Source organism: Flavobacterium sp. PL02 (assembly GCF_035013205.1).
In the GTDB taxonomy this organism is placed as follows: Bacteria; Bacteroidota; Bacteroidia; order Flavobacteriales; family Flavobacteriaceae; genus Flavobacterium.
This window is the reverse complement of record NZ_JAYGJP010000002.1, coordinates 1-115,343: the sequence shown is the minus strand read 5'-3', so window position 1 is coordinate 115,343 and position 115,343 is coordinate 1. Positions and strand designations below refer to the sequence as shown.

At 32.5% G+C, this 115,343-nt stretch carries 110 protein-coding genes, 7 tRNA genes and 1 riboswitch (1 of these 118 running past the window's edge); of the genes, 37 read left to right on the top strand and 80 right to left on the bottom strand.

All coding sequences use genetic code 11. The features are described from left to right. The 20 genes from SHI72_RS08420 to SHI72_RS08325 form a co-directional block, all read right to left on the bottom strand. Positions 1-440: the 5' portion of an alpha/beta hydrolase gene (locus SHI72_RS08420; RefSeq protein WP_323489695.1), read on the bottom strand. The gene continues 442 nt to the left of window position 1, outside the view; 440 of the gene's 882 nt are visible here — the first part of the coding sequence; the start codon lies at positions 438-440; its stop codon lies beyond the left edge, outside the window. An 11-nt stretch (positions 441-451) separates the two neighbouring features. Further along, a complete protein-coding gene (locus tag SHI72_RS08415; protein WP_323489694.1) occupies positions 452-937 on the bottom strand; it encodes a DinB family protein in 486 nt (161 codons plus the stop codon). Between the two features lie 12 nt (positions 938-949). Continuing rightward, positions 950-1,630 (bottom strand): GNAT family N-acetyltransferase, encoded by a 681-nt coding sequence (locus SHI72_RS08410; RefSeq protein WP_323489693.1) that lies wholly within the window; start codon positions 1,628-1,630, stop codon positions 950-952. Positions 1,631-1,711: 81 nt separating this feature from the next. Beyond that, a complete protein-coding gene (locus tag SHI72_RS08405) occupies positions 1,712-1,900 on the bottom strand; it encodes a hypothetical protein (protein WP_086895157.1) in 189 nt (62 codons plus the stop codon). A gap of 60 nt (positions 1,901-1,960) precedes the next feature. Beyond that, positions 1,961-2,593, bottom strand: coding sequence for a LysE family translocator (locus tag SHI72_RS08400; RefSeq protein WP_039118074.1), 633 nt, complete (start codon positions 2,591-2,593; stop codon positions 1,961-1,963). Between the two features lie 275 nt (positions 2,594-2,868). Next, a complete protein-coding gene (locus SHI72_RS08395; protein WP_323489692.1) occupies positions 2,869-3,396 on the bottom strand; it encodes a MepB family protein in 528 nt (175 codons plus the stop codon). Positions 3,397-3,483: 87 nt separating this feature from the next. Then, positions 3,484-4,410, bottom strand: a complete 927-nt coding sequence (locus SHI72_RS08390; protein WP_323489691.1) for an alpha/beta hydrolase — start codon at positions 4,408-4,410, stop codon at positions 3,484-3,486. Between the two features lie 51 nt (positions 4,411-4,461). Continuing rightward, positions 4,462-4,992, bottom strand: a complete 531-nt coding sequence (locus SHI72_RS08385; protein ID WP_039118071.1) for a hypothetical protein — start codon at positions 4,990-4,992, stop codon at positions 4,462-4,464. A 20-nt stretch (positions 4,993-5,012) separates the two neighbouring features. After that, positions 5,013-5,849, bottom strand: a complete 837-nt coding sequence (locus SHI72_RS08380; protein WP_323489690.1) for a hypothetical protein — start codon at positions 5,847-5,849, stop codon at positions 5,013-5,015. 40 nt (positions 5,850-5,889) lie between these two features. After that, positions 5,890-6,438, bottom strand: a complete 549-nt coding sequence (locus SHI72_RS08375; protein WP_323489689.1) for a hypothetical protein — start codon at positions 6,436-6,438, stop codon at positions 5,890-5,892. A 74-nt stretch (positions 6,439-6,512) separates the two neighbouring features. Further along, the gene (locus tag SHI72_RS08370; protein WP_039118068.1) at positions 6,513-7,085 is read right to left on the bottom strand and encodes a pentapeptide repeat-containing protein; all 573 of its coding nucleotides are present in this window, start codon (positions 7,083-7,085) and stop codon (positions 6,513-6,515) included. A gap of 41 nt (positions 7,086-7,126) precedes the next feature. Then, positions 7,127-7,327, bottom strand: a complete 201-nt coding sequence (locus SHI72_RS08365; RefSeq protein ID WP_039118067.1) for a hypothetical protein — start codon at positions 7,325-7,327, stop codon at positions 7,127-7,129. Positions 7,328-7,397: 70 nt separating this feature from the next. Then, positions 7,398-8,318 carry a helix-turn-helix domain-containing protein gene (locus SHI72_RS08360; RefSeq protein WP_323489688.1) on the bottom strand — a complete coding sequence of 307 codons (921 nt, stop codon included), beginning with the start codon at positions 8,316-8,318 and terminating at the stop codon, positions 7,398-7,400. Between the two features lie 70 nt (positions 8,319-8,388). Further along, positions 8,389-8,949, bottom strand: a complete 561-nt coding sequence (locus SHI72_RS08355) for a hypothetical protein (protein WP_323489687.1) — start codon at positions 8,947-8,949, stop codon at positions 8,389-8,391. Positions 8,950-8,984: 35 nt separating this feature from the next. Further along, positions 8,985-9,632 (bottom strand): GNAT family protein, encoded by a 648-nt coding sequence (locus SHI72_RS08350; RefSeq protein ID WP_323489686.1) that lies wholly within the window; start codon positions 9,630-9,632, stop codon positions 8,985-8,987. A 252-nt stretch (positions 9,633-9,884) separates the two neighbouring features. Next, the gene (locus tag SHI72_RS08345) at positions 9,885-12,044 is read right to left on the bottom strand and encodes a S9 family peptidase (protein WP_323489685.1); all 2,160 of its coding nucleotides are present in this window, start codon (positions 12,042-12,044) and stop codon (positions 9,885-9,887) included. Positions 12,045-12,216: 172 nt separating this feature from the next. Beyond that, on the bottom strand, positions 12,217-15,885 hold the full coding sequence (locus SHI72_RS08340; RefSeq protein WP_323489684.1) for a PKD domain-containing protein: 3,669 nt from the start codon (positions 15,883-15,885) through the stop codon (positions 12,217-12,219). A 360-nt stretch (positions 15,886-16,245) separates the two neighbouring features. Then, positions 16,246-17,160, bottom strand: coding sequence for a bestrophin family protein (locus tag SHI72_RS08335; protein ID WP_323489683.1), 915 nt, complete (start codon positions 17,158-17,160; stop codon positions 16,246-16,248). 208 nt (positions 17,161-17,368) lie between these two features. After that, positions 17,369-17,626 (bottom strand): hypothetical protein, encoded by a 258-nt coding sequence (locus SHI72_RS08330; RefSeq protein ID WP_039112317.1) that lies wholly within the window; start codon positions 17,624-17,626, stop codon positions 17,369-17,371. A gap of 299 nt (positions 17,627-17,925) precedes the next feature. After that, positions 17,926-18,002, bottom strand: a tRNA-Met gene (locus SHI72_RS08325). Positions 18,003-18,155: 153 nt separating this feature from the next. Between SHI72_RS08325 and SHI72_RS08320 the strand changes: the two genes are divergently transcribed. Together SHI72_RS08320 and SHI72_RS08315 are read left to right on the top strand one after the other, a co-directional pair. After that, the gene (locus tag SHI72_RS08320) at positions 18,156-18,548 is read left to right on the top strand and encodes an START-like domain-containing protein (RefSeq protein ID WP_035620801.1); all 393 of its coding nucleotides are present in this window, start codon (positions 18,156-18,158) and stop codon (positions 18,546-18,548) included. Positions 18,549-18,603: 55 nt separating this feature from the next. Further along, positions 18,604-19,437, top strand: coding sequence for an aminotransferase class IV (locus tag SHI72_RS08315; protein ID WP_039112280.1), 834 nt, complete (start codon positions 18,604-18,606; stop codon positions 19,435-19,437). On the opposite strand, the gene SHI72_RS08310 is transcribed toward SHI72_RS08315, so the two are convergent. The 6 genes from SHI72_RS08310 to SHI72_RS08285 form a co-directional block, all read right to left on the bottom strand. Next, entirely contained in the window at positions 19,438-19,998 is a 561-nt protein-coding gene (locus SHI72_RS08310; RefSeq protein ID WP_039112398.1) for a YqgE/AlgH family protein, read from the bottom strand. A 126-nt stretch (positions 19,999-20,124) separates the two neighbouring features. Beyond that, on the bottom strand, positions 20,125-20,397 hold the full coding sequence (locus tag SHI72_RS08305; protein ID WP_017498096.1) for an HU family DNA-binding protein: 273 nt from the start codon (positions 20,395-20,397) through the stop codon (positions 20,125-20,127). Between the two features lie 180 nt (positions 20,398-20,577). Next, a complete protein-coding gene (gene fmt / locus SHI72_RS08300; RefSeq protein WP_323489682.1) occupies positions 20,578-21,525 on the bottom strand; it encodes a methionyl-tRNA formyltransferase in 948 nt (315 codons plus the stop codon). After that, a complete protein-coding gene (locus SHI72_RS08295; protein WP_323489681.1) occupies positions 21,525-23,417 on the bottom strand; it encodes an ATP-dependent DNA helicase RecQ in 1,893 nt (630 codons plus the stop codon). Before SHI72_RS08295 ends, fmt begins: the two co-directional genes overlap by 1 nt. Before the next feature lie 65 nt (positions 23,418-23,482). Beyond that, on the bottom strand, positions 23,483-24,016 hold the full coding sequence (locus tag SHI72_RS08290) for an AAA family ATPase (RefSeq protein WP_039112277.1): 534 nt from the start codon (positions 24,014-24,016) through the stop codon (positions 23,483-23,485). Between the two features lie 248 nt (positions 24,017-24,264). After that, positions 24,265-25,188, bottom strand: a complete 924-nt coding sequence (locus SHI72_RS08285; RefSeq protein WP_323489680.1) for an alpha/beta hydrolase — start codon at positions 25,186-25,188, stop codon at positions 24,265-24,267. Positions 25,189-25,417: 229 nt separating this feature from the next. Between SHI72_RS08285 and SHI72_RS08280 the strand changes: the two genes are divergently transcribed. From SHI72_RS08280 to SHI72_RS08265, 4 genes are all read left to right on the top strand, one after another. Beyond that, a complete protein-coding gene (locus SHI72_RS08280; protein WP_039112275.1) occupies positions 25,418-25,714 on the top strand; it encodes a DUF493 family protein in 297 nt (98 codons plus the stop codon). Between the two features lie 2 nt (positions 25,715-25,716). Continuing rightward, a complete protein-coding gene (locus tag SHI72_RS08275) occupies positions 25,717-26,439 on the top strand; it encodes a DUF4290 domain-containing protein (RefSeq protein WP_039112274.1) in 723 nt (240 codons plus the stop codon). Between the two features lie 215 nt (positions 26,440-26,654). Beyond that, a complete protein-coding gene (gene murA, locus SHI72_RS08270) occupies positions 26,655-27,965 on the top strand; it encodes a UDP-N-acetylglucosamine 1-carboxyvinyltransferase (protein ID WP_039118053.1) in 1,311 nt (436 codons plus the stop codon). A 13-nt stretch (positions 27,966-27,978) separates the two neighbouring features. Further along, on the top strand, positions 27,979-28,854 hold the full coding sequence (locus SHI72_RS08265; RefSeq protein ID WP_039118052.1) for a cation diffusion facilitator family transporter: 876 nt from the start codon (positions 27,979-27,981) through the stop codon (positions 28,852-28,854). A gap of 430 nt (positions 28,855-29,284) precedes the next feature. Here SHI72_RS08265 and SHI72_RS08260 read toward each other — a convergent pair whose 3' ends face one another. The 3 genes from SHI72_RS08260 to SHI72_RS08250 all read right to left on the bottom strand — a co-directional run bounded on the left by SHI72_RS08260 (position 29,285) and on the right by SHI72_RS08250 (position 32,974). Then, the gene (locus SHI72_RS08260) at positions 29,285-31,774 is read right to left on the bottom strand and encodes a DUF5686 and carboxypeptidase regulatory-like domain-containing protein (RefSeq protein ID WP_323489679.1); all 2,490 of its coding nucleotides are present in this window, start codon (positions 31,772-31,774) and stop codon (positions 29,285-29,287) included. Between the two features lie 83 nt (positions 31,775-31,857). Then, the gene (gene aroQ / locus SHI72_RS08255) at positions 31,858-32,271 is read right to left on the bottom strand and encodes a type II 3-dehydroquinate dehydratase (protein ID WP_039112270.1); all 414 of its coding nucleotides are present in this window, start codon (positions 32,269-32,271) and stop codon (positions 31,858-31,860) included. Between the two features lie 142 nt (positions 32,272-32,413). After that, entirely contained in the window at positions 32,414-32,974 is a 561-nt protein-coding gene (locus SHI72_RS08250) for a porin family protein (RefSeq protein ID WP_039120034.1), read from the bottom strand. A 274-nt stretch (positions 32,975-33,248) separates the two neighbouring features. Here SHI72_RS08250 and SHI72_RS08245 point away from each other — a divergent pair, with 274 nt between their 5' ends. The 5 genes from SHI72_RS08245 to SHI72_RS08225 all read left to right on the top strand — a co-directional run bounded on the left by SHI72_RS08245 (position 33,249) and on the right by SHI72_RS08225 (position 38,394). Beyond that, positions 33,249-33,860, top strand: coding sequence for a porin family protein (locus SHI72_RS08245; RefSeq protein WP_323489978.1), 612 nt, complete (start codon positions 33,249-33,251; stop codon positions 33,858-33,860). Between the two features lie 278 nt (positions 33,861-34,138). Further along, entirely contained in the window at positions 34,139-34,747 is a 609-nt protein-coding gene (locus SHI72_RS08240) for a porin family protein (protein WP_323489678.1), read from the top strand. Positions 34,748-35,111: 364 nt separating this feature from the next. Beyond that, complete coding sequence (locus tag SHI72_RS08235) at positions 35,112-35,684, top strand: porin family protein (protein ID WP_323489677.1); 573 nt, start codon at positions 35,112-35,114, stop codon at positions 35,682-35,684. Positions 35,685-35,765: 81 nt separating this feature from the next. Beyond that, positions 35,766-36,662 (top strand): site-specific tyrosine recombinase XerD, encoded by an 897-nt coding sequence (gene xerD, locus SHI72_RS08230; RefSeq protein ID WP_323489676.1) that lies wholly within the window; start codon positions 35,766-35,768, stop codon positions 36,660-36,662. A gap of 208 nt (positions 36,663-36,870) precedes the next feature. Beyond that, positions 36,871-38,394 carry a sensor histidine kinase gene (locus SHI72_RS08225; RefSeq protein ID WP_039112264.1) on the top strand — a complete coding sequence of 508 codons (1,524 nt, stop codon included), beginning with the start codon at positions 36,871-36,873 and terminating at the stop codon, positions 38,392-38,394. 440 nt (positions 38,395-38,834) lie between these two features. Here the strand turns inward: SHI72_RS08225 and rny are convergent, their stop codons facing one another. The 3 genes from rny to SHI72_RS08210 form a co-directional block, all read right to left on the bottom strand. Then, positions 38,835-40,400 (bottom strand): ribonuclease Y, encoded by a 1,566-nt coding sequence (gene rny, locus SHI72_RS08220; RefSeq protein ID WP_039112263.1) that lies wholly within the window; start codon positions 40,398-40,400, stop codon positions 38,835-38,837. A gap of 208 nt (positions 40,401-40,608) precedes the next feature. Further along, complete coding sequence (locus SHI72_RS08215) at positions 40,609-40,902, bottom strand: cell division protein ZapA (RefSeq protein ID WP_039112262.1); 294 nt, start codon at positions 40,900-40,902, stop codon at positions 40,609-40,611. Positions 40,903-40,909: 7 nt separating this feature from the next. Then, complete coding sequence (locus SHI72_RS08210) at positions 40,910-41,200, bottom strand: hypothetical protein (protein ID WP_039112261.1); 291 nt, start codon at positions 41,198-41,200, stop codon at positions 40,910-40,912. Positions 41,201-41,375: 175 nt separating this feature from the next. Here SHI72_RS08210 and SHI72_RS08205 point away from each other — a divergent pair, with 175 nt between their 5' ends. The 3 genes from SHI72_RS08205 to SHI72_RS08195 all read left to right on the top strand — a co-directional run bounded on the left by SHI72_RS08205 (position 41,376) and on the right by SHI72_RS08195 (position 46,365). Continuing rightward, on the top strand, positions 41,376-43,073 hold the full coding sequence (locus tag SHI72_RS08205) for a M23 family metallopeptidase (RefSeq protein WP_323489675.1): 1,698 nt from the start codon (positions 41,376-41,378) through the stop codon (positions 43,071-43,073). Between the two features lie 11 nt (positions 43,074-43,084). After that, entirely contained in the window at positions 43,085-45,541 is a 2,457-nt protein-coding gene (locus SHI72_RS08200; RefSeq protein ID WP_323489674.1) for a TonB-dependent receptor, read from the top strand. A gap of 101 nt (positions 45,542-45,642) precedes the next feature. Then, positions 45,643-46,365, top strand: a complete 723-nt coding sequence (locus SHI72_RS08195) for a hypothetical protein (protein WP_039112258.1) — start codon at positions 45,643-45,645, stop codon at positions 46,363-46,365. A 112-nt stretch (positions 46,366-46,477) separates the two neighbouring features. Here the strand turns inward: SHI72_RS08195 and SHI72_RS08190 are convergent, their stop codons facing one another. The 6 genes from SHI72_RS08190 to SHI72_RS08165 all read right to left on the bottom strand — a co-directional run bounded on the left by SHI72_RS08190 (position 46,478) and on the right by SHI72_RS08165 (position 53,453). Then, positions 46,478-47,179, bottom strand: coding sequence for a hypothetical protein (locus tag SHI72_RS08190; RefSeq protein WP_039112257.1), 702 nt, complete (start codon positions 47,177-47,179; stop codon positions 46,478-46,480). A gap of 36 nt (positions 47,180-47,215) precedes the next feature. Then, positions 47,216-49,042: an ABC transporter ATP-binding protein gene (locus tag SHI72_RS08185; protein ID WP_039119388.1), complete on the bottom strand. Its 1,827-nt coding sequence runs from the start codon at positions 49,040-49,042 to the stop codon at positions 47,216-47,218. Next, positions 49,043-50,077: a PDDEXK nuclease domain-containing protein gene (locus SHI72_RS08180; protein ID WP_039112255.1), complete on the bottom strand. Its 1,035-nt coding sequence runs from the start codon at positions 50,075-50,077 to the stop codon at positions 49,043-49,045. Positions 50,078-50,084: 7 nt separating this feature from the next. Continuing rightward, positions 50,085-51,812, bottom strand: a complete 1,728-nt coding sequence (locus tag SHI72_RS08175; protein ID WP_323489673.1) for a phospho-sugar mutase — start codon at positions 51,810-51,812, stop codon at positions 50,085-50,087. A gap of 154 nt (positions 51,813-51,966) precedes the next feature. Beyond that, entirely contained in the window at positions 51,967-52,914 is a 948-nt protein-coding gene (locus SHI72_RS08170) for a glycosyltransferase family 2 protein (protein WP_086894991.1), read from the bottom strand. A 5-nt stretch (positions 52,915-52,919) separates the two neighbouring features. Next, a complete protein-coding gene (locus SHI72_RS08165) occupies positions 52,920-53,453 on the bottom strand; it encodes a DUF4199 domain-containing protein (protein WP_039119384.1) in 534 nt (177 codons plus the stop codon). 247 nt (positions 53,454-53,700) lie between these two features. Between SHI72_RS08165 and SHI72_RS08160 the strand changes: the two genes are divergently transcribed. Then, complete coding sequence (locus tag SHI72_RS08160) at positions 53,701-53,952, top strand: type B 50S ribosomal protein L31 (RefSeq protein ID WP_039112250.1); 252 nt, start codon at positions 53,701-53,703, stop codon at positions 53,950-53,952. A 182-nt stretch (positions 53,953-54,134) separates the two neighbouring features. Beyond that, positions 54,135-55,310 (top strand): GlmU family protein, encoded by a 1,176-nt coding sequence (locus SHI72_RS08155; RefSeq protein ID WP_323489672.1) that lies wholly within the window; start codon positions 54,135-54,137, stop codon positions 55,308-55,310. Between the two features lie 53 nt (positions 55,311-55,363). Here the strand turns inward: SHI72_RS08155 and SHI72_RS08150 are convergent, their stop codons facing one another. Continuing rightward, positions 55,364-55,807 carry a PepSY-like domain-containing protein gene (locus SHI72_RS08150; protein ID WP_039112236.1) on the bottom strand — a complete coding sequence of 148 codons (444 nt, stop codon included), beginning with the start codon at positions 55,805-55,807 and terminating at the stop codon, positions 55,364-55,366. Positions 55,808-56,009: 202 nt separating this feature from the next. Between SHI72_RS08150 and SHI72_RS08145 the strand changes: the two genes are divergently transcribed. Together SHI72_RS08145 and SHI72_RS08140 are read left to right on the top strand one after the other, a co-directional pair. After that, the gene (locus SHI72_RS08145; protein ID WP_039112395.1) at positions 56,010-57,644 is read left to right on the top strand and encodes an ABC-F family ATP-binding cassette domain-containing protein; all 1,635 of its coding nucleotides are present in this window, start codon (positions 56,010-56,012) and stop codon (positions 57,642-57,644) included. Positions 57,645-57,852: 208 nt separating this feature from the next. Further along, positions 57,853-59,007 carry a porin gene (locus SHI72_RS08140; protein WP_323489671.1) on the top strand — a complete coding sequence of 385 codons (1,155 nt, stop codon included), beginning with the start codon at positions 57,853-57,855 and terminating at the stop codon, positions 59,005-59,007. 119 nt (positions 59,008-59,126) lie between these two features. Here SHI72_RS08140 and SHI72_RS08135 read toward each other — a convergent pair whose 3' ends face one another. From SHI72_RS08135 to SHI72_RS08125, 3 genes are read right to left on the bottom strand one after another with little or no spacing between them, the layout of a single operon-like run. Then, positions 59,127-60,284, bottom strand: coding sequence for an ABC transporter permease (locus SHI72_RS08135; protein WP_039112235.1), 1,158 nt, complete (start codon positions 60,282-60,284; stop codon positions 59,127-59,129). 2 nt (positions 60,285-60,286) lie between these two features. Further along, on the bottom strand, positions 60,287-61,240 hold the full coding sequence (locus tag SHI72_RS08130; RefSeq protein WP_323489670.1) for an HlyD family secretion protein: 954 nt from the start codon (positions 61,238-61,240) through the stop codon (positions 60,287-60,289). A 12-nt stretch (positions 61,241-61,252) separates the two neighbouring features. Then, positions 61,253-62,638 carry a TolC family protein gene (locus tag SHI72_RS08125; protein WP_323489669.1) on the bottom strand — a complete coding sequence of 462 codons (1,386 nt, stop codon included), beginning with the start codon at positions 62,636-62,638 and terminating at the stop codon, positions 61,253-61,255. Positions 62,639-62,903: 265 nt separating this feature from the next. Here SHI72_RS08125 and SHI72_RS08120 point away from each other — a divergent pair, with 265 nt between their 5' ends. The 3 genes from SHI72_RS08120 to SHI72_RS08110 all read left to right on the top strand — a co-directional run bounded on the left by SHI72_RS08120 (position 62,904) and on the right by SHI72_RS08110 (position 66,806). Then, positions 62,904-64,115, top strand: a complete 1,212-nt coding sequence (locus tag SHI72_RS08120) for a hypothetical protein (protein WP_323489668.1) — start codon at positions 62,904-62,906, stop codon at positions 64,113-64,115. 116 nt (positions 64,116-64,231) lie between these two features. After that, positions 64,232-65,353 carry a porin gene (locus SHI72_RS08115; RefSeq protein ID WP_323489667.1) on the top strand — a complete coding sequence of 374 codons (1,122 nt, stop codon included), beginning with the start codon at positions 64,232-64,234 and terminating at the stop codon, positions 65,351-65,353. A gap of 22 nt (positions 65,354-65,375) precedes the next feature. After that, positions 65,376-66,806: an anion permease gene (locus tag SHI72_RS08110; RefSeq protein ID WP_039112231.1), complete on the top strand. Its 1,431-nt coding sequence runs from the start codon at positions 65,376-65,378 to the stop codon at positions 66,804-66,806. Here SHI72_RS08110 and SHI72_RS08105 read toward each other — a convergent pair. After that, positions 66,803-67,087 (bottom strand): GNAT family N-acetyltransferase, encoded by a 285-nt coding sequence (locus SHI72_RS08105; protein ID WP_039112392.1) that lies wholly within the window; start codon positions 67,085-67,087, stop codon positions 66,803-66,805. The genes SHI72_RS08110 and SHI72_RS08105 overlap by 4 nt on opposite strands. Before the next feature lie 328 nt (positions 67,088-67,415). Here SHI72_RS08105 and SHI72_RS08100 point away from each other — a divergent pair, with 328 nt between their 5' ends. Then, the gene (locus SHI72_RS08100) at positions 67,416-68,075 is read left to right on the top strand and encodes an alpha/beta hydrolase (RefSeq protein ID WP_086894998.1); all 660 of its coding nucleotides are present in this window, start codon (positions 67,416-67,418) and stop codon (positions 68,073-68,075) included. 513 nt (positions 68,076-68,588) lie between these two features. Here the strand turns inward: SHI72_RS08100 and SHI72_RS08095 are convergent. Beyond that, positions 68,589-69,104, bottom strand: coding sequence for a membrane protein (locus SHI72_RS08095; protein WP_039112229.1), 516 nt, complete (start codon positions 69,102-69,104; stop codon positions 68,589-68,591). 168 nt (positions 69,105-69,272) lie between these two features. On the opposite strand from SHI72_RS08095, the gene rpmH reads away from it, so the two are divergent. Both rpmH and carB read left to right on the top strand, forming a co-directional pair. Then, complete coding sequence (gene rpmH, locus SHI72_RS08090; RefSeq protein WP_008464848.1) at positions 69,273-69,434, top strand: 50S ribosomal protein L34; 162 nt, start codon at positions 69,273-69,275, stop codon at positions 69,432-69,434. A 144-nt stretch (positions 69,435-69,578) separates the two neighbouring features. Next, the gene (gene carB, locus SHI72_RS08085; protein ID WP_039112228.1) at positions 69,579-72,434 is read left to right on the top strand and encodes a carbamoyl-phosphate synthase large subunit; all 2,856 of its coding nucleotides are present in this window, start codon (positions 69,579-69,581) and stop codon (positions 72,432-72,434) included. Between the two features lie 71 nt (positions 72,435-72,505). Here carB and SHI72_RS08080 read toward each other — a convergent pair whose 3' ends face one another. The 5 genes from SHI72_RS08080 to SHI72_RS08060 form a co-directional block, all read right to left on the bottom strand. Continuing rightward, a complete protein-coding gene (locus tag SHI72_RS08080) occupies positions 72,506-73,543 on the bottom strand; it encodes a T9SS type A sorting domain-containing protein (protein ID WP_086894898.1) in 1,038 nt (345 codons plus the stop codon). A 222-nt stretch (positions 73,544-73,765) separates the two neighbouring features. Next, on the bottom strand, positions 73,766-74,302 hold the full coding sequence (locus tag SHI72_RS08075; protein ID WP_323489666.1) for a DUF4252 domain-containing protein: 537 nt from the start codon (positions 74,300-74,302) through the stop codon (positions 73,766-73,768). A 1-nt stretch (position 74,303) separates the two neighbouring features. Then, the gene (locus tag SHI72_RS08070; protein ID WP_323489665.1) at positions 74,304-74,879 is read right to left on the bottom strand and encodes a DUF4252 domain-containing protein; all 576 of its coding nucleotides are present in this window, start codon (positions 74,877-74,879) and stop codon (positions 74,304-74,306) included. Between the two features lies 1 nt (position 74,880). After that, positions 74,881-75,354 (bottom strand): hypothetical protein, encoded by a 474-nt coding sequence (locus SHI72_RS08065; protein WP_323489664.1) that lies wholly within the window; start codon positions 75,352-75,354, stop codon positions 74,881-74,883. Next, positions 75,341-75,850 carry an RNA polymerase sigma factor gene (locus SHI72_RS08060; protein ID WP_035624389.1) on the bottom strand — a complete coding sequence of 170 codons (510 nt, stop codon included), beginning with the start codon at positions 75,848-75,850 and terminating at the stop codon, positions 75,341-75,343. Before SHI72_RS08060 ends, SHI72_RS08065 begins: the two co-directional genes overlap by 14 nt. Positions 75,851-75,975: 125 nt before the next feature. On the opposite strand from SHI72_RS08060, the gene SHI72_RS08055 reads away from it, so the two are divergent. Beyond that, entirely contained in the window at positions 75,976-77,424 is a 1,449-nt protein-coding gene (locus SHI72_RS08055) for a S41 family peptidase (protein ID WP_323489663.1), read from the top strand. Between the two features lie 71 nt (positions 77,425-77,495). Here SHI72_RS08055 and SHI72_RS08050 read toward each other — a convergent pair whose 3' ends face one another. From SHI72_RS08050 to SHI72_RS08020, 7 genes are all read right to left on the bottom strand, one after another. Next, on the bottom strand, positions 77,496-78,566 hold the full coding sequence (locus SHI72_RS08050) for a YncE family protein (RefSeq protein ID WP_323489662.1): 1,071 nt from the start codon (positions 78,564-78,566) through the stop codon (positions 77,496-77,498). Positions 78,567-78,570: 4 nt separating this feature from the next. After that, positions 78,571-80,433, bottom strand: a complete 1,863-nt coding sequence (locus tag SHI72_RS08045) for a TonB-dependent receptor plug domain-containing protein (protein WP_323489661.1) — start codon at positions 80,431-80,433, stop codon at positions 78,571-78,573. Between the two features lie 27 nt (positions 80,434-80,460). Beyond that, positions 80,461-80,696, bottom strand: a riboswitch (cobalamin riboswitch). A gap of 78 nt (positions 80,697-80,774) precedes the next feature. Beyond that, positions 80,775-81,311, bottom strand: a complete 537-nt coding sequence (gene cobC / locus SHI72_RS08040) for an alpha-ribazole phosphatase (protein ID WP_323489660.1) — start codon at positions 81,309-81,311, stop codon at positions 80,775-80,777. Continuing rightward, positions 81,296-82,093: an adenosylcobinamide-GDP ribazoletransferase gene (locus SHI72_RS08035; protein ID WP_323489659.1), complete on the bottom strand. Its 798-nt coding sequence runs from the start codon at positions 82,091-82,093 to the stop codon at positions 81,296-81,298. Before SHI72_RS08035 ends, cobC begins: the two co-directional genes overlap by 16 nt. 45 nt (positions 82,094-82,138) lie before the next feature. Continuing rightward, complete coding sequence (gene cobT, locus SHI72_RS08030; protein ID WP_323489658.1) at positions 82,139-83,818, bottom strand: nicotinate-nucleotide--dimethylbenzimidazole phosphoribosyltransferase; 1,680 nt, start codon at positions 83,816-83,818, stop codon at positions 82,139-82,141. A gap of 69 nt (positions 83,819-83,887) precedes the next feature. Continuing rightward, complete coding sequence (gene cobU, locus SHI72_RS08025) at positions 83,888-84,397, bottom strand: bifunctional adenosylcobinamide kinase/adenosylcobinamide-phosphate guanylyltransferase (RefSeq protein ID WP_039112216.1); 510 nt, start codon at positions 84,395-84,397, stop codon at positions 83,888-83,890. A 182-nt stretch (positions 84,398-84,579) separates the two neighbouring features. Continuing rightward, positions 84,580-84,942 (bottom strand): DUF5522 domain-containing protein, encoded by a 363-nt coding sequence (locus SHI72_RS08020; RefSeq protein ID WP_323489657.1) that lies wholly within the window; start codon positions 84,940-84,942, stop codon positions 84,580-84,582. Positions 84,943-85,117: 175 nt separating this feature from the next. Between SHI72_RS08020 and SHI72_RS08015 the strand changes: the two genes are divergently transcribed. The 3 genes from SHI72_RS08015 (at position 85,118) to SHI72_RS08005 (ending at position 88,312) form a co-directional block, all read left to right on the top strand. Next, complete coding sequence (locus SHI72_RS08015; RefSeq protein WP_323489656.1) at positions 85,118-86,260, top strand: ABC transporter substrate-binding protein; 1,143 nt, start codon at positions 85,118-85,120, stop codon at positions 86,258-86,260. A 6-nt stretch (positions 86,261-86,266) separates the two neighbouring features. Next, on the top strand, positions 86,267-87,295 hold the full coding sequence (locus SHI72_RS08010; protein ID WP_323489655.1) for an iron ABC transporter permease: 1,029 nt from the start codon (positions 86,267-86,269) through the stop codon (positions 87,293-87,295). A gap of 240 nt (positions 87,296-87,535) precedes the next feature. Beyond that, complete coding sequence (locus SHI72_RS08005; protein ID WP_323489654.1) at positions 87,536-88,312, top strand: ABC transporter ATP-binding protein; 777 nt, start codon at positions 87,536-87,538, stop codon at positions 88,310-88,312. 269 nt (positions 88,313-88,581) lie between these two features. On the opposite strand, the gene SHI72_RS08000 is transcribed toward SHI72_RS08005, so the two are convergent. The 3 genes from SHI72_RS08000 to SHI72_RS07990 all read right to left on the bottom strand — a co-directional run bounded on the left by SHI72_RS08000 (position 88,582) and on the right by SHI72_RS07990 (position 89,948). After that, positions 88,582-89,037, bottom strand: coding sequence for a tRNA (cytidine(34)-2'-O)-methyltransferase (locus tag SHI72_RS08000; protein WP_323489653.1), 456 nt, complete (start codon positions 89,035-89,037; stop codon positions 88,582-88,584). Between the two features lie 71 nt (positions 89,038-89,108). Further along, positions 89,109-89,684, bottom strand: a complete 576-nt coding sequence (locus tag SHI72_RS07995) for a pseudouridine synthase (RefSeq protein ID WP_323489652.1) — start codon at positions 89,682-89,684, stop codon at positions 89,109-89,111. 57 nt (positions 89,685-89,741) lie between these two features. After that, positions 89,742-89,948, bottom strand: coding sequence for a hypothetical protein (locus tag SHI72_RS07990; protein WP_323489651.1), 207 nt, complete (start codon positions 89,946-89,948; stop codon positions 89,742-89,744). Between the two features lie 361 nt (positions 89,949-90,309). On the opposite strand from SHI72_RS07990, the gene SHI72_RS07985 reads away from it, so the two are divergent. Further along, entirely contained in the window at positions 90,310-93,753 is a 3,444-nt protein-coding gene (locus SHI72_RS07985; protein WP_323489650.1) for a T9SS-dependent choice-of-anchor J family protein, read from the top strand. A 119-nt stretch (positions 93,754-93,872) separates the two neighbouring features. Here SHI72_RS07985 and SHI72_RS07980 read toward each other — a convergent pair whose 3' ends face one another. From SHI72_RS07980 to SHI72_RS07965, 4 genes are read right to left on the bottom strand one after another with little or no spacing between them, the layout of a single operon-like run. After that, positions 93,873-95,732 carry a hypothetical protein gene (locus SHI72_RS07980; RefSeq protein ID WP_323489649.1) on the bottom strand — a complete coding sequence of 620 codons (1,860 nt, stop codon included), beginning with the start codon at positions 95,730-95,732 and terminating at the stop codon, positions 93,873-93,875. Then, the gene (locus SHI72_RS07975; protein WP_039112207.1) at positions 95,729-96,280 is read right to left on the bottom strand and encodes an RNA polymerase sigma factor; all 552 of its coding nucleotides are present in this window, start codon (positions 96,278-96,280) and stop codon (positions 95,729-95,731) included. The genes SHI72_RS07980 and SHI72_RS07975 overlap by 4 nt, the downstream gene beginning before the upstream one ends. Positions 96,281-96,331: 51 nt before the next feature. After that, positions 96,332-96,733 carry a hypothetical protein gene (locus SHI72_RS07970; RefSeq protein WP_323489648.1) on the bottom strand — a complete coding sequence of 134 codons (402 nt, stop codon included), beginning with the start codon at positions 96,731-96,733 and terminating at the stop codon, positions 96,332-96,334. 48 nt (positions 96,734-96,781) lie between these two features. Then, positions 96,782-97,663 carry a protease complex subunit PrcB family protein gene (locus SHI72_RS07965; RefSeq protein ID WP_323489647.1) on the bottom strand — a complete coding sequence of 294 codons (882 nt, stop codon included), beginning with the start codon at positions 97,661-97,663 and terminating at the stop codon, positions 96,782-96,784. Between the two features lie 209 nt (positions 97,664-97,872). Between SHI72_RS07965 and rmuC the strand changes: the two genes are divergently transcribed. The 4 genes from rmuC to SHI72_RS07945 all read left to right on the top strand — a co-directional run bounded on the left by rmuC (position 97,873) and on the right by SHI72_RS07945 (position 100,932). Further along, positions 97,873-99,231 (top strand): DNA recombination protein RmuC, encoded by a 1,359-nt coding sequence (gene rmuC, locus SHI72_RS07960; protein ID WP_323489646.1) that lies wholly within the window; start codon positions 97,873-97,875, stop codon positions 99,229-99,231. 20 nt (positions 99,232-99,251) lie between these two features. Next, positions 99,252-99,617, top strand: a complete 366-nt coding sequence (locus SHI72_RS07955; protein WP_039112203.1) for a hypothetical protein — start codon at positions 99,252-99,254, stop codon at positions 99,615-99,617. Positions 99,618-99,625: 8 nt separating this feature from the next. Beyond that, positions 99,626-100,180, top strand: coding sequence for an acyl-CoA thioesterase (locus tag SHI72_RS07950; protein ID WP_039112202.1), 555 nt, complete (start codon positions 99,626-99,628; stop codon positions 100,178-100,180). Positions 100,181-100,392: 212 nt separating this feature from the next. Beyond that, positions 100,393-100,932, top strand: coding sequence for a YceI family protein (locus SHI72_RS07945; RefSeq protein ID WP_039119353.1), 540 nt, complete (start codon positions 100,393-100,395; stop codon positions 100,930-100,932). A gap of 3 nt (positions 100,933-100,935) precedes the next feature. On the opposite strand, the gene SHI72_RS07940 is transcribed toward SHI72_RS07945, so the two are convergent. Next, positions 100,936-101,847 carry a TIGR01777 family oxidoreductase gene (locus SHI72_RS07940; protein WP_323489645.1) on the bottom strand — a complete coding sequence of 304 codons (912 nt, stop codon included), beginning with the start codon at positions 101,845-101,847 and terminating at the stop codon, positions 100,936-100,938. Positions 101,848-101,945: 98 nt separating this feature from the next. On the opposite strand from SHI72_RS07940, the gene SHI72_RS07935 reads away from it, so the two are divergent. Beyond that, a complete protein-coding gene (locus SHI72_RS07935) occupies positions 101,946-102,608 on the top strand; it encodes a TetR family transcriptional regulator C-terminal domain-containing protein (protein WP_039112199.1) in 663 nt (220 codons plus the stop codon). Continuing rightward, positions 102,605-103,909 (top strand): AarF/ABC1/UbiB kinase family protein, encoded by a 1,305-nt coding sequence (locus SHI72_RS07930; RefSeq protein ID WP_323489644.1) that lies wholly within the window; start codon positions 102,605-102,607, stop codon positions 103,907-103,909. The genes SHI72_RS07935 and SHI72_RS07930 overlap by 4 nt, the downstream gene beginning before the upstream one ends. Before the next feature lie 171 nt (positions 103,910-104,080). Here SHI72_RS07930 and SHI72_RS07925 read toward each other — a convergent pair whose 3' ends face one another. The 14 genes from SHI72_RS07925 to SHI72_RS07860 all read right to left on the bottom strand — a co-directional run bounded on the left by SHI72_RS07925 (position 104,081) and on the right by SHI72_RS07860 (position 112,317). Then, a complete protein-coding gene (locus SHI72_RS07925) occupies positions 104,081-105,376 on the bottom strand; it encodes a deoxyribodipyrimidine photo-lyase (RefSeq protein WP_323489643.1) in 1,296 nt (431 codons plus the stop codon). Beyond that, positions 105,376-105,837: an SRPBCC family protein gene (locus SHI72_RS07920; protein ID WP_323489642.1), complete on the bottom strand. Its 462-nt coding sequence runs from the start codon at positions 105,835-105,837 to the stop codon at positions 105,376-105,378. Before SHI72_RS07920 ends, SHI72_RS07925 begins: the two co-directional genes overlap by 1 nt. A gap of 10 nt (positions 105,838-105,847) precedes the next feature. Continuing rightward, a complete protein-coding gene (locus SHI72_RS07915) occupies positions 105,848-106,288 on the bottom strand; it encodes a sterol desaturase family protein (RefSeq protein WP_039119348.1) in 441 nt (146 codons plus the stop codon). 20 nt (positions 106,289-106,308) lie between these two features. Next, positions 106,309-107,148 carry a phytoene/squalene synthase family protein gene (locus tag SHI72_RS07910; protein WP_323489641.1) on the bottom strand — a complete coding sequence of 280 codons (840 nt, stop codon included), beginning with the start codon at positions 107,146-107,148 and terminating at the stop codon, positions 106,309-106,311. A gap of 8 nt (positions 107,149-107,156) precedes the next feature. Further along, complete coding sequence (locus tag SHI72_RS07905) at positions 107,157-108,620, bottom strand: phytoene desaturase family protein (protein WP_323489640.1); 1,464 nt, start codon at positions 108,618-108,620, stop codon at positions 107,157-107,159. 37 nt (positions 108,621-108,657) lie between these two features. Next, positions 108,658-109,557 (bottom strand): MerR family transcriptional regulator, encoded by a 900-nt coding sequence (locus SHI72_RS07900; protein ID WP_039112192.1) that lies wholly within the window; start codon positions 109,555-109,557, stop codon positions 108,658-108,660. A 69-nt stretch (positions 109,558-109,626) separates the two neighbouring features. Further along, on the bottom strand, positions 109,627-110,595 hold the full coding sequence (locus tag SHI72_RS07895) for an ion channel (RefSeq protein WP_323489639.1): 969 nt from the start codon (positions 110,593-110,595) through the stop codon (positions 109,627-109,629). Positions 110,596-110,736: 141 nt separating this feature from the next. After that, complete coding sequence (locus SHI72_RS07890; protein ID WP_039112190.1) at positions 110,737-111,237, bottom strand: tetratricopeptide repeat protein; 501 nt, start codon at positions 111,235-111,237, stop codon at positions 110,737-110,739. 273 nt (positions 111,238-111,510) lie between these two features. Beyond that, positions 111,511-111,583 (bottom strand) — tRNA-Lys (locus SHI72_RS07885). A 130-nt stretch (positions 111,584-111,713) separates the two neighbouring features. Continuing rightward, positions 111,714-111,786: transfer RNA gene (locus tag SHI72_RS07880), tRNA-Lys, on the bottom strand. A gap of 130 nt (positions 111,787-111,916) precedes the next feature. After that, a tRNA-Lys gene (locus tag SHI72_RS07875) sits at positions 111,917-111,989 on the bottom strand. A gap of 21 nt (positions 111,990-112,010) precedes the next feature. Further along, positions 112,011-112,093, bottom strand: a tRNA-Leu gene (locus SHI72_RS07870). Positions 112,094-112,131: 38 nt separating this feature from the next. Further along, positions 112,132-112,204: transfer RNA gene (locus SHI72_RS07865), tRNA-Lys, on the bottom strand. Positions 112,205-112,244: 40 nt separating this feature from the next. Beyond that, positions 112,245-112,317 (bottom strand) — tRNA-Lys (locus SHI72_RS07860). 127 nt (positions 112,318-112,444) lie between these two features. Here SHI72_RS07860 and SHI72_RS07855 point away from each other — a divergent pair. Beyond that, positions 112,445-112,963: a shikimate kinase gene (locus tag SHI72_RS07855; RefSeq protein WP_323489638.1), complete on the top strand. Its 519-nt coding sequence runs from the start codon at positions 112,445-112,447 to the stop codon at positions 112,961-112,963. Here the strand turns inward: SHI72_RS07855 and SHI72_RS07850 are convergent. After that, positions 112,955-113,455, bottom strand: coding sequence for a phosphoribosyltransferase domain-containing protein (locus SHI72_RS07850; protein WP_323489637.1), 501 nt, complete (start codon positions 113,453-113,455; stop codon positions 112,955-112,957). The genes SHI72_RS07855 and SHI72_RS07850 overlap by 9 nt on opposite strands. A gap of 57 nt (positions 113,456-113,512) precedes the next feature. Further along, complete coding sequence (locus SHI72_RS07845) at positions 113,513-113,905, bottom strand: RNA-binding S4 domain-containing protein (protein ID WP_323489636.1); 393 nt, start codon at positions 113,903-113,905, stop codon at positions 113,513-113,515. Between the two features lie 78 nt (positions 113,906-113,983). On the opposite strand from SHI72_RS07845, the gene SHI72_RS07840 reads away from it, so the two are divergent. Next, positions 113,984-115,105, top strand: coding sequence for an FKBP-type peptidylprolyl isomerase (locus tag SHI72_RS07840; RefSeq protein WP_323489635.1), 1,122 nt, complete (start codon positions 113,984-113,986; stop codon positions 115,103-115,105). Positions 115,106-115,343: the final 238 nt, after the last annotated feature.

Below are 115,343 nucleotides of genomic sequence, written 5' to 3'. Positions count from 1 at the left end.
ATGTATTTATCAGAACCACCATATTGAGGGAAGCTTTTTTTCTTGAATCCCATTTTTTCAACAAAGTCCAAATTGGGAACGGCAAATGTAAAATCGCGTCTTCGGTTTGTATTCTCTATCCCTACAACAATAGATTTAGGGAATCTGGCAATCCATGATTGGGTATTAAATCGTACGATTCCTGTAATATGAATAAAGTCTTCTTCGACACCTCCATCCAGAATGTATATAACAGGATATTTTGTGTTGTCTTTTTTATCGTATCCTTCGGGTAAGTATATGTTTATTGTTCTTGTTTCGCCAAGTTCTGCCGATTTTAATTTATCAGTAATTCCAAGAACTATCGGTTGACCTTCGTCTGTATCTTGTTTGTTTTTAGTTTGAGCAAAATTCTGACTTGATACTATAAGGAAGGTAAAGAGGTAGAATATTTTTTTCATGAAAGGGTGGATTATTGGCGTACGATTATTTTATATTTTTCGATTTGGCGGCGATGTCTCAAGACGTGCACAATGGCATGTTCCATGATTTGTTCGATATCGTAAATTTGCCCCCAAGAAGTTTTTAGTTTTTTAGCGTTATCTGATTCCTCAAGCTGATTGTCGTTTATGTCTTTAAAGGAATCTACCATAAAAACAAAGGAATCATTTAAATGATTGGTATAATCATGTATAGAAGTATGAAATATTTCATCTCGAAAATCTATCGATTCCCCTTTAAATCTTCGAATGTAAATTGCATAAGCATAACCTGAACAAACAACATGAGATAAAATCGTCTGGATTGATTTGCAGCTATCGTCTGTTGTTTGGGTGTCTACAATAGTTATAAGTTCAGCATCTGAAATGTCCGAAATTGTATTTTGTAAATCTATGATTGTCCGTTCATATTCATCTAGTAATGCGCCACTAGCCCCTTGTCTATAAGTTTTTGTCATATTATAAATTATTTATTTTGAAATATGCCAAAGGCTCATTTTACGTCTGGTTGAGAATCCTAATTTTTCATATAGTTTTATAGCACCAATATTACTTTCGACTACGTGTAAATATGGTGTTTTATTCTGATCAAAAATATTGTTTACGGCGTGAGCAATTAATTGTTTGGCATAACCTTGTCCTGTATACTCAGGATGAGTAACAATTGCGCTTACCTCGGTAAAGTCATCCATTTTCATACGTTCGCCTGTAACTGCAATAAGTTTATTGTCTTTAAATATTCCGAAATAATTACCTAGTAAAGCAGTTTTTCTTTTAAAATAACCAGGTTGAACCAAACTAACTAGTTCAAATAAAGCGTCAATGTGTTCGCTAGTTGTAAGAGCAACGATGTTTTCTTTTATTTCAACATCTATTCGGTCATGAATAATCATTTGCAAACAAATCAATTCGTTTTTCAATTCAAGTTGATCTGAAAGTTGAGGTTTCTCACCAACTATAAAAAAGCCATTTGTTAATTTCGAATATTCATCAATAGATTCTGAAATGTTTTCAAGGATTATAAATCCTCCAAAAGGACAATAATCAGGATTGTAAAATTTGATGTTATTGTAATTTATTGAAAATTCCTGGTGCGTTTCAGATAAAGAATACCAAGCGGGATTGTCTAATTTTGTGTAATCGGTATTCATATGTTTGGTATTGCCAGAATTACTTCGAGCGTTTATTATTGTATGCTTTTGCCTAAAGATTGAATAGATGTTTCTGAATATTTAGTTTGTCTTTAGTTTACCTTTCTTTGCTCTTTCATAAATAAAAGAACCAATAATGTAGAACCAAATGAGAGTTGATACACCAAGAAATGCATCTCCAATGTTTTTAAAACCCTGAAGTTTAATCACTGCTCCGGTAACTAAACCTACAGCTGCTAAAAACAAGAGTAATCTGGAAATCTTTTTCATATCGTGTTCTTTAAATTGATTTTAAATGATTTTACTTAGAAAGGTAATTATTCGTTAAAATCATCTTTTTGTAAGTGCGACTTTTAGGCCAAGTAAGATAAAAACAATTCCAGTCATTTTGTTTAATCGACTTTCGGCATTTTTGTTTTTATTAAAAAGAGTTGCAACATTACTTCCCATTAATGCCAAAAATGAACACCATATTAAGGTTATGATAAAGATGATGAATCCTAGTAATAAGTATGGAACAGGATTGTTTATCTCTGAACTTTTTACAAATTGCGGTAAAAATGCTAAGAAGAAAATTGCAATTTTAGGATTTAGAACATCGCTTAAAAGTGCTGTGAAAAATAACTTTCTGTTAGCGGTATTTTTAACTTCAATAGATTTTATTTCTGTTTGATCTGCTTTTGCGGTAAGCGATTTATAGCCCAGATAAAATAAATAGGCAGCTCCTAAATATTTAACTATGCTAAATGCCAGTGCCGATTGTGCCAGAATGAGCGAAAGCCCAAATGTAGCTGCAAGTGTATGAACGATTAGTCCTAAACTAACTCCTAATGCCGAATATAATCCTGCTTTTTTGCCTAGCGAAATACTTCTTGTTAATACCATGATAGTGTCAATTCCTGGAGTAATAACTACAATTGTTGCTGCTATTATAAATGTTCCTAAGCTTTCTATTCCTGTCATGGCTATCGTTTTTAGTATTAATAATTGATTTTGTATTAACTTAAATCAGTTTTGGGTAATTATTCTTAACACATAGGAACATAGGTTTTGTAAACTCAAAAGAGGCGTTTCACTTATTAAAAAGCCATATAGATGACTATGTGAAAGGAAGATGTTTCTTTTTGTCTTCTTTTTACAAAGAAAATCTATGTTTCTATGTGTTAAATGTTTTTTAGAATTACACACTATGGGTTGAACTTAAGTTCTAAGCATTAGCTAAAATATGAATTTATTTATCACGAAATTAATTTTTTTATTAAATCCAAATCTACAGGTTTATCGCTCGGTAGGGCAACAAAATAATCTAATTGCCATTGTTGTGTTTTCTGTGCTTGTTTACTTGTTGTATTGTCCCAAGGTGGATATACACGAATGGCACGTTTGCCTTCTTTCTTATCATCAGATAAAATTCCTTTTTGGTGTAGTATCGATTTCGGAAAAATAAATTGTCCAAAGTGAGAACCATTTCTAGTGCTTACAATAAATAAATCGATATCATCTGTAATCTCAAAAGGGGCAATAGGACCTTTTAGGCTTCTTTTCCACAACGTAACAAATTGTCCCACTTTTGTTGGGGTAATTTTTGCCACACGGTATATAACAGCCTGATTGTTTATTTTAAAAGTGTAAGCGCCATAATCGGCACTTTCTGCTTCAGCTATAGGTTGCGAACATTCTAAGTTGCAAGTATCGTATAGTAGTTCTTTTGCTTCAAGCAAATCGTTATGAATGGTATTTGTAGACCAAATGGTTGAGGTTGTCATGCTTTGTTATTAGATTTCTGAGGATTATATAAAATTTAAACTACCTAAGCCGTTTAGTTTTTATTTTCGTTTAAATTATTGGAGAGGTTATTTTTTATTGGTTTTCAAAATCCAATCAATACAGTTATCAATCCATTGTACATCGCTGGTAGGATTATCCATCCCGAAACCATGACCACCTTTGGCATAAAAGAAAGATTCTACTGGGACTTTGTTTTTTTGCAAAGCAGCAATAAATACAAGCGAGTTTTGTACTATAACATCAGGGTCATCTATGGCATGAGTAATAAATGAAGGAGGAGTATTTGGTGTTACATGCAATTCATTCGAGTATTCTTCAATTTCCTCTGGAGATGCATCTTTTCCAAGCAAATTATTTCTGGATCCCATATGTGTTAAACTATCTGTCATACTAATAACAGGATAAGTAAGAATCATAAAGTCGGGACGCAAATTGGTTTTTAACGGATTGTCGATATATGATTTGGTATAATGTGTTCCCGCAGTTGCAGCCAAATGTCCTCCGGCAGAACTACCCTGAATTCCAATTTTGTTTGGATTTATTCCCCATTTTTTGGCATTTTCTCTTACCAACTCAATAGCACGTTGTGCGTCTTGTAAAGGAACTATTTCTTTGTTTTCGACATATTTTGCAATCGGTAATCGGTATTTTAATACAAATCCTGCTATTCCGCTTTCATTTAGTTTTTTTGCAATAGCATAACCTTCATGATCAATTGCCACGCCCGAATAGCCACCACCAGGACAAATAATAACGGCAATTCCTGTAGCTTTATTTTTTTCGGGAAGAAAAACAGTGAGGTCTGGAGTAGCGACTCTTGTAATTACAGTGATTTTTTTTGCACCAGTGTCATAAACCATAACGGAATCTGTTAAGTCTGCAATTTCTTTAGCGTTTGGGACTTTACCGTTATATAAAGGGATAATATTTTGGGCATATTGAGAGTTAGACATTCCGACAAGTAAATAAAGAGTTAAAAGTAATTGTTTCATGAAGTTGTAAAATAGAACTTGAAATATAAGGAAAATATCAGAAAGAACGATTTACATTATCTTTCTATTCTCGGTTATTGCAAGTTCATATTCTTCGGAGTTGTGTAGCTTTCTTAGATTGTCTATTAAATAATCTATTTGCGCAAGACCTATTTCTTTATACTTTTTGATGTGTTCCTCACTCAGTTTTATCTCTCGTTGTGCATCGGCAAAACCTCCCAGAAAACACCAAAGAAAGTAATCGTTATCTCGTTTCTCAAAAATATAATCCCAATCTTTCCAATAAATTAGTTTTCCTTTTACCTTTTTAATCTCCAAATAAACAGGCTTAATTTTAAAATGCTCGTATTTGGTACATGAATAACGATGAGATTTTATCTTTTCGTTTTCAAGATATTTTTTAATTTCTTCAATCTGGTTGTGATTAAGATTGTACTCATAAGTAAGCTGTTTTATGAGTTCGTTGTCATCTATAAAAGCTGTATATCTAATAAATTTATCCAGTTTTTCGGCCCATTCGGTAACAGAAAGATCTTCACGTGTTATGAGATTTGTATTTTTAGAATTAATTATAAAAATCATTGTTAGGAGTTTACTGTTGGTTAAATCGAATTATTTATTTGCTTTGATCGACCTCTGTATAATATCAATAACTTATTTAGAGATTTCATATTTGTAGTATAACTATCTATTTGCAAATATTCTCTCCCACCAGGATAATCGTATACTAAATAATAATGTCTGTTTTTTCCAAAGCCCTCACAGATTGCTTCTTCGTTCTTTATAGATTCCCAACTGTGAAACTTTGTTTTTATGGTTTCTATACCTTTTTCATCTAAAATTATCTGAGGTGTAGTATTTATAACTTCTCTGAATTCTTTGTAAGTTAAATAAAGACCTGCGAATATCAATAGTATCCCTAAAGGTAGGCTTCTGGAATTAAATAGTAAGTAACCTCCAAGGATAATGCTTGAAATACCTAAAAGCATTTGGATTGAATTTTTGCTTTTTGAATAAAAAATTATAGTTTGTTTCGGGATAAATATGTTGTCTTGAAACACGTCTTCCTTTTCAAATTTTAATAGTAACGAATCCCATTTCTTTTTATCTCCAGAGCTTTTTATTTCAGCTTTTTGATAAAAACTGTTATCCAAGCCAATTAGCCTTTCCTGAATAGCTCTTTTTTTTAATTCATGGACATTTCTAACATTTTTAAACGCCCAAATCCTCCACTTGGTAATTGTAAGGCACCAATATAAGCAAGCTAAGAAAAAAGGAAGGATATATACAATTGGTATAATTAACCAACCTGTTACGATGTTTTGAGTTTGAAGAAAAATAGCAATAAAAATTGATGTAAATAATATTGTTCGTGCGGGGTAATTAATTAACCATTTACCTTTTTTAATGGCGTTGTCTACAGTTGTTTTTTCGTTCATCTGGCTTTATGATTCTCCGTTAACTATTTTTTATTTACTTCTAATTTCGAATGATTTTCTCGAGTTTATCTAATTCAGTATTTAATCCGAATCCTTCGGTATCTACTTTAGTTCCTATGAATTGAGAGATACCACATCCAAAACAAACTTTTGCTATTCCGATTATAGACTCCTTTCTTTTGAAAATAAAGATATCGCGATATTCAGGAATACAGGAAGAATATTCATTTTGTAAGGAATCTTTTTGACTAAAAATATTTTCCACTTCTTTTTTCTTTTCTCCGTTTAGTTCTTGTTTTACAAAATGGATTTTTTTTAAATCGGATTCAAAGTTAGGTTCTGAGATAGAATCAGGATAATGGCCAGCTAATAGTTGGCCTAGATTTTTTTCGTCGTTAGTCCCGTTTTTAATACATAGAATATCAATGATTTTATCTTCTGAAATGTCCAAATAGTAATGGTCAATTTTATCAGATTCGTAGAATTTTTTCAATTCTTTTTTTGAAGTAATATTTTCTTTTGGAATAACTTTCGTTGAATTGTTGCAGCTTATAATTGTTAAGATTAGTAATAAGTAGTATTTCTTCATATTAGCGTTTTATTGTTTTAATAGAACGAAAATACAAATAAAAATTCTACCATAATCAAGTCTTTCTCTTAGATTTACTCAATATCTAGATTGAATTTCTCTAATAATCCTGCAAGTTCCAGACGGGAGAATTTTGCATTTTTGACTCTGTTTTCTTCTGGGTCGAAAGAATAGTTTTTTGCAGTACGAAAATCTGCTTTCTCAAGAATACTTCGTACAAATGTTGCGTTCGAAAGATCACAGTTTTTAAATACAGCTTGAGTCAAATCGGCTTCGGAGAAATCTACATCTTTTAGAGAACAATCGAAGAAGTTTGTTTTCTTTAATTTTCTTTGTAAAAAAGTAGAGTAGTCCAGGATACAACCCTGAAAGTTCATGGAGAATAAAAAGGCATTACTGTCACTAAAGTCTAATCCCATTAATTTGCAATCAGTAAATTTAATGTTTTTCAATCCTGTGTTTCGTAGTGTTGCCAAAGAGAAATTACAGTTCTTAAAGTTGCAGTCTATAAAGTCGTTATTACTTAAATCGCTTTTAGAAAAGTTACAGTTTATAAAATCGCAATTGAAAAATTCGAAATCAACTAATTTCTTTTCTGAGTAATCGATGTTTTCAAATGTCTTGCCTTGTTGAAGTAATGTGTCCATAATAAATTGATGATGAAAGTTAATTGTTGCAAATGCGATATTTATTCTAATTCGATACAATCAAAAACATGGTTGTTTAGTATCATTTCGACTATATCGGCTTCACTATCAATTCTTAAAATATTATCCCAATCTTCAAGGTCAAAATTCCACTTTGCGTCTGGTAATAATTCGTTAAGGATTGTTGTTGCCGATTCTAATTTCGATTCTGTGTTTACCGAAGTTTTGAAAACGTAAATCATTATTTGCTTTTTTTAGTTTGCAAATGTCAATAATAAAGAGACAATTCTATTAGGATTCAATAAGCAGGAGTTAGGATTTATCAATCATTTTTCGATACTCAATAGGAGTGACACCTTCGTGTTTTTTGAAGATACGACTAAAGTACGATTGATCATAATGCCCTACCTGTATTGCAATTTCGTTAATGGTAAGATTGGTTTGGTATAATAAGTATTTAGCTTCTAGTAGGATTGTTTCGTCTATCCATTTTGTAGGCGATTTTCCTGTGACTGATTTAACCGATTTGTTTAAATGATTTGGAGTGACATTGAGAATCGAGGCATAATAACTTACCTGATGTTGGGTTTTTATATGTAAATAAATAAGTTCTTTAAACTTAGTTGTAAGTGTAGTTGCTGCGGTGAGGGTTTTATTGGTTTTTACGGCGTTCTTGTTTATTTCGAAAAGTAAAGCAATAAGGTATGGTTGTATAATATCCAGATTGGTACCGCCAGTTTCTGTATATTCAATGAGTAAACGATTTAATAAGTTCGAAATAAATCCAGCTTCTTGTTTTTGGAAATTTACAGTAGGATTTCCCCAAACTTTCAAAAAATCAAAATCATTTAACATTTCCCGATTACCATATTTCCCAATTAGGATATCCTGATGAAACTGACATATAATGCCAGTTATCTTTTTACTCATAAAATCTATCGAGTAAATTTGTCCGGCAGGAACGAGTATCATTTCATTTTCCTTAGTAGTATATTCTTCAAATCCAACTTTTAATTTGTGAACTCCAGAAGTGATAAAAAGTAACGTATGGCAAATGTGTTTGGATGGAGGTACAGGATATTTTAGTTGATTTACATCTTCAAGCCTCAAACAAAAAAAATGTTCTGAATTTGATTTAAAGAGATGTTCTACAGTATTTTCAGATTCAAGGAACTTATCCCGAAAATCTTTTGCACCATAGGTTTTTATATCTTCCTCTTTTTTCTCTTTCATTTTCCTGTTTAGTATTCGTAGTAAATTTTACTCAGCGAAAATAGGAATTAAAAATAGGTTTCTTGTTTACTTATTTCTCAATTTCAATCCCAAAACCATTCGTAGGGAAGATTACCCAACGATCATTTACTTTCATTGCTTTGTTTACTTTTAAATGATATACTTTATTATCATTTAATTCGATTATGATTTTTAAGTCATAAGTTGCGGCCTCAATAGTTACTTTATTTCTTATGGTATTAACTTTTTTAGTTTCTACTAAAGTAGATTCTGTTTTAACCAATTTGATGTTTTCCCAATTAAATAAAGAATGCGCCTCCGAAATAAACTGATTTATACGTTTGATATCTTCCGGTTTTCTTTGTTTTCCTTTTCTAACAATTAACTTTATTAAATCCTCATTAGATTTTAGTCTAGAAGATTCCTCAGGAGTTATTGTGCCATTTACAAAACCATAAGCAGCATTTTCTTTGGGAGATATAAACAAAGAATACAAATCTTCTGCATCTTTATCTTTAATGCTATTTGTAATTTCGATGGCAAATTCATCAATAGTTACTGGTTCACTACATGAAACTAATGTGATGAGGCTAAAGAGAAGAATGAGTTTTGTAAATTTTATATTTTTCATTTTATGAATTTTGTTTTTGGATGGACTAAGATGTTTTACTCGACATCAGATTTAAGAAGTGAATATAAATTCAAGTCGATAAATTTATCGTAAAGTAATTCTCCTTGGCGAATAATGCCTTCCTTGGTAAAGTTAAGTTTTTCTGGGATTGTTTTGCTTTTAAAGTTCTCGGTTCCGCATTTTATTTCGATTCGGTTTAATTGTAAACCCGAAAAACCAAAGTTAATAATTGCTTTACAAGATTTAGTTATAATCCCTTTTCCTTGTAGGTTTTCGGCAAGCCAATATCCGATTTCTCCAATTTTATTCTGACCATCAATTTTATAAACGCCAATTCTTCCTATGACTTTTTCATTATCAACAATAACAAAAGCATACTCATTTCCGTCTTTGTTTCGTTGCATTGTCCCTTTTACAAAATTCTCCGCAAATTCAACTGTTTGCATTCTGTCTACAAATGGTAACCATTCTCTTAAATGTGTTCTGTTTGCATCAACAAGATCAAAGATTGGTTGTGCATGATTCTCGTGGATTAATTCAAGTTTTAGATTTTGGTCTATGGTTATGGTCATGATTGGATGGTTTTCTTCAGCTAATATATAAATATTTCTCAAGAATTTTCTCAATTTTGTCTTTCCGAAGAATGAGGATACGAGCAATGGCGAACTGGCGAATATAAACATTGCCAACGGTTTCAACCGGAGTGCAATGCATTTTCATAATTCGTATACCACGGTTGAAACCGTGGGCTATGCAAAACAGGATAGAATTTTCGACTCCGCTCAGAAAAACAATAGCGTGATTTTATTGCGGATAAGTCTTGTCTCAGAACCTCAGTATCTCAGAACCTTAGTGCCTTAAACAAAAAAAACTCAGCCTCACCATTCTTAAGAATGACAAGACTGAGAAAGATGACAAGTTAAAATGTCTTTGAATTATTTTGCTCCTGGAGGAGAATTTTCTCTTATGTATTTCATAAAGGTATCTAAAAGATGTTTTCTTGTTCCTTCACCTTCGGATATGCTGTGCGAACGATTAGGATAAATCATCAAGTCGAACATTTTATCGTATTTAACTAATTCGTTAATTAAAACTTCGGCGTTTTTATAATGTACGTTATCATCGCCTGTTCCATGAACGTATAATAAGTTTCCTTTTAGGTTTTTGGCATGTGTTACTGGTGATGCTTTAACATAAGTTGCTTCGTTTTCGCTAGGCAATCCCATATATCTTTCCGTATAAATGTTGTCATAAAAATGCTGATCGGTTACAGCAGCAACTGCAATTCCTGTTTTGTAAATTTCAGGATATTGAAACATTAAATTTAATGTTACCGCTCCGCCGCCGCTCCATCCGTGAATAGCAACTCTATCGGTATCGATAAATTTCCATTTTAAAACCTCTTTGGCAGCCATGGCTTGATCACGAGTATTTACGATTCCGATGTTTTTATAAATCGATTTTCTCCATTTTGTACCTTTCATTACAGGAGTTCCTCGGTTATCCATAGCAATTCCTATATATCCTTCTGGAATTAAATAGGCGATGTACGGATAAAAATATGGTTCGTCATTTGCTACAGAAGCCATTGGTTCTCCATAAACATAAAAGAACACAGGGTATTTTTTATTAGTATCAAAATTTAATGGTTTAGCCATTATTCCGTCCATTTCAATACCATCTACAGTAGTAACTTTAAATTTCTCTAAAGAATAATTACGATCCGGAGCTACAAAAGAATCAGCTGTTTGTGGTAATATTTTTTTATGACTAGGTAAAGCGACTAAGCGTGTGTTGTAATCACGATTAATGTTAGAGTTGGTATGTTTGGCATATTTACCATCTGTAGAAAAACGGTACTCATTTGTTCCTTCAAATTCTTTAGGAGTAATGCGTTTTGTTTTCTTGGTATTCAAATTGGTTTCATACAAATAGCGTTGTGTTGCATCTGTTGGGCTGGCAATATAATAGATAGATTTTGTTTCCTGATTATATGCTTTATAATATGCGTCGAAATTTTCGGTGGTAATTAATTCTTTCTTTTTACCATCGGCACTAATTTTATAAATATGCATCCAACCATCAGCATCTGAGCTCCATAAAAAAGCTTTTCCGTTATCTACAAACTGACAAGGAAAAACATCGTATTCTCCCGAAGAGATGTCAAAAACATCAATCCATGATTCTGATTTTTCTTGATAGATTAAATTAGCTGTTCCAGACTTTGCATCACAAGTATAAATAGAAGCTTGGTTTTGAAGTCTGTTTAACTGAACAATCATTACATTTTGATTGTTGATCCATTCCATTCGAACCAAATAGTTATTGTCTGGCTCACCTGGAATATTTAACCAATTTGTTTTTAATGAAGTAATATCGATTACCCCAATTTTTACAGATGATGGTTTTTCACCAGCTTTAGGATATTCTACCGGAACTGTAAAAGGGTATAGTGCATCGGTATTGTTTATCATTAAATGGAATTTTGTTTGGGATGCATCTACACGCCAAAACGAAATGCTTTTTCCATCTGGACTCCATCTAAAACCATCTCGAGCTGCAAGTTCTTCTTCATAAACCCAATCAAAAGTTCCGTTGATGATTTTATCAGTTCCATCGGTTGTTAGCGGAGTTATTTTTCCAGTAACTAGATTTTCCAAATAAATGTTATGTTGCGAAACATAGGCTACGTTCTCATTATCATTAGAAAACTTAGCAAACATTAAGGATGACTTTTCTAAGCTAGTACCAAGTTGCTTCCCTTTACCAGTTGCAAGATCAAAAAACCAATAATCTCCTTTGGTATTAGCTCTCCAAACTTTCTTAGAATTAGTATAAACCAATACTTTTGTTTTGTTTTGGTTCCAAACCAATTGTTCTATTTCACCCGTAAAGCCAGATTTTTGTAACTGCTCCTGAGTTAAAATAGTAGTGTTTTGGTTTAGTTTATCAACATCATAAACAACTACGTTTCCTTGTGAGTTTACCCAAAATGAGTGTGAGTTAGGCAACCAATTTAACTGATTAATATCAATACTTTCCTGAGCAAAAACACTCGAGCAGATTAATAATAATAGTAGAAAATGCTTTTTCATTATACTTATGTAATTTTAAATTAATAATAGCGCTATGGTTATAGCGCTATAAAATTAATGATTAATGCGAATCAAGAGTTGAATTTTTGTATAAACCTAACGGGTTTTTAAATCTGTTAGGTTTAATCTTAATTAGTAGTTGTGTTGTTTGATCCCTTGATTCACATTTTTGCTATTCCTTTATTAATTTACTGATTATTGTTTTTCCGCTTGACGATTTAATTTTTAAAATGTAAACACCATTTACTTTTCCAGATAAATCAATTGTTATATCATTTGATTTAATTTTTGATGATGTTGTGCTTAGAATTAATTGTCCAGTAACACTGTAAACAGAAGCTTCATATTCTTCTTGATCTAATGAAGGAATATATACAGTAAATAAATCTTTTGATGGATTAGGATATACCACAACTCCCTCGATTTTATTTTCTTTTACATTTAATGTTGGACTGTTGTTGATTTTGAAATTGTCAAACCAAACTCTGGTACCATAACCCGATGTGTTTCTTATTTTAACTAGAACACTCGATTGGTTTTTTACAACACTTAAATCTACAGTTTCGCTTCTCCAATCAGAATCTTGTGTTGGTTTCCAGTCATTAGTTTCATTTGCTTGTGTGGTTGCAGGGTCATCCTGAATAGGAGGCAATACAGTTTGCAATTGCAATTGATTCTTAGAATATACATTTGTCCAATTAACACCACAATCTGATGAAACCAAAATATCGATTTGATCTGGGGCAGGAGCAGGGTCAAAAACACTTAAATACTGTGTGTATCCAAGATCAAAATGCAAATGAGGTTTATCAGCTGTTGTAAAATCCATTGATTTTAAAATTAACTCATCGACCATTCCTGTTGGTGCATCAGCATTATTGATAACTAAACAAGTCAAATCTCCTTTTCCTACATCGGTGCGTTGTTCCCAAGTAATAGGATCTGCATTTAAATTTAGAACTTGCCAGTCTTGCTGAGGGAAAGCATCATTAAAATTCTCAGTAACAGGTAAAGTATTTTTACCTTTTATTGTTACTGCGCTTGTTTTTAGCATGGTTGTACCTTGTCCGTAAGTATTAGTAGCAACTAAAGTAACATTATAATCACCTGGAGTATTATATACTACAGCTGGATTCTTGCTTGTAGAAGTTGCTGGTGTTCCTCCTGGAAAAGACCATAACCATGAAGTTGGCTCACCAAAAGAAGTATCTGAGAATTGAACTGGTAAATCACTACAAATCATTGAACTTGTAATTTTAAAATCAGTATATGGTTTTTCTTTACTATCAAAAGTAAATTTCAAATTATCAATCCAAATTCTCGCACCATAACCAGATGTATTCACAAATTTAATCAGAACGTTAGGGTTTCCTTTGAAAGCTGTTAATGAAATTCTTTCAGTTCTCCAATCAGAATCTGATGTTGGAACCCAATTATTAGGATTTGTACTTGTGGCAGTTTCTAATACCGTATGAGTTTTAGAGTATAAAGGTGTCCAAGTGGTTCCACAATCTTTAGAAATCAAAATATTTAGAAGATCAGGACTATCTGCATCAAATTTTGCATAAGCAACGTCAAAAGAGAAATCAGTTGCACCAACTGCTAAGTTTAATGGTTTCAGTGTAATTTCATCTACATCTCCTGCAGCATTATCAGCATTGTTTATAATCATACAAGAGGAAGAATTTCTGCCAGCAGCAGTACTTTTTTCCCATGTTAGATTATTATTTAGGTTAGTGACTTCCCATCCAGCTGGAGGAAAAGTTCCTTCGAAGCTTTCTGTAAACGAAGCGCTTACAGGAGTAGTTACTGTAATAAAGTTTAATTTGGTAACTGAAGTTCCTGTACCAGATGGATTTGTAGTTGTTAAAGTAACATTATAAGAACCATTTGTAGTATATGTTACTATTGGATTTTGTGCTGTTGAGGTTGCAGGAATCCCACCTGGGAAAGACCATGACCAACTTGTAGGGTTTCCTGTTGAGGTATCTTTAAATGGAACAACTAAACTTGCGCAATTTGTTTTGGTAACAGCAGCAGAAAAATCAGATATAGGAGTAAGACTTTGAGTAATAGCTACATTTACATTGTCTATCCAAATGCGGGTTCCATAACCTGATTTGTTTTTAAAACGAATTGTAACATTTGGATTTCCTATATAAGCACTAAGATTAACGATTTCTTTTCTCCAATTTTCAGGTGTACTCGGAATCCAGTTATTCGGAAGCGTTATAGGAGTAGTTGTTGTTTGAAGATCTGTATGAGTTTTAGAATATACAGATGTCCAATTTGTGCCACAATCGGTAGAAACTTCTACCTCAAGAACGTCTGGACTTATATCATCAAATTTTGTGTAAGCAACATCAAAATAGAGTTGACTATTTACTCCATTTATAAAATTATAATAAGGAAGTTGTATGTAATCTAGTTCGCCAACGACAGCATTATCAGCATTATTCATAATCATACATGCTGAATCTCCATTGCCAACATCTTTACGTTTTTCCCACGCTAAACCTGCATCTGGATTTGTAATAGCCCATCCGTCTGGAGGAAAAGCTCCCGAAAAATTCTCAGTTAAGTTTACTGTAGATCTTTGATCAACTTTTATATAGCTGGTAATTGTTTTGGTGTCGTTTCCTAATGCGTTAGTAGCAGTAAGTGAAACAGGATAAATTCCTGGTGTTGTATAAGTAACTGTTGGGTTAACCGCTGTAGATGTAGCTGGTGACCCTCCGATAAAAGTCCAGGATCTGGAAGTAGGTAATCCAAGAGAAACATCTTTAAAAGTTATGCTTTTATTAGCACAAATAGCAGTTGTACTTGCTGTAAGTTGAGCTATTGGTGCTGTACTAATAACTCCCACAGAAGCTAAATTACTGTTTTGCCATAAAAAACCTCTAGGATATTTGGCTACAGTCATATCGTCTAGCCAATAAGTCATTGCATTAGTCTGGTCTTTGGTAAACATAGATTGACAATCTACATTATAATCCATTAAATTTTGATAGTTTGCAATAACTCCGCAGCTATTTACAGCCGATAAATTACAACCAAATCCCTGCGTTGTTGGTGGAGTATCTGCCATACCATCGTTAATTGGGTCACAACCATTCTGAAAAGTATGTTGCAAACCAAAATAATGTCCAAACTCATGAGACATTTCTTTAGCAAATTGGAAATTAGCATCAGATCCACCCGTAGTACCAATATATCTATGATTATAAGTTACGTGAGGAACAACATCTTGTACAGGTAAAAAAGCATGTCCAGAACCATAAACACCATCAGCTGGGTTAGGTTCGTCTACAACAACTATGTCTAAGTAATATTTTCCGTTTTTACCGTAGTACATATAATTATAAATTTTCGAATCGTATCCATCGACAATATGTGCTTCTGGATGCCAATTCATTCCGGGAGTTTCTAATAAATTGCCATCTGGGTCAACTGTAGCCAGAACAAATTGGATGTTCATTTTGCTTTTTATAGCTTCAAAACGTGGGTCTACAGTATTGTAAGCAGGATATAAACCATTAAAATCTTTGTTGCAAACATCGATTGCATCATTAATTCGGCTTTGCATTTGGGCTTTGGTAAATGTTTTCCCAATATTAGATCCGTCATTTAGGATATGAAATACTACTGGTATAATATAAGGAGCAGCGTCCTTTTTCTTGGTTAATCCAGCTTTTTTTGCAGTTTCAATTTTTGGCAAAGATTGTCTAAATAGATCTTGCTCTTTTTGAGATAAATTGGTTCCGCATCCCATAATTGTTTGTGCAGAAGTGTTTAATGCGAAGAGCAGTAAAAACACAAATACTAAGTAATTCTTTTTCATAAAAATTTAGGTTAATTTGTAATTAGCTTAGATCCTGTAGTGTCAATTTCTATTTTTTAAATTAAAAATTGATCTAATGTCGTGGTCTTAATCTTGAGCTAAATATTTTTTTTGATAAAAGTACAGTAGTGAGTTGTGGCACATTTATATTATATTAACATTAAATAATGGTATATTATCTGGTTTAATGTTAAAAAATATGTTTAGGTGTTAATATATTGGTTGTTTTTTAAAGTGATTCGTATTTTTTGTGGTAAAAATATACAGAAAACACAAGGTAGTATGATGCCTGATAGGATTTTGCTACATCCTAGATTACTAATCGGAATTTTTTTTTAATTGAGGGATAGATACCAGTTTTTAGGTAATGTAATAATCGTTGGAATTATTTGGTGGAGTTATCTTTTTGTTGTTTAATTCCAAAAGTGTGTTTTCTATCATTTGCGACATGGTGTCCAGAGCCAAATCGTTAGGTTGTAGACCAAAAGGATCTTCTAGTTCATCTGCGATTGCTTCTAGGGCTACAAAAGTATAGGCAATAAATACGATTGCAAATGGAGTAATCCAGCCTAATGTTTCTACAAAACCAAAAGGCAATATAAAGCAGTATATATAAACTGTTCGATGTAGTAATACACTATAAGTATAAGGAATAGGAGTGCTGGCAATTCTTTCGCAACCACCAACGATATCTGAAAGTTTATTCAGGTTTTCTTCAAATGCCAATTGGGTTATACTATCTAGTTTACCTTCTTTTTTTGCATCCTTAACCCAGTTCCCTAATTCCCTTAAAATAATGATGGGTTTAAAATGAACTTCTTTTAAGGTATTTGCAAATTCTTTAGAAAGAAGACGACTCATGTTGTCGCTAGAATCAGTATGTCTGAGTTGGTGTTTTAATGCGTAAACGAAAGCAATAAGTAAATTGATAAATTGGTCACGTTTCTCATTATAGTCATTGTCTATTAATGAATGACTTTGTCGAGCCAATGATCTGGTGTCGTTAAGTAATGCTCCCCAAAGTTTTCTGCCTTCCCAGAATCTGTCGTAGCTAACGTTATTACGAAAACCTAAAAAGATAGCCAGCGCAATTCCAAATAAAGTAAATATAGCAGGATTAATATGTAGATTATGTTCTAATAAAAAAGGTTTGAAATACACCACCAATATCGAAAACAATAACAATAGTATTAATCTCGGCATAAGTTGAGGTAAAACGGAACCATTCCATTCGAACAACATTTTAAACCAATTGCCTTTTTTCTTTATAATCATTGGGTGAAATCAATTTTGTTACTACAAAAGTAATAATTATATCCCTGATTGTATCTTTCAAATTTTTGGTAAGTAGCTATGTAGTATTTAAGGTATGTAGGTGTGATTGTAGCTTTTGAAGTATTATCAAAAGAAAAAGAACCTTAAACAATAATTGTTTAAGGAGTATTTTGATAATTCTTTCTGCTAAGCTTTATTCGATACTATTTTATTTCTCCTGTTCTAAATTATCAGCAGCAGAAATCTGATCAAGTATATTAGTTTGATTGGGTGCAATGTAATTTTTTGTCTCGCTAGCGATTTCTTTCTTAAAAAGAAGATCTAATGCATTGTAAAGTCTTAATAAAACTTCTTTGTCTTCTTTTTCAATCTCTAAAGCAGTATTGAAATTAAAAATATAATTATTAGAGTTGCGTACTTCTACTTTTATCGTCTTAGACGTGATTTTAAATTTAACTATATCCATGTTGTTTGTAAATTACTTAGTTTGCAAAATGCTGTTTTTCTTGGTTTTTTTGCAGTCATGCAAAAGATGAGGATCTTAAGTTTGCCTTCTGAACATGAAGTTTAAGAGAGGCTTCATATAGATTCAGCGATATTAGGCGAGATTGAAGTAGCATCTTTGCAGCTAAAATATTTAGTTAAGGTTAATTTTATCACTTCAAATTTATGATTTTATCGTCAGTCCTAAAGGATTAGGGCAGTATTTTCTAAGCATAATTTCAATAAAAAACCCTTAAACAATTGTTGTTTAAGGGTTTGTTTTGGTAGCGAGACCGAGATTTGAACTCGGGACCTCAGGGTTATGAATCCTGCGCTCTAACCAACTGAGCTATCTCGCCATATTTGCAGTAAGAGTATGTCCCTCATTGCGGGTGCAAATATAGAAATAAATTTAGAGTTAGCAAGCAGAAATGAAAGAAAAAAAAATATTTTTAAAAAACTCTTTTTTTCAGAGATATATTCTTATATTTCCAAAAAATTAAATCTGGCACATGGATCTAAAAGTACGTTACGAAATCGAGTTTCCTATAAATTCATCTCCGCAGTTGTTGTATCAGTATATATCTACACCATCAGGATTGTCTGAATGGTTTGCTGATAATGTAAATTCACGTGGAGAGTTTTTTACATTCATCTGGAATGATTCTCAGGAAAAAGCACGTTTAGCATCCAAAAAAACGGGCGAAAAAGTTAAGTTTAAATGGGTTGACGAAAGCAGCAAAGACACAGAGTATTTCTTTGAACTGCATATTCTCGTAGACGAAATAACGAAAGATGTTTCGCTTATGGTAGTCGATTTTGCCGAAAAAGATGAGCTTGGAGAAGCGAAACAATTATGGGAAAATCAAATATCAGATCTAAAACATCTTATCGGATCAGTTTAGTAAAAGTCTATTTTATAACTTATATTTGCCCTGAACAAAAATTCAGGGTTTTTTTATGATTAATTTTAATGGAAACATAGTAGCGCAGGACGATAATTTATTGATTCAAAATCGCGCTTTTTTGTATGGAGATGGTGTTTTTGAAACACTTAAAATAGTAAATAATAAAATCCTCTTTCTTGAGGATCACTATTTTAGGCTAATGGCTTCAATGCGTGTAGTTCGAATGGAGATTCCTATGAACTTTACAATGGAATATCTGGAGGAGCAAATCCTTTCATTGCTTAATCATAATTCTATTGCCGATTCGGCTAGAGCAAGAATTACGGTATATCGTAATGACGGCGGATATTATTTACCTCAAAACAATACAGTATCCTTTTTAATCCATGCGACAGCTTTGGATAATAAAGCATACGAAGTAAATGAGAATCCATACGAAGTTGATTTGTACAAGGATTTTTATGTTACCAAGCAATTATTGTCATCAATAAAAACGACAAATAAAATAATAAATATCACAGGAAGTATTTTTGCAAATGAAAACGGACTAGATAATTGTATTTTGTTAAATGATAGTAAGAATGCAATCGAAGCATTACAAGGAAATTTGTTTATGTTGTTGGGTAATAAATTAATTACACCACCAGTTTCTGAAGGATGTTTGAATGGCGTGATGCGTAAACAAATTTTAGCCCTTGCTAAAAAACTAACAGACATAGAAGTTGTAGAAGAACCAATATCGCCGTTTGATCTTCAAAAAGCCGACGAATTGTTTCTTACTAATGTTATAAAAGGGATTCAACCAATAACCAAATACAGAAAGAAAGATTTTACGACTAAGATATCTGGTATCCTTACGCAAAAACTTAATGAAAGTATTGCTTAATTAATTGAGATACGGATTCTCTGGTGCATTAGACCAAATAAGATAATCGCCTCCCAGTTCGATAATTTGTTCTTTCCAGAAATGGGTTGGTGATTTTCCGATAATTTTATTTTTATAATTATTATCGGCTATAATCCAGGAGTTACCCTGCATTTCTGTTTCGAGTTGGTTTTCATCCCAACCAGTGTAGCCCAAAAAGAAACGTATGTTGTTCTTATTGATAGCTCCACTATTAATTAAGTCTTTTGTAGACTCAAAATCTCCTCCCCAATATATACCATTTGAAATTTCGACACTATTCGGAATTAAATCGGGTATATTATGGATAAAGTAGAGATTATCCTGCTCAACTGGACCTCCATTATAAATCTTGAACGTGGCTTGGATTTCGGGAATTAAGTCATTAATAGTGTATTTAAGTGGCTTATTTATGATGAAACCTATTGAACCTTGTTCATTGTGATCTGCTAATAGAATCACTGACCTGTTAAATGATAAGTCTCCAATTATAGAAGGCTCGGCAATAAGCAGGTGTCCTTTTTTTAATTTTTCTGAAATCATATCGTTACAATTTTTATTAAATTTAAGAATAAAATTTTTAAAATCGTAAATAAAATCGTTAAACAGCAAAAAAAAACCTTCCATATGGAAGGTTTTAATTATATTAAAAGCGTATGTAACTTGTTCTTAGTTAACTGCACCTTCTAATTCAGCACCTGCTTTGAATTTCACAACATTTTTAGCAGCGATTTGAATAGTTTTTCCAGTTTGAGGGTTTCTACCATCTCTCGCAGCTCTTGCTGATACTGACCAAGATCCAAAACCTACCAATGATACTCTCCCACCTTTTTTCAAAGTAGCACCTACGTTTCCTAAAAATGATTCTAAAGCTAATTTTGCCGCAGCTTTTGTAATTCCTGCATCAGCAGCAATAGCATCGATTAATTCTGATTTGTTCATAATAATTAGTTATTAATTGTTGGTTAAAAAAAATTGTCAATACACAAATTTAATAGGAAATACGTTCCTTGCAAGCGTTTTGTTTAATTTTAGTTTGAATTGTTAATAACTTGCTTTTTTTGTTCATAAAGCAACCTAAAAGCATCACTAAATTTAGTGAGTAGCCTTATTTTGTTGATGTTAGTAGACCTTTGTGTTGTCAGAAAAAGTAATCCCATTTAGTAATTCTGCAACCGCCATTCGTTTTTTTCCGGGCAATTGTAAGCTTAATAATTGAATATAGCCATCAGTAACTGCAATTTTAATCTCTTTTTTGGTGCTAATTAAAGTGCCTATTTCTAGATTATGTGCTTCCAAAATAGATTTAGCTTCATAGATTTTTACGCTTAATTCTTCCTCTTTATCTTTAAGAAAAGTCCAGGCTGCAGGATAAGGGCTTAAACCTCTTATTAAATCATTAATTACATCTGCTGGTTTTGTCCAGTCTATTTTGCAGTTTTCTTTATTTAGTTTGTATGCCGTTTTAATTTCGGCATTGTCTTCTTGAATTATTGTGGTTACGTTGCCTGATTCAATAGCTTGTAAAGTCTCAATAACTGTTTCGCTTCCTAACTGCATTAAGCGATCATGTAATTGACCTGCATTTTCTGTTGGTTCTATTTCTGTTTCAGAGCTAAGAATCATTGCTCCGGTATCAATTTTATCATCTATAAAAAAGGTAGTAACACCAGTTTTGGTTTCACCATTTATTATAGCCCAGTTTATAGGAGCAGCACCGCGATAATTAGGAAGGAGAGAAGCATGAAGATTAAATGTTCCTAACGAAGGCATTTCCCAAACAACTTTAGGTAACATTCTAAAAGCAACAACAATTTGCAAATTAGCATTTAAGGATTTTAACTCCGATAAAAAATCTTCGTCTTTTAAATTGGTAGGTTGTAATAAAGGAAGGTTATTTGCTAACGCATATTCTTTTACAGCCGAATATTTTATTTTCTGACCACGTCCTGCTGGTTTGTCTGCTGCGGTAATAACACCTACAACATTATAATTGTTCTTTATTATGGTATCTAGAATTCCTACTGCAAATTCAGGAGTTCCCATAAATATGATTCTTAATTTTTCCATTATGATTTTAATGTATATTTATTATTCGGTTTTATTATGATGCGATTGTCCTCAAGTAATTCTTGTAAAGTATGAACAACATCATCGGCACTATTGTTAGTGCGTGTTTGGATATCTCTAGAGCTCAAATCTTCGGTTTTTAATAAATCAAGGATAGTTTGCGTAATAGATTTGTTAGACTTTTTTGTTTTCTTGGTAATACAATAAGAACAAATGCCACAATCGGTAGTTGTTTTTTCTCCAAAATAATCCAGAATCAATTTGCTTTTGCAAGTTTTTTTCTCGTTTACATAGTCCAGAACCGATTGTAATTGGTCTTTCTTTAGGTTGTTCTGTTTTTCAAGATATTTCGAGACCCTATTAATAGTAAGGTCATCTTCTCGTACTTCATTAAATAATATAGAGGCATCATTGTTTTTGCTATTATACTCAATGATTTCTTTTTCTTTTAATTTTTCTAAAACGGTATGAACTTCAGCTTCAGAGCTATTCGATTTTTTAGCAATCAATTGCAGGTTAAACGGAGTTTTCATTTCGTAAATACCAGGGTAAGTACGCAAAATTGCCAGAATAATTTCCTCGTCATTAGAGTTTAAGCTCGTATAACGTATTACCTCTCTCGATTCGATAAGAAATTGCATTGTGATTTTTTCCGAAAAACTTTGAGATAAAGTAATAATTCCTTGACGGTCTAAAAATTGTAGAGCGTTGTATGTTTTTAAAGTAGGGAAGTCATATTTATGGCAAAAACGATTCAGATTAAAAGCAAACTCTTCATTAATTCCTTCGCCGTAGGCAATCTGAAAATAATTACAAAGCTTAACGTACATCTTTTTAAGGAAGCTTTTATCGGCTAAGTTTTGTATAAACTGACTTTCGGCATTAGCAGTGTCTGATGCGCTAGTGAGTAAAACCGAAAAAGATTTCTCGCCATTACGTCCCGCACGTCCAGATTCCTGATAATAGTTTTCGATGTTTTCGGGTAATTGGGTGTGAATTACAGTTTTTACATTGGGTTTATCAATCCCCATCCCAAAAGCATTTGTGGCAACAATAACCTGAGCTTCTTCGCTCATCCATAATTGCATGTTCTTGTCTTTTTCTTTAGTAGTAAGACCACCATGATAATAGGTAGCTTTAAAACCCAAAGATTGTAATTGAGCCGAAATACTCAAACAAGATTTTCTATTACGTACATATATAATAGATGGTTGCGGATTTTTTTTTAGAATCTGCTCCGTTCTGTATAATTTATCTTCGACCTCAAAAACCATGTAGGCAATGTTTTCTCTGGCAAAAGATTGCTGGAAAAGTTTTGGGTCTTTTAATCCTAATTCAGTTTTGATGTCTTCAATAACCCTTGGAGTCGCTGTTGCAGTTAGAGCAAGAAACGGAATCTTAGGGAAATGTTTCTTTAATTCCGAAATCTTTAAATATGCAGGACGGAAATCGTGTCCCCATTGCGAGATACAATGCGCCTCATCTATGGCGATAAAATTTATAGGTAAGTTTTTTATGCGGTCAAGAATCCAGTCCGATTGTAATCGTTCAGGCGACAGGTATAAAAATTTATAATTCCCAAATTGGCAATTGTCAAGAAGATTAATAATTTCTTCAGTAGCGATTCCGCCAGTAAGAGCAATTGCCTTTATGTTTCTTTTTTGCAAATTAGCAACCTGATCCTTCATCAATGCTACCAAAGGCGAAACTACCAAACAGATCCCTTCTCTCATCATCGACGGAACCTGAAAACAAATAGATTTTCCACCACCAGTTGGCAATAAGGCAAAAGTATCCTGACCATTTAAAACCGAATCAATGATTTCGTTTTGCAAAGGTCGGAAACTATCATGTTTCCAGTATTTTTGAAGAATCGATAATGCTTCTTGCATTTGTCAGGATTAAAGTTAACAATTTAGAAAACAGTTTCTAGTTTTACCAACCTTAAAAACTCCGACTAAATTTTATCTAAGATATAAAGAATTCGGTTAGATACAGTATCTTTAGGAACCTCAATAAGTTCGTAACCGTATTTTTTATACGTTTCTACCAGATGGCTGTAAATAGTTTTGGCTTGTTCAAAATTTTCGTAACGTTCACCGTCACTCATGTAAATTTCTTCCCAGGGTGGAAGCAGAAAAATTTTAGAATATTTGCAGTCCTCGCACGCAGCTTTAAAATGTTCCGGATAATCATCACCTATATAATCCATATAGGCTACAACATCAGGAATTCCGCGGTCAATAAACACAACTTCCGAAGGTTCTTGTTGTGCGTTCTCGAATTGTTTAATCCGTCCTTCGAGTAACTTTTCGCTAAACAACAAGGGCTTTTCAAGAAACAATTGTTCGATTCCTTCTTTTTGGGCCTCCAGTGTTACTTGTCTCGAAATTTCGGGATAACAGCAATATCCATCGGCTACCAAACCATCAATAATAGTAGACTTTCCCGTACCCGGGCCACCAATAATAACAATAATTTCTTTCTGCACTTTCTAAAAATAAAGTGCAAATTTACCTAAACTTATTGGTATTATACAAGATTATTTTCTTGAAGCGAATGATTTAGGGTTTTTTTGTAGGTAAAGTTCCTGCTGTTCGCTTCAATCTTTTCCTTTTTTAAAGAAAAAAAGAAAAAGGATTTGCACTTCCATCAGGGCTATTGAGGTTATAATTTTTTGTACTAGGATTAATTTGGTAAAAAGTATAAGGCATAAAGCTTTAAGCGTAATGCTTTTTTTTAATTGCAAAAAGAGTATTCTGATAAGCCTTCCGATTTCTTCGTATTCGGAATAATAATATGCGATTCGAATTTCCTTTTTGCGATTACATTGTTTATAAATCCAAGAACATAATCAGGCTCTTTACCAAATAGATAACCGCAAAATTCATGTCCGCCACCGCAAGAGGTAATAAGTTCGATATTTTTTTTAAGAGAAGTCATTTTATTGTAAACCGAATAAGAACCCGAAAGAGTCATAAAGCCCATTGAGTCCGCAGGGCAGGAGCGGTGAGATCCCGTTGCATAAGGAACGGTGGAATCTTCACTTCCGTGAGAAAGTAACATCGGAATCGCATTTTTAGCATTAATAAAATCTACATTCATAATCGCGCCAGATCCGCCGATAAGACCTGCATATTTAAAATCACTTGACAAGTTATTCGAGTATAAATTCATTATTGAGTAATCCCAAAAAGTAGCATGAAATGAAATTTCGGCACCAGCGCTAATTCCGGCAATAAAAATCTTTGAAGCATCGATATTATAGGAGTCTTTATTTTTAATCATAAAAGAAGTTGCTTGCCACATATCGCTAACACCAATTTGAATGGTTTTAATTTTTTCAGGTAAAGTTGAGTTGCATCCAAAATCTTTGTTCTTCATATATAAAGTGTACGAAATACTAGCAACTGCGATTCCGTTTTGAGCAAGACTCATGGCGAAATTTTTTTCACCAAAACGATCTCCACCCGAAAAGCCACCACCGTGAGCAAAAATTACAAGCGGTATTTTCTTGTCTGATTTTTTTAGGGGCAAGTATAAATCAAGATCTAGTTTAATGGAATCATTCTCGAAATAAGTTAACGTTTTGATTTCTTGTGCGGTAATAGAAAATGAAGTAAAAGAGATAAAAAGTAATAAATGTAAAAAAGGCATTCTCATTGTGGTGGTGTTTTTATTATAATGCGTGTTCAATTACCCAAAGATAAAATAATAAAATAGGATAGGCTAAAATCCCGAGTTTTAACAAATTTAAAGAAGCGTGTTTGGTCTTGTAAAAGAGTAAAATAAGGTTAATTAGGGCTAATGTTTCGCATTATAAAAAAATCATAAATGCTAAATATAAAATCTCAAATCAAAACCGTATATTTGCGTCTATTTTAATGAAAGAATGGACGAAGATAAAGAAAAAACCACCGCCGAATTTTACGAAAGATTAAAGGTTGAGTTAGACAACAGTAACACTTGGCCAGCAGAATATTTGTATAAATTTATTGTGCCTTCAGTAGCAGATAATGTTGAGCGCGTAGAGAAAGCTTTTGATAGTATGGGAGCAGTAATTAAAACTACAAAATCCAAAACGGGTAAGTTTACCAGTGTTTCGGTAGATGTTACTATGAAAAGCTCAGATGAAGTAATCAGTAAATACCAAGAAGTTTCTACAATTGAAGGTATAGTTTCACTATAAATATGATCGAAAAATATAAAAAAGAAAATGCGAATGATGTTGTTTTTAATTTAGAATACAATTCTGAAAGACAACATTTAATCATTCCAGAGTATGGTCGTCATTTGCAAAAATTGATAGATCAGGCTACTGCTATTGAAGACGTTGAACAACGTAACAAAGCAGCCAAATATATTATTCAGGTAATGGGAAGCTTGAATCCGCATTTGCGCGATGTACCCGATTTTCAACACAAACTTTGGGATCAGCTTTTTATCATGTCTGATTTTAAATTAGATGTTGAATCTCCTTACCCAATCCCTTCTCGCGAAGTATTACAGCTAAAACCAGATGTATTAAAATACCCTCAAAATTACCCAAAATACAGGTATTATGGTAACAACATCAAATACATGATAGATGTTGCCAACAAATGGGAAGATGGAGAGATGAAAAATGCATTAGTATTGGTAATTGCCAATCACATGAAAAAATCTTACCTGAGCTGGAACAAGGATACCGTAAAAGATGATGTTATTTTTGAACATTTGTACGAACTGTCAGATGGTAAAATAAATCTTCTACAAAGCACAGAAGAACTCCTAAACACAACAGATTTATTACGTACTAATAAGCGTATATCTAATAAAATCACACCAGCTGGACAGCCTAAAATTCAGAACAATAAGAATATAAAAGGACCAGGGAAATCAAAGCCGTTTCAAAAAAACAATAATCAGAAGTAAAAAAAAGTTGCTAAGACACTAAGTGACTAAGTAGCTAAGGTTTTTTAGCTCAGAACCTTAGAATCTCAGAGCCTTAGAAACTATAAAAGAATAATCAGAAGTAAAAAAAGTTGCTAAGCATCTAAGTGACTAAGTTGCTAAGATTTTTTGAAAAGAGAAAACTTAGAACCTCAGAGCCTTAGAAACTTAAAAAAGAAGAATCTTAAAAGAAGAATATGGGAATTTTTAAAATCGAAGGTGGAATTCCTTTAAAAGGAGAAATCACTCCACAAGGAGCAAAAAATGAAGCGTTACAAATTTTATGCGCGGTACTTTTAACCTCAGAAAAAGTAAAGATTAATAACATTCCTGATATTATTGATATCAATAAATTAATTACGCTTTTAGGAAATTTAGGCGTAAAAATTCAAAAAAACGAACCAGGTTCAATTACATTTCAAGCCGATGAGGTAAATGTAAACTACCTGGAAACTGAAGCTTTCAAGAAAGAAGGTGGAGCACTTCGTGGTTCAATCATGATTGTTGGGCCGCTTTTGGCACGTTTCGGAAAAGGATATATTCCTAAACCAGGAGGAGATAAAATAGGTCGTCGTAGATTAGATACTCACTTTGAGGGATTCATTAATCTAGGAGCGAAATTTAGATATAATAGAGAAGATCACTTTTATGGTGTTGAAGCTCCAGAAGGATTAATCGGAACCGATATGTTGCTTGACGAAGCATCAGTAACAGGAACTGCAAATATTGTAATGGCAGCAGTTTTAGCCAAAGGACAAACAACAGTTTACAACGCAGCTTGTGAGCCTTACTTACAACAATTGTGTAAGATGTTGAACTCTATGGGAGCAAAAATCTCAGGAGTAGGTTCAAACTTACTAACAATCGAAGGAGTAGAAAGTTTAGGTGGTTGCGAGCACAGAATTCTTCCAGATATGATCGAAATCGGATCTTGGATAGGATTGGCAGCAATGACAAAAAGCGAAATCACAATTAAGAATGTAAGTTGGGAAAACCTAGGGCTTATCCCTAATACATTCAGAAAATTAGGAATCACAATAGAAAAACGTGGTGATGATATTTATATCCCTGCTCACGTAAATGGATATGAAGTTAAAACTGATATCGATGGATCAATCTTAACCATTGCCGATGCGCCATGGCCAGGATTTACACCAGATTTATTAAGTATCGTTTTGGTTGTGGCAACACAAGCAAAAGGAGACGTTTTAATTCACCAAAAAATGTTCGAAAGCCGTTTGTTTTTCGTAGACAAACTAATCGACATGGGAGCAAAAATTATGTTATGTGATCCGCATAGAGCCGTTGTTATGGGACATAACTTCGAGTCACAATTAAAAGCAACAACAATGTCATCTCCAGATATTCGTGCTGGAATCTCATTATTAATTGCAGCTCTATCAGCAAAAGGAACAAGTACGATACAAAATATAGAACAAATCGACCGTGGATACGAACGTATCGACGAGCGTTTAAGAGCAATTGGAGCAAAAATCGTGAGAGCGTAGATAAAATCCTCAAATGACGAATGAACAAAAAGCTATAAAAGCTACATACTTTAGTATAGTTGGAAACACCTGCTTAGCCGTTATAAAAGGCTTGGCAGGTTTTTTTGGCAATTCTTATGCCTTAATTGCAGATGCGATTGAATCGACTACCGATATATTTTCGTCCTGTTTGGTACTATTCGGAATTAAATATTCTAACAAACCAGCAGATGAAAATCATCCTTACGGACATGGTCGTGCAGAACCTTTAATCACATTTTTGGTTGTTGGTTTTTTAATTACTTCAGCAACAATTATTGGTTACGAAAGTATTGCAAATATTCAGAATCCACATGATTTACCAAAATCCTGGACCTTGTATGTATTAGGAGCAATTATTGTTTGGAAAGAATATTCTTTTCGATTGGTAATGAAACGTAGCAAACAAACCAATAGTTCATCATTAGCAGCAGATGCCTGGCACCATCGTAGTGATGCAATTACATCTGTAGCAGCTTTTATCGGAATTTCGATTGCGCTAATCATGGGGAAAGGTTACGAATCTGCAGATGATTGGGCAGCACTTTTTGCAGCTTTCTTTATTTTATACAACAGTTATAAAATTTTCAGACCTGCGCTTGGCGAAATAATGGACGAAAATTTGAATGATGATTTAGTCGAAGAAATCAGAATAAAATCTTTAACCGTAGTAGGTATTCTGGGAACCGAGAAATGTTTTATTCGTAAAGCAGGAATGAAGTATCATGTAGATCTTCATGCTATCGTATCTGCTAAAATTTCGGTAAAAGAAGGACATGAACTTTCACATAAATTACAAGATACACTAAAAGAAAAAATACCCCAATTAGGGAATGTTTTAATTCATATTGAGCCAGATGATTATCATTGAGGAAGGTTCAAAGGGACAGAGGTTCTGAGGTACTAAGGTTTCTTTTAGCAAGACAAAAAACGAAATCCGTTTATTCTTTTATATAGAGTAAACGGATTTTTTTTTTAAGGTTCAAAGGTTTTTTAAAGGTTCAAAGGAACAAAGGTTCTGAGGGACTAAGGTAACTTTGTCAAAGTTTTTCACTTTGCCAAAGATAATAACGAAGACAAAAAACGAAATCCGTTTATTCTTTTATATAGAGTAAACGGATTTTTTTTTAAGGTTCAAAGGTTCAAGAACAAAGGTTCAAAGGTTCTGAGGGACTAAGGTAACTTTGTCAAAGTTTTTTTACTTTGTCAAAGATTCATCCTCAAATTTCTACTTACTAATGTGATTTCTCCTTTGTCGAAGTGACAAGTTTGGAAGGGATCTGCTTGAAATCATCACTAAACTACTCTAGGATATTAAGAAACTTCAATCCAAAAACGACTCCGTTTTGTTGTATTCCGTTTTGATAAGAGTGAACATAATCTACACGAAACATTCTGAATTTTCCGAAACCAAGATTGTCTAATCCAACTGTAAATTCAGAATAGGGTTTAGTATTTGGAATTTCAAGAGAATGGAATCCTATATTTAAAGTTGATTTTAATTTATTCAATAAAGGAATCTTGTTCATAATATATCCATTGTCATTATGCTCCATATGAACCTCAAAATAGCTATCATTTGTACTATTTGTGTAATATGGTAACAGATTAAATACATTCAGATATCTATCGGCTTGACCAATATGAGTTTGGTTACCGTTAAAATGTTTGTAATCCATAAAGGCAATATTTTCTGCATTAAAAAATTTACCAGCTTTTATGTTTATTCCCAAAAGCCCTTTATTTCCTAAAGTTAAATCATATCGTACTGCTGCACTTATAAGATCAAATTCATACTTTTTCTCGCTGGCGGCTAATGCTTTTTCATAACCTAAAGATAAGGTTGGGTATTTCTCATTCTTAATATTATATTTTCCGTCTGGTCTGGAAATATATTTGTTACCAAAACTAATTCTAGTGTTCAAATTAGCTTTTACCAAATGATGTTTCTCAAAAGGAGAATTCACAAAGTCATTTGGCGCAAGCGGATTGTTAGAAGAGTAAAAATCATCCTTATTAAAGAAAGAGTAATCGGTAGTATTAAAAAGAGGTTTACGTTGCTCATACGCAACTTTTGCACCTATAGTAATGCCGTTGGCTACATTTTGAGTATAGGCTAGTTGAGCAAATTCCAGATTGTAAACTTTCATATAGTTATCCTTAAAAAATAAAGAACTTACCGAGTTAATAAAATTACTTATAGGTTCAGTATTATTAAACTGGCTTACTTTTGTACCTCCAGAAGCAAAGATTGTAGCATAATTTTGATGATTAAAAGTATGCTTAAACTCCCCAGTAATACGCAAACGCTCATCCGAGAACCCATAATTTATTGCGGTACTTATTGAGGTTTCTTTGCCTTTTTCGTCATTCCAATTTTTATAAGAAAAACCAGTTCCAATATTAAAACCCTGAACAGTATTAAAACTGAGAGCGCTTAAATCGAATAGTCCGTTATACTTAAACGAATATTTCTCGAAAGTATTTTTGTGTTCATGACCGAGTAAAATATCAAAGGAATTAAACTTGTTATTCTTGGCATCAATAGAGTCGGTATATTTTCTCGATGTTCGAATAGTTTGTAAACTATCTTTCTTGATATAATCTGTGCTTTCTTCGATAGTTAAAGGAATCGGACGGATAGAATTCCAATAAGAATCATCTTTTTTATTAGCATTAGCTTCAAAACTTACGATTTCATTAGTGAAAGTTTTCTTTTCGAAAGAATCAGGAAATTCATAATTGGTATATACATAATTAAACTTTCCTGTAAATTGAACCCCAAATGCTCCAGCAGTAAAAGACAAACTTTGAGCATTTTTTGCCCACAATTTATTTTTAGAATTATAACTAAAGCTTTGTTTAAGATTCATTATTTGCGTTAGCTCATTCTTGATTCGATACCCTTTTATATCTAGGTCAATGGCATAAATGGCAAAACTATCATCGATAATATAAATGTAACCTTCAAAAACTGGTTCTTTATCACGTTTAGGGATAACCTTTATTTTGTTTATTTGCTGGTTGTTCTCATCAAAGAAAGTTCCTTCTAGTTTGTATTTGTAGTAATTAAAGGCATTGTCGGCAATAGGAGAAATCATTCTTACACCAAACTTTAATGTGTTATTATAAAAATCATAAGTAGATAAACTTGCTGTATTATAACTATACCCTTTATTGTTACCCGAAATTTTAGATGCGATAATTTTCTCCTTAAGATTGTCAGGTTTCTCAAATGTAATTTTAGAAATAGTTTCAGATAGATACAAAACGCCTGTTCCTGTAGAGTCTAGATTAGAAGACATTTCATCGCCGATATCTACTTTAAGACCCATTATCTTTTTAGGTAAATCTTTGATTTTGAACATTCCTTTAGAATAAAAATCGGCTGTGTATCGTCCTGTTTTTTCCGAATTGTCTTTTTTATTGGCAATCGCACTTCTTATAATGTCATTGGCGGGATTATCCTTAGGATTAATTATTACTTCGTTAAGAGTGAAGTTTTCTTCCAGTAGTTTTACGTCCAGTGTGTATGGTGATGCTGAAGAGGGAACAGTTAGTTTTTGAGCTTTAAACCCTAAATATTGAAATATGATTTTGTTCTTTCCAATCTCTTTTACATTGAGCTGGTATTTTCCTTGTTCGTTGGATGTAGTACTGTTATAAGTATTCTCTTCGAAGATAGAAACGAACGGTAGAGGATTTCCTTTTTCATCCGAAATTGTTCCTTTAATCTGTGCGTAATTTGAAAATGAAAGTAGTAAAAAGGCAAAAAAAATAAAGTTTTTCATATAGGTACATTTCTTATTTCAAAAATAAAAGAAGTTAGAAATGAACCTATTAAAACTATGTTAAATGATTTATAGCACTTTAACTATAAAAAAGAGCGTATAGCAAGCTCGTAGCTTTTTAAACCAAAACCAAGAATAACACCTTTGGCATTTCCAGAAATATACGATTGGTGGCGGAAACTTTCGCGTGCATAAGTATTAGAAATGTGTACTTCGATAACAGGAGTCGTAACGGCTTTTATTGCATCGCCAATACCTATTGAGGTATGTGTATAAGCACCCGCATTTAGAATAATACCATCATAGTTAAAACCAAATTCTTGTATTTTTCCAATTAATTCGCCTTCGATATTACTTTGATAATAGCTTAGTTCAATAGATGGGAAAGATGTTTGTAATGTTTCAAAGTAATCTTCAAAAGTTTGAGATCCGTAAACTTCGGGTTCCCTTTTTCCTAAAAGATTCAAATTTGGTCCGTTTATAATGATAATTTTCATGTATTATAATTTTAAGCAATTCTGATTTGTTTTTGAATCCATTTTACATTTCACTCAAAACATTTCATTAGCAGCGGTGTAAAAATAAAAAAACCGTTCCAATAAATAGAACGGTTTTCGTAAAAGTATGTGATATTATTTCTTAGAACATGAATCCAGCTGAAAGTTGGAAAACAGAGTTTTTAACATCAGCATCTTTAGAAACTTCTGTTAATCCTATACCGTAACGACCTTGAATAAAGATATTTTCAGTTAGTTTAAATCCTAATCCTGCATTAAGACCAAAGTCGAAAGTTTTAGAGTCTCCAAAATCAACATTATCTTTATCACTTAATAAAAATTGAGCTTGAGGTCCAAGTTCTAAACTAAATGATTTACTTAAGTAAAATTTAGCCATTACAGGAATAGATAAATATCCTAATTCATTTTTAAACTCACCAAATGCATTTTTGTAAGTTGCTCCTTGAGTAGAGTATAAAAGCTCAGGCTGAATAGAGAATTTTTCAAGTAATTTAATTTCCGCTACTACACCCGCATGGTAACTAGTGATTCCTTCTTTATCTACTTCAATTCCATCAAAAGCACTACCTCCAGTTTGATTTGCAAAGTTAACCCCTGCCTTTACACCAAAACGTAATAATTGTGCTTGCATTGTTGCTGATGTTGCTATGAACAGTACAGCTACTAAAATTATTCTTTTCATAAAATTCTTTTTAAAAGTTTGATTGATTTTTCTGTAAGTTAAAACTCTTATAATTTGCAAATATTGTTTAAATATTAGAAAGATTCCAATTTTCTACATTAAATAATTACTAGCAAATTTGATTGTACAAGGACAAAAATACTTGCTATTGCCTGGTACTCAATTATACTTATAAAAGATTGTTTTATAGAATTTACATCCCATTTTTTAATTAATAGTATTTTATGTTAATATTATTATATATTTATAGTATTAATATTATAAAATATAATAAATCATAAAAAAGATTACTTTATCGATTATTGCAGTTTTAGCATTTGGATTTGCAAATGCACAAGATGTTAAATTTGGTGCAAAAGGAGGAATCAATCTTTCTACTTTGACAGGAGATATTGACAACGTTTCTTCAAAAGTTGGTTTCCAGGTTGGAGGTTTTGCAGAAATAAAATTATCAAATAATTTCTTTGTACAGCCTGAGGTTTTATACTCTACTCAGGGAGCTAAATCTAAAATATTGGCAGGAGAGTTCTTTAGAAAGAATAATTTTAAGTTTGGATACTTAAACGTACCCGTTATGGCAAAGTATTATGTTGCGGATAAATTCAGTTTAGAAGCTGGGCCTCAAATCGGTTTTTTAGTTAGTGCTAAAAATGATTATTCATATTCAGCATTTGGATATAATGATTATGGAAAAGAAGATGTTAAAGATCAATTTAAATCAATTGATTTTGGAGTAAATTTAGGTGCAGGTTATGATTTTACTGAAAATATTTCTGCTGGAGTTAGATATAATCTAAGTTTATCTAATATTACGGACTTCGGAGATGGAGCTAATGCAAAATTTAAAAATAGCACATTTTCTTTATCTGTAGGATATAAATTCTAAACTATTTTAATTGCGTTTTAATAGCCTCTCAGAATCAATTTATGTGAGGTTATTTTTTATTTATAAGTTTTTTAGTAATAATTTTTATTATGGTTGAAAAAAAATTGCCATCACTAAATTTAGTGAGAAAAACAGTAATAACATTCTTCTTTTCAGTTACATAAAGCTGAGAAATAGAATTTCGGGTTTTTATTAATTTTTTGTTTTTTTTGTGATTTTATTGGATTTTCGTTTGTGCTTTTCTACGTTTGCCGCTTAAACCTTAACATAATACAAAAATGAAAAAAATTACTTTATCAATTGTTGCTGTTTTAGCATTTGGATTCGCAAATGCACAAGAAGTTAAATTTGGTGTAAAAGGAGGGATTAACCTTTCTACTTTAACAGGAGATGTTGAAGATGCTTCATCAAAAGTTGGTTTCCAAGTTGGTGGTTTTGCAGAAATTAAATTAACTGAAAAATTCTCTATTCAACCTGAGCTTTTGTACTCTTTACAAGGAGACAAAGAAGAAGTGAAAGAACTTGGTTTTAACAATGAATCTACACTTAACTTATCTTATTTGAATATTCCTGTAATGGCAAAATATTATGTTGCTGAAAAATTTAGTTTAGAAGCAGGTCCTCAAATTGGATTTTTATTAAGCGCGAAAGATGATACTAAAGTTACTATGGGTGGTGAAAGTTCATCTGAAAAAATCAATGTTAAAGATGACTATAAATCAATTGATTTTGGAGTAAATTTTGGTGCTGGCTATGACTTTACTGAAAACCTTTCTGCTGGTCTTAGATATAATTTAGGTTTATCTAATATCGCTGAAACTGTTGAAGGTGAAAGTTATAAAGTGAAAAATAGTGTATTCTCTTTATCAGTAGGATATAAATTCTAATAACTATTTTAGAATATTATTTTTAAGATATTCTTAGTTTGACTTTTTACAATTTAGCAACCCTTAAGTAGAAATATTTAAGGGTTTTTTTTTATGTATGATTTAAATAGAGTTTTAGATTTAGTTTTTAAGACTTTAAATCTAATTTATAGGTTTTTTATGGTTAATTATTATTGTGTTTAAAAGAAATTTGCTCTCACTAAATTTAGTGAGAAAAACAGTAATAATAAGCTCTAAGTCAGTGTTGTGAAGTTGGAAAGGTATGAGGATTGGTTTTATAAGATATTTTTTTTTAATCTGAAATTTTGGAATTTAAAGCGCTGTTTTCTAGGTTTGTCTCCTAAATTTTAACAAAACATAAAAAATGAAAAAAATTATTTTATCTATGGTTGCGATTTTAGCATTTGGATTTGCAAATGCTCAAGAAACAAGATTTGGAGTAAAAGGAGGTCTTAACCTCACAAATTTCACTGGTGGTTATGATACTAAATCTTTAGTTGGTTTCCATGTTGGAGGTTTTGCAGAAATTAAAGTTATGGACAAATTTTTTATTCAACCAGAGCTTTTGTACTCAGCACAAGGGGCAAAATTTGATAGACCATTTGGAGATTATGATGTTAAATTGAATTATTTAAATATTCCAGTTTTAGCTAAATATTATGTAACAAAAGAATTCTCAGTTGAGGCTGGTCCACAAATAGGTTTCTTATTGTCGGCTAAAGCTGATGGCGAAGATGCTAAAGATTTCTATAAATCTACAGATATAGGTTTTAATTTAGGAGCTGGATATAATTTTACTGAAAATTTATCAGTTGGTCTTCGTTATACAATTGGTTTATCAGGTCTTGCTGATAGAGGAGATTATGAAGATTTAGATGATTATTATGATAGTGCAAAAAACAGTGTTTTGGCTTTATCTCTAGGATATAAATTCTAATTTTATTTCTGAAATATACATTAAAACCTTCTGCGATAGTAGAAGGTTTTTTTATGATTAAAAAATGCTTTCCTTTGTTTTATGAACTGGACTCGTTATATAAAAGAATATCAATCGTATCTTAAGATAGAACGTGGTTTATCTAAAAATACAATCGAGAACTATGTTTTTGATATTGAGCGATTATGTCTCTTTCTTACTCAAAATGAAATTGAAGTTTCTCCAGTGCAAATTAATGAAGAAACAGTTCAGGATTTTATTTATTCAGTTTCCAAAGAAGTTAACCCTCGTTCTCAGGCTCGAATTATTTCGGGTTTAAAAAGTTTTTTCAATTATTTGATATTTGAAGATTATCGCAATAATAGCCCTTTAGAACTTATAGAATCTCCTAAGACAGGAAGAAAATTGCCAGACACTTTATCGGTAGATGATATTGATAGACTCATTGCTGCTATCGATTTAAGCTCTAATGAAGGAGAAAGAAATCGTGCCATGTTAGAAGCCTTATATGGCTGTGGACTTCGGGTTTCAGAATTAGTTGCATTAAAAATATCTGATTTATTTTTTGAAGAAGGATTTATTAAAATTACTGGAAAAGGAAATAAAGAACGTTTTGTTCCTATCGGAGAATCGACTCAAAAATATATTTTGCTATATGTTAATTTAGTACGGTCGCATTTAAACATTAAGAAAGGTTTTGAAGATACTTTGTTTTTAAATCGAAGAGGAAGTCAGCTGACCAGAGCTATGATTTTTACAATTACCAAAGATCTGGCTTTTAAGATTGGTTTAAATAAAAATATAAGTCCACATACTTTAAGACATTCTTTTGCTACTCATTTGCTTGAGAATGGAGCCGATTTGCGATCAATACAATTAATGCTAGGACATGAATCGATCACTACAACCGAAATATATGTTCATTTAGACAGGACATATTTAACACAGGTAATTCACAGTTTTCATCCAAGAAAGTAAGCTTTTGGCAAAAATATTTTAGATGATATTATTTTTATCTTAAAAAAATTAATATCTTGGAGGTGTATTGTTTGTAAAAAAGAGAATTTGTTCTCATACTTATAATAAGTAATAAAAAACGAAAACTTTTATGTTTTTTTAAGCCTTAAATAATAGTATCAATTTTGTTCTATTCTGGATAAAATGGTCAACTTACACAGACACAATTATGGTTTTTGATTTATATGAAGATGAAAATTGTCAGAAGTTGAATAACTTTTACAAAAAACTATTTGCCGAAATTCCCGATTTAATCTTTCAATTTATTATCGATGTCGATAATACTTATTCTTTTCCTTTGGTTAGTAAAGCCATGGAAGAGATTTTTGAGTTACCAACAACAGAATTTACAAATCGAAGTAAATTTGCGATGTATGAAAGAGTGCATCCTGAAGATCGACATATGTTTATTACTTCACTATCTAAAGCCCGAAAAACACTAACGCCCTGGGAAGTAGAGTTTCGGGTAGTTTTACCAAAAAAAGAGATTCGGTGGCTAAAAGTTTGTGCAAAATCCGAAGGTTCTCCAGATGGTCTGGTTAGTTTCTACGGACGGATTTCGGATGTAACGGATATAAAAGATCAGGAGCTTAAACTTAAAATTTCAGAAGAAAGGTTTCAGTTTGCTTTAGACGCATCTACAGTTGGTGTTTGGGATTGGGATATGGTAACAAACAGAGTATTTTATTCGTCTTTATCCTTGAAAATTTTAGAATTAGAATCTAATGATATTTTTGATGATCCAGAACGTTGGGATAAAATCGTGCATCCAGATGATTTACCTAAGTATTATTCGGATATTCAAGAGCATTTTGATAATAAAATACCTTATTATGAAAATTACCATCGTGTATTAACTTCTAGTGGTAAATATAAATGGATTCTCGATCGGGGAAAAGTTATCGAAAGAGATTCAAACGGAAAACCATTGCGTGTTTTGGGTACGCATACAGATGTTTCTTATCAAAAAGAGAAAGAACTGGAACTCATTAAAACGATGAAACTATTTAGTGATCAAAATAGTCGATTGCTTAATTTTTCTCATATCGTTTCTCATAATTTAAATACTCAAGCAGGTAATATTAAGAGTATTCTTGATTTTATCGATGAAGATCATAGTAAAGAAACGATTGATGAGATGTTGGTGCATTTACGAACGGTTTCTAATGATTTAAATGATACTATTTCTAATTTAACTCAGATTGTACAAATACAGAGTAATCTCAACATTGTTATAAAACCTCTTAAGTTGGGTTATAGTATTGATAAGACAGTTTCTATAATCAAGGCATTTAGTGCAAAAACCAAAATAGTAATACATAATAATGTACCTGATTATGTAACGATTAATTTTAATCCTGCCTATCTGGAAAGTGTTTTGTTGAATTTTACTACGAATGCAATTAAATATGCTCATCCTGATAGAGCGCCTGTAGTCGAGTTTATTTTTGCAATTGAGCCAGATGGTCGCAAAGCTTTAAAAATTAAAGATAACGGTATCGGAATTGATTTAGAGCGCTATGGCGATTTGATATTCGGGATGTATAAAACCTTTCATAAACATAAAGAAGCTCGCGGTATTGGATTGTATATTACAAAAAACCAAATAGAATCTATGAAAGGGGAGGTTTCTGTAGAAAGTGTCGTTGGTGAAGGAACCGTTTTTAAAATTATATTTAATGATGATTTATAGGTTCAGAGGTTCAGAGTTGCAAAGGTTCAGAGCTGCAAAGGCTCTAAGGTACTAAGGTTCTGAGTGACTAAGTTTTAAGGTTTTGAGTTGCAAAGGTTCAGAGTGACTAAGATTCAAAACGAGCGTAATACCAGTAAACTTGTCTTTCTGAGTGGAGTCGAAGAATCTCCGTCAATATCAATAACTCGATAATTTCAGGGTAAGTTTGAGTTAACGAGATTGTAAAATATAATAGATGGAGTATATACTCTATTTACTCTTGAATTTACTCTAGCAAAAACTTTGCGAACTTTGCGTAAATCTTTGCATTCTTTGCGGTTGAATAATTAAATAAGATGCATAACTTAATTTTCCTTAATTTCTTAATGGTAAAAAAAGGAAAAGTATTATAAATAAAAAAACTCCTCAATTGAGGAGTTTTTTTATGATATAAAGAGAGCTTATTTTGCAATATTTACTGCTCTTGTTTCTCGTATTACTGTTACTTTAACCTGACCAGGATAAGTCATTTCGGTTTGTATTTTTTGTGAGATATCAAATGATAAACTTGCAGCATTATCATCAGATACTTTTTCGCTTTCTACAATTACACGAAGTTCTCTACCTGCTTGAATAGCGTAGGCGTTTTTAACTCCATTAAATCCGTAAGCAACTTCTTCAAGGTCTTTTAAACGTTGGATATAAGAATCTAATACTTGTCTTCTTGCACCAGGTCTTGCACCAGAAATAGCATCACAAACCTGAACGATTGGCGATAATAGTGATTTCATTTCGATTTCATCGTGATGCGCTCCAATTGCATTACAAACTTCTTCTTTTTCACCGTATTTCTCAGCCCATTGCATTCCTAATAATGCGTGAGGTAAATCACTTTCAGTATCTGGAACTTTACCAATATCGTGAAGTAAACCAGCTCTTTTAGCTAATTTTACGTTCAGTCCTAATTCGGCAGCCATAATACCACACAATTTAGATACTTCTCTAGAGTGTTGTAATAAGTTCTGACCGTAAGAAGAACGGTATTTCATACGTCCAACAACTTTTATTAATTCTGGGTGTAAACCGTGAATTCCTAAATCTATTACTGTACGTTTTCCAACTTCAATGATTTCATCATCAATTTGTTTTGCAGTTTTAGCAACAACTTCTTCGATACGTGCTGGGTGAATACGACCATCTGTAACTAATTTGTGTAATGCTAAACGAGCGATTTCTCTACGTACAGGGTCAAAACAAGAAAGGATAATTGCTTCTGGAGTATCATCTACAATAATCTCAACACCTGTTGCAGCTTCTAGCGCACGGATGTTTCTACCTTCACGACCAATGATTCTTCCTTTTACATCATCCGATTCAATGTTAAATACAGATACACAGTTTTCTACTGCTTCTTCTGTTCCAACTCTTTGGATTGTGTTAATGATGATTTTCTTAGCTTCTTGTTGTGCAGTAAGTTTTGCTTCTTCAATAGTATCTTGAATATGAGACATTGCATTACTTCTTGCTTCTGCTTTTAAGCCTTCCATTAATTGGTTTTTAGCTTCTTCTGCAGAAAGACCTGAAATTACTTCTAATTGTTGTAATTGACTTTTGTGTAATTTATCAACTTCAGCTTGTTTTTTGTCTAAAACTTCAATTTTATTAGTGTATTCCTGAGTTTTAGCTTCGTAATCATCATTAGTCTTTTTGGCTTTTGATAATTCATTAGAAACTTGAGATTCTTTGTCGCGTACTCTTTTTTCTACTTCTGCTACTTTTTTATCTCTTGCAAGAATTACTTGTTCGTGCTCTGATTTTAATTCAATAAACTTTTCTTTTGCTTGAAGAATTTTATCTTTCTTAATGTTTTCGGCTTCCAGATTAGCATCTTTTAAAATCGATGCAGCTTCTTTTTTTGAGTTCTTGATTAAATTGGAAATATTGCTTTTTTCTATGATTTTGGCTATCCCAAAACCCCCAGCAACACCTATAATTCCTGAAATAATGATCGTTATTATGCTGTCCATGTTTGTTAAAATTTATATATAAAAAAGCCTACATTAGGTTGCTTGTATAAACTCGAAAAGACAAGTTTTGAGCTAACTCACTGTTCAAGTTTCCTCGCCGGAGCGTGGCATGCTTTAGTAGTGATGATTTGCTCATTCTAATTTGTTAGTGTTGAGTTTACCAAATATGAACTAATGTAGGCAGTATCTTAGTTTCTGTAAAGAACGTTTAATTTTCGAGATATTGATCTAAAAGGGTATTTAATCTTTTAATTCTTTCGATAGTTTCATCACTATCAGTTGCTTTGTCAATTTGTTTTTGCTCTACTTGCGATGCAAATTGTAATGCACACATGGCTAAAACGTCTTGTTTGTCGCGAACAGCATAGTTTTCTTCAAATTGCTTAATCATAACATCAATTTTTTTAGAAGCACTTCTAAGTCCTTCTTCCTGTGATAGTTCGACCGTTAGTGGGTAAACTCTGTCAGCGATTGATATTTTTATTTTAAGCTTTTCGTCCATGTTGTTACTAGTCTGATAGTTGTGCTATACAGTGGTCTATTTCGCGAATTAATGAATTTATTTTAAGCTTTGTATCTCTCTTATTATCGTTACTGCCAAGTAAAGAATTGGCGATTTTGAGTGTTTCATACTGCTTTTTCAGGGCCTCAATCTCTTCCGATTGTTTGTGTATGGTGTGCTTAGCCTCTGTTAATTCTAACTTTAGTTCTTGATTGTTTTTTTCTAAACCTTTTAGCTTCGCAAAAAGTTTTTCTACTTTATATTCAAGAGTATCAATTATTTCGGCAATTACACTCATTATAAATCCTATTCATTACTTAATCATACAAAGTTAGTATTCCTTTTTATTAATGCAATATTTTATCGATTTTTTTGCATTAAAAATAGCAAATTAATGGAATTCAAGGTATTGTATTTTGTGATTTTAGTAATTATTTTACTAACTTTTTTTTATCTTAGCAAAAATGTAAATCATGAGATATTCTGTACTTTTTCTGCTATTTTGTAATCTTATTTCTGCTCAGACAGATTATCCGAAAGACTATTTTAGACCGCCTCTTGATATACCAATGCAGCTTTCGGGGAACTTTGGGGAGTTAAGACCAAACCATTTTCATGCTGGTTTTGACTTAAAAACTAATCAAAGAGAAGGGTTGAATGTGTATGCTGTTGCCGATGGATATATCTCGAGAATTAAAATTTCGACTTTCGGAAATGGTAAAACTTTGTACGTAACACATCCAAATGGTTATACATCTGTATATGGACATTTGCAAAGTATGGTTGGGACAATTCAGGAATATATTAAGAAAACGCATTATCAGGAGAAATCATTTGAAATCGAAATGTTCTTGAAACCTGGGGAAATGGTTGTTACCAAAGGACAATTGATAGGATTGTCTGGAAATACAGGTTCTTCAGAGGGACCGCATTTGCATTTTGAATTCCGTGATTCTAAAACGGAGTTTGTTATTAATCCAATGCTTTTTGGTTTTGATAAATATGTTAGAGATACAAAAAAGCCAGTAATTTCTAATTTATATGTTTATCCGCTTGACGATAACACAACTGTTAATCAATCGAAAGTCCCTTTAATGCTTAATTTGACATTGCAAAAAGATGGAACTTATTTGTCTGATAGGGTTGCTACAAACGGAAAAATTGGTTTTGGAATTACTGCTGTAGATCATGACGATGTTTCGTTTAATAAAAATGGAGTTTATAAAGTAGAGTCTTTTTATAATGGAAATTCTAATTTCGGATATCAATTTAATACTTATTCATTTGATGAAATGCGATACATAAACGCATTGATTGATTATCCTAGATATAAAAAAACGGGACAGAGAGTGCAAAAGTTGTTTATGAAAACGCCTTTTGCCTTGAGCATTATAAAAACGGATGCTCTGAACGGAGTGCTTCCGGTTGTACCAAATTTAGCTTCGGCGTATCGTGTAGAAGTTTCGGATTTTTATGGAAATATAAATACAGTTAATATTCCAGTTCAGTATGATTCCTTGCCTGCAATTGTAAATCCGACGCCTGAAGCTTCAAATTATTCTGTAAAATACAATAAGGATGCTAATTTCTCTAAGAACAATATGTCGGTGTTTTTTCCTGCTGGAACATTTTATGATGATTTTAATTTGAATTTTGATGTAAAAAATGACCGTATTTATATTCATGACGATACAGTTCCGGTTCATTCTAATTTTACAATTACTATAGAAGATGGTAAATATCCCGAAAATCTTAAGGATAAAGTTTATATAGGCAGAATTACAGGAAAGAGTGGTAGTTATAATGCTACATCTCGTAAAGACAATGTTTATACAGCTAAGTCAAAAACCTTAGGGCAATTTGGGTTAGTTCTGGATACAATCAAGCCAACAATTAGTATTGCAAAAACAATTCAGGATAAATGGATTAGTGATGTAAAGAAAATTCAGTTTACTATTAGTGATAGTATGTCGGGGATTAAATCTTACAATGGGTATTTAAACGGAAATTGGATTTTGTTTGAGTATGATAATAAAACCAAAAAGATAACTCATGATTTTAATGATGGTATTGTAGCTGAAGGAGCGAATGATTTAAAAATAGAAGTTGTTGATAATGTGGGGAATTCTGCTATCTTTGAGACTCGTTTTTTTAGAAGTCAAACAAAATAAAAATATAACTTTTGAATAAGAATCTGCTATTTGTTTTCCTTTTTTTAGGTATTGGTTTTGTTTCACTTGCTCAAAATGCTAGAGTAAAAGGAGTGATTTTGGACGAAAGTAACCTCCCAGTTGCTTATGTAAATGTTTCCCATTCGGGAAATGTAACACAATCCGACTCGGATGGATTTTTTGATATTTTGGTTCCGTCTAATAAAAAAGTGATTATTGTTTTTACTCACATTTCACAGAAAATGATGACGATAACAGTGAATTTAAAACCGAATGAAATTTTTGTTTTTAATCCTGTAATGAATAGTTATGCCGAACAAATGGGAGAAATTGTTGTTATGGCAAATAAAAAACGTGTTCAGGGAATTACAGTTGTAGATCCAGTAACGATAAAGAAAATTCCAGGTGCTAATCCTGGAATTGAAAATATATTAAAAACATTACCAGGTGTAAATAGTAATAATGAACTTAGTACACAATATGCTGTTCGTGGAGGAAATTATGATGAAAATCTGGTTTATGTAAACGAGATCGAAGTATATCGTCCTTTCTTGATTCGTTCAGGACAACAAGAAGGTTTAAGTTTTACTAATACAGATTTAGTTCAGAATGTAGATTTTTCGGCAGGAGGATTTCAATCTAAGTTTGGAGATAAGCTTTCATCGGTATTAGATATTACTTATAGAAAGCCAACAAAATTCGGGGCAGCTTTTGAAGCTAGTTTTCTTGGCGGAAGTATTGCAGTCGATGCGGTTTCTAAAAATAAAAAATGGTCGGCAATTACAGGAGTTCGCTATCGTAATAATAGTATGCTTGTAAATAGCCAGGATACTCAAACTAATTATACGCCTTCGTATACAGATATCCAGACAAATATAAATTACATCGCTTCGGCAAAATGGCAATGGAGTTTTCTAGGTGCCCTTTCTCAAAATAAATATTTATACCAGCCATTAACTCGTGAAACCAAATTTGGAACTATCGATAAACCAATGGCGCTTGCGGTATATTATGAAGGGCAAGAAAGAGATAAATATGATACGTATTTTGGGGCAATCAAATCAACATATAATGTTTCTTCAGATTTTACGTTAAAATTTATAGGTTCTATATTTCATACACAAGAGCAAGAACATTATGATATCTTGGCACAATATCGCTTAGGAGAAGTGGATAGTGATGGTTCGGTTGTTTTGCAAGAAGTAGATTATACTAAAGGAATTGGTACGCAATTAAACCATGCACGTAATGATTTAGATGCTTTAATTGTAAATGCTGAATTAAAAGGAATTTATAATTGGAAAGAAAATCTTATTGAGTTTGGAGTAAAATATACTCGTGAATCTATACGTGATCGTGTAGCAGAGTGGGAGATGATTGATTCTGCAGGTTTTTCGGTAAATCCGCCTCTTGTGGTTTTACCTAAAAACGATCAGCCATACGAACCTTATACAGGACCATTGTTACCGTATCAAAATGTTAGAGCAACAAATTTTAATACTATAAATAGATTTTCGGGTTATGCACAATGGAGTCGAAAAGGAGTTTTAGGTTCTAGTGAAGTTTGGTACAATGCAGGAGTTCGTTTTCAGGATTGGAAAGTGTCAGGAGGAATTGTAGAAGGGAAAAATCAGATTGTATTTAGTCCACGTGCTCAATTTTCGATAAAACCAGATTGGAATATGGATATGGTTTTTAGACTTTCGGGAGGGTTATATCATCAGCCACCTTTTTATAGAGAATTACGTGATGCAAGTGGAGAAGTATTACCAAATACAAAGGCACAACAATCTGTACATGTAGTTTTGAGTAATGACTATAATTTTAAAATGTGGAATCGACCATTTAAACTTATTTCGGAGTTGTATTATAAATCATTAACAGATGTAAATGTTTATACTATCGATAATGTTCGAATTAGATATATTGCCAATAATAATGCTACGGCTTATGCTCAAGGTTTAGATCTTAGATTAAATGGAGAGTTTGTACCGGGAACTGAATCGTGGTTTAGTTTTGGATATTTAAAAACACAAGAGAATTATGAAGATAAAGGATATATAGCCAGACCAACAGATCAACGATTAAAATTTGCTCTTTTGTTTCAAGATTATATGCCTAATATTCCGAGTGTGAAAATATATTTAAATCTAGTTTACAATACAGGATTGCCTGGAGGTTCACCTTCATATTCAGATCCGTATTTATATCAAAACAGGTTAAAAGATTACCGCCGAGCGGATGTTGGATTCTCTAAAGTTTTTATTGATAATAATAGAGTAGCAAAAAGTAAATTCTTTAAAGAGTTTAAAGAATTATCATTAGGATTCGAGATTTTTAATCTTTTTGATAACCAAAATGCGATAACAAATACTTGGGTTCGCGATGTGTATTCTAAAAATCAATATGCAATTCCTAATTATATGACTTCGAGAGTTTTTAATATAAAATTAACTGCAAGGTTATAAAAACCAATGGAAAAGCTAGTTTAGAACGCATAAATTGACTGTAAATAGGCTAACCATTTTTAAAATTGATTACATTTGAAATTATTTTTTAATAAAACAACATGAGAAAATTACATATATCCATCATAAGTCTTTCTGTTTTACTTTTAGTAAGTTGCAAGAATGAAGTCGAAAAACCTAAGGTTACTTACGATGCATCTACAGGTTCAAAAGTAATTGCCAAGGTAGATTCTACTCAAGTTGCAATTGCCGATTTGCCAATCCAGATGGAAGGAACAAATTATTTGATTCACCCAGTTGGAGACGTAAGAGTATATGAAAGAGGAACTAAAGCGCGTTATGGTTCATCGAGTGTGAATGATATAAGTTTTACAATTTCGAATATTGGAGAGTATGAAATTACGGGATATTTGCAAAATTTAAAATTTCAAAAAATAGATTCAGATTCTATAAGACCATTAACAGATAAAGCGGTTTTAATTCAGACAGCTACTTACTTAAAAGCAATTGCCGATAAAACGCACAATCATGTTATGGTGTATACCATGGTAGATATGGATACTAATAAAGATGGAAAATTAGATACAAGTGATATAAAAGCATTGTATTTAAGTGATATCAGTGGAGAAAGATTTACTAAGGTTTCTGATGATTTCCAGGAACTGATAGATTGGAATGTTATAGAGTCTAAAAATCGCTTGTATTTTAGAACAATCGAAGATACCAACAAAAATGGTCAGTTTGATAAAAATGACGTTTTACATTATAACTACATTAATCTAGCAGCCAAAGATTGGAAAGTAATCAGCTATAAACCTATTTAAGAGTTTAGACTTAAAAGTTTTGTGAAAACAGAAAAGCCATTAAAATTTAAATTTTAATGGCTTTTTTTGTTTCAGATTAGAGTAAGAATCATTTTAATCTGTGGAAAAAAAATTAGATTAAAATATCACTTTCAAGATCTGATTTTTCGATATCAAAATCATAACCTAGTTTATGAACTAAATCAATCACAAGTTTTTTGTACCAGTTCTCCGATTTTGGATGAATGTATATTTTTTCGATAAGATATTTTAGGTCAACATCGACTCTTAGTCCGTCGTTGATTTTGATGTCACTTTTAGAAGAATCAGTGATTATGCGCACTTCACGTTCATATTGAAAACTTTTTCTTTTGAATAAAAAAGGGAAGAATAAATCATCAAACGGAATGTATTCTTTCTTGTAGTCAATATAATTTACTTCACCAATATACTGGTCAAAATTATTCTCAGGTTTTAGAGCTTTTTGTAATCTCCCAATGGTCGATTGAAGCGCTAATCCTTCGTTGTTTTGAGTGAAAATTTGCCACATAGCAAACGATTCATATTCGTTGATATGCCAACTGCTTATGGCTACTTTCTCGCGATGTGTTTTGTAATAATCTATAAACTCGGGATTGTCTATAGCGAGTTTTTTTATCTCTTCGTAAGTTGGTTCGCTAAACGTGCCCTCGTACTGATCTTCAAATTTATCAGAACGAGACATGAATAGTTTTTTAGACATCAATAAGTCTAGAAACTTGGATAAATCCAAGTATTTCCAGACTATTGTATTTGGGTCTTCGGGAAGAGTTATGTTTGAGTTGTGGCGATACATAAGTATTTTCTTAATGTATCTCTAATTTATGAAAAATTATTCAAACGACTGCATGGTAACCAATTTATTATAGGTTCCGTTTAAAGCAATCAATTTTTCGTGAGTACCTTGCTCAACTATTTCACCTTTTTGCATAACAACAATTAGGTCTGCTTTTTGGATAGTAGATAAACGGTGAGCAATAACAATCGAAGTACGGTTTTGCATCATGTTTTCAAGAGCTACTTGTACAAATTTTTCACTTTCGGTATCAAGAGCAGATGTTGCCTCGTCAAGAATCATAATTGGAGGATTCTTTAAGACAGCACGAGCAATCGATAAACGTTGTTTTTGTCCGCCAGAAAGTTTGTTTCCGCTATCTCCAATATTAGTATAAATACCGAGAGGTAATTCATTTACAAATTCAAAAGCATTAGCGATTTTTAGTGCTGCAATGATTTCTTCGTCAGTAGCGTCTAGTTTTCCTAATGAAATATTAGCTTTTATAGTATCATTAAATAAGATACTGTCTTGAGTTACTAATCCCATCAAACCACGAAGAGAATGTAAAGACATATCTTTAATGTTGATATTATCAATTGAGATAGAACCTTCGTTTACATCATAAAAACGAGTAAGAAGATTAGCAATAGTACTTTTTCCGCTACCAGATTGCCCAACAAGAGCAACAGTTTGTCCTTTTTTAATATCAAGAGAAAAGTCTTTTAATACATTTTCATTTTCATATTTAAAGTTGATGTTTTGGATGCTTATATTCGAATCAAAAGTTATTTTTTCGATAGCGTCAATTTTACTTGTGATAGGGTTTTCCTGATCAAGAATTTCCAATACACGTTCAGCAGCAGCATTACCTCTTTTAACACCATAAGAAGCTTTAGAGATGGCTTTTGCAGGAGTAAGGATATTATAAGCCAATCCCATATAAGCGATGAACGAAGCGCCGTTTAATGTTTTTTCTATTAAAACCATCTGTCCACCGTACCAAAGTAATATAGCGATAACCATAATCCCCATAAACTCACTCGCAGGCGAAGCTAAGTTCTGACGGTTACCAATACTGTTTGATAATTTAAAGAAACGTTGAGTTGAGTTTTGGAAAACTCCATTGAAATAATTTTCAGAGTTATATCCTTTTACCACTTTTAATCCGCCTAAAGTTTCTTCGATAGTAGATAAAAAAGTTCCTTGTTCTTGTTGTGCCTTAGTCGATTGTTTTTTTAATTGTTTTCCTATCAATGATATGATATATCCGGAAACAGGAATAAAAATAAAAACAAAAAGAGTTAATTGTGGGCTTATAGCAAGCATTGCAATAATTGTAAATACAATAGTAAGAGGTTCTTTTACAATAAGTTCAAGAATTGCCAGAAACGAAGTTTGAACCTCATTTACATCACCTGCAATACGAGCTATAACATCCCCTTTTCTTTTTTCAGAGAAAAAGGATAGAGGTAATTCAAGAGTTTTTTTATACATGGCATTTCGCATGTCTCTTAAAACACCATTTCTTAAAAAATTAATAAAAAACATAGCAAGATAATCGCATAGATTTTTCAATAAAAATATAGAAATAATGATTGATACCATTACCGATAGCGTATAGCCTACACCATAATTATCTGTTGCTTGGGTAATGTAGTAGCTTAGGTAGTTTTCTGCGTAACTTTTCAGTTCCCAAATGCCTTCATAAACAGGTATTGTGGTATTACGTTTCGTTTGGTCAAATAATACTTGCATCATAGGTATCAGTGCCATAAAAGAAAGTGTACTGAATAATGCATACAGAATATTGAATAAAATATTCATGTAAGCATATCTTTTATACGGAAATATAAAAGGAAATATTTTTTTAAAATTGTTCATTTATTTTTGGGTGTTATTTTCTGCTATAGCTATGGCTCTTTCCAGTTTTTCTAGTAATAATTTTTTTTCAGGTAATAGAGTTAAATATTCTGCTACTTTAATGTGTTCATCATTGTCGAGCATCAAATAGTTAATTTGTTCGGGAGATTTCTCACTACAAAGAATTAATCCAATAGGTTTGTTTTCTCCTTCTTTTTGCTCGTTTTTCTCTAGCCAACGAAGATATAACTCCATTTGACCTTTGTAACCAGCTTTGAACTTTCCGAGTTTCAAGTCTATTGCTACTAAACTTCGTAAGCCTCTATGATAAAAAAGCAAGTCGATATAGAAATCTTCATTATCAATTGTTATTCTTTTCTGACGCGCTAAAAAAGCAAATTCACTTCCCATTTCGGTGATAAAATATTGAAGCTGCGCCAAAATAGAACTCTCTAAATCTTTCTCTGAGTAACTATCATGTAATCCTAGAAAATCCAAAAAGTAAGGATCTCGAAAAGTTAAATCAGGACTTATTTTTTTATCCGTTTTTAATTGCTCAAGTTCATTGATAATGGTTTGTTCTGGTTTTTTACTGATAGCTGTTCGTTCAAAAAGCATACTGTCTATTCGTTCTTGTAAAGTTCTTACACTCCATCTTTCATGAATAGCCATCTGAATGTAGAATTCTCGTTTTATAGTGTTTTCAATGTAAATTAGAGTTCTAATATGTGACCAACTCAATTGTGCACACACTGTGTGCACAGTTGTAATATCCTGTAATACAGTGTTGAGCTTTATAAAACTATGAAGGTTTCTTTTGTTAAACCCACTTCCATATCTATTGGAAAGGTCTGTGCTTAAATTCAGAATAAGTTTTTTCCCGTAATCGGCTCTGTCGTTGTTTAGAATTTCATCATTTATACTTTTTCCAATATTCCAATACAATAAGGTAAGTTCCTGATTAACGGTTTTGGCAACAACATGACGTGTCTTGTCTATTAAATCGATAATCGAATTTAATAGTTGCGGAGCATCATTTGTTGCAAGCACATTCATCCTTAAACTAAGTTAATTGCATTGCTGCAATAATGTTTTTTATTTTGTTGTCTAAAATAGCTTCAGTTGCATCAAAATCTTCTACTGAGTCAAGTTGAGCATTTACACTAATGTAGAATTTAATTTTTGGCTCAGTTCCACTTGGTCTTGCGCAAATTTTAGAACCATCTTCAGTATAATAAATTAATACATTCGATTTCGGAATACTCATTTCAGAAACTTCATCTGTCAATAAGTTTAACGCAGTCGATGATTGGTAATCCTCTACCATTATTACGCGTTGTCCGTCAATTTCTTTTACCGGATTCTCACGTAAATTAATCATCATCTGATTAATTTCTTGTAATCCCTCTATTCCTTTTTTGGTCAAAGCAACTAGATGTTCTTTATAAAATCCGTGCTCAACATAAAGTTTTAAAAGTTCTTTATAAACAGAGCTTCCGCTTGCTTTTGCCTGAGCTGCCATTTCGCAAATTAATAAAGTTGCAGCAACGGCATCTTTATCGCGAACAGCATCACCAACCATAAAACCAAAACTTTCTTCACCACCACCAATAAATTCAAGCTCAGGAAAATCTTTGATCATTTTGGCAATCCATTTAAAACCTGTCAAGCCTATTTTGCATTCTACATCATAACTTGTCGCAAGTTCCATCATCATAGGAGTCGAAACAATAGTAGAACCTATAAATTGTTTTCCGTTAATTTTGCCCGCTTTTTTCCATTCTTTCAATAAGAAAGAAGTCATTAAGATCATGGTTTGGTTACCATTTAGCAAAATCATTTTTCCTTCGTTGTTACGAACAGCAACTCCAAGACGGTCACAGTCAGGATCAGTACCAACAACAATATCTGAGTTTGTTTTAACAGCTAGAGCAAGAGCCATTGTTAAAGCCTCAGGCTCTTCAGGATTTGGAGATTTTACAGTCGGGAAATCCCCATTAGGCACAGCTTGCTCCGGTACAATATGCACATTAGTATAACCTGCTTGTGATAAAGTAGGAGGGATCGATTTTATCGAAGTTCCGTGTAAAGAAGTAAATACGATTTGTAAATCCTCTTTAGCTTTAGCTGGAGTATTAAAACTAGCATTTTCGATAGATGAATTGATAAAAGCATTATCAATCTCAGTATCTATATATTCAATTAATTTCTCGTTAGGGTGAAATTTAATTTTATCATATTCTAAGCTTTCAATCGTAGCAATGATTTCTGCATCTTGCGGAGGAACAATTTGTCCACCATCTTCCCAATATACTTTGTAACCATTATATTCTGGTGGGTTATGCGATGCAGTAAGTACAATACCACATTGGCAACCTAAATATTTAAGAGCAAAAGACAATTCAGGAGTCGGACGCATATCCGAAAATAAATACACATGAATTCCATTTGCCGAGAAAACATCAGCAACAACTTTTGCAAGTGTGTTACTGTTGTGGCGACAATCGTAAGCAATTGCCACTTTTAGAGTTTGGTTAGGGAAAACTTTGTGCATGTAATCCGAAAGACCTTGCGTGTTTTTTCCAAGCGTATATTTGTTAATGCGGTTGCTTCCTACACCCATTACGCCACGCATTCCTCCAGTTCCGAATTCTAAATTTTTATAAAAACTTTCTTCAAGGTCTTTTGGCGATGTTGTCATCATCTCTTTAATCGCCGATTGTGTTTCATTGTCAAATGCTGGCGTCAGCCATTCGTTTACAGCAGTTAAAATGTTAGGTGCTATATTCATTTGTATATTATTTAAATTGTAAGTCAAAAAAATTAATGCGATTTCAAGAGTTAATATTTCGATTTCTCGAAGCAATCTCCTGCTGTTCACTATATCTTTATGTTTTTAAAGAAAAAACATAAAGGATGCCGCTGCCATCAGGGCTAGGTATGTACTAAAAATTAACCTGATTTGCTATTTTATAACGCGCTTCATTGTTTTTAGTTCGTAAAATAATCTCTCCCAAAAATCCTGCTAAAAATAACTGAGTTCCTATTATCATTGATGTTATTGATAAATAAAAATGAGGCCTTTCAGTAATTAATCTACTAGTTTTATGAATAAATAATTTGTCGATTCCTAAGTATAAAGCCAGTAAAAAACCAATTATAAACATAATAGAACCTAATAAACCAAATAAGTGCATAGGTCTTTTTCCGAATCTTGATAAAAACCAAATCGTAATCAAATCCAGGAAACCATTAATAAAACGATCCATACCAAATTTGGTTTCGCCATATTTACGTGCCTGGTGTATTACTACTTTCTCTCCAATTTTATTAAAACCTGCATTTTTTGCCAAAACAGGAATATATCGATGCATCTCGCCTGAAACTTCAATGTTCTTAACAACAGTGTTTTTATATGCTTTTAATCCGCAATTAAAATCATTTAATTCAACACCAGAAGTTTTTCTTGCAGCCCAATTAAATAATTTTGATGGTAAATTTTTTGCTACAACAGAGTCATAACGTTTCTTTTTCCAGCCAGAAACTAAATCAAATTTCTCTTTGGTAATCATTTCGTATAATCCAGGAATCTCATCTGGACTATCTTGTAAGTCGGCATCCATAGTAATAATAACATCACCATTAGCCTTGGCAAAACCAGCGTGTAAAGCCTGTGATTTACCAAAGTTCTTCATGAACCGAATACCTTTTACATTTGGATTTTCTAATGAAAACCCTTCAATAATATTCCAAGAATTATCTGTACTTCCATCATCCACAAAAATGATTTCATATGAGTAATTGTTAGATTGCATCACTTTAATGACCCATGTGTATAGCTCTTTAAGTGATTCCTCTTCGTTAAGAAGCGGTATAAGTATAGATAAATTCATTTATTTTATTCTTGATATGTAGTTTTGCTTTTAAAAAAGGCTGCCAAAATTAATCCTAATATAGAGTAGCCAACAATACTAAACACTAGAGCTTTTAATAGCTCAGCAGTAGCGTAAGGATTGCTTTCTTTCATTTTTGCCAGAGTTTCATTTATTACCGATGCCGGAGTTCCGAATTTTTGCAATGTTTCGGCCATATATTTTCTAATTAATTCACCCAAAGTCTCTTTTGCGCTAGGATCAATGAAGTTAAATAAGATAATGTTGAAAAAAGTAGAAATTAATATACCTATAAGTATAGCTACAAAATAGGTAGTAAAAGCGTCTTTAAAAGAAAAAATATTGTTTAAATCCTTTTTAGTTTTTACTAATAATGCAATAGTTATAGCTAGGAAAATAACAAATGTTAAGCCTCCAATCCACCCAGAAACAAATAGTTTAAGGTCTATTGAATACATTATTGCAGTAATTAGAGCTAAAACAATTCCAATTATTACGCCGTAAGTAATTCCGTTCTTTTTTATAACTTCATTAATCATAATTTATATGTTTTAAAATTAATCCACAAATATAGCAATTCCCAATATATTCGTGGATAAAAAATGCTTTTCGATTTTATATAAAAAAACAGAGAGTAAATGTTTGTTTATTAAAAAATAAATGTAAATTTGCAAACTGAAATAATTAAAAGTTTTAAAACAAAAAGAGTAGTTGTATTTACACCTTTTTCTAACCACGAAGAAGCTTCAAAATTAAAACGCTCCAAACAATAAATAAAAAGTAAAGATGAAAAAAGGAATTCACCCAGAAAATTACAGATTAGTTGCATTCAAAGACATGTCAAATGAAGATGTGTTTATCACTAAATCTACTGCAGATACAAAAGAAACAATAACAGTTGATGGAGTTGAATATCCAGTTGTAAAAATGGAGATCTCTAGAACATCTCACCCTTTTTACACAGGTAAATCTAAACTTATCGATACTGCAGGACGTATTGATAAATTCAAAACTAAATACGCTAAACACGCTAAATAATTTTAGTTTGTTTTTAAATAAATCAAAGCCTTCCTTTTTGGAAGGCTTTTTTTGTATGATTATTTTACCTTAATGCTTGACTAAGAAGTCTTATCGTTATAATTGTAAGAAATAAAATATTTGTAACTTTGGTCTCGATAACCAAATCAGGATTTTAATATATTGCCAAATTAAATTAATTTATGAATTACATTCTATTTGACGGGCCCGTCCGGAATGCCTTATTGCCTTTTACATTTACCCGACCTGTTGCCGATATCTTAATCGGAATTATGACCATACGTCAAAAATGGGAAATGCATTTAGGTTCAACTACAACTACAATAACCGAAGAATATTTATCGGAAAAATATCCAATGGTCGAGTTGGAGGAAAACGTAATGATCAATGCTTCATTTTTACCTAATAATGATTTAGCAGAACTTGTTTCGGATTTAAAAACGAACCAAGCTATCTTTAAAGGTGAAGAAGTTATTGCTTTTTATACAAATGAAAATCAGGAAGAAGTCGATTTTGACTCTTATGAAATCATACAGTATAATGGTGATTGTATAACAGTAGAGAATACTTGGGATATTTTTTCTAAAAATGCTGTAGCAATTCGTGAAGATTTTGACTTTTTGACCGAAGACAGAAAATCACAGCCAATACCAAAAAGCGTAAATACGATTAATCCCGACGATATATTTATAGAAGAAGGAGCAAAATTAGAGTTTGTTACTTTAAATGCTTCTACAGGACCTATATATATAGGTAAGAATGCCGAGATTATGGAAGGTTCTGTAATTCGTGGGCCTTTTGCTTTATGCGAAAATGCACAAGTAAAAATGAATGCCAAAGTTTATGGAGCTACAACAGTAGGTGTAGGATCTAGAATAGGTGGTGAGGTTAAGAATTCAGTTCTTTTTGCAAACTCAAACAAAGGACATGACGGATTTTTAGGAGATTCAGTTTTAGGAGAATGGTGTAATATTGGCGCAGATACCAATAATTCGAATCTAAAAAATAATTACGAAGAAGTAAAGTTATGGAGTTATGAAACCGAAGGATTTGCTAAAACCGGACTTCAGTTTTGTGGTTTAATGATGGGAGATCATAGTAAATGCGGAATCAACACCATGTTTAATACAGGAACTGTAGTGGGAGTAAGTGCTAATATTTTTGGTTCGGGTTTTCCTCGCAACTTTATACCAAGTTTTTCTTGGGGTGGAGCAGCAGGTTTTACTACCTATGTAACTAAGAAAGCTTTTGAAACTGCAAGATTAGTTATGGGACGCAGAAATATTGATTTTGATGAAACTGAAGCTGCAATTTTGGAGCACATTTTTGAAGAAACAAAAAAATGGCGTAAAGACTAAAAACAAAAAACCTCGATTTCCCGAAATCGAGGTTTTTTGTTTTTAGATAAAACTTAATTAGCAATCTTGATAAATTCCCCTTTTGGATTAAATTTTAATTCTAAACCACTGCTTAGTTTTGCTTCGTAGCCCAAAGTTTCTTTCTCTATTTTTGTTATTTTGTCTTTAGCAAAATTAGTTTTTACGTAAGTAGTAATCTTTGCAGGAACAATAGCTGTGGGAATAGCTGTGTTTTTTCCATCAACTTCTTTCCAGTTTCCTTTTCCATCAAATTCAATTTGAAGATTATTTGCAAATTGAACTTTGTACTCTTTAGATAAGATTTCTTTATCTTCAAGAATATAAGTTGGTTCTTGTCCAGCGAAGTGAGTTTTCAAAAAAGTTTGTGCATTTGCCGGTAATGCAGCTTTTTTAATTACCGTTTTTTGAGCATTTGCAGAAAGTCCAAATATTAATCCTGCAATTAGGCAAGCTGCCAAGTTTAATTTCGTTCTCATAATTTTCTGATTTTTAAATTCTTATACAAGATATAACTAAAATTTTAAAAGATGTAGGAATAATTGTAAAACTTAAAAAAAACGAAGATGTCGGAGATGTAATTGTATTGTCTAATACTCTAATTAATCTATCTTTGCGCTTTTAAAAAAATACTTGCTAAGAAGTCAAAAATCTAAGCAGTCTAAAAATCTAAAAGTCAAAATGATTACAGTTAATGATATCTCAGTTCAGTTTGGTGGAACTACACTTTTTAGCGATGTTTCTTTTGCTATAAATGAAAATGATAAAATTGCCCTTATGGGTAAAAATGGTGCGGGAAAATCGACACTTTTAAAAATAATAGCAGGACAAAGCAAGCCCTCTACTGGAAGTATCTCGGCTCCAAAAGATGCTGTTGTGGCTTATTTGCCTCAGCATTTATTGACCAAAGATGGATCAACTGTAATGGAAGAAGCTTCAAAAGCTTTTGGCGAGATTTTTCAAATGAAAGCTGAAATTGATGAAATCAATGAGCAATTAACCGTTCGTACTGATTACGAAAGTGATGCTTACATGAAATTAATCGAAAGAGTTTCCGACTTAAGCGAGAAATTCTATGCTATCGAAGAAGTAAATTATGAGGCTGAAGTTGAGAAAATTTTAGTTGGTTTAGGTTTCGAACGTGAAGATTTTACACGCCAGACTTCAGAGTTTTCTGGAGGATGGAGAATGCGAATAGAGTTGGCTAAAATTCTTTTGCGTAAGCCAGACTTAATTTTGCTAGATGAGCCTACCAACCACATGGATATTGAGAGTATTCAATGGTTAGAGGAGTTTTTGATAAATTCAGCAAAAGCAGTTGTAGTAATTTCACACGATAGAGCGTTTGTAGATAATATTACCAATCGTACTATCGAAGTTACAATGGGAAGAATCTATGATTATAAAGCAAAGTATTCTCATTATTTAGAGTTAAGAAAAGATCGTCGTATACACCAACAAAAAGCATACGATGAGCAACAAAGAATGATTGCTGATAATAGAGCATTTATTGACCGTTTTAAAGGAACATTTTCTAAAACAGATGCGGTTCAATCTCGTGTTAAGATGTTAGAGAAATTAGTTATCGTACAAGTTGATGAAGTTGATAATTCGGCATTAAAATTAAAATTCCCGCCAGCAGCAAGATCAGGACAATATCCTGTAGTGGTAAAAGATTTATCAAAATCTTATGGTGATCATGTAGTTTTTAAAGATGCTAATATTGTTATCGAAAGAGGGCAAAAAGTAGCTTTCGTAGGTAAAAATGGTGAAGGAAAATCGACTATGATTAAAGCCATCATGAAAGAAATTGGTATTGATGAAGGAAGTGTTGATATTGGACATAATTCACAAATTGGATATTTTGCACAAAACCAAGCTTCTTTATTAGATGAAAATGCAACAATTTTTGAAACTATCGATGCTATTGCAGTTGGAGATGTTCGTACGCAAATTAAGAACATTCTTGGAGCCTTTATGTTTCAGGGAGATGATATTACCAAGAAAGTAAAAGTGCTTTCAGGAGGAGAAAAAACACGTTTGGCAATGATAAAATTATTGTTAGAACCAGTTAACTTGTTGATTCTGGATGAGCCTTCTAATCACTTAGATATGAAAACTAAAGATATTATTAAAGATGCATTACGTGATTTTGATGGTACTTTAATCTTAGTATCTCACGATCGTGATTTCCTTGACGGATTAGCGACAAAAGTTTTCGAATTTGGAAACAAACGTGTTAAAGAGCATTTTGAAGATGTTGCTGGATTCCTGGCACATAAAAAGATGGACTCTATGAGAGAAATCGAAAAATAATCTAGTTATAACATAATAATAAAAAGAGCGCAAGTTAATTCTAGCGCTTTTTTTGTTTAATATTTTTAAGAAAATAATTGTTAAATAAATATAAGTACATGATATAAGTCAGATTAAAGACTATTTAGATTAGATAATTTTGTTGTAAGAAAAAAGCTGTTTTATGGCTTTGGATTTATTAAAGAAAAATATATCTAAATTTTTATTCATGGATTTTTTAAATAATTTTTTTTCAAAAAAGGTTGTGTTTCTAATCTTTTTATTGCCTTTTCTTTCGAATGGGCAAATTACAGAGCCTGGTTCTCAAAATGAAGTTAAATATCCACAATTTAAATTTCAAGGACTTTTTCAGGGGCGTTATTTAAGTGATTTAACTCAAGGTATAGACGCGACAACTGGTTTGCAACATGCAGATGGTAATGCAGTAGAAAATACATTCGACATTAAAAGGATGCGTTTGGGACTTACCACTAAATTAGGTGAAGGGTTTGATATTGTTGTTCTGGCTAATTTTGCAGACTTTAAATCGGATCCTAAAGGAAAAGTTTTAGAGAATGCTTTTGCAAGGTATATCTTTAATAAGGAAATAGGATTTATTTTGGGGCAGTTTAGACCTGCTTTTGGAATCGAGGAATTAAATCCTGCCGATATTCTAAAATCATTTGATTATTCTAACCAATATACCGAATTTGGAAACAATGGTTGGACAAGTTTTCAAATCGGAGCTTCTGTGTTTGGAGGGTTTGATTTGGGTAAAATCCCTATTAGTTATACTTTTTCTGCTGTAAATGGTAATGGGAGAGATCAAGTATCGGACAAAGATGATGGCAAGCAATATTCTTCTCGTCTTGCCTTAGAATTAAATAAAGAGCATAATATCAATTTTGGAATTAATGGAGGTATTGGAGAAGTTTTTAATACCAAAGTCTTTGCTGTAGGATTAGATTTTACGATTGATTTTAAATTAACGGATAAATTAAAATTAGAAACTCAGCTTGAAGCAAAACAAGGAACGAATCATTATTTGTATTATTCGCTAGCGGAAGATTCGAGAACAGGAAATATTAATGATTATGAAATGCGAGGAGGATATTTTTTACCAAATTTGCGATATGAAATTCAATATCAAAAACTAACGGCTATAGAATTTTCTTGTCGATATGAGTATTTTGACAGAAGTTTTAAAATTAATTCAAACGCAAGACAAACGTATACACCAATGGCAGGTTTAGAATTTGGGAAAGGATATATAGGACGTATAGAAATGGGAATTCAGTTTGATAATTATAAACGTAATGTGCCTAATACTACAACATATGATAATAAATTGTTTATCATACAGTTTCAAGGGCGATTTTTTTAATGAATAATTGCAATGTTGTAATCTATTTGTCTTAGATAAATTAATAGGATATGAGTCGGAACTTAAAATGGCATAAGAATTAATTCTTATGCCGTTTTTTATAGAATAAATAAAAGAGTTTAAGCTTCTTTTAAAACATTTTTCTTTTTAAAGTATAAAGCAATATAGGCGGCAATAGAACATACTACACCTATAATTATCATGTTCCAGATAGGTCTTGTAGTTTGAGAAAAAGTTCCATCCTCAATAATTAATATTCTAAAAGCTTTCAAGAAATGTGTTAACGGAATTACATTGGCAATTGCCTGAACTGCTTGTGGCATTTGGCTTAAAGGCCAAGTAAAACCGCTTAAGATAAAGCTGGGTGTTGCAATTACCATTAAAATCTCAGTAGCTTTTAATTGATTCGGAACTAAAATACTCACGAGAATCCCAATAAAGGAAACGGAGAGTACAAATATTCCTGCTATAAATGTGAGTGGAAGCAGGTTGTCATAAAATGGTAATCTGAACCATAATGTAAAAAGCCAATATATAAACCAAATACCAAAACTCATTAGCATATAAGGAATGATTTTTACAGCTAATAAATTTAAAATTGAAGGGCATCTTTTTACAAGATCTTTAAATGTTCCATTTTCAAATTCGGAAGCAAAAGAAAGGGCTAATCCTAATAATAAAACTTGTTGTAGGACTGTTGCCAAAACTCCTGGCCAAAGGAAATACATATAGTTGGTGCTTCGATTATATTTTTTTATAAAAGTAGTTTTGAACGGTTCGTATTGCGACATCAGTAAATTTTCGGGAACACCTTGTTTTCTTAAAGTTTCAATTTGAATACCGGCTTTTAATGTTCCAAGGCAAATTTGTATGGCCGTCGATGCATAATTGGCGGTTAGAACATTAGATGTATTTACTATCGTTGTAATTTCAGGATACTTTTTTGTGAGAGTCATTTTCTCGAAATCTTTCGGAATAATAACAACACAAGTCGCGCCTTTTTCGATAGCAATCTTGGAAAGATTATTCTGGTCGTATAGAACGGAAGCTATAGATAAAACCTCGTTATCCTGAAACATCTGAATTGCTTTTGAACTTAATTCGGTTCTGTCCTGATCAACAACAAGTATGGGTAAATCGGTTACTTTACCTTTACCGTAAACATAACCCAGCAAGACACCATAAAGTATTGGCGCACCTATAAAGAGTAATCGAAGCACTTTATTGCTCCAAAATAATCGGAATTCCCGTTTAAGCAATGAAAAGAAATTTTGCATAGTTAAAGAGATAAAGTAACGGTTGTTTTTGTAATTAAATCTTTTGTTTCGTCATGATTGGAAGGCGTTATTTTTATTTCAAATAAACTTTCCTGCATTTCATAATCTGGGTATGCAGTTGCTATGTTTCCGTATGCTCCCAGTTGTTTTATAGTACTAATGCTTCCTTTTATATCTGTTTTTTTATAAGGAACATGTACAGTTACTTCTTGTCCTTTTTTGAGTTTTCCTAATTGATTTTCGGGTATTGTAAAACGAAAGTAAGTACTGTTGGCAACATAGCCATTAAATAAAGTGTAGCCAGGTAAAGCCAGTTCTCCAATGGTTAAAGTAATGGTTTCGATACTCATATTTTGCGGTGCAATTATATAACGTTCTTGGTCGGCAGTTTCTACTTCTTGCAATGCACCCAGCGCTCTGTCTTGTTGTCCTAGCGCCATGGTTTGTTGTTCTATACGAGCTCCTTTTTTTGCATCATCTAGTTCTGCAATAACAGCATTGTATTGGGCTTGTGCTCCTTGATATTTAGCAAAAGTTTCGTCATAAGTTTGTTGTGATATTAAGGAATCTTTGAGCATGTTTGTTAATCGTTTAATCGATTTTTGCGCAAACTCATATTGTTCCTTTAATCCCATTTTTTTAGCTTCAAGCTGCTTAATCTGATTTTCAGTTGCGCCTTTTACAGCCATTTTATATTGCGCTTTCGCAGATATAACAGCTCCTTCAGCTTGATTTTTTTTAGCATCTACTTCTGGAATATCAAGTATAGCCAGCGTATCTCCTTTTTGTACAATATCTCCTTCTTTGACATAGATTTTTAAAATCTTACCAGGGATTTTGCTTACAACTGCAATTTGTTCTTTTTCTATTTTCCCTTGAATTAAATCTTCTTTTTTTGCTTTTTCACAGCTTGTAAAAATGAAGATTAAAATGACTATTATAATTGCTTTTTTCATAGAATAGAACTTTTATTTAGATAATTTTTTTGATAAATCGCCAGTGGCAATTATTGTTTCAATAGCCGATAATCGTTGCTCGATTAAAGTGGTAGTTTTATTTACAGATGCTTTATAAGAATCGTTTTCGGCTTCAAGTCGTTCCGATATATTGATAAGACCTTCCTTGTATTGTTTTATAGCTAGATTTAAATTATTGCCTGCTACTTTTTCTTGTTGTTGGGTAATATCGATTTTTTGTGTTAGAACGCTGTAATCAACAAAGTTTTTTTCGAGGAGTAATTCTAGTTTTTCTTTAGTATCATCAATTTGATTTTGCATCTGCTCGATGTTTATTTTGGCCTCATGTACTTTGTGTTTTCTTTCAAAACCCGAAAAAACTTCCCATTTCATTGCGGCTCCCACAACCCAGTTGTTGCTTATAGTGGCTTCATTTAGTCCTAAATATAGTGCTTGATTTATTCCGGTAACTATAGGGGTAGTTGCATTGGCATTAAATAAACTGGAGTAAGAAACTCCTCCAAATGCTCCTAAAGTTGGTAAATAAGTACCTTTTTCTTTTTTTAATAAATACTCGTAAGCTGTTTTAAACGATTCCAAGGCTTTAATTTCCTGTTTGTTTTGAGTGCTTAATTTTTCATCGGTAATTAAATAAGGAACTAAATTGTATTGAACATTGTCTATTTCGCTAATAGAATAGCCAGTTAAGTATTGAATCTTTTTATAAATTAATCTTCGTTTTCCATCCAGCTCAATTTTTTTGGATGCCAATTCTAGTGAAGCTAATTTAATTTTATCTCTATCGTAAGGAATTGCCAGACCTTGTTCTATTGCTTTTGTAACGCGTTTAGTTTCGGTATCTAATCGTTTTTCGCTCTCTTTTATCAGTTTGTCTATTTCCTTTAATAGTTCTAATTGATCAAAAGTGTTAATGACATCTTTTATGATACCGTCTTTCTCGGATTCTTTTAAGAATACTGTTCCTTTGGATTTTTCTTGTATGGCTTTTGCACCATTAGGAATTTGCATACCACTAAACAATACGGTTTTTGCCATCACGCTCCCATTAAAAATGTTTCCGTAATTTTTAAAAGCCGTTTTACCATCAAAAAGCGGATAGTTTACAATAGGTACAGTAGCTGTAGGAAGATCTACGGTTAGTTTGTTGTCAAAATAAGTATATAAAGCACTTGCTTCGACTGTAGGGATGTATTTATTCCAGACTCCTTTTTCCTGAAGATTCAATTTTTCAATATCTAAATCTTTATTTTTTAAAGAGGTGCTTTTTTCTATGGCTTTATAAATAGCATCTTCAAGAGTTGGTGAAACTTCTATCTGGGCATATCCATAAGTTAGGGAAAGGAAAAAAAAGAAAATAGGTAAATGTTTTCTCATCATAATTTTGTTTCTATAATTATATGATAAATTGTAAACGGATTTTTGTAAGGTATTACAAGTAGAATAAGCGTATGCGAAATACGGTTATTTACAAAGTTAAGGATATAAGTCTTACATTTTATGTTTTATCTATAGTAAAATAAGGAGCTTAATTAAAAACTTTTCCGTAAGTTTTATTGAAAATAGAAAGTTGTAGGATGTTGTTAAACTTTGTCTGTTTTTTTATACCTTAGTAAGCATATTTATAAATTAACTAATTATTAACATGAAAAAAAGTATATTATATCTAGCTATTGTGTTGACTAGTTTTTTTAGTCTTCCTATATTATCTCAAACAGATAATGAGCCTGTTGCTTTAGGTTTGCCAGGAGATAACCTTAATTTATATGCAGTATTAGATATTTTTCAAAAGTCTAAAACTTTGGAAGATTTTGAAAAAGCATTGAATGATCCGGATAATAAGGTTAATAATTTAGATTTAAATAATGATGGAGAAATCGATTACCTCGAGGTAGAAGGACATAAAGAAGGGAATACCCATGTTATTGTGCTTCAGGTTGCGGTAAATAGTAAAGAAACACAAGATATTGCTGTTATTGAGGTTGATAAAGATAAGAAGGGAAATATACATGTTCAGGCTATTGGAGACGAAGATTTATATGGTAAAAACTATATAGTTGAGCCTGCAGATACAGCTACGGGAACGCCTAATCCTGGTTATAAAGGAGAGCCTACGGTAATTGTAAATAATAACACAACCAATAATTATAATACTACAACTAGCCCAAGTTATGTAAGTACAAGTGTAAGTGCGTGGCCAGTAATTTTGTTTTTGTTTTCTCCTATATATGTAGCGTATAGATCTCCTTGGCATTGGGGATATTATCCTCCGTACTGGCGTCCTTGGCGTCCAGTTTATTATCATGATTATTGGGGGTATCACGGACATTATTACAGAAATCCTTATTATCGCAGAACAGCCGTTATAAGAAACCCTAGATACTATAATAATTATGTTTCTAGAAGAAACACATCTGTAGTTGTTAGAGACAACCGAGTTAACGGACGATATAATACGACCTATAACGGTAGAGATTATAAAAGACCTGCGCCAGTTACATCTACCAGACCAACTAGACCAAGCGGGACAACTAGACCTGGTACAAGGCCTACTAATCCTACGACTAGACCAGGAGGTACAACGAGGCCGGTAACACGACCTACAAATCCATCGACTAGACCGGGAACAGGTACAACAAGACCAGTTACACGTCCTGTAACGCCTACAAACCCAACTACAAGACCAGTTGTTAGGCCAACTAATCCAGGAACTACTCGACCAACAACCCGTCCTGTAACTCCAACGACTCGACCAACAACGCGTCCTGTAACAAGACCAACGACGACACCAAGACCAACGACGACACCAAGACCAGCGACACCGAGGCCTGCAAATAATGGTACAAATCGAAGATAGATTTAAAAAAACGAGACTGAGTTTTAAACTCAGATAATATATACACGCCTAATTTTATATTTAAGAAGCTTATGGGGAAAACTATGCTAGCTAGAGTTGTTTTTATATTTCTGATAATGCCATTTTTTCTGATGGCTCAATCTGTGAAGGATACACTGAAGGTTGAACTGAAAGAAAAGGAGAAAGAAAAAGAAGTGGTATACCCAAAATTTAAATTTAAAGGGCTTTTGCAAGTACGTTTTCTGGGGTCAATTACAGATAATGTTGATGTTTTAGGAGTTCAGCATACTACCGGAGAAGTAACAAGGAGTTCTTTTGATATAAAAAGAATGCGTGTAAGTGTTGCAGCAAATTTAAGTGAGCATACCGAAGTTGTTGTATTGGTGAATTTAGCCGATTTTAAATCGGATCCCCAGAACAAAGTATTGGAGAATGCTTACGCAAAATATACTTTTAATAAATATATTGCTTTTACAGGTGGTCAGTTTCGACCAGGTTTTGGTATAGAAGAAAGTGTTCCTGTAGATATCATAAAGTCATTTGATTTCTCGAATCAATATTATGAGTTTGGAAAGAATGGATGGACAAGTTTTCAGATTGGAGCTTCGATGACAGGATCTGCAGATCTTGGGAATATCCCTGTAAATTATGCTGTTTCGGTTTTAAATGGAAATGGGAGAAATCAAAATATGGATAAAGACAGTGGGAAGCAATATTCTACCCGTGTTGTTTTTGGATTATCGAAAAAACACCATCTTAATTTGGGACTTAACGGAGGAACCGGAAAAGTATATACTAGCGATGTATTTGCTTTAGGAGCAGATATTGCTGCCGATTTTAAATTAGCAGATAAACTTTCTCTGGATACTCAATTCGAAATCAAGCAAGGAACCAATCATAATTTATATTATTCACTTCCTGTGGATGCCCGTACTGCCAATGTGAATGATTACCAAATGCGAGGTTTTTATTTTTTGCCTAATTTTAGATATGTAATCAATTATAAGAAACTTACATCTCTGGAATTTTCTGCCAGATATGAATATTTTGATTCGAGTTTTAAAGTAGATTCAAACGTAAGGCAAACACTTACGCCAATGTTAAGTTTAGAATTTGGAAAAGCATATACAGGACGAATCGAAATGGGAGTTGAAATTGACAGGTACACCAAGAATATTCCTAATACAAGTTATTATGATAAAGAACTATTTATTATACAATTTCAATGCAGGCTTTAGTTTAAATTAATCTCTATTTTTTATGAAAGAAGTAAAAATTCCTCAAACATTAATTACGCTTGCAGTAGGTATTGTTCTTTGGATTATTCCAGCTCCTGAAGGAGTGAAACAAGAAGCGTGGCATTTATTTGCCATTTTTGTGGCTACCATTCTTGGGATTATTTTAAAGGCTGCTCCAATGGGTACAATGTGTATGATTGCAATTGCAGTAACCGCATTTTCACAAGTTTTAGCTCCGGGTGAAGCAGGAAAATCAATTACGCTTGCATTAAGAGGTTTTGGGGATAAAGTAATATGGCTTATCGGAATATCCTTTTTTATAGCACGTGGATTTATTAAAACAGGATTAGGAAATAGAATTGCTTTTATATTCATAAGGATATTCGGGAAAAGTTCGTTAGGATTAGCCTACGGATTAGGACTAGCTGATTTATGTCTTGCTCCTGCAGTTCCTAGTAATACTGCCAGAGGTGGAGGGATTATTTATCCTATTATGAAATCGATGGCAATAAGTTTTGGCTCTGAGCCAGATAAACCTGAAACACATAGGAAATTGGGTTCTTTTTTAACTTTAAATAGTTATAATATGAATCTTATTTCATCCTCGATGTTTTTAACAGGAACGGCAAGTAACCCGATGTGCCAGAAGTTTGCTCTAAATTTAGGAATTAAAATTACCTGGATGTCTTGGGCTCTTGCTGCAATTGTGCCAGGATTAGTTGCTTTTTTTGTAATTCCTTTTGTTTTATATAAAATTTATCCGCCTGAATTAAAATCGACAAAAGACGCTCCGGGAATTGCTAAGCAAAAGCTAAAAGAAATGGGGCCAATCTCTAGAAATGAATGGTTGATGTTGTTAACATTTTTTATTTTATTGTTTCTTTGGATGACAGGTGATTTATTTTCTATCGATGCTACTACAACGGCTTTTATAGGATTGGTGATTTTATTGTTGACTTCAGTATTAACATGGGAAGATGTAAAATCCGAAAAAGGAGCTTGGGATACGATTGTTTGGTTTTCGGTTTTGGTAATGATGGCAAGTTCGCTCAATGAATTAGGATTTATAGGTTGGTTTAGCGATTTAGTTAAGCAACAAATAGGAGGATTGAGCTGGCAAATGGCTTTTCCTATAATAATTTTGGTATACTTTTTTAGTCACTATCTTTTTGCAAGTGCAACAGCTCACGTTGCAGCAATGTATGCTGCGTTATTAGGAGTAGGAGTTTCTCTTGGTATTCCGGGATTGTTATTAGCGTTTATGCTTGGATTTGTAGGTTCGCTTTATGGAACATTAACTCATTATGGTCACGGACCAGCTCCTGTGTTTTTTGGTAGTGGTTATGTTGATTTAAAGAGCTGGTGGGTAAAAGGTCTTGTAACAGGTCTTGTCCTATTACTCATATATATGGTGATAGGAGGATTGTGGATGAATGTAATAGGGTACTATTAAATTCGGATACCAGGAGGAAGTAGTTCTTTATAAGTTGGGTTTTTCTTAAAGAAAACTACAATTTTAGGGTGAATAGGGACTACTTTTAATTTTCGTTCAATCGAAATTTCCATGATGCTTCTAAGCATGCTATAAAGAAATTCTTGATCTTCGAATGAATCTGGAGTGTTGATTTTTGTTAGAAATATCTTTTTTTCTTGAAAAGAGTATTCGATTGTAACTAATCCTGTAGGGGTTGAGGTTTCAAATTGTCTTGCAAAGGCATTGTCTTTGATCTCCATTAATGAAATGGGTTCCATATTATTTGTTTTTTATGTGGTATTTAAAAAAAAATAGAAGAAATGAACCATATTAAGAGGTTCAGAAAACTTCTTGTAATATATTATCAGAAACAAATTATTTCTATAACAAAGGTAATCATTTGATATTCAATATCAAATGATTTTGTGAGTGAGATATGCTTTACGTTTTTAAAAATGTTGTTAGCACTCGTATTTGCTGTGTTTTTTAATAATAATATTATCTAAAAAATAGAGTAGAGTCGTTAAAAAGCGATAATTTTATGTCGATAATGATATTTAGTTTGTTGTTAATGCCTGAAATACAATTATGAATAAAATTCCTGTTTACTTTATGCCGGGTCTTGCGGCAAGTACTACTATTTTTGAACGAATCGCATTGCCCGAAGATACTTTTGAGATGCATTTATTAGAATGGGAAATTCCGCTTGAGCATGAGTCTTTGCAGGATTATGCTAAAAGGATAGCGCAAAACATAAAACATTCGAATCCTGTTTTAGTAGGAGTTTCTTTCGGAGGAATCCTGGTTCAGGAAATGGCAAAGCATATTGAGGCTAGAAAAGTAATTATTATTTCGAGTGTAAAGTGTAATGCGGAATTTCCTCGAAGAATGAAAATTGCCAAAACTACCAAAGCATATAAGCTGATACCAATGCGACTGATATTAAATGTAGAGAATTTGGCTAAGTTTTCTTTTGGAGAAAAGATAAACAAGAGGTTAAAGCTATATGAGAAATTCTTATCTGTGCGTGATATTCGTTATTTAGATTGGGCTATCGAGCAGGTAATTCTTTGGGATAGAACTAAAATCGACGAAAGTGTAATTCATATTCATGGTGATGAAGATGAGGTTTTCCCGATAAAATATATTGCTAACTGCAAAGTGGTAAAAGGCGGAACGCATATTATGATTTTGAATAAATTTAAATGGTTGAATGAAAATTTACCTTCGATAATTTTGGAAGATTAGAAATCTTAAAATTCCAATTTTTTGAAATTGCTTCGCCTGTTCCTAACGCTCGGGTCCAAATTCCAACTGTTTTGCGGTTCGATATCTTTGTCAAAGTTTTACGTGCAATTTTTGTCGCAAAGTTATTTCATACAATCTTGTCATCCCGAGGAACGAGGGATCTTCACAAGCGACTAACACAAAGTTTATTTAGTTTGGCGAGCTACTAGTGGAGATCCCTCGTTCCTCGGGATGACAAACTAAACGTTAAGACTAACTAAAGAGAAAATGTTCTTATGAAACCTAGAGCTCTAGCCCTGATAGAAGCGGTATCCTTTTTCTGGCTTCTTTAGACAGGAAAAGATACAAGCGCATAGCAGGAAATAGCTTCTAATTAAAATTTCAATATCTAAAATTCTAAATTCCAATTGGTTTATGGTTCGAAACCTTTGTCAAAGTTTTCCGCGCAAGTCAAAAAAAAATCCCAAACTCTTTTTAGAATTTGGGATTTTAGATATTGTAATTTAAAGAAATTTAGATTTTCTTCATTTGATCTTTCATCATTGTGATTTGCTCTTTCAGCATTCCTTGTTTGTCTAATTTCTTAGCTTCATTCAATAAATTAGTCGCTTCAAGCTTTCTTCGGCGTGACATAGCAACACCAGCAAGGTTTAATTTTGCAACAGCTAAATCCATATCCATAGATAAACCAAGTTCAATTGCTTTTTTGAAATATTTCTCAGCTTGATTAATATTAGTTTGAGAAACCATAATACCATGTAGGTAATTAAAGTAACCTTGTTGTTTTCTTACTAAAGCAGTTTCAGGATTTTTGATGTATGCCAGCCATTTTTTAGCACCTTCAAAATCTTGTTTTCTTAATTTCAGGAAGGCTAATAAGATGAATTCATTTTTAAAGTAAAGGAAAATAGGTATTCCAGCTAATAATATAAGAAAGATTCCGTTTCCGATATTACTTTCTGTAAATTGCCAAACGCCAGCAACTACTAATAGTCCGGCTAAAATAATTTTAATATTTCTGTGAAACATAATAGGTGTATTTTTGTGATTGCAAAGATAGTAAAATGAATTAAAAATATTTTTATAAAACTACTTGCAAGGAAAAAAAGTCTTTGTATATTTGCACTCGGTTTTAGAGTAACAATATTCGAAGAACAAAAAGAAGATATTAGACACCATATTTAAAGATACAAAGCAATGAGCAAAAGAACGTTTCAACCATCGAAAAGAAAAAGAAGAAATAAGCACGGATTTATGGACAGAATGGCTTCTGCGAATGGAAGAAAAGTTCTTGCACGTAGAAGAGCTAAAGGAAGACATAAACTGACTGTTTCTAGCGAACCTAGACACAAAAAATAATGTTTCTATAAACATAAATAAGGCGTTACTTTTTTTAGTATCGCCTTTTTTTATACCTTGTCATTAAAAAATGAGTAATGTTTTAATTTCTAATGCAGTAGGATTAAACATTAAAAGAAAATATAACTACACAATACAATTAAAATGCCAAAAGACACATCAATAAAATCAGTTTTAATAATAGGTTCGGGGCCTATTGTTATTGGTCAAGCTTGCGAATTTGATTATGCAGGATCACAATCAGCACGTTCTATTCGTGAAGAAGGAATTGAAGTTATCTTGATAAACTCAAATCCAGCGACTATTATGACCGACCCATCAATGGCGGATCATGTATATTTAAAACCACTAACTACAAAATCGATTATTGAAATTCTGAAAGCACATCCACAAATTGATGCTGTTTTGCCTACAATGGGAGGACAAACTGCATTAAATTTATGTTTGGAAGCTGATGAAAAGGGAATTTGGGCTGATTTTGGAGTAAAATTAATTGGTGTTGATGTGAACGCCATTAATATTACTGAAGATAGAGAGCAGTTTAAACAACTTCTTGAAAAAATTAATGTACCAACTGCACCTGCAAAAACGGCTACTTCGTACTTAGAAGGAAAAGAAATTGCACAGGAATTTGGTTTCCCACTTGTAATTCGTCCTTCATTTACACTTGGAGGAACTGGAGCTGCGATTGTTTATAAAAAAGAAGATTTTGATGAGCTTTTAACAAGAGGTCTTGAAGCTTCGCCAATACATGAGGTTTTAATTGATAAAGCTTTAATGGGTTGGAAAGAATATGAGTTGGAACTTTTAAGAGATAAGAATGATAATGTTGTAATTATTTGTTCTATCGAAAATATGGATCCAATGGGAATTCATACTGGAGATTCGATTACAGTTGCACCAGCAATGACTTTATCGGATACAACATTCCAAAAATTACGTGATTACGCTATATTAATGATGCGTAGTATCGGAAACTTTGCAGGAGGTTGTAATGTACAATTTGCGGTTTCGCCAGACGAAAAAGAAGATATCGTTGCGATTGAAATCAACCCTCGTGTATCTCGTTCATCTGCATTGGCATCGAAAGCAACTGGTTATCCAATTGCAAAAATTGCTTCTAAACTAGCTTTAGGATACAATCTTGATGAATTGCAAAACCAAATTACAAAATCGACTTCGGCTCTTTTTGAACCGACTTTAGATTATGTGATTGTAAAAATACCTCGTTGGAACTTTGATAAATTTGAAGGTGCTGACAGAACTCTTGGTCTTCAGATGAAATCTGTAGGTGAGGTTATGGGTATCGGACGTTCATTTCAAGAAGCTTTACATAAAGCAACACAATCATTAGAAATTAAACGTAATGGTTTAGGTGCTGATGGAAAAGGATATAAAAATTACGAACAAATTATCGAGAAACTAACTTTTGCAAGTTGGGATCGTGTTTTTGTAATTTATGATGCAATTGCAATGGGAATTCCGTTGAGCCGTATTCATGAAATTACTAAAATAGATATGTGGTTCTTGAAACAATATGAAGAACTTTATACTCTGGAGAAAGAAATTTCAAACTATAAAGTAGCTACTTTGCCAAAAGAACTTTTGCTTGAAGCGAAACAAAAAGGTTTTGCCGACAGACAAATTGCTCACATGATGAATTGTCTGGAAAGTGAAGTGCATACTTTGCGTATGGATAAGAACATTAACCGTGTGTTTAAATTAGTAGATACTTGTGCTGCCGAATTTAAGGCGAAAACTCCTTATTACTATTCAACTTTTGAAGCTGAAATAGAAAAAGCAAATGGGGAACGTTATGTAGATAACGAAAGTATTGTTACCGATAAAAAGAAAATAATAGTTTTAGGTTCTGGACCAAACCGAATTGGACAAGGAATTGAATTTGATTATTCTTGTGTTCACGGGGTACTTGCAGCTAAAGAGTGTGGTTACGAAACTATCATGATTAACTGTAATCCAGAAACTGTTTCGACAGATTTTGATACTGCTGATAAATTGTATTTTGAGCCAGTTTTCTGGGAGCATATCTACGATATCATTCAGCATGAAAAACCAGAGGGTGTAATTGTACAGTTAGGTGGTCAGACAGCATTAAAACTAGCAGATAAATTATCTAAATACGGTGTAAAAATTATAGGAACAAGTTTTGATGCCTTAGATTTAGCTGAAGATAGAGGACGTTTCTCTGAGTTATTAACTGAATTGCATATTCCTTTCCCTCAATTTGGAATCGCTGAAACTGCGGATGAAGCTTCTGCTCTTGCAGATACTCTAGATTTTCCATTATTGATTCGTCCTTCTTATGTATTAGGTGGTCAGGGAATGAAAATTGTAATCAACAAGAAAGAACTTGAAGAGCACGTTATTAATTTATTGAAAACAATTCCTGGGAATAAATTACTTCTGGATCATTACTTAGCTGGAGCAATCGAAGCTGAAGCGGATGCAATTTGTGATGCTGATGGAAATGTTTATATCATAGGAATAATGGAGCACATCGAGCCTTGTGGAGTTCACTCGGGAGATAGTAATGCGACATTACCTCCTTTTAACTTGGGAGAGTTTGTAATGCAACAAATAAAAGATCATACTATAAAAATTGCGAGAGCTCTTAAAACAGTTGGTTTAATAAATATACAGTTTGCGATAAAAGACGATACAGTTTACATTATCGAAGCTAATCCTAGAGCATCGAGAACAGTACCATTTATAGCAAAAGCTTATGGAGAACCTTATGTAAACTACGCTACAAAAGTAATGTTGGGGCATAATAAAGTGACTGACTTTAAATTCAACCCACAATTAAAAGGATTTGCAATTAAACAACCTGTATTCTCTTTTAGTAAATTCCATAATGTAAACAAAGCATTAGGACCAGAGATGAAATCGACAGGTGAAAGTATCTTGTTTATCGATGACTTAAAAGACGATCAGTTCTACGAATTGTACTCAAGAAGAAAAATGTATTTGAGTAAATAATCTCAAATCCCGATATAAAAAAAGCCTCAAAATCTAAATTTTGAGGCTTTTTTATTTGATAGAGAAATTACTTATTTTACAATTATCTTTTTAGATGTATTGTTAACTTTTAAAATATAATTTCCTGAAGTTAAATTTGATAAAATGATTTTATTGTCTTTGCTGTCAGATGCTTTGAAGTTTTGAACTTCTCTACCTGTCATGTCAAATAATTGAATCGTTTTTAAATCAACTTTACTGTTTTCGATAACTAAATAATCTGTTGCAGGATTAGGATAAACTACAAAGTTATCTGTTGTATTGTTAACGTCTTTTAATCCTAACATTGGGTCAGTAATTTTAATTACTTTTTTGGCACTTGTGCTAACGTAAAGTGCTCCATTGTAAAAAGCCATTTGTCCTGCGCTGTCACCAAGATTAAGTCTTGTATATTGAGTTTGGTCTCCATTTGAGCCCCCTGCAGGGAAACGAAAAATTCTACCTAGCGTACCTGTTGAAATGTATAAATCTCCATTTGGTGTGTAAAGAAGGTTAGATGGATTCATCATTCCTGAAATAAGTGTGCTTACAGTACCTGCAGGGGTTATTTTTTTTATTTCGCCTTCAACTTTATCTGCAACAATTAAATTGCTCGATTTATCAAATACCATCCCATTTGGTTGAGTAAGACCTGTAGCAAAAGTGGTAACTATTCCATTAATGTCTATTTTTTTGATGCTTCCGGAAATAGCTTCTGAGTAATATACATTGCCAGATGCATCGATTGCTATCCCGTAAGGGTCATTTAAAGCTGGGTAAGAAGTTGCTACCCCGGTTGGTGTTACTTTTTTGATTTCGTCAATGGAGCCTGATCCAGCAATCCAAAGATTACCATTGGGGTCAAAAGCTATTTGTTGTGGTGTTCCGTTTAGAGAACTAATAAAAGGAGTTTTTATAAGGCTTGGAGTGATTTTAGTTACATTGTATGCGCTGTAATCGGCAACATATAAGTTTCCAGCACTATCAAATGCAATTCCTGTTGGTGTATTTAATCCAGTTACATAATCACTAGGTGTTTGGGCATTAATACTAAATGTAGAGAATAAAGCAAAGAGTAAAATTTTTTTCATATATATGATTTTAATGTTTGGTCAAATATATATTATTTCGTTTTCAGTGTTGCTTTTTTTGTAAAAAATTATGTCGTTTTGTTTTTATTTCTGTTAAAAAAAAGATGAAATATCATAAATTTTATTAATACTGCTTTTGATACAGCTTTTTGAATAGAAATAATCAAATTCGGGTATAAAAAAAGCCTCAATCAAGAGGCTTTTTTGTTTTTAAAGTAAGAATTATTTAATCAGTTGTTGTAACGGTTTAAGTTGTTCCATATCTATATTAGATTCTTTAAGAACGGTCATTAATGTCATGATATTGTTTGGATTCATATTTTTTCCTAAAACACGAACTACTGCAAAACCATTTTCATTTCTGTTGGTATAAATTATGAACTCTTCAATATTCTCGTCTGTTCCTACATAGCTTACTGAAGCGCCATCTTTTCCAGAACCAAATTTCATTAATTGTTGGTATTTTGGGTTCTTTAAAATAGTATTTAGCTTAGTTCTTTCGGCTTCATATTCCGTTTGGTTTTTATCATTTCGTTTAAAAGCCAAGATGTTCATTTTGTCGAAAGAGTTTAATGCTTCGCTTTGTTCAGCAGATAGTTTTTCTTTGTTTACATTGAGAATACTTGGCGAAACATCGAGAGCAATAAAGTTTTTGTTTTCGGTATTTTCTACGAAATATTTCTGTAATGAAGGTTCAGAATTGCAACTTACTAGAAGTAATAATCCTAAAAAGGCGAAAATGTTGGTGATTCGTTTCATGTTATTTTTTTCCTTTAGATGCTTTTTTCAAATCAGAACCTCCAGGTAATTTCATTTTGTCTGTAAGTACCGAGATTTCATTTAAATCAAAATTACCAGTAAGTGATAGTAAAACTGTGTCTTCATTTTTACCTGAATCAATAAACATAAATAACTCTTTTATTTGAGTGTCGCTTGCTCCAGATTTTACATAAATTTTTACGTTTCTTCCGTTATCGTTTACTCGCATTAACTCTTCTAAACCTGCAGATTTTATGTATTTATCTGCGGTAAGTTTCATGTCGGCTTCAACTCTGGTACTTTGTGTTGTAAACACCTTTAGATTGTCTAGTTTTTTGATAAGGCTTAAGTATTGTTGTGTTTCTTTATCAGAAGCATCAACTTTTACCTTACTCATTAAATCGAACATTTTTTTGTTTACGATTACAGATGTTACATCATCCTGACCATCATATTTGTCAAAAGCTCCTTGTGCATAAAATGCATGGCTTACAAATGCGAAAACTAGTGTTATTATGAAATTTTTACTCAAGCTTCTTCTATTGTTTTTTCTGTTTTCGTGAATCGTTGAATTCATTTTATCGAGTTTTATTTTGTTTGAAAATTAAGTTTTTTGATTGTTCGTATTCTTTAATATACTGGACACTTTCTATACCAGTATTAACATTGTGTGACACCATAGCGAGGGCTTTTTGCGTTGCCGCCAAAGCTTCTTCTGGAGAGTCATAAGTTCCTAAGTCTGATTTTGCAACAACAGGAGTTGTGTTATTTGTGTTGTTGAGGTAAAAATAAGAACCTATTCCTAGTAAAAGGACAGCCGAAGCAGCAATTGATAACCACGCCACATTACGTTTCTTAGTTTGTAGTGGAATTTCTTGCGTTAAACGTTGTTCTTTTACTTGAGAGAAATAACCAAAAAGTGGTTTGTATTGCTCTAAATGCTGCGCAACATTTGGAGAAGAAAAGTAATTTTTTAATTCATTTTCTTCGGCAATAGTGCTTTCTCCCTGAAAGTATTTTTCTAGTATTATTTCTATTTTATCTGATTCCATATTGATGTGTATTAAGCATAGATTCTCTTATTTTTTTTCTAGCTCTTGAAAGCGCCACGCGAATAGCGGTTTCATTCATATTAACTATTTTGGAGATTTCGTCAAACTCATATTGTTCGACATCTCGTAACTGAATTAAAATTTGTTGCTGCTCTGGCAATTGACTCATTATTTTTTCTACCCATTCTAAACTATTATTATCTTCTACTTTTTGATCTAATCGCGGCTCTCTATCGGTGTAATTAGAATGTACAAGGGTAAGATTACTGGCTCGTTTTGATTTTAATTGATCCAGACAATAATTTTTTGTCATTGTCATGGCAAGAGCTTCAACATTATTATAAGTGTTTAATGTTTCTTTCTTACTCCATAGTTTAACTAAAATCTCTTGCGAGGCATCTTCTGCTTCTTCTGTACTTATGAGTAATCGTTTTGCCAGACGAAATACTTTGTCTTTAAAAGGATTTACTAACTGAAGGAAAACGATTTGGTTCATAAAAATTACAAATTATAGGTTCGCTTATAGTATCAAGACGAAACAGAATTATTTTTGTTACAAAAGTGTGTGAAATAAAACTAAAGATAGTATTTTTACGTTAATACTATATTGATACCTACTATATGAAGACAATATTAAGAACCGCAATATTATTATTTTTAGCAGTATTCTGCTTTCAAGCCTGTCAGGATCAAGATGATGTGGCTGCTCCTAGAAGCTTACAGGTTCAGGATTTTATCTGGAAAGGATTAAATCAATATTACTTATGGCAAGCTGATGTTCCTAATTTAGCTGATGATCGTTTTGGAAACCAAGAACAACTAAATTCTTTTTTAAGAGGGTATTCAGATCCTGAAACATTATTTAATTCTTTACGTGTTGATTCTTCAATAGACAGATTTAGTTGGATTGTAGATGATTATACTGTATTGGAACAAGAACTTCAAGGAACATCTAAAAATAATGGAATTGATTTTAAATTAAGTCCAAAATCTAAAGGTTCTAATGATTTGATTGGTTTTGTGCGTTATATTCTTCCTAACTCGGATGCTGCAAGCAAAGGAGTGAAGCGTGGAGATTTATTTTATGGTATTAATGGTACGCAAATTACTTATGATAATTATAAAACCTTGCTCGCACCTGATAGTTATACGCTAAATTTAACTGATTATGATGGAACGACATTTGTGCCAAATGGCAAATCGGTTACACTTACTAAATCAGTTTTGGATGAAAATCCAATTTTCATAAATAAAGTGATAGAGAAGAATGGTCGTAAAATAGGTTACTTAATGTATAATGGTTTTTATGGTAACTATGATGATCAATTAAATGCTGCATTTGGAGAATTAAAAGGAAAAGGTATTACAGATTTAGTTCTTGATTTGAGATATAATGGGGGAGGTTCTGTGCAAACGGCAACCCGATTAGCAAGTATGATTACTGGACAGTTTACAGATAAGGTTTTTTCTAAACAAAAATGGAATAGTAAACTCAATAAATACTTTGAAAGCGAAGACTCAGAATTACTTAATAATAATTTTGTAGATAAATTTAATGGAGTTGCTTTAAATAGTTTGAACTTGACCAAAGTATATATATTAACTTCTAAAAGTACAGCTTCGGCAAGTGAATTGGTTATTAATGGATTAAAACCATACATTGATGTAATACAAATAGGTGATGTAACTATAGGTAAAAATGTAGGTTCGGTTACTTTGTATGATTCACCTACTTTTGGTAAAACTAATCGAAATCCAAGTCATAAATATGCTATGCAGCCAATTGTTTTAAAGATTGTTAACTCAATAGGTTTTGGAGAATACACTAATGGATTAACGCCTACTTATAGCGTAATAGAAAGTATAAATTCGTTGGGAGTTTTAGGAGATGAAACGGAACCATTATTAAGTACTGCAATTTCTAAAATTACAGGAACAGGTAAAGTAATTTTGCCTAAAGATGGTAAAGAGTTTGAATACTTTACCGATTCAAAATCAATAGATGGTATTCGAAATCAAATGTATGTAGATAAAGCTCCTGAAGGACTTTTGAGAGCATTACAAGATTAGATAGAGAAATAAAAAAGGCTTTCGTTAGAAAGCCTTTTTTAATAAAGTAAAATGTAAATAAATGATTTTAATTAGTCATTGAAGTAAAATCCGTTTGGTCCTATATCAACACTAAATTCATTAGATAAAACTCCTGTTAAAGAATAAATGTAAACATCTCCAGGATCTTGATTGTTTACTGCATCTGCAACATATATTTTATTGTTCTTTACTGCAAAACCATAAAGATTAGAAGTCTTAGTTGCTTTAAATATTGGAGTGGTTGGCAAAGTTGTTATACTAGTTGCTGCAGAGTAAATATCAGATCCAATAGTATAATATAGTTTATTGTTTTCAACAGCTAAGAACCCAGGATGTGTTATACCAGGAAAATCAATTGTTGAAGAAACTGTATTGGTGCTCATGTTGACTTTTACTAATTTACCAGTTGTTTCAGGTAAAGCATAATATGGTCGTCCATTACATAAAACATATAAAGTGCCATTATCTTTTACTAATGAACTAGGAACATCTCCTACTACAAAGTTTGCTGTAACTGTATTAGTGGTAGAGTTGATAACTGATAATGAGTTTCCTTGGCCCCAACCACCTTTATGAGCTATATAAAGTTTACCTTCGGTTTCAATTATTTGTTCTGGACCTTCAACAACAGGAATTGTTGATGCAACAGTATTTGTGGCAAGATCGATTACAGCTACGTAATCATCTGAAGCGTCTCCTGGATTACCCCAGTTTGTAATATATCCTTTTCCATTTGTAAATGCAATATAGCGAGGATTGCTTATTTTTGTACTGATTGTAGCAACGCTTTTAAATGTATATCGGTTAACAACTTCAATTTTATTACCTCTATTTACAATGATGTAAGCAAAATCCCCATTAAAACCAATGCTTTGGGGTACATCTTTAATGTCTTTACCTGGATTTACTAATGAAAAAACATCTTTTTCTAGTTTAAAATCGTTTGATAAATAGGATATGGACCCATTGACTTGTTCAAAAACACCTTCTTCAATAATGAATAATCCACCTTCATAGTTTCCTCTTGGTTCTTGTGGGGTATTATCATCGTCGCTACTGCAAGAAGCAAAAAATGCAGAGCTTATGATTATAGCTAAAAATAGTTTGTTTAATTTTTTCATTTTTTTAAAAGTTAAGATTTATATATACTGTGTAATTTCTTCCAGGCATTTGTCTGCTAATAACTGGCTGATAATTTTCATTCCAAATATTTAGTATTTGAAATCCAAGTTTGTAGCTATTCTTTTTTCCTAAGTCATAATCGATTCCTAGATTACCAACGCTATAAGGTTTTACTTTGGTAGCAGGATTGTTAAAAGGAGTGCTGTAAACATCTCCATTATATAAATATTGAAAATAAGAAGAAACTTTTTTCCAATTATAAGAAACAGATCCAGTTAATTTATGATAAGGAACATATATAAGTTGTTTGTATAATAGTTCTCCTTTAATTAATTGTTGGCTTTCAGAAACGGTATAGGCATAAGTTCCGTTAAGAGTCAAATTGTGATTTTTTATTTTTGTTCTCCATTCCAAAAGTACTTCGGCCCCATAAGCTCTTACTTTGCTTGTGTTTTCTGGAGACCAAGTATCACCTCCGCCTTCAGAAGGGATCCAGCGTAATAAATCTTTAATAGAATTATAATAAGTAGTTACAGATAATGAGAAGTTTTTTGTAAAAAATTCATTACCGATTTCTCCCTGATAAGAAGTTTCAGGTTTTAAATCAGGATTACCGCTTCCTTCCCAAAATAAATCGTTGTAAGTAGGCATTCTAAAATTCTTTGAAGCGTTTAATTTGATACGGTAAAAATCAGTAAATTGATATCTTGTTCCTAAAGAAAAGAGAAAAGGATTTCCGTAATTATCTGTTAATTCCTGACGAACACTGGCTGTATAATCCCATTTGTCAGTTACAGAGTGTTGCAATAATAAACTAGCAGATCCTATTTCTCTACTTACATTGTCAATACTAGATCCATGTCCTTTATTACGATTGTAATCAATAATAGTATTCAGTTTGATTTTATCATTTACATCAAAAGCCAAATCATATTTAATAATAGAAGTTTCAACCTTTCCATAAGTGAAAAAATCTGAGGTAATATTTGGGTAATATTTATAAGATTCTCCGATATGTGCCACTCTTAATTTAGAAGTGAATCGATTAAATATATTCTCCCATTCTAAAAGATTACGGGTATTGAAATCATTGTATTTTGTTTTGGTTCCATTAGGAGAGGTCAAAGAGAAATGACGCTCTGCATCATAAAACTGACTGTATAATTTTAAGGTGTTTTTAGAGTCGATTTTATAACCAAAAGTTGTATTCATACTTGTGTTGTAGTATTCTCCGTTAAGGTTTTTTTGATCGCTTTTTCCAGGATATTTAAAATCATTTTCAGAACTGTTTCTAGAAATACTAACCTGAAGGCTATATTTTTTTGATGAAACATCAGTACGATAATTTACACTGTAAGTATCATAACTTCCTGCACTAAAAAATAAATGATTTGAAAAATTGTTTTTAAAACTCAAATCATTGTTAAGGTGAATGCTTCCACCAATAGCGCCACTGCCATACAGAATACTTCCTCCTCCGGATTTTACAGCAATAGAATTGAAATCTCTTGTTCCAATTGTATTAAAATCAGCTTGACCTAAAAACTGTGAATTAATATTTATTCCGTTCCAGATGACAGCCGTTTGTGCACCAGTAGTTCCTCTAAAGGATGGAGCAGAAGTCATACCCAGGCCATTTTCTTTAAAGTAAATAACAGTATTATAATTTAAAAGGGAAGTTAAAGAAGCCTGATTTCTATTAATAATAGAGTCATTAAGTACCTGAACCGATTGTGAGTCTGAGTATTTTTTGAGGTTAGTGTCGGAAACTATAACTTCTTTTAATTTTGTTATAGAATCATTTTGTGCCAAAAGGAATTGGCAAACTAAGAGCGAAAAACAGATGTAAAACTTTTGTAATGTCATAATTTCTAAACTCTTTTTCCCGAGAGTTCGATATTTGTTAACAAAGGCAGGTCTCCTGGCTTCGCGTCTTGTTGTTTCCCTTCCCGTCCTAAAACAGTGGTTTTGTAGTTAACAACGAGCATCCCTTACAGGACTAAGCTTACAGTTGCGGGTACAGCTCAAGATTTTCGAATGTTGATTTTGATGTTTTCAATCTTCAATTACTTGATTCCCTTTTAATGTGTCTCAAAAAATATAGCACAACCTTAATGAAAGTGCAAATATAAAGTTAAAAAAGCTTATAAATCAATTCTGTTTGATTATTTAATACTATTCATAAACAAAACAAAAGTTGATTTTATTTAGATTTCGACTTTAATTACTTGTCCAAAATCGACTTTGTTTTGGAAAGCATCTTTAAGAGGAAGAGAGTTTAAAAGACATAATATGCTTCTTATTACTCCGGCATGTGCAACAATAATTGCCTTTGACGGTTTTTTAGCAAGTATTTCGTTTTCTATAAAATGAGTGACTCTTTCATGTAAATCGATGAAAGATTCTCCGTTTGGAACTCGAATATTTACGAAATCTTCCATCCACGGATTTAAATCATTTGAAGAAATTTCATCCCAATTTTTCATTTCCCAATCACCAAAATCCATTTCCATCAAACGTTTGTCCTCTTTGTAATTTAAAATTTTGGTTTCTTGTTGGATATGTTTGGCAAGTAACACACAACGTTTTAATGGACTCGAATATAACAATGCATTTTGAGGTAATTGCTTTACAATGTTTTCAAAAATCAAATCATAAGGTTCGGCAATATTTACATCAGTTTGACCGTAGCAAATTCCTTTTTCGCAAACAGTTTCAGTATGACGAACTAAATAAATTTCCATATTGCTATAACACTTAAGTAAAAAATAACTTCGCAAACTTGTTGTGTTGCGCCCAAACAATCTCCAGTATAACCATCAATCCATTTTTGGAAATAACGTGCCAAAAAATAACGTGTTAGGAAAACTGGAATTAATACTAAAAGTAATTGATATTGAAAATAAGAAAGAACCAAGAGAGGTAATAAACCAAAAAAGAAAGAACCTAAAACTTCTTTCCAACTAAAGCTTTTTGCAATAGGTTTGCTTTTGCTTGTAGCATCTTCACGAGAGTATTCATGAGTAAATACAATACTTATTGCGGCTAAACGGCTAATAGAATGCCCAGCAATAAACAATAATAAAATAGTAATTACCGATTGCTGACTTGTAATCGTTTCTATAGTTACTAGTTCAGAAAGTAATTGGAACTTCAATAAAAATAATAATACAACACCAATGGCTCCATACGCACCAATGGCACTATCTTTCATAATGAGTAAGATTTTTTCTTTGGTCCAACCTCCGCCAAAACCGTCACAAACATCGGCAAATCCATCTTCATGAAAAGCTCCTGTAGTCAAGATACCGGCAATCATTCCTATAATTATTGCTGCGGATGCTGAAACTAAAAAGGAGGCACCATAAAATGCTAGAAAAGAAATTCCTCCAACAATCCAACCAATCAAAGGGAAATAACGGCTTGCTTTATTAAGGTAATCAGGATTATGGTCGATATTTTTAGGACAAGGAATTCTTGTGTAGAACATTAATGCAGTAAAAAATATATGGAGCTGTTTTTTCATTTAATGATTTTGTTTTTTTAAGAGAATTACTGAAACTAAAAACTTTTATTTTTTACTAATACCAGCATTCTCAAAAGTAGCCATTTCGTTTAGAAAACCAGTTGCCGATTGTAATATAGGCAACGCAACTGCACAGCCAGTTCCTTCACCTAAGCGTAAATCGAGTTGTAATACCGATTTGACTTCAAGATAATTTAACAGTTTCTGATGTCCTTGTTCGGCCGAAGAATGACAGAAAATAGCATTCTTTTTAATATCAGGATTTATTTTGTAAGCAACTAAAAAAGCTACAGTACAAATAAAACCATCTACAAGAATAAGCATATTGTTTTTATAAGCGGCTAACATTCCGCCAGCCATTTGCATGATTTCAAAACCACCAAAATAAGCGAGTTGCTGTTTTAATTCGGCTTGACCGGAATAATTTTCGATAGCTTTTTTAAGGGTTTTCTGCTTCTCAATTAATTTAGCATCATCAACTCCAGTTCCTTTCCCCACACATTCTTCTATAGAGAAACCCGTTAAAACACTCATCAAGACAGATGCTGTAGAGGTATTCCCAATACCCATTTCGCCAAAACCAATGCAATTACTTCCAGTTTTTGCAATAGAATCAACAATTTCTGAACCTTTCAAGAAACACAATTGTAATTCGGTTTCGCTCATTGCGGGAGCGTGTAAAAAGGATTGAGTTCCTTTGGCAATTTTAGCATTAATTAAATTCGCATTTGTAGGGAAATCATAATTTACACCAGCATCTACGATAGAAAGTTCAATTTTATTTTGTTTACAAAAAACATTAATTGCTGCACCGCCTTCTAGGAAATTACCAACCATTTGGCGGGTTACATCTTGCGGATAGGCACTCACACCATGATTGGCAATACCGTGGTCTGCTGCAAAAACAACAATGTTTGGTTTCATAATCTCAGGTTCCAGAGTTTGAAAAACTGTTCCAATCTGGAATGCCAGCTTTTCTAAAATACCTAAAGCTCCAATAGGCTTAGTTTTTGAATCGATTTTATGCTGTAGCGCTTCTTTAAAAGAGCTTTTAACTTCGACTTTAGGTTTATTATCAAAATCTAATTTCGGAATAAGACTCTCATTTACAGTTTTGATTTCGATACAATCAAAAGTTTCCGATTTTTGCTTCCAGTTTAATTGCTGCAACATCGGCTGATTGTTGTAGTTTGTCGCAGGTTTACCAATACAGAAATAACCAAGCGGTTCTATATTTTCAGGTAAATCAATTATTTTCTTAAACTGATAATAATTTAAAATAGAAACCCAACCCATACCATAACCTTGCTCCGTAAGTGATAACCAGATATTTTGGGCAGCACAAACCGAACTAAATTTTACAGCTTCATTACTACCAACAGTTCCTATAGTAAAATTGTTTAGCACCGAGCGGTCATAAGCAATTATCATCCCGATAGGAGCCTCTTCTATAGCTTCCAACTTCAAGGATTTATAGCGTTCTTTTTGCTCCTCGTCATCGGTTAATAACTCCGCTTTTTTATTATAATCCAAAAATAAATCTTTGATAGCTTTTTTAACTTCATCCGATTTTATGATGTAATACTTAGTTGCATCTGTTAAACCCACCGAAGGCGCCCAATGTCCAGCTTGTAAAGCATTTTGAATAACTTCATCAGGGACCTCGTCATTAGTAAAATGGCGTGTATCGCGGCGTGATTTTAATATATCATCTAAATAGCTCATGTTTTTTCTTTTTAAGAGGTTCAAAGTCGCAAAGGTTCAAAGCCCAAAGCTCACAGCCCATGGCCTCAACTATCCTTTTATTGTAACGGGAATTCCCGAAACCATAAGTACAACAGTATCGGCATTTTTAGCCAAAAACTGATTCATCCAACCTTGTAATTCTGTAAATTTTCTTCCTACGTGCGTATCAGCATGAAGTCCCATTCCGATTTCGTTAGTTACAATTATCAAAGTAGAATCTGGCTGATTGGCTATTTTTAGAAACTCAGCTTTAGCTTCTTCAAGAGATAATGCAACATCATTTTTTGTATCTACAAAAAAGTTAGTTAACCAAAGCGTTACACAATCAATCAAAGCTACTTTACCCGAAAAATCAATTTCGCTCAAATGTTTTTCCTTCTCAATATTTGTCCAGCGTTCGTCGCGTTCTTGTTGGTGACGATCAATTCGATTCTGGAAATCTTCATCCCATTTTCGAGCTGTTGCCACATACATTGGTGCATTTGTAAGTTGCAAAGCCAGTTCTTGTGCATAACCACTTTTCCCCGAACGCTCACCACCAGTAATCAAGTAAACCATCTTTTTTTAATTGTTAGTTGTTAATTGTAAATTTAAGAAGGGCGTTCCCTTCGGGCGGGCTATTCACTATATCTTTTATTTTTTAAAGAAAAAAATAAAAGGATACCGCTATTATCCCTAACGCAATTGCACCAACTATTTCTTTCGTGTTAATTGGTGAAATTCGTGTTTATTCTTTTAAATCAGTAAGGGCAATGTCGACATTTGTTTCCGCAACAGCTTCCTCTTTTCAGATGAAACCATTCCTTAAAAACATAATTTCCGTTTTCCAGATAATAATCGATTCCTTCAATAAGTGTATTGTTTTTTGGCAAAGCCGAAGCTTTATTGTCAGTTGCAATTTCGGGAGTGATTGTATTTACAAAATCATCTATTTTTACCGCACAGACATTTTTAAAACAATTCGGGCACAAACAATCCACAACATCCGAAGGTACAAAAATAGGAGGGAAGTTGTTGCACCAACATTTATTTCCGTCGGGAGAATCACCGCAATTAAATGCAGTTCCACAGCTTGAGCAGTTTTTTACTTTAAGACCATTCATACTGCAAAGATACTATTTGTTCAATTTTTTACGTTTAAAAGTAAACAAGAAATTTAGAAATTGCGCTACCTTTGTCGCTATCCAAATTGTAAAATATGAAATTGTATGATTCAAAATCAGATATGATATAGAATAACAATTCCATAATTTCTTTAAAAACAAATAGTAACTACCCATGAAGTCATCATTACATAAAGTTGTTTTTCTTTTCTCATTTTTAGTATTAATAGGATGTAAGAAAAACGAAAGTACACCAGAAATAAAATCCGAAATAGGACAAAACAGTATCGAATATGCTTCGGGACTTTCTATAAAAAAATTCACTGGATATTCAGTTGTAAAAGTTACAAATCCTTGGCCAGATGCAGGAAAGGATTATACTTATGTATTAAAAGAAAAGGATGGAGTTGTGCCAGATAGTTTAAAAAGTTATACTACAATCCAGATCCCGTTACAAACAATTGTAGTAACATCAACAACCAATATTCCGTTTTTAGAAATGCTTGATGTCGAGAATAATTTGGTAGGTTTCCCGCATACCGACTATATTTCTTCAGAGAAAACCAGAAAATTAATAGATAAAGGTTCTGTGAAAAATGTTGGTCAGAACGAAAAATTAAATATCGAACAACTTATAGAATTAGCACCAAATTTAATTGTCACTTTCGGAGTTGATAATAACAACCCGATGTTAGATAATTTACAAAAAAGCGGTTTAAAAGTACTTATCCAAGCCGATTGGATGGAGCAATCTCCACTAGGAAAAGCCGAATGGATAAAACTTTACGGTGCATTATTTGGAAAAGAAGCACAAGCCAAAGAGCTTTTTGATAAAATTGTAACCAGTTATAACGAAGCTAAGAAATTAGTAGCTTCTAAGAAAGCAACTTCAACCGTTTTATATGGCTCAATGTATATGGACCAATGGTATGTTGCCAAAGGAAATAGTTGGGTAGCACAATTTATGGCCGATGCCAAAGCCGATTATTTATGGGCAAATCTAGAAGGAACAGGAAGTCTGGGATTATCATTCGAAAAAATATTAGACAAAGCCAAAACAGCTTCAGTCTGGATTGCGACAGGTTCTTTTAAATCATTAACGGAATTAGAAAAAAGTAATCCACATTACAGCCAGTTTGATGCCTTTAAAACAAAAAATATATATACTTTCGAGAATAAATTTGGAGCAACTGGAGGAACAATTTATTATGAATTAGCTCCAAGCCGACCAGATTTAGTGTTGAAAGATTACATTAAGATATTTCATCCTGAGTTATTGCCAAGTTATGAATTTACTTTTGCATCTAAATTAAACTAAATCCAATTGGCGAATCAAAAGCGAAATACAATCTTGTTCTTTATACTCGGTTTAGCACTTTTGTTATTATTCTTTCTGGACATTAGTTTCGGGTCTATCACAATTCCTTTTAAAGAAGTTTATACCAGTTTAACAGGAGGAGAAGCAAGTAAATCGACATGGGAATATATCATAATTAATTATCGTTTGCCTAAAGCAATTACCGCAGTATTAGTTGGTGTTGGATTATCGATAAGTGGTTTGTTGATGCAAACATTATTCAGAAATCCATTGGCTGGTCCCGATGTTTTAGGATTAAGCTCCGGAGCAATATTAGCAGTCGCAATTGTGATTTTAGGAGCAGGTTTACTGCCTTCATTCTTAAATACAATTTTGCTATCAAGCTACGGGATTGTAATTGCATCAACATTAGGGAGTATTTCGGTTTTATTATTGGTTTTATTAGTATCACAACGATTACGAAATACAATGGCTATTTTAATAGTCGGACTTATGTTTGGTAGTTTTACCAGTGCCATTGTTGGGGTTTTAACCTATTTTAGTTCAGCTGAACAATTACAGAAATTCACTTTTTGGTCACTAGGAAGTCTAGGAAATCTTTCCTGGTCATCGATTATAGTTTTAGCAGTGAGTGTTAGTATTGGTTTACTTTTAAGTGCGAGTAGTATTAAACCATTAAATGCATTGTTACTTGGGGAGAATTATGCCAAAAGCATGGGACTTAATTTTAAGAGAACAAGACTTGTAATTATTTTTGCCACAAGTATTTTGGCAGGAAGTGTTACTGCTTTTGCTGGGCCAATTGCTTTTATAGGATTAGCCGTTCCGCATATAGCAAAGCTTACATTTAGAACCAGTAATCATGCTGTTTTATATTGGAGTACCCTTTTTTATGGAGGAATAATTATGTTGTTTTGCGACATCGCATCACAATTACCAGGATTAGAAGCTACATTGCCTATTAATGCGATAACATCTATAATTGGAGCGCCAGTAGTAATTTGGTTATTAGTTCGAAAGAGAAATTTTGAGTAAACGTTTTTGCAACAGCTTTGCGAACTTAAATTGCCTATAAAGGAACGCGGATGATACGGATTTACAAAAAGTAAAGCCGCGGATTAATACTGATTTAAAACAATCAAAAATAAAATCCGTTTTAATCCGTGTTTTCGCCTTAGCGAATCCGCATAATCCGCGTTCCTTTCGCAAAGAGTTAGATAGAATTAAAAAGATTTTTAAACCTTAGTTACTTTGCACCTTAGCACCTTAAAGAAAATGAAAAGCATCTTATCAACTTCAAACTTAAGTATTGGCTACAAGACCAAGAAAGCAGCTATAACTATTGCTCAAAACTTAAACCTGAATTTAGAACCTGGAAAACTTATTGCTTTAATTGGTGCAAACGGAATCGGTAAATCGACATTGTTACGAACAATAACAGGAATTCAACATCCACTATCAGGAACAGTTTTGCTAAATGATAAGAATGTACTCGACTATAAACCACTCGATTTAGCACAGAACTTAAGCATTGTTTTAACCGAAAAATTACCGCCAAGCAATCTATCCGTTTTCGAATTAGTGGCTTTAGGGCGCCAACCTTATACAAACTGGATTGGGACTTTGACGCAGTATGATATTACTAAAGTAAATGAGGCATTAGAGCTCACACAAATAAGTCATTTATCACACAAAAAACATTACGAAATAAGCGACGGGCAATTGCAAAAAGTATTAATTGCACGAGCTTTAGCACAAGACACGCCACTTATTATTCTAGATGAACCAACTACACATCTCGATTTATTGCATAAAGTAGCTTTGTTTAAGTTACTTAAGAAATTAACTCACGAAACAGGGAAATGCATTTTGTTCTCTACACATGATATTGATTTGGCAATACAATTAAGCGACGAAATGATTATTATGACACCCGAAGCTTTTATACAAGACGAACCTTGTAACTTAATTGCAACAGGAAGTTTTGCAACTTTATTCAAAGACGACCATATTACTTTTGATGCCGAAAAAGGGAAGTTTGTGATTACTTAGAATTCATGTTTTTTTCTGGAGCTAATCCTGCTATCTGCTATATCTTTTATTTTTTTAAAGGAAAAAAATAAAAGGATGCCGCTATTATCAGGGCTAGAAATCATGAGACCTATCATGCAAGGTTTTTTTCAACCTTGTAGGTGTAAATATAAATACCGTATTTAAAATAATCATTGCAATCTTTTAAGCTATAGCTAAAATAATTTAACACCTATTTGCAGGAAGGAAATCGATGTCAAATCCGATTAAACGATTAAACAAATAATCGCTTAAACCTTCAGCCCAATCTGTCTCTTAGCTTCCCCCACCACAAACGCAACCGAATTTGCAATATTAAAACTTCTTATTAGGGACGACATCGGAATCGTAAGATGATTTTCGAATTGTTCTAAAACTTCCTTGCTCAATCCTACGCTTTCTTTTCCAAAAACCAACCAATCACCATCTTGGAAATCAGTTTCGAGATATGATTTCTCGGCATGGGAACTCATAAGGAAAACACGTGATAAATCTGGAATCTGAGCTTTCCATTCCGCTACATTCTGATATTCGGTTACATCAAGATGAACCCAATAATCCAATCCGGAACGTTTTAAGTTTTTATCATTTATAACAAATCCAAAAGGATGTACTAAATGTAATCGGCTTTCTGTACCAACGCACAAGCGACCAATATTTCCAGTATTATTAGGTATTTCGGGTTCTACGAGAACTATATTCAGCATTATTTAATTTGTTTATTCGGTTAATCGTTAATTTGGGAATAATCTAATTTTGATATTGATATATTCTTTAATTAATTTTCTAATTTAAAATCGGGTACTTCTAAAACTTCTCCAGCTTTTAAGCCCTGCAAATATACATTTCCTATACGAACACGTACCAATCGTAAAGTAGGAAAACCAACAGCAGCAGTCATTTTTCGCACTTGACGAAACTTACCTTCATTTACAGTTATCGAGGCCCATGAAGTTGGTCCATGTCGTTCATCTCTGATTTTTTTTGCTCTTGGGCCAAAATCAGGAATTTCGGTAACGATGAAAGCAGAACAAGGTTTGGTTTTATATTTTCCGCCATCAAAACCAATTTCAACTCCTTTTTGTAATTCTTCGATTGCTTCAGGAGTAATAATTCCATCTACTTGAACATAGTATTCTTTGTCGACTTTTTTGCTTCTTACCTGTTCACTTACTTTTCCATCTGTAGTTAGTAAAAGCAAACCTTCTGAATCTTCATCAAGTCTGCCAATGGCCATTGTAGCTTCTGGGAAATTATGTAATTCACCCAAAAGTTTCTTCTTTCTTTTTAGCTCATATATAAACTGACTTAAATAACCGTATGGTTTAAAAAGAATAAAATGTTGATGCGACATGCTGGAATTTTTGTGCAAAGATAGTTTTGTTTCACAAGTAATTCCAATTTATAGATATTACTGCTTATTGTTTTTCATTTTATTCAGCCATAAATAAACAGACCAGATTACAGTAATACTAAATAAGAGGATTAGCGGAACATAATAGTTGCTAAAAAAATCATGAAAATAACTACCGATTAAAATATATGCCGAGGCGATACAAAGTTTTAATACTATAAATTCGGCATTAGACCAACAAGTTTTGATTTTGAAGAAGTTCATGATATGTTGTTTTAGGAATTATTAATAAAAATACAATTTTTGAAAATTACTTTTGTGTTTATTATTTTATGAATGTAAAAGGTTTGTTTTAGAAGATTTAATTTAGTGTTGTTTTTGATTGAAAAGCCTTATGATTACTGGGTTTATTGAGTAGTTTGTGTCTAAAGCTTAAAGTGTAATTCAATAAGAATTATTCGTTTAAGCGGCATAATTTTTATGGATATCTGAAATAATTAATATTTATTATGTAGTTTGGTGCTAAATATTTATAAAGGTTTAAACAATAACTTTAAAGTTTTATAATATTCGCTTAACTTTAAAGACAATAAATTTGAACTCTAAAAACACTAATTTTTAACGTATGAAAAACCACTACTCTTTGCGCCATTTAATGGCTTTTTTAAGTTTTTTTTATTGCTTTTCAGCAAATCTTTTTGCGCAAGCACCAAGTAATCCTACACCTCAGGCTATTCCTTACACACAAAATTTTGATGCTTTGCCTGCTAGTTCTACAACTTTCTTGCCTACTATTGAAGGTTGGCAAGGTTGGCAAGCGAGTGCATCTCAAAATACAGCTATTTACAATACTGGTTTAATTGGCGATAAGCTTTTAGTAGCTAATAGTACAGCTGCTATTAATAGTGGTAATCTTCATAACTATAATGGCCAAGTTGGATTTTTGAATAGTACTTCTGTAGATTTAGCGATAGGTTTTGCTTTTTCAAGCACTAATAATAAAGGGATAATAGTTCAATATGATGCTATGATAATCCGTAATTTATATGATGGAGCAGGTGTTAATCGTCTTCAGGAGATGGCTTTGCAGTATCGTGTAGGAACTACAGGTGCTTTTATTACTTTATTGTCAACAGCTTATTCAAATAATAGTACAACTCCGCAAACTGGAGCTGTTACAGTTCCATTGGATGATAAAAAAACAAGGGTGTCCGTAACACTGCCAACAGCTTGTGATAATCAACCTGTTGTACAAATAAGATGGATTGCAAGACTAGTATCTGGTTCTGCAGGTGCTCGCCAATCTTTTGCAATTGATAATATAGATATCCGACAAGATATCGTTGCTCCGGTAAATGTAGTTGGTTATCCAATAATTGATAATGTATTATCAGATGGTTTTAATTTTTCTAATCAGATAGACGAAATAGGGAAAACGTATTATGTATTAGTACCTTCTAACGCTACAGCACCTGTTGCTGCTCAAATAAAAGCAGGCCTTAATGGTGATGGAACTGCTGCGTTACAATCTGGATTTTTGGATGTAACCGATAAATCTCTGGTATATGAAAAAAGTTTTACAGGTTTAACCCTAAATACAGCTTATAGTGTTTACTCTATTTCTGAGGATCCTTACGGAAATATTCAGGCTACAGTAGTTAAACAAGATGCTACAACTTCAAATGTGTTAGTGCCTTCATTAACAACAACAGTTAATTCAATTAATTTAGGATTTTCTGAAGCAAATTTTAATACATCAAGTTTAAACTATAAAATACAAGGTACTAATATTAGCAGTCCAGTAATTGTTACAGCTCCGGCTAATTTTACAGTTTCAAAAGACAATACTAATTTTCAAACTTTTGTAGTATATGATGTAGTTGATTTTGCAGCAAATGCAACTCCAACAGTTTATGTACGTTTTACACCAAATGCACTTGGTAGTTTTACAGGTCAAATTACTCATCAATCTGCCAATGCAGCTACTAAAATAGTGACTGTATCAGGTTTTGGAATTAATCCATACGTTCAGAATTTTAATGATGCCAATGTATTTACTAATAGTGGTTGGACATCTTATAGTGTAGTGGGTGTTGCTAATCAATGGAAAAGCACTACAACAAATGCTAATTCAGCTCCCGGAGCTGTAGTTATGAATGGATATTCAGATAATGGAGGAAGTAATGATTGGTTGATTTCACCAAAATTACGATTAGATAGTTTTAATAAATTTCCTCTGTTATCATTTTACGCTCGTAAATATTATGCAGGACCAAGTTTAAAATTAATGGTTTCTACAAATTATGATGGTAAAAGTAGCCCTGACAGTGCTAGTTGGACAGAAATAGATGGTAACTTTCCTGTAACTACGGGAGCTTATGTACAGTCACAATATATTGATTTAGGAGCATATAAAACAGATCACACTTATGTTGCTTGGGTTTACGAAACTACAATAGGTGGAGGAACTGGTAATGCTGCTGAATGGACAATTGATGATGTAGCTATAACAAATGAGCTGGGATTTGTAGCTTCAAATCCTAATTTGGATTTTGGAGATGTGAGCCCTAACACAGTTTCTACTAGTAAGTCTTTTATTTTTAAAGCCGGTGGTTACGGTGATGTTATTATCGCTGCTCCACAAGATTATCAATTATCTCTTGATAATTCTAGCTTTTTATCAAGTGTTACTGTAAGTGAAGCCGATGCATTGCTTGGGAAAACAATTTATGCAAGATTTGCGCCTTCTACAAAAGAGTTAACTATTGCAGGTAGATTGACTGTAACAGGAGCAGGATTAAATGAGAAAATTGGAACATTAAAAGGTTCTTCTTTGCCAAAAGAAGATACTTTTGATATTGTAACGTATAATCTTGAGTTTTTTGGGAGTAATGTAATTGGTGCAGATAAAAAAGAATTTGGTCCTATAGATGATGCTTTGCAAATTGAGAATGTTGCCAAAGTAATGAATAAGATGGATGCCGATGTATATGTTGTGCAAGAAGTGTCTGATGATCCTTCTGTCGATATTTTAATAACAAAATTAAATGTTAACGGTAAAACATTTGATAAAGTAATTTCTCCTAATTGGTCCTATTCGTTTAATGAGCCTCAAGATAATTTTCCACCACAAAAACTAGTAGTAATTTATAATACAAAAACAGTTACAGTAAAAAAGACACGAGTAATGTTTAGTAAATTATATGATCAAATACGTGCAAAAACTGTAACGCTGGCTAATTATCCAAGTACAGATGGTAGTGGTGATAACTTTTTCTCATCGGGAAGATTGCCATTTATGGTTGATATAGAAACGAACATTGGTGGAGTAAAGAAAGAAATTACGCTTATCGATATTCATGCACGTGCTAATAGTGGAAGTGATATCTCAAAGTATAATATGAGAAAATACGATACTGAAGTTTTAAAAGATAGTTTGGATGCTAATTATCCAGATACCAACTTCATTATTTTAGGAGATCTTAATGATGATGTGAAAAAAACAGTTATTAATGATGTTTTACCTTCTTCATACGAGAAAATAGTTAAGGATACAGATCGTTATAATGCTTTAACTCTAGATATTAGTAAAGCAGGAGCTTTTAGTTTTTTAAGTTCAGGAGGTTTCTTGGATCATATAATTATTTCTAACGAATTAAATAGTGAATATATCGCTAATTCAACAGCAGTTTACGATCCACGTTCTGATATAAATAATTATGTAAATACAACATCGGATCACGGACCAGTAATTGCTCGTTTTGAATTAAAAGGATCTACTTTAGGTACAATAGATTTTGAAACTAAGAATGGTTTTGCAGTTAAAGCATATCCTAATCCAGCAACAGATGTAGTTAATGTTCTTGTGAAAACTAATGAAGACAAGAAGCTTAAATTAAGGCTTTATGATATCACTGGGCGTTTAATAGGAAATCCTATTGATGTAAATGGAGGACAGGAAAATAGTACTTCGGTAATCCAGATAAGTGATTTAAAAACCGGAATCTATATTTATACCTTATCAGAAAATAATAAAGTTGTTTTTAAAGATAAGATCATAAAAAAATAATCGAAAGGTTTTATAAATTAAAAATGCTAGATTCTACTTTAAGAATCTAGCATTTTTTTTACAGTATAATATGATTGGTGTAAACGTATTATAATAAAGAGAGAATTAAAACAAACTAATTAAAACCCAAAATTAACCCCAAAATTCAGACCCCACTGAAATTGGTTAAACGATTGTGTTTTTAACGGATTGATATAATAATTCACACCAGGTTCTACAAAAAAATGAGTTTTTTTGAAGACTTCATACTGTAAAGTACTGCTAAATTTAGAGCCATATACAAAGTTGTTTACATCTAGATTTCCTCCTATCGAGTTACCATCTAAAAAAACTTCGTTGGAAATTAACTTTCCTATAAAACCACCAGTATTAAGTCTAATATCTGCCTTGCCTGTATTTAAGACAGAGTAAGAAACTTCAAGAGGCATTTCTAGGTATTGCAATTGTTGATCAAGATTCCCCGTTTGATTTCCCGCATTACTACTTTGAATTTTTTGACTGCTATTGTCTGATGAAAAAACATAATTTCTATTTGTCGAAATATATTCAACACTAGGATTTGAAATGAAAAAATCATTTATAATTCCTGCAGATAATACATTTTGTTGTTTGTTATAATAAGATACATTGGCTACAGATTGTCCTAATTCATTAATTTTTAAACCAGAACTTACAGCCCATTTTTTATTAAGCTTGTAATTTGTTTTTACGCCATACCCAGTATTCTGTTTAGACTCAATATCATTACCCAACGTTTTCTTATTGCCATAATTCTCAGAATTTACTAAACCAGCATAAAGACCAACAGACCATTTTTCTTTCAGAATTTCTTTTTCAGTTTTTACCCCTTCGTTGTCTTCTTTATTATTTAATCGGTTCTCTAATTGTTGTAGTTCAAGTGCTATTTGAGCTTTATTCAATGAATCGTTATAAGATACTAGACTTTTTTCAGAACTATTATTTAAAACAATTGCTTCAGTTTTATTTTTGTTTATAGTATTATCAACTTCAGTATTGTTTTGTTTAGCTGAAGAAGTGTTTGTGTCGTTTTTTGATGATGATTGAATATTGTTGTTTAAAGCAATTGCTTCAGTTTTATTCTTGTTTATAGTAGTACCAACTTCAGTATTATTTTGTTTAGAAGAAGAAGTGCTTGTGTCGTTTTTTGATGATGATTGAATATTATTGTTTAAAGCAATTGCTTCAGTTTTATTCTTGTTTATAGTAGTACCAACTTCAGTATTATTTTGTTTAGCTGAAGAAGTGTTTGTGTCGTTTTTTGATGATGATTGAATAATGTTGTTTAAAGCAATTGCTTCAGTTTTATTCTTGTTTATAGTACTACCAACTTCAGTATAGTTTTGTTTAGCTGAAGAAGTGTTTATGTCGTTTTTTGATGATGATTGAGCATTGTTATTTAAAACAATTTCTTCGTTTTTAGCCTCATTAAAATTGCTATTAACTTCGTTACCATTTACTTTAGGTGATGAGGTTTTAGCTTTGTTTTTAGATGATGATTCAGCTATTGAGATAGTTTCATTGTTTAATTGTAATGAAGGCTTATCTTTTTTGTTGATTGAACTTGTTACAGTTTTAGTCGATTCTTGATTGTTGTTTGATGTTTTGTTAGCTACCGAATTATCAGATTCAGCAACCGTTATTGTAGCTTTATTATTTAAAGGAGTAGTATTAATTGTAGATGGAGTAGTAGGATTCGATTTTGAATTACTTTCTTGAGAATCTATGACAACATTGTTATCCTTTAATAAAATATCATTTTCATTCGAGTTAAAATATAGACCAGACGTGATAGCTAAACCTATTAAAAGACTAGCCGCTAGCGACCACCAAATGGCTACTACCTTTTTCTTTTTAGGTTTATCTAGTTCTTCTTCAATTTTAGCCCATAATTCTGGTGGTGGTACACTAGAAAAATTTTCTATTGAAGAAAAAATATCTTCTATTTTTTTCTTTTTCATGCTGTTTTAAAATTTAATACGGCCAAAATTTTTGTTTGTAATATCTTCTTAGCCCTATTTAAGTTTGATTTAGAAGTTCCTTCTGTAATCTGGAGCATTTCTGCAATTTCTTTGTGTTTCATCTTTTCAAAAACAAAAAGATTAAAAACCATTCGGTATTGATCGGGTAAATCCTGAATATATTCGATTAGTTTTTCTTGTGTTATCGGAATAGTTTCAAGCTCTTCTTCTTCGATAATTTCTGTTTCTGGATCAAAGACATCGAGAAAATGGTAATCTCTTTTTTTCTTCTTTAAGGTTTCGATGAGTTTATTGATAAAAATTCGTTTCATCCATCCCTCAAAACTACCCTCAAATTTATATTGTTTTATTTTTTGAAAAACGATTATAAAAGATTCCTGAAAAACATCTTTAGCATCATCTTCATTCTTCATGTATTTTAGACAAATTCCATACAATACAGGCGAGAACAATTGATAAATTCTCAATTGCCCTCCTCTGTCATTGTCAATGCACTTTTTTATAAGTAAGTCTAAATTGTCTTCCAAAAAATAATTTTAAAGTATATTAGATTGCAATAGTGTTTGTGTTTCAGGATGCTACTTTTTGAAAGTAGAACTGTAGCCGTCAGGGAAATTGTTTACAATAACTAGATTACGGGAATCTAATTGTTCGATAACGTATGTTATTCCTTCAAAAGTGATTAAATCATGTTCTAAATTATCAAATACACTAATACCTTTAGTAAGTTGATAGTTGCTATTTCTGATCTCAACATTGTTCTTATATGTAATAACTTTACCATCGGTTGTAAAAACAAGCTTTTTTGTACTCCCAAGAGTTTTAGGAGTTGAGGTATAACTACCATTTTGCCCTCCTGTAGATTTTTGCCAAACCCAACTTCCAGCAAGTATAGTGGCTTTATCTGACTTGAAAATTACATTTGATGAATAAGTTGAAACAGAAATAATAACTAGAAGAGCTAAAATTGTTTTTTTCATTTTAAGGAAATAATAAATTTTTGTTAATTTTTTTGCTGCAAAGTTACTTTACTTTCTCAATACTGCAATTTTATCCTTTATTACTTTCTTAAATGCAATTATTTCAGATCCTTGGTCTGAAGTGTTATTATTGTCTATGAATACTTTAATTACTTTATCCCCTTGGTTTAGTTCAAAATAAATTCCACCTTGATTAGCTGAATCTGGGGTGCCGTAGGTCTTCGTAGTACCTCCAGCTAAGTTTGAAATTTCAGCAGGAACTAATTTTACAAATTCGGTATAATCACCTTTTTTAGTTAATGCTTCATAATTATATTTGGTAAAATCAAAATTCCCAGAAGTAACATTAAGATAATGTAGTACGTTTAAATTGTTAATATTGAAAAATAATTGACAGCTAGCGCCAGTACATTGACCACTATAACTTCCTATAATTGCAAAGTTTTTATTCTGGCTTATTTTATTTAAATAAACAGGCTTGTCTGTTTTCGGGATTAAAACCAAATCATAAGGATTTGTTACTTCACTAGTAACTACTTCATTTGCTAGAGGTTCTTTCTCATAATATTGTACAATTACTTCACAAGAATTCTCAACTATAGAAGTAATTTTTATTTCATATCCGCCACTTGGTTTCGGTCCAGCAAAAATTCCAATTAAATTATTTTTAGTAAAATCGATATTAGGATTTATAGGAGTTGGGCAAGGATTAGGATTTTTAATAAAAAAAGAATCCATTTTTTCTTGTGATCTTATTGCTATAGCTGTTGGCTTTGTAGGGATTTCTTTTATTGTATAGTTACATTCTATCGGGAAACCTGAAAAAGCAACGTTACTAAAATCACCGCAGTTTTGATAATCATTGTCATTATTCATAGAACAAGAACTAATGCCTAAAGCGACAATTAGACCTAAAATAATTTTTTTCATTTTTTATATTTTAAAAGATTATACCTTATAGATGATATAATGACAAAAAGGTTGCGTCAATAATATCATTATTTTTAAAAATAATTTTTGGATTCCAATTTCTAGTGATAAATAGTATAAAATAGATGCTCATTTTAAAGTCAAAAAAATATTTTCTCGTCTCTAGAACTACATATTATTGTGTACTTTTACTTTTTTAAAAATCCTTTATGTCGAATCTGGTTCCCTTTTTATTGATTTTTATTGTTGCTTTGGTTATTGGGATTTTTGTAGGGAAACTTATTTTCTCGGCTAGATTTCAATCAGAAAAAGTAAGTTTAAATGAAAAACTAATTGCTTTAACAAACCAGTTTCAGCAGCAAAAAGAACATTTTTTATCAGAAAAAAATAGCTTAGAGAAACAACTTCAAATAACAAATTCTGATAAAGAAGTTATCCGTACCGAAAAAGATAGTCTGGCGATTCAGCTTTCTAAAAAAGAAGTAGATTTCGAAAACTTATGGGAACGTCATAAAGAACAAAAAAATGAAGTAGAACAACTTCAGGAAAAATTTACAAAAGAATTTGAAAATCTAGCCAATAAAATACTCGAAGAAAAATCAATAAAATTTACTGCTCAGAATAATGAGAACATGAAAAATATCTTGTTGCCACTACAAGATAAAATCATTGGTTTTGAAAAGAAAGTCGAGGATACACACAAAGAAAGTATCGATTATCATGCTGCATTGCGTCAACAAATATTAGGATTAAGTGAGATGAATGCTCAAATGAGCAAAGAAACACTCAACTTAACCAAAGCCCTAAAAGGAGATAGCAAGATGCAAGGGAATTGGGGAGAATTAGTATTAGAACGAGTTCTCGAAAAATCAGGTTTAGAAAAAGGGAGAGAATATGAAGTGCAACAAAGTTTTACCAATGAGATTGGTCTTCGCGTGCTTCCCGACGTTGTGATTCATTTGCCCGATGGTAAAAAAATGATTGTAGATTCTAAAGTTTCCTTAACGGCTTATGAAAGATGGATTAATGAAGAAAATGATAATTTAAAATCAGATTATTTAAAAGAGCATGTTCAGTCGATAAAAAGACATGTTGAGCAATTGGGAAACAAAAATTACCATGATTTATATCAAATAGAAAGTCCGGATTTTGTTTTGCTTTTTATTCCGATAGAGCCCGCTTTTGCGATAGCATTAAATGAAGATACTACCTTATATAATAAAGCTTTCGAAAAAAATATTGTAATTGTTACGCCAACTACACTATTAGCTACTTTGCGAACAATCGATAGTATGTGGACAAACCAAAAACAACAAGAAAATGCTTTTGAAATTGCCCGACAAGCCGGAGCATTATACGATAAGTTTGAAGGTTTTATTGCTGACTTAATTAAAATTGGGAATAAAATAAATGACTCTAAAACGGAATACGAAAATGCAATGAGCAAACTAGTTGATGGTCGAGGAAATTTAATTACAAGTGTAGAGAAGTTAAAGAAAATGGGAGCAAAGGCCAAGAAGTCACTTCCTGAGAATATATTGACAAGAGCAAATAATAACGAAAATTAAAATTTTAAATAAATATTTAGATGAAACGATTTCTGGGAATTATCATTGGTATTGCAGCTATAGCTCTAATTGGGTATTTTAGTTTTATTTATTATGTACCTTATAGTACAGGAATCCGTTCAGGCGAATTAATAAGACTGAGTCATAAAGGAGTTATGATGAAAACTTGGGAAGGAGAACTAAGTCAAGGAATTTCGGGGGCACAAATATTCTCTTTCTCTGTTTTAGATGGTGATAAAAAAGTTATCGAAGATTTAAAAGTACTTCAGGGAGGTTATGTAAAACTGGAGTATGTCGAAAAATATAAAACATTTCCTTGGTGGGGAGAAACGCGTTTTTTTGTAAAAGCGGTAGAAAAAGAAGATTCTCCATTTAATGTAAAATAATATAGAATATGAGTACAAATACAAACTTTAAAACAGTAGCCTGTTCAAGAATAAGCATATCCGAATTAATGCTTCCTTCGCATACTAATTTTAGTGGTAAAATACACGGAGGATATATATTATCATTGCTAGATCAGATCGCTTTTGCTTGCGCCTCTAAGTTTTCAGGACATTATTGTGTAACAGCTTCAGTTGATACAGTAAATTTTTTAAAACCTATTGAAGTAGGAGAATTGGTAACCATGAAAGCCTCAGTAAATTATGTAGGTAAAAGTTCTATGATTGTTGGTATTCGTGTCGAGGCCGAAAATATACAAACAGGAGCAATAAAACATTGTAACTCCTCTTATTTTACAATGGTAGCCAAAGACAAAGAAGGAAAGAGCGTTCTGGTACCAGGACTTATATTATCAAATCTTGAAGAAGTAAGACGTTTTTGTAAAGCTCTGAAACATATTGAGGTTAAAAAAGAAGTAGAAAACCACGCAGAAGAATACAATTATAGCTCTATCGAAACATTAGCATCTTTAAACAAATACAATGTTTTACTAGAGTTAAATTAAAGTAGTTCTTCTTGTAATTTTTGGGAATGTTTTAAGAACCAAAAAGAATTAAAATACGTAACTTTAAGAAAGAGGATTTAAGTATTTTTTATGCTCGAATGCCTTTCCTGAACAGTTCCTTTTTGATTCATGTCTGTTGTTGGTTTGTTTTTGTCAATAGGCTTTTTTCAAAAAATATCTTGCAATATGTTTAATCCTAATTGCTGAAGATTATGAAAAAAAGTACTTTTTTAATTCTATTACTTACCGTTAACTTTATTGTAGCACAAAATAGAATAAGAACTGCAATTGGTGTTCTTAATTTTGAAGCTTCAGTTCCTTTTTTCGAAGAGGTAAACGCAGTCAATAAATCGGTAATTGTGGTTATAGAGCCAGAAACAAGTAGTTTTGTTTGCGTGGCTGTGATGAAAGATTTTCGATTTAAAATGGATTTAATGGAAACCCATTTTAATGAAAATTATATCGAAAGTGATCGATATCCGAAAGCTGTTTTTAAAGGCAAAATTGGAAAATTCGACATGAAAGATATTGATGAAACCCCAAAAGAATATACCATTAAAGGGAAACTTCAAATTCACGGTAAAACAAAAGAAATAGTCGTAAGTGCTATACTTAAAAAAGTACCCCAAGGCATTGAAATAATTTCGTTTTTTCCGCTTAATACAGATGATTTTAATATTAAAATACCTTCTATGATAGAAAACAAAATATCCAAAACTGTAAACACAAGTTTGGTAGGAGTGATGAAGTAAAAGTTATTTTAAACACACTAAGAGTGCTGGTTTTAAATTTGAATATTTAAATTTAAAACCAGCACTTTCTATTTTATTAGAAGAAACACGTTGTCCAGTTAATATAATTTCACCCATTTCTCCCGTGATTAATCGTACTACAAAAGTTGGTATTTTAGGCAACCAGATAGAATACCCATATACATTAGCCATAGCCCTAGAGAAAATGGCATTGGTTGTATCGTCACAAACAGCAGCATTATAAGAACCTTTCATATCAAGATTAATAATTGCCTGTAAATAAATAGCGCACAAATCATCAATATGAATCCAAGGCATATATTGTTTTCCGGTGCCTACAATAGAGCCGAAACCATATTTAAAAATTGGAACCAGTTTTTTTAGAAAACCTTCATTTTTACCCAGAACCAATCCAGTTCGTATTTTAACCGTTCTAATACCTAATGATACCATACAGTTTGTGGCAGCTTCCCATTTCTGGCAAGTTTCTCCAAGAAAATCATTTGCAGCAGGAGTTTCTTCGGTACAAATAATTTCACTTGTAAAGGCACCATAAATTCCAACTGCCGAAGCCGATATAAATGCATCTAAGGTTTTATTATTGTTTTTTAAAACAGAAAAAATGAGTTCAATAGGTTTTTCCCTACTATCTAAAATTTCTTTTTTTCGTTTATCAGTCCATTTTTTTGCAGCAATACCTTCGCCCGCAAGATGAATAATATAGTCTGCTTTTAAAACAGCATCTTCATCTATATAATTATTCTCTAAATCCCATTTGTAATAGGTTACGCCCATGCTCGCTTTTCTATCACCGCGAGTTAATATAGAAACCGAATACCCATTGGCGATCAATAAAGCAGTAAGTTTTGTTCCTATAAATCCAGAGCCACCAGTTAGTAAAATGTTTTTAGTCATGATAGTTTATAATATATTTAACACCTTGTATTGTTTAGCATTACGTAAATATAGTTAAACGTTGCTTACCTTTATGCTAAATTAAAAAAGTAGGTTGTATGGAAACTAAAAAAGAAATATTGACAAAAGATAAAATTGTTTCTCTGTATATGGATTACGTTTTGGAACACGGACAAAATCCCAAAACAGTTTTTCATTTTGCAAAATCAAATGATTTTGAAGAGGCCGAGTTTTATACTTTTTTCGGAACATTTGAAGGACTTGAAAAAGAAATTTTTAATCTGTTTTTCGAAAACACCCTCGAACTATTAGATAAAAATCCAGAGTACCAAGAGTATGATATGAAAAATAAAATGCTTGGTTTTTACTTTACATTCTTCGAATTATTAACTGCAAATCGTAGTTATGTTGTTCAGGCATTAAAAACGGATTCCAACCCGATTAAAAACTTGGTGAAACTAACTAAACTTCGAGATAGTTTTAAAAAATATATTAGTTTAATTATAACCGATGACCATCGAATCCAACAAGAAAAGCTTCAGAATTTTCAGGAAAAAGCAATTCAGGAAACAGCATGGATGCAATTATTGCTTACGCTTAAGTTTTGGATAGACGATGCATCACCAGCATTTGAGAAAACAGATATTTTTATCGAAAAAGCTGTAAATGTATCTTTCGAATTAATGAATGTAGCACCGATGAATCATTTGCTTGATTTTGGTAAATTCCTTTTTAAAGAAAAAATATATAGCAAACAATGAAAACCATCGACTATATCCCAACTTCCAAAATAGAAAGGGCGAGCAAACTTGTTCAAACTGGAGCAAAAATTGGAGTAAATTATTTAAAGTACTACGGAGAAAAAATTGTAAATCCAGATGTAACTCGTGATAAACTCAACGAGAATAATGCCGAGGATATTTACGACGGACTCAAAAGCTTAAAAGGAAGTGCGCTTAAAGTTGCACAAATGCTAAGCATGGACAAGAATTTCTTGCCACAAGCCTATGTCGAAAAATTTTCTTTATCACAATTTTCAGTTCCACCACTATCTGCACCTTTAGTATTAAAAACGTTTAAAACAAATTTTGGTAAAACACCTTACGAAATTTTTGATGAGTTTAATCCTAATTCTGTAAATGCAGCAAGTATTGGTCAGGTGCATTTGGCTGTAAAAGATGGAAAAAAACTAGCCGTAAAAATTCAGTATCCAGGAGTTGCCAACAGTATTTCGTCAGACTTAGCATTGGTAAAACCTATGGCGATACGAATGTTTAACCTGCAAGGAAAAGATTCTGATAAATATTTTAAAGAAGTAGAAGATAAATTAATTGAAGAAACTAACTATTTATTAGAATTACAGCAAAGCCAAGAAGTAGTTGAAGCTTGTAAAAAGATTGATAATCTAGTTTTTCCTAACTATTATCCAGAGTTCTCTTCTGAGAAAATCATTACAATGGATTGGATGACAGGAATTCATCTTTCAGAATATACAGCCAAGAAACCCAATCAAGAAGAATCTAATGTTATAGGTCAGGCACTTTGGGATTTTTATATGTACCAAATTCATATTTTACGTAAAGTTCACGCCGATCCACATCCTGGAAATTTTTTAGTAAATGATAAAAACCAGTTGGTAGCTTTAGATTTTGGATGTATGAAGCAAATTCCAAATGACTTTTATGTTCCCTATTTTGAGTTAATCAACAAAGAAGTTATAACCGATAAAGAGCTTTTTAATCAAAAATTATTCGAATTAGAAATTCTTAGAACAGATGATACCAAAGAAGAAATAGAATATTTTACAGGAATGTTTCATGATTTGTTATCATTATTCACAAAACCATTCCAGTCAGATACATTTGATTTTTCCGATGAAGCCTTTTTTGATAATATAGGCAAGCTAGGCGAACGTTTCTCAAAAGATACAAATCTCAAAAAGATGAACGGAAATCGCGGTTCGAAACATTTTATATATATGAATAGAACATTCTTCGGATTATATAATTTAATGTTCGATTTAAAAGCTAAGATTCAAGTAAATAATTATCAGAAATATTAGGAGCTTAATCCAGCTTCCCGATAGCTATCGGGACACTATATCTCTTGTGGCGAACACCGCCACAAGAGGATGCCGTTCCTATCTGGGCTAGAAGATGCAAAAGAAAAAAAGCTTTGTCAAAGTTTAAACTTTGACAAAGCTTTTTTTAGTAGATACTTATATTTTTTTTATCTATCTCAGAATCCCCGCTTTATAAGTCGCAATAGCACGATCTCTTGCAAAAGCATGCTCAATCATAGGTTCATTATAACCCAAATCAAATTCAGGAATCCATTTTCGGATATAAATACCCTTTTCATCAAACTTCTTAAGTTGAATTTCGGGATTAAAAACTCTAAAATACGGAGCAGCATCACAGCCCGTTCCTGCAGCCCATTGCCAATTACCAACATTCGAAGCCAATTCGTAATCAAGTAATTTCTCGGCAAAGTAAGCTTCTCCCCATTGCCAGCTAATTAATAAATGCTTACATAAGAAACTAGCAACAACCATTCGAACCCTATTATGCATATATCCAGTTTCATTAAGTTGGCGCATTCCAGCATCGACCATAGGATAACCAGTAGTTCCAGAACACCAACGCTGGAAATCTTTCTCGTTATTTAACCATTGAATCCCATCATAAGCCGATTTAAAATTATGATTAACAACATTCGGGAAACTAAATAAAATCTGGATAAAAAATTCTCTCCATATTAATTCACTCAAGAAAACTTGATTTGTATGTGCAGCCCAATTTACTAATTTCCGAATACTAACAGTCCCAAATCGTAAATGGGGCGAAAGATAAGAAGTTGAATCTAAAGCAGGGAAATCTCTTGTTTCCTGATAATTAGAAATGCTTTTTAAATTATGTGGTTGAACTTTTATAGTGCTTTTTTCAAACCCAATCTGGTTTATTGTTGGGAATAGAAATTGACTTTTATAAAAATTAGAAAAAAGATCAGCGGTATTATATTCTTTGGCTTGACCTAAAATTTTATATTTTTCTAACCATTTATTTTTATAAGGAGTATATATAGTATAAGGTAAACCATCAGATTTTGTGATTTCTTTTTCTTCAAATATAACATGGTCTTTATAAGAAAGTGTCGTAATGTTATTTTGGGTTAATAAATCAGAGATAGATAAATCTCTTTTTATAGCAAATGGGTCATAATCTTTATTAAAAAATACTTCCTGAATATCAAATTCTTCGATAAGAGATTTCCAAATTTCAGCAGTTTTGCCCTTTTTTATCAAGAGAGAAGTTCCTATAGTATTTAATTCAGTATTGATTTTCTCTAGAGAATCGTATATAAAACTAACTCTGGAATCATCTTTTGGTAAACTATCGAGAATAGCCTCATCGAAAATAAATAAAGGAATAACTAGAAAATCAGATTCAAGCGCATGAAACAATCCACGATTATCATCCAAACGTAAATCACGTCTAAACCAAAATAGAGTAACTTTTTGTTTGCTCATTATTTAATATTAAAAATTTCTTCGACCTTTTTATGACGATATTCAAAAATTGTTTTCAGTTCGTTCTTTACAATAAGAGCATTTGCAATGCGCCCGATAAAACCAAACGGAAGAGCATAATGTACAATGTCGGTCATTTGAGTGCCATTTGCAGTAGCTTCAAAAAAATGTTTATGATGCCATAATGCATAAGGACCAAAGCGTTGCTCATCTACAAAATAGCTATTATCTTTTACTACAGTAATTTCAGTCATCCAGTTTAGCTTAATTCCTAAAAGTGGAGCTATTTTATATTGAATGATTTGTCCCGCATAAACCAATTTATTATCATAATCGGTAACCTTAAACCCCATGTTTGTAGGAGTAATTATTTGCAGGTTATTAGGATTAGAAAAAAAAGTCCAGCATTCTTCCAGACTTGCATTGATGTGCTGAACGGATTCTTTTTTGTATACTTTCATAAGTGACTTATTATATTTTGTAGTACTTAAAAGGAACAAACAACATTCCGAAACATTCACCGTGTTCTTTGCCTAAATGTTTATGATGTACTTTATGCGCTTTTCTTAACCCGATAAGATATTTGTTTTTGGTGTTTTTAAACCATTTAAAGCGTTGATGTATTAATACATCGTGAACCATGAAGTAGCAAAAGCCATAAAAAGTTAATCCCGACCCGATAAAAAATAAGTAATTTATGCCGTCGATTGTTCCAAAATAGAAAAGTAGAATACTTGGAATTGCAAAAATCACAAAGAAAATATCATTTCGTTCAAACACATTTGAGTATTTAGGTTGGTGATGATCAGAGTGAAAATACCACATAAAGCCATGCATGACAAATTTATGAGTACACCAAGTAACACATTCCATAAAAAGAAACGTACCTATAAAAATTAAAAAGAAAATCATTGTTTTGTTTTTATTAAAAATTAGACCATTCTCAGTTTATAAGAAACAAAAGATTTGGCCAGTAATCCAGCTTTAGAATAATTAGAAACCCGAATTCTTTCGTTGCCTATTTCATGACAAGGAGTATTTTCTAGTTTCTTTAAAAGTTTTTTGTAATAGATATAAGCGGTATAAACCCCAAACTTAGCTTCGACAGGAAGTTTTATAATTCCTTGATACGCAACTTTAAAATCATCTTCGATTTCTTTGATGATTTTGTTTTTAGCATTTTCATCAAAAGAGCTTAAATCAATTCCAGGAAAATAGTTTCGGTTTAAGATTAGATTATCATCTTTTAAATCACGTAAAAAATTCACCTTTTGGAAAGCAGAGCCCAATCGCATTGCTTCCATTTTTAGCTTTTCGTATTTAGAATCATTACCTGCAACAAAAACTTTAAGACACATTAAACCCACAACATCTGCAGAACCATAGATGTAATCCTCAATTTCTTCCTTATTATGATAGTCGGATTTGATTAAATCTAGTTTCATACTTTTTAAAAAAGACTGAACTAAATCATCTGTAATGTTATATTGTTTTACAGTTTGCTGAAAAGAGTTTAAAATAGGATTAAGACTTATGCCGGCTTCTATAGCTTTATAATATTCTTTTTCAAAATCATCAATTAGATACTTTTTATCAAAACCATGAAAAGAATCTACAATTTCATCGGCAAAACGTACAAAACCATAGATACTATAAATTGCATCCCTTATACTTGGGGCAAGCATATATACAGCCAAAGAAAAAGAAGTACTGTAGCTTTGAGTAACAAGCTTACTACATTTAAACGAGACATTATCAAATAACTGTTTCATGTTTTTTATTATGAAAAGGATTTGTTTATTAATTCAGATACTAATTTTCCTGAAATTAAAGCAGGAGGAACGCCAGGGCCAGGAACAGTTAACTGTCCCGTGAAGTATAAGTTTTTGACTTTCTTACTTTTTAGTTTAGGTCTTAAAAATGCAGTTTGTAATAAAGTATTAGCCATTCCGTAGGCATTTCCTTTATACGCATTGTAATCTTCGATAAAGTCATTTTTGCAAAAAGACTTCTTAAATATAATATTATTTTTAATCGATTGTTGCGTGACAGTTTCAAAACGAGAAATTATCTTATCAAAATATTCTTCGCGAAGAACTTCAGTATCTTCTATTCCGGGAGCAAGAGGAATTAGGAAAAAGCCAGTCTCCATTCCTTCAGGAGCAGTTGTTTTATCAGTTACCGATGGAAAGTTTGCATAGAACAAAGGAGCTTCAGGCCACTTAGGGTCATCATAAATATCCATTGCATGTTGTTCGAAATCTACATCAAAGAATAAAGCATGATGAGAAATGGATTGTATTTTTTTGTCGAACCCAACATAAAAAAGGAGCGAGGAAGGAGCAAAAACACGACTTTCCCAATATTCGTCAGAGTAAACCCGATATTCTTTAGATAATAAGGTTTCGGTATGTTGATAATCGGCACCACTTAAAACTATATCTGAAGTAATAATTTCATCATTTATAATTAATGAAGTGGCAATATTGTTTTGAACAATGATTTTATCAATACTAGAGTTGGTTTTAAAAGTAACACCAAGTTCTTTTGCTAGACTTTCGATGCCACGAACAACATCAAACATCCCTGTTTTAGGATGCCAAGTTCCCATTCCGAAATCGGCATAATTCATGAAATTATAAAAAGAAGGCGTTTTAGATGGTTTTGCACCAAGGAACAAAACAGGAAATTCTAGAATCTGAATTAACCTTTTGTCTTTAAACTTCTTGCGTATATCTTTACTTACCGTTCCAAAAAATTGATTTAATTTTTGAGTAGTTTCAAGAGTAATCAATTCTAAAGCAGAAACCCCTGGACGATATACTAATTTTTTTATGGCAATATCATAATTGCTTTTAGCTTGAGAGATATAATCAACAAGTTTTTTACCGCTACCTTTTTCAATAGCTTCAAAAGTTTTGGCAATTTCTTCCAGATTATCGGTGATGGTTATGAATTCATTAATCCCAAAATACACACGATAAGCAGGATTAAGTTTTATTAACTCATAGTAATCGGTAGTCTTTTTATCAAAATCTTTGAAGAAATTTTCGAATACATCAGGCATCCAATACCAGCTTGGTCCCATATCGAATGTAAAACCATTACTTTTTAATTGTCTGGCTCTGCCACCAATAGTTGCATTTTTTTCGTAGATAGTTACGTCATGACCTTCCTTGGCTAAATAGCATGAAGCTGATAAAGCCGAAAAGCCAGAACCTATAATTGAGATTGTTTTTTTCATTTGTTTAACAAAACTACAAAATAATTAAACAAAATAATTATATCTGACTCACTAATTCTTCGATGGAGTTAAAAATGTGTACTTTTTGATCTAGATTTTCAGTTTCAATGTGCTCAACCAATTTTCCAATTAGCCATATTTCATTAGAGTTGTTTAAAAGCTCAGAACTCATATTGGCTACATATTGATTAACTATACTGCGGTCCGGCTGAATAGTGAGATAAGAAACATAAGTAATATTGTCAAAATGATTGTTGAGTTCTTTTAGGTTTTCAATAGGCATGCTTTCGCCTAAATAAATAGTTTTATAACCTTGCAGTAATATTTCGTATTGAATGTACATTAATCCAAGTTCATGAATTTCATTCATTGGTAAAGAAAGAACAAAAATTTTATCTGTTTTTGTTGGTTTTAGAACCTGAAGCTTCTCCGTATTAATGTAAAGTTTCTGCTTAATTAGATAACTTACAAAATGTTCATGGGCAGGAGTTATGGTTTCAGATTGCCATAATAAACCCAATTCATTCAATAAAGGAATAAACACTTGATGAAAAACTTCCTTAAAAGACTTTTCGGCGGTAAGCCAATTAAAAGTATTGAAGAATAATTCCTGATCAAAATTCATCATAGCCATTTTAAAAGAACTGATGGCGTGATTTTTTGCGTTTTTACTAGAAATGATTTCCCTGACTAATTGAGGAATCTTTTCTTGTGGATAAGTAGCTATTTTCGAAATCTTATAACCATATTCATGTAGTAGTGTAATGTTTAATAGTTTTTGTAAACTAGCTAAATCATAGGTTCGAATGTTGGTGTCAGTACGCATTGGCTCAAGGATATTGTATCTCTTTTCCCAAATACGAATGGTGTGTGCTTTAATGCCAGAAAGATTTTCAAGGTCTTTTATGCTAAAAACACTTTTTATATTGTTTATCATTTATTAATATTTGATAAACAAATGTAACTTAATTTCTAGAAAAATAGTAAAAACAAGGAATTTATCGTTTTAGCTTTGTTCAAAATTGACAGCTTGATGAGAGTTTAGCTTATCTAAATGTAGTACAGTTTTAGAGGCATCTTTGCTTCTGTTGTACATTGGTTCAAATTTCGCGCCGTATAAGACCTCTTTGAAGGTGTAAGAAGTTCTTGCAGCAACAGTATTGCTGTACATGTCATCAAAGGTTTTAATGAAGACCAGAATTTCTCCATGAATAGAGGCGAAGTCTTCTTTTGTGAATTTATACAGCGGACTTTTGTCGGTTATAGGATGTACTAATGTCCAGCTTAATGTAAGTGCATTTATTTTGTGTAGCTCTAAGTCTAACGAATAGAACTTATTTGTCATTACACCATTTTCTTCAATACTCATTCCTAAAGTGATTTTTGCTTCAGCATCGGTGAAATTTGTATTTTTAAAAGGAACAAGACGAATCATTAAAGCCTTGTCATTTTGGTAAGGACTAATTAAGGCATTGTGAGAGAATTTAAGAAATGCCGTTGGGCGGCTAAATCTCCCAAAGAATAAACCAGTTGCAATAGCAAAACTTAGTAATCCTATTAAAGCCTCGGCTGCAGATAAAGCACTTGTTAGGAAACCGGTGGGGCTAATATGTCCGTAACCTACGGTTGTGAAAGTTTGGGCGCTAAAAAAATAAGCCTGACCAAATTTTGCCCATTCGCTTTGAGAAGCTACTATTCCATCTAGATGCTCAATACCAATACCGAAATAAAGAATGGCAAAAATGAAATTGATAGCAATGTAAAAGGAGAATAGAACAAGCATGAATTTCCAGGTGGGCATATCAATCATTGTGTGATACCAACTAATGCGACGTAATAAATGCATTCCTGTTTTTTCAACATTAGGAGTTCCGTTTTTATTTACAAAGCGTCCCCCGTAACTATTAGAGTTGGTTCCAAAACCAGAGTTTTTGTCAGTTTCTGCCTGTGCGTTTATTTTTTTGAGAATTGACATAGGTGTTATATCGAATAAGTTTTAGATTAAATCAAATTGATTAGACGGATATCTTCTCAAATATAAGTATAAGTTAGAATACAAAAAAGCCCCAACTATTACTTTATAAGGAAGAATAGTTGGGGCTTTTTTTAATGTTTTTTATTTACAGAAAGTAGCTTTGTTTTTAATGGCGCTTTTACTTCCTAATTCGATTGCTTTAGAGAAATCCTTGCATGCACTTTTTTTATCTTGAATCTGTGTATATAAGGTACCTCTGAGGTTGTAGGCAACATAATCTTTAGGATTCAAATTAATAGCAGAAGTACAATCCTCAATAGCGGCTTTAAAGTTGTTTAACTTGTAGTTTACGTTTGCTCTGCCAGTAAAAGCATCTGCATTCATATTGTCTATTTCGATTGTTTTATTAAAATCGGCTAGAGCACCTTTAGTGTCGTTGAGTTTTAGTTTTGCAACACCTCTGTTTTGGTAAGCCTCGGCAAAGTTGGCTCTAAGCTTAATTGCTTTAGTGTAATCGGCTATTGCGCCTTTGGTATTACCGCTTTCGGCTTTTCGTAATGCCTGATCAAAGTAATCAGTTCCAGATTGACACCAGCTTGCAGTTGTAGTAGTAAATAACAGAATAAGTAATAATCGTTTCATATAAAAATAAATTAGTAGGTTTTAAAATGTTTAACGTGTTTTGGGATTGTTTATTTTATGACAATAGATAGGATTATTGTATTTTGACTTTTAGTATATAACTTTATAAAGAAAAAGCGAAATACTAAAAAAATAATATTTCGCTTTTCATTGTAACCACGGTAAGATTTAAACCTGTATGCTCTTGCGAGCATCATCTTTTCAATATGAAAAGTCAATAATTCTCTACGTGGCTAAAAAAAAGGTCAAGTAAATTAATTACTCGACCTTTTGTGACCCGACTGGGGCTCGAACCCAGGACCCCATCATTAAAAGTGATGTGCTCTACCAACTGAGCTATCGAGTCATTCTTTTTCTATTCTGACTATAGTTAGGATTTACATCCACACGCTTTTCTGAGTATTACTTCTCAAGATGATTAGTCTGTCATCTCTCTGCGTGGTAAAAAATAAGTAAAATAATTACTTAATCTTTTGTGACCCGACTGGGGCTCGAACCCAGGACCCCATCATTAAAAGTGATGTGCTCTACCAACTGAGCTATCGAGTCATTCTTTTTTATTCTGACTATCGTGGGATTTGCGCCCACACGCTTTTCTGAGTATTACTCCTCAAGATGACTAGTCTATCATCTCTCTGCGTGGTAAATAAAGTTAAGTAAATAATTACCTGACTTTTTGTGACCCGACTGGGGCTCGAACCCAGGACCCCATCATTAAAAGTGATGTGCTCTACCAACTGAGCTATCGAGTCTATAATTTCTTTACTGTGTCGTGACCACGGTGGGATTTGAACCCACACGCCCTTTCGAGCACCACCCCCTCAAGATGGCAAGTCTACCGTTTCTCCACGTGGCCAAAAAAAAAGGTCAAGTAAGTTAATACTCGACCATTTGTGACCCGACTGGGGCTCGAACCCAGGACCCCATCATTAAAAGTGATGTGCTCTACCAACTGAGCTATCGAGTCTTGCTATCAAGGAAAGTATTTTTTTTAATCACAAATTTTGTGACCCGACTGGGGCTCGAACCCAGGACCCCATCATTAAAAGTGATGTGCTCTACCAACTGAGCTATCGAGTCATATTCTTTCCTTGAATGCGGGTGCAAATATAAGGAGTTATTATTGAAGTTTCCAAGCATTTTTATTATAAATTTGTCTTTTTTTTAGAAAAATTTCCAACGTCTTAGTTTATAAGCTTTTATTAGTATGAAAAAAATAGTGTTATTAGGGTATATGGGTTGCGGCAAGTCAACAATTGCTCAAAAATTGTCAAAAACCACAGAAATTCCTTTTCTAGATTTAGATAAATGCATCGAAAATAAGGTTAATTTAACCATAAATGAGATTTTTGATAAGAATGGAGAGATATATTTTAGAAAATTAGAGCATGAAATGTTCCGAGAATTGCTTCAATCACCCGAAGAAATGATTATAGGTTTAGGAGGAGGGACTCCGTGTTATGCTAATAACCATGAATTATTGAATAAAGATGGAGTAGATTCTATTTATTTAAAAGCGTCTATCGATACATTATATGGACGTTTACTTCATAATAAAAGTAAACGCCCACTTATTGCTGATAAAAATGAAGAAGAGATGAGGGAGTTTATAGCTACACATCTTTTCGAAAGAAGTTTTTACTACAACCAAGCAAAGTATAAGGTAAGCGTAGATGAGAAGACTATTGATGAAACGGTTTCGGATATACTTGAGATTCTAGCTTAAGAAAGCATAATCATTATTATTGTCATCAAATACAACTTGTACGTGCTCTAATAAAGAAGTCGAAAGAGATATTCCTTTAAAATCTGCTTTTACGGGATATTTCTTGTGATTTCTATCGACTAGAACGGCAGTTTTGAATTTCTTTAAAGGAACATCTAGAAAATGACGAACGGCATATATTAAAGTAGTACCAGAATTCAATACATCATCTACAAGTACTAAGCCTTTGTTGGCGTATTGTTCTTTGGTTAGAGAAGTACTTATAGGAGATTCAGGTTTCTGTTTGTTTATCTGTACTTCACAAAGAGATACTTTAATAGGGGAGATGGCTTCAAGGGCTACTGCTACTTTTTTAGCAAAGATGAAGCCGTTGGCTGTAATACCTGCAATTACGATTTCTTCATCGTCTACAAAGGTTTCGTATATCTGGTAGGCAATTCGTTTTATTTTATGTTCAATCTCTTGATTTGTTAAGATGATGTTTTTGCTCATTGTAGTTGTTTTTTAAAATAATGTAAAGTGTGTAAGATATGAAATCTGGTTAGAATGTTATTCGGTCTCGTCTTCGTTATCTGAAATGTCATTTCCGAATTCGTCAATATCCCTACGATCCTTTTTAGTAGGTCTACCTGTTCCGTTTTTTCGATAATGTTCTTTGGATAGTTTTAATAGTTCCAAATGAGCATATGCTTCAGCGGGAGTTTCGTTTTTTCTATATATATCGACAAGTTTTGCGCCAACTCTATTCTCAGGAATATCAAGGACGGTTATAATTTGAGTAATCTGGTCTTTACGAAACGTAATTTTGTCAGTCGGAAAAACTTCCTTAGAGGGTTTTGCAACTTGGCCGTTCACTGTAATATGGTTCTTCTTGCATGCCTCAGTGACCATATTTCGGGTCTTGTAGTAACGCACACACCATAAGTATTTATCTATTCGCATAAATTTTCTAAATTCAGAGTTAAATTCTTTACAAAAATAAATCAATATTGTATCTTGCGCACCTAAAAATCAACATTAATGAATAAATTTAAGTATTATTTTATTTTAACATTTGCAACACTGGCTATATTCTCATGTTCAAAAAGTGATTCTGCAGACGTAGAGCCCTTAAGAGATTTTCAAGTACAGTATGATGCGGATATTGCTGTTATTGAGGATTATTTAAAAACTAATACTATTACGGTTACCGAAGCGGCTGGTAAACCAGAGGATCAGGATGTGAAAATTGAGTTAATTACAAAGCCAAATGAGCAAAAATCTATCTGGGATTATTTGAATAGTCCTACGTTTCCAACTTTGAAATTTAAGACGGTAGATTTGCATGGTATAAAATATAAGTTATATTACATGGTGTTGCGTGAAGGTGTAGGGGAGTCGCCAAGTAATGTAGATGGGGTTTTGTCATCTTATAATGGTACATATTTGTTTAGAAAAGCTGGTGCAACAACTACAGATCCTTCGGTTGTTACGGCTACTCAGTTTGAGGAAATAGTATTTCCGCAAACTTTTTATGACTTGTATCAAATGGTTAAAGGTTGGGGTGAAACTTTTCCAGAATTTAAAGTTGGTACTTCAGATCCTGGTAATAATGGTACTATAGTATATAATGATTTTGGAGCAGGAGTAATGTTTTTGCCTTCAGGATTGGGGTATTATGCTGGTGGTAGTGGTTCTATTCCTTCTTATTCTCCTTTAGTTTTTAGTTTTAAATTATATGCATTGCAGCGTTTGGATCATGATGGGGATGGGGTTTTTTCATATCAAGAGGATCTTAATGGGGATGGTTATGTTCGAGATATGCGTAATGCTACTGAATATCCTAATTCTCCGGTTAATCCAGATGATACAGATAAAGATGGAATTCCTGATTTCTTAGATGTTGATGATGATGGCGATGGGTATACTACTAAGTTTGAAATTACAAAACCGGCAGGTAGTCCGGGTGCAAGTAAGTATTATCCGTATGATCCTATTCTTATAGATAATCCTCTTACTCCAGTTGATGAAAGAGAGCCTCGTGGAATTCCGCAATTTGCTGAAACGGGAGAGCCAGATTATACATCTCCAAAAAGACTTAGGATACATGTTGATAAAGATCATCATACAGCTACGCCTGTGGTTCCTGTAAAGAAGCCTTAGGTTTGTGTGAGTGAATAGATGTTATAAAAAAAGCGGCTACTATATATAGTAGCCGCTTTTTTTATGCCTATATATTAGGGGGTGTGATTCTGTTGTGTTATATGAGAGTTTTTTTAGGAGCTATTTCCTGCTATCCGCTACAATCTTGTCCTTTTTAAAGAAAAAAGGCCAAGGATTTCCGCTACTATCAGGGCTAGGGGAGGCAAAACATAACAAAAGCTACGCAGGAAAGACAATA

Bases quoted from the DNA above. Each gene is read 5' to 3' on its own strand.
- SHI72_RS08415 (WP_323489694.1), bottom strand. From the start codon at position 937: ATGACAAAAACTTATAGACAAGGGGCTAGTGGCGCATTACTAGATGAA.
- SHI72_RS08410 (WP_323489693.1), bottom strand. From the start codon at position 1,630: ATGAATACCGATTACACAAAATTAGACAATCCCGCTTGGTATTCTTTA.
- SHI72_RS08405 (WP_086895157.1), bottom strand. From the start codon at position 1,900: ATGAAAAAGATTTCCAGATTACTCTTGTTTTTAGCAGCTGTAGGTTTA.
- SHI72_RS08400 (WP_039118074.1), bottom strand. From the start codon at position 2,593: ATGACAGGAATAGAAAGCTTAGGAACATTTATAATAGCAGCAACAATT.
- SHI72_RS08395 (WP_323489692.1), bottom strand. From the start codon at position 3,396: ATGACAACCTCAACCATTTGGTCTACAAATACCATTCATAACGATTTG.
- SHI72_RS08390 (WP_323489691.1), bottom strand. From the start codon at position 4,410: ATGAAACAATTACTTTTAACTCTTTATTTACTTGTCGGAATGTCTAAC.
- SHI72_RS08385 (WP_039118071.1), bottom strand. From the start codon at position 4,992: ATGATTTTTATAATTAATTCTAAAAATACAAATCTCATAACACGTGAA.
- SHI72_RS08380 (WP_323489690.1), bottom strand. From the start codon at position 5,849: ATGAACGAAAAAACAACTGTAGACAACGCCATTAAAAAAGGTAAATGG.
- SHI72_RS08375 (WP_323489689.1), bottom strand. From the start codon at position 6,438: ATGAAGAAATACTACTTATTACTAATCTTAACAATTATAAGCTGCAAC.
- SHI72_RS08370 (WP_039118068.1), bottom strand. From the start codon at position 7,085: ATGGACACATTACTTCAACAAGGCAAGACATTTGAAAACATCGATTAC.
- SHI72_RS08365 (WP_039118067.1), bottom strand. From the start codon at position 7,327: ATGATTTACGTTTTCAAAACTTCGGTAAACACAGAATCGAAATTAGAA.
- SHI72_RS08360 (WP_323489688.1), bottom strand. From the start codon at position 8,318: ATGAAAGAGAAAAAAGAGGAAGATATAAAAACCTATGGTGCAAAAGAT.
- SHI72_RS08355 (WP_323489687.1), bottom strand. From the start codon at position 8,949: ATGAAAAATATAAAATTTACAAAACTCATTCTTCTCTTTAGCCTCATC.
- SHI72_RS08350 (WP_323489686.1), bottom strand. From the start codon at position 9,632: ATGTTTATATTCGCCAGTTCGCCATTGCTCGTATCCTCATTCTTCGGA.
- SHI72_RS08345 (WP_323489685.1), bottom strand. From the start codon at position 12,044: ATGAAAAAGCATTTTCTACTATTATTATTAATCTGCTCGAGTGTTTTT.
- SHI72_RS08340 (WP_323489684.1), bottom strand. From the start codon at position 15,885: ATGAAAAAGAATTACTTAGTATTTGTGTTTTTACTGCTCTTCGCATTA.
- SHI72_RS08335 (WP_323489683.1), bottom strand. From the start codon at position 17,160: ATGATTATAAAGAAAAAAGGCAATTGGTTTAAAATGTTGTTCGAATGG.
- SHI72_RS08330 (WP_039112317.1), bottom strand. From the start codon at position 17,626: ATGGATATAGTTAAATTTAAAATCACGTCTAAGACGATAAAAGTAGAA.
- SHI72_RS08320 (WP_035620801.1), top strand. From the start codon at position 18,156: ATGGATCTAAAAGTACGTTACGAAATCGAGTTTCCTATAAATTCATCT.
- SHI72_RS08315 (WP_039112280.1), top strand. From the start codon at position 18,604: ATGATTAATTTTAATGGAAACATAGTAGCGCAGGACGATAATTTATTG.
- SHI72_RS08310 (WP_039112398.1), bottom strand. From the start codon at position 19,998: ATGATTTCAGAAAAATTAAAAAAAGGACACCTGCTTATTGCCGAGCCT.
- SHI72_RS08305 (WP_017498096.1), bottom strand. From the start codon at position 20,397: ATGAACAAATCAGAATTAATCGATGCTATTGCTGCTGATGCAGGAATT.
- fmt (WP_323489682.1), bottom strand. From the start codon at position 21,525: ATGGAAAAATTAAGAATCATATTTATGGGAACTCCTGAATTTGCAGTA.
- SHI72_RS08295 (WP_323489681.1), bottom strand. From the start codon at position 23,417: ATGCAAGAAGCATTATCGATTCTTCAAAAATACTGGAAACATGATAGT.
- SHI72_RS08285 (WP_323489680.1), bottom strand. From the start codon at position 25,188: ATGAGAATGCCTTTTTTACATTTATTACTTTTTATCTCTTTTACTTCA.
- SHI72_RS08280 (WP_039112275.1), top strand. From the start codon at position 25,418: ATGGACGAAGATAAAGAAAAAACCACCGCCGAATTTTACGAAAGATTA.
- SHI72_RS08275 (WP_039112274.1), top strand. From the start codon at position 25,717: ATGATCGAAAAATATAAAAAAGAAAATGCGAATGATGTTGTTTTTAAT.
- murA (WP_039118053.1), top strand. From the start codon at position 26,655: ATGGGAATTTTTAAAATCGAAGGTGGAATTCCTTTAAAAGGAGAAATC.
- SHI72_RS08265 (WP_039118052.1), top strand. From the start codon at position 27,979: ATGACGAATGAACAAAAAGCTATAAAAGCTACATACTTTAGTATAGTT.
- SHI72_RS08260 (WP_323489679.1), bottom strand. From the start codon at position 31,774: ATGAAAAACTTTATTTTTTTTGCCTTTTTACTACTTTCATTTTCAAAT.
- aroQ (WP_039112270.1), bottom strand. From the start codon at position 32,271: ATGAAAATTATCATTATAAACGGACCAAATTTGAATCTTTTAGGAAAA.
- SHI72_RS08250 (WP_039120034.1), bottom strand. From the start codon at position 32,974: ATGAAAAGAATAATTTTAGTAGCTGTACTGTTCATAGCAACATCAGCA.
- SHI72_RS08240 (WP_323489678.1), top strand. From the start codon at position 34,139: ATGAAAAAAATTACTTTATCAATTGTTGCTGTTTTAGCATTTGGATTC.
- SHI72_RS08235 (WP_323489677.1), top strand. From the start codon at position 35,112: ATGAAAAAAATTATTTTATCTATGGTTGCGATTTTAGCATTTGGATTT.
- xerD (WP_323489676.1), top strand. From the start codon at position 35,766: ATGAACTGGACTCGTTATATAAAAGAATATCAATCGTATCTTAAGATA.
- SHI72_RS08225 (WP_039112264.1), top strand. From the start codon at position 36,871: ATGGTTTTTGATTTATATGAAGATGAAAATTGTCAGAAGTTGAATAAC.
- rny (WP_039112263.1), bottom strand. From the start codon at position 40,400: ATGGACAGCATAATAACGATCATTATTTCAGGAATTATAGGTGTTGCT.
- SHI72_RS08215 (WP_039112262.1), bottom strand. From the start codon at position 40,902: ATGGACGAAAAGCTTAAAATAAAAATATCAATCGCTGACAGAGTTTAC.
- SHI72_RS08210 (WP_039112261.1), bottom strand. From the start codon at position 41,200: ATGAGTGTAATTGCCGAAATAATTGATACTCTTGAATATAAAGTAGAA.
- SHI72_RS08205 (WP_323489675.1), top strand. From the start codon at position 41,376: ATGAGATATTCTGTACTTTTTCTGCTATTTTGTAATCTTATTTCTGCT.
- SHI72_RS08195 (WP_039112258.1), top strand. From the start codon at position 45,643: ATGAGAAAATTACATATATCCATCATAAGTCTTTCTGTTTTACTTTTA.
- SHI72_RS08190 (WP_039112257.1), bottom strand. From the start codon at position 47,179: ATGTATCGCCACAACTCAAACATAACTCTTCCCGAAGACCCAAATACA.
- SHI72_RS08185 (WP_039119388.1), bottom strand. From the start codon at position 49,042: ATGAACAATTTTAAAAAAATATTTCCTTTTATATTTCCGTATAAAAGA.
- SHI72_RS08180 (WP_039112255.1), bottom strand. From the start codon at position 50,077: ATGAATGTGCTTGCAACAAATGATGCTCCGCAACTATTAAATTCGATT.
- SHI72_RS08175 (WP_323489673.1), bottom strand. From the start codon at position 51,812: ATGAATATAGCACCTAACATTTTAACTGCTGTAAACGAATGGCTGACG.
- SHI72_RS08170 (WP_086894991.1), bottom strand. From the start codon at position 52,914: ATGAATTTATCTATACTTATACCGCTTCTTAACGAAGAGGAATCACTT.
- SHI72_RS08165 (WP_039119384.1), bottom strand. From the start codon at position 53,453: ATGATTAATGAAGTTATAAAAAAGAACGGAATTACTTACGGCGTAATA.
- SHI72_RS08160 (WP_039112250.1), top strand. From the start codon at position 53,701: ATGAAAAAAGGAATTCACCCAGAAAATTACAGATTAGTTGCATTCAAA.
- SHI72_RS08155 (WP_323489672.1), top strand. From the start codon at position 54,135: ATGAATTACATTCTATTTGACGGGCCCGTCCGGAATGCCTTATTGCCT.
- SHI72_RS08150 (WP_039112236.1), bottom strand. From the start codon at position 55,807: ATGAGAACGAAATTAAACTTGGCAGCTTGCCTAATTGCAGGATTAATA.
- SHI72_RS08145 (WP_039112395.1), top strand. From the start codon at position 56,010: ATGATTACAGTTAATGATATCTCAGTTCAGTTTGGTGGAACTACACTT.
- SHI72_RS08140 (WP_323489671.1), top strand. From the start codon at position 57,853: ATGGATTTTTTAAATAATTTTTTTTCAAAAAAGGTTGTGTTTCTAATC.
- SHI72_RS08135 (WP_039112235.1), bottom strand. From the start codon at position 60,284: ATGCAAAATTTCTTTTCATTGCTTAAACGGGAATTCCGATTATTTTGG.
- SHI72_RS08130 (WP_323489670.1), bottom strand. From the start codon at position 61,240: ATGAAAAAAGCAATTATAATAGTCATTTTAATCTTCATTTTTACAAGC.
- SHI72_RS08125 (WP_323489669.1), bottom strand. From the start codon at position 62,638: ATGATGAGAAAACATTTACCTATTTTCTTTTTTTTCCTTTCCCTAACT.
- SHI72_RS08120 (WP_323489668.1), top strand. From the start codon at position 62,904: ATGAAAAAAAGTATATTATATCTAGCTATTGTGTTGACTAGTTTTTTT.
- SHI72_RS08115 (WP_323489667.1), top strand. From the start codon at position 64,232: ATGCCATTTTTTCTGATGGCTCAATCTGTGAAGGATACACTGAAGGTT.
- SHI72_RS08110 (WP_039112231.1), top strand. From the start codon at position 65,376: ATGAAAGAAGTAAAAATTCCTCAAACATTAATTACGCTTGCAGTAGGT.
- SHI72_RS08105 (WP_039112392.1), bottom strand. From the start codon at position 67,087: ATGGAGATCAAAGACAATGCCTTTGCAAGACAATTTGAAACCTCAACC.
- SHI72_RS08100 (WP_086894998.1), top strand. From the start codon at position 67,416: ATGAATAAAATTCCTGTTTACTTTATGCCGGGTCTTGCGGCAAGTACT.
- SHI72_RS08095 (WP_039112229.1), bottom strand. From the start codon at position 69,104: ATGTTTCACAGAAATATTAAAATTATTTTAGCCGGACTATTAGTAGTT.
- rpmH (WP_008464848.1), top strand. From the start codon at position 69,273: ATGAGCAAAAGAACGTTTCAACCATCGAAAAGAAAAAGAAGAAATAAG.
- carB (WP_039112228.1), top strand. From the start codon at position 69,579: ATGCCAAAAGACACATCAATAAAATCAGTTTTAATAATAGGTTCGGGG.
- SHI72_RS08080 (WP_086894898.1), bottom strand. From the start codon at position 73,543: ATGAAAAAAATTTTACTCTTTGCTTTATTCTCTACATTTAGTATTAAT.
- SHI72_RS08075 (WP_323489666.1), bottom strand. From the start codon at position 74,302: ATGAAACGAATCACCAACATTTTCGCCTTTTTAGGATTATTACTTCTA.
- SHI72_RS08070 (WP_323489665.1), bottom strand. From the start codon at position 74,879: ATGAATTCAACGATTCACGAAAACAGAAAAAACAATAGAAGAAGCTTG.
- SHI72_RS08065 (WP_323489664.1), bottom strand. From the start codon at position 75,354: ATGGAATCAGATAAAATAGAAATAATACTAGAAAAATACTTTCAGGGA.
- SHI72_RS08060 (WP_035624389.1), bottom strand. From the start codon at position 75,850: ATGAACCAAATCGTTTTCCTTCAGTTAGTAAATCCTTTTAAAGACAAA.
- SHI72_RS08055 (WP_323489663.1), top strand. From the start codon at position 75,976: ATGAAGACAATATTAAGAACCGCAATATTATTATTTTTAGCAGTATTC.
- SHI72_RS08050 (WP_323489662.1), bottom strand. From the start codon at position 78,566: ATGAAAAAATTAAACAAACTATTTTTAGCTATAATCATAAGCTCTGCA.
- SHI72_RS08045 (WP_323489661.1), bottom strand. From the start codon at position 80,433: ATGACATTACAAAAGTTTTACATCTGTTTTTCGCTCTTAGTTTGCCAA.
- cobC (WP_323489660.1), bottom strand. From the start codon at position 81,311: ATGGAAATTTATTTAGTTCGTCATACTGAAACTGTTTGCGAAAAAGGA.
- SHI72_RS08035 (WP_323489659.1), bottom strand. From the start codon at position 82,093: ATGAAAAAACAGCTCCATATATTTTTTACTGCATTAATGTTCTACACA.
- cobT (WP_323489658.1), bottom strand. From the start codon at position 83,818: ATGAGCTATTTAGATGATATATTAAAATCACGCCGCGATACACGCCAT.
- cobU (WP_039112216.1), bottom strand. From the start codon at position 84,397: ATGGTTTACTTGATTACTGGTGGTGAGCGTTCGGGGAAAAGTGGTTAT.
- SHI72_RS08020 (WP_323489657.1), bottom strand. From the start codon at position 84,942: ATGAATGGTCTTAAAGTAAAAAACTGCTCAAGCTGTGGAACTGCATTT.
- SHI72_RS08015 (WP_323489656.1), top strand. From the start codon at position 85,118: ATGAAGTCATCATTACATAAAGTTGTTTTTCTTTTCTCATTTTTAGTA.
- SHI72_RS08005 (WP_323489654.1), top strand. From the start codon at position 87,536: ATGAAAAGCATCTTATCAACTTCAAACTTAAGTATTGGCTACAAGACC.
- SHI72_RS08000 (WP_323489653.1), bottom strand. From the start codon at position 89,037: ATGCTGAATATAGTTCTCGTAGAACCCGAAATACCTAATAATACTGGA.
- SHI72_RS07995 (WP_323489652.1), bottom strand. From the start codon at position 89,684: ATGTCGCATCAACATTTTATTCTTTTTAAACCATACGGTTATTTAAGT.
- SHI72_RS07990 (WP_323489651.1), bottom strand. From the start codon at position 89,948: ATGAACTTCTTCAAAATCAAAACTTGTTGGTCTAATGCCGAATTTATA.
- SHI72_RS07985 (WP_323489650.1), top strand. From the start codon at position 90,310: ATGAAAAACCACTACTCTTTGCGCCATTTAATGGCTTTTTTAAGTTTT.
- SHI72_RS07980 (WP_323489649.1), bottom strand. From the start codon at position 95,732: ATGAAAAAGAAAAAAATAGAAGATATTTTTTCTTCAATAGAAAATTTT.
- SHI72_RS07970 (WP_323489648.1), bottom strand. From the start codon at position 96,733: ATGAAAAAAACAATTTTAGCTCTTCTAGTTATTATTTCTGTTTCAACT.
- SHI72_RS07965 (WP_323489647.1), bottom strand. From the start codon at position 97,663: ATGAAAAAAATTATTTTAGGTCTAATTGTCGCTTTAGGCATTAGTTCT.
- rmuC (WP_323489646.1), top strand. From the start codon at position 97,873: ATGTCGAATCTGGTTCCCTTTTTATTGATTTTTATTGTTGCTTTGGTT.
- SHI72_RS07955 (WP_039112203.1), top strand. From the start codon at position 99,252: ATGAAACGATTTCTGGGAATTATCATTGGTATTGCAGCTATAGCTCTA.
- SHI72_RS07950 (WP_039112202.1), top strand. From the start codon at position 99,626: ATGAGTACAAATACAAACTTTAAAACAGTAGCCTGTTCAAGAATAAGC.
- SHI72_RS07945 (WP_039119353.1), top strand. From the start codon at position 100,393: ATGAAAAAAAGTACTTTTTTAATTCTATTACTTACCGTTAACTTTATT.
- SHI72_RS07940 (WP_323489645.1), bottom strand. From the start codon at position 101,847: ATGACTAAAAACATTTTACTAACTGGTGGCTCTGGATTTATAGGAACA.
- SHI72_RS07935 (WP_039112199.1), top strand. From the start codon at position 101,946: ATGGAAACTAAAAAAGAAATATTGACAAAAGATAAAATTGTTTCTCTG.
- SHI72_RS07930 (WP_323489644.1), top strand. From the start codon at position 102,605: ATGAAAACCATCGACTATATCCCAACTTCCAAAATAGAAAGGGCGAGC.
- SHI72_RS07925 (WP_323489643.1), bottom strand. From the start codon at position 105,376: ATGAGCAAACAAAAAGTTACTCTATTTTGGTTTAGACGTGATTTACGT.
- SHI72_RS07920 (WP_323489642.1), bottom strand. From the start codon at position 105,837: ATGAAAGTATACAAAAAAGAATCCGTTCAGCACATCAATGCAAGTCTG.
- SHI72_RS07915 (WP_039119348.1), bottom strand. From the start codon at position 106,288: ATGATTTTCTTTTTAATTTTTATAGGTACGTTTCTTTTTATGGAATGT.
- SHI72_RS07910 (WP_323489641.1), bottom strand. From the start codon at position 107,148: ATGAAACAGTTATTTGATAATGTCTCGTTTAAATGTAGTAAGCTTGTT.
- SHI72_RS07905 (WP_323489640.1), bottom strand. From the start codon at position 108,620: ATGAAAAAAACAATCTCAATTATAGGTTCTGGCTTTTCGGCTTTATCA.
- SHI72_RS07900 (WP_039112192.1), bottom strand. From the start codon at position 109,557: ATGATAAACAATATAAAAAGTGTTTTTAGCATAAAAGACCTTGAAAAT.
- SHI72_RS07895 (WP_323489639.1), bottom strand. From the start codon at position 110,595: ATGTCAATTCTCAAAAAAATAAACGCACAGGCAGAAACTGACAAAAAC.
- SHI72_RS07890 (WP_039112190.1), bottom strand. From the start codon at position 111,237: ATGAAACGATTATTACTTATTCTGTTATTTACTACTACAACTGCAAGC.
- SHI72_RS07855 (WP_323489638.1), top strand. From the start codon at position 112,445: ATGAAAAAAATAGTGTTATTAGGGTATATGGGTTGCGGCAAGTCAACA.
- SHI72_RS07850 (WP_323489637.1), bottom strand. From the start codon at position 113,455: ATGAGCAAAAACATCATCTTAACAAATCAAGAGATTGAACATAAAATA.
- SHI72_RS07845 (WP_323489636.1), bottom strand. From the start codon at position 113,905: ATGCGAATAGATAAATACTTATGGTGTGTGCGTTACTACAAGACCCGA.
- SHI72_RS07840 (WP_323489635.1), top strand. From the start codon at position 113,984: ATGAATAAATTTAAGTATTATTTTATTTTAACATTTGCAACACTGGCT.